Origin of the sequence: Haematobacter genomosp. 1, assembly GCF_002196855.1 — a bacterium.
Taxonomy (GTDB): domain Bacteria; phylum Pseudomonadota; class Alphaproteobacteria; order Rhodobacterales; family Rhodobacteraceae; genus Haematobacter.
The window spans coordinates 54,773-148,112 of sequence record NZ_NIPW01000003.1 but is presented as its reverse complement, the minus strand read 5'-3'; the positions used below and the strand labels follow the sequence as shown (position 1 = coordinate 148,112).

The 93,340-nt window shown below is 66.4% G+C and carries 89 protein-coding genes, 1 pseudogene and 1 riboswitch (1 of these 91 only partly in view); of the genes and pseudogenes, 41 read left to right on the top strand and 49 right to left on the bottom strand.

Annotated elements, in window-relative coordinates:
• The 3 genes from CDV49_RS00835 to thiB form a co-directional block, all read right to left on the bottom strand.
• Positions 1–432, bottom strand: a 432-nt coding sequence (locus CDV49_RS00835) for an ATP-binding cassette domain-containing protein (protein ID WP_143413092.1), incomplete at its 3' end; no start/stop codon positions are given.
• The gene (locus CDV49_RS00830) at positions 419–1,969 is read right to left on the bottom strand and encodes a thiamine/thiamine pyrophosphate ABC transporter permease ThiP (protein WP_088213674.1); all 1,551 of its coding nucleotides are present in this window, start codon (positions 1,967–1,969) and stop codon (positions 419–421) included. The genes CDV49_RS00830 and CDV49_RS00835, both read right to left, overlap by 14 nt.
• On the bottom strand, positions 1,945–2,940 hold the full coding sequence (gene thiB, locus CDV49_RS00825) for a thiamine ABC transporter substrate binding subunit (protein WP_088213673.1): 996 nt from the start codon (positions 2,938–2,940) through the stop codon (positions 1,945–1,947). The genes CDV49_RS00830 and thiB overlap by 25 nt, the downstream gene beginning before the upstream one ends.
• A 20-nt stretch (positions 2,941–2,960) precedes the next feature.
• Positions 2,961–3,058: riboswitch (TPP riboswitch) on the bottom strand.
• Between the two features lie 129 nt (positions 3,059–3,187).
• Here thiB and CDV49_RS00820 point away from each other — a divergent pair.
• Entirely contained in the window at positions 3,188–4,042 is an 855-nt protein-coding gene (locus CDV49_RS00820; RefSeq protein ID WP_179209079.1) for a YihY/virulence factor BrkB family protein, read from the top strand.
• A 14-nt stretch (positions 4,043–4,056) separates the two neighbouring features.
• Here the strand turns inward: CDV49_RS00820 and CDV49_RS00815 are convergent, their stop codons facing one another.
• On the bottom strand, positions 4,057–4,503 hold the full coding sequence (locus CDV49_RS00815; RefSeq protein ID WP_088213671.1) for a phage holin family protein: 447 nt from the start codon (positions 4,501–4,503) through the stop codon (positions 4,057–4,059).
• Positions 4,504–4,505: 2 nt separating this feature from the next.
• Positions 4,506–4,835: a DUF883 family protein gene (locus CDV49_RS00810; protein ID WP_088213670.1), complete on the bottom strand. Its 330-nt coding sequence runs from the start codon at positions 4,833–4,835 to the stop codon at positions 4,506–4,508.
• Between the two features lie 186 nt (positions 4,836–5,021).
• Here CDV49_RS00810 and CDV49_RS00805 point away from each other — a divergent pair, with 186 nt between their 5' ends.
• A complete protein-coding gene (locus CDV49_RS00805; protein WP_035741697.1) occupies positions 5,022–5,192 on the top strand; it encodes a DUF1328 domain-containing protein in 171 nt (56 codons plus the stop codon).
• A 59-nt stretch (positions 5,193–5,251) separates the two neighbouring features.
• On the opposite strand, the gene CDV49_RS00800 is transcribed toward CDV49_RS00805, so the two are convergent.
• Positions 5,252–6,061, bottom strand: a complete 810-nt coding sequence (locus tag CDV49_RS00800) for a response regulator (protein WP_088213669.1) — start codon at positions 6,059–6,061, stop codon at positions 5,252–5,254.
• Between the two features lie 104 nt (positions 6,062–6,165).
• Between CDV49_RS00800 and CDV49_RS00795 the strand changes: the two genes are divergently transcribed.
• From CDV49_RS00795 to CDV49_RS00780, 4 genes are read left to right on the top strand one after another with little or no spacing between them, the layout of a single operon-like run.
• Positions 6,166–6,348: a NepR family anti-sigma factor gene (locus CDV49_RS00795; RefSeq protein WP_088213668.1), complete on the top strand. Its 183-nt coding sequence runs from the start codon at positions 6,166–6,168 to the stop codon at positions 6,346–6,348.
• Positions 6,345–6,905 carry an RNA polymerase sigma factor gene (locus CDV49_RS00790; RefSeq protein WP_088213667.1) on the top strand — a complete coding sequence of 187 codons (561 nt, stop codon included), beginning with the start codon at positions 6,345–6,347 and terminating at the stop codon, positions 6,903–6,905. The genes CDV49_RS00795 and CDV49_RS00790 overlap by 4 nt, the downstream gene beginning before the upstream one ends.
• A gap of 21 nt (positions 6,906–6,926) precedes the next feature.
• Positions 6,927–8,663 (top strand): sensor histidine kinase, encoded by a 1,737-nt coding sequence (locus CDV49_RS00785; protein WP_088213666.1) that lies wholly within the window; start codon positions 6,927–6,929, stop codon positions 8,661–8,663.
• Between the two features lie 58 nt (positions 8,664–8,721).
• Positions 8,722–8,922 (top strand): CsbD family protein, encoded by a 201-nt coding sequence (locus CDV49_RS00780; protein ID WP_035741702.1) that lies wholly within the window; start codon positions 8,722–8,724, stop codon positions 8,920–8,922.
• 67 nt (positions 8,923–8,989) lie between these two features.
• Here the strand turns inward: CDV49_RS00780 and gyrB are convergent, their stop codons facing one another.
• From gyrB to sfsA, 4 genes are all read right to left on the bottom strand, one after another.
• Positions 8,990–11,425, bottom strand: coding sequence for a DNA topoisomerase (ATP-hydrolyzing) subunit B (gene gyrB, locus CDV49_RS00775; RefSeq protein ID WP_088213665.1), 2,436 nt, complete (start codon positions 11,423–11,425; stop codon positions 8,990–8,992).
• Positions 11,426–11,504: 79 nt separating this feature from the next.
• The gene (locus tag CDV49_RS00770) at positions 11,505–12,125 is read right to left on the bottom strand and encodes a LysE family translocator (RefSeq protein WP_088213664.1); all 621 of its coding nucleotides are present in this window, start codon (positions 12,123–12,125) and stop codon (positions 11,505–11,507) included.
• A 67-nt stretch (positions 12,126–12,192) separates the two neighbouring features.
• Positions 12,193–13,008: a type I methionyl aminopeptidase gene (map, locus tag CDV49_RS00765; protein WP_373447775.1), complete on the bottom strand. Its 816-nt coding sequence runs from the start codon at positions 13,006–13,008 to the stop codon at positions 12,193–12,195.
• Between the two features lie 29 nt (positions 13,009–13,037).
• The gene (sfsA, locus tag CDV49_RS00760; protein WP_088213663.1) at positions 13,038–13,766 is read right to left on the bottom strand and encodes a DNA/RNA nuclease SfsA; all 729 of its coding nucleotides are present in this window, start codon (positions 13,764–13,766) and stop codon (positions 13,038–13,040) included.
• Between the two features lie 66 nt (positions 13,767–13,832).
• Here sfsA and CDV49_RS00755 point away from each other — a divergent pair, with 66 nt between their 5' ends.
• Genes CDV49_RS00755 through CDV49_RS00740 form a run of 4 tightly spaced genes read left to right on the top strand, consistent with a single transcriptional unit; the run spans position 13,833 to position 16,802 of the window.
• Entirely contained in the window at positions 13,833–14,564 is a 732-nt protein-coding gene (locus CDV49_RS00755) for a competence/damage-inducible protein A (RefSeq protein WP_088213662.1), read from the top strand.
• Positions 14,561–15,271: a GNAT family N-acetyltransferase gene (locus tag CDV49_RS00750; RefSeq protein WP_088213661.1), complete on the top strand. Its 711-nt coding sequence runs from the start codon at positions 14,561–14,563 to the stop codon at positions 15,269–15,271. Before CDV49_RS00755 ends, CDV49_RS00750 begins: the two co-directional genes overlap by 4 nt.
• Positions 15,271–15,837, top strand: coding sequence for a peroxidase-related enzyme (locus tag CDV49_RS00745; protein ID WP_088213660.1), 567 nt, complete (start codon positions 15,271–15,273; stop codon positions 15,835–15,837). Before CDV49_RS00750 ends, CDV49_RS00745 begins: the two co-directional genes overlap by 1 nt.
• Positions 15,834–16,802 (top strand): OmpA family protein, encoded by a 969-nt coding sequence (locus CDV49_RS00740; protein WP_179209078.1) that lies wholly within the window; start codon positions 15,834–15,836, stop codon positions 16,800–16,802. The genes CDV49_RS00745 and CDV49_RS00740 overlap by 4 nt, the downstream gene beginning before the upstream one ends.
• Positions 16,803–17,005: 203 nt before the next feature.
• Here the strand turns inward: CDV49_RS00740 and CDV49_RS00735 are convergent, their stop codons facing one another.
• On the bottom strand, positions 17,006–17,902 hold the full coding sequence (locus tag CDV49_RS00735; protein ID WP_088213659.1) for a LysR family transcriptional regulator: 897 nt from the start codon (positions 17,900–17,902) through the stop codon (positions 17,006–17,008).
• A gap of 412 nt (positions 17,903–18,314) precedes the next feature.
• On the opposite strand from CDV49_RS00735, the gene CDV49_RS00730 reads away from it, so the two are divergent.
• The 3 genes from CDV49_RS00730 to CDV49_RS00720 all read left to right on the top strand — a co-directional run bounded on the left by CDV49_RS00730 (position 18,315) and on the right by CDV49_RS00720 (position 21,661).
• Positions 18,315–19,205: a CPBP family intramembrane glutamic endopeptidase gene (locus tag CDV49_RS00730; protein WP_256947173.1), complete on the top strand. Its 891-nt coding sequence runs from the start codon at positions 18,315–18,317 to the stop codon at positions 19,203–19,205.
• A 60-nt stretch (positions 19,206–19,265) separates the two neighbouring features.
• Entirely contained in the window at positions 19,266–20,192 is a 927-nt protein-coding gene (gene accD / locus CDV49_RS00725) for an acetyl-CoA carboxylase, carboxyltransferase subunit beta (protein WP_088213658.1), read from the top strand.
• A gap of 230 nt (positions 20,193–20,422) precedes the next feature.
• Positions 20,423–21,661 (top strand): bifunctional folylpolyglutamate synthase/dihydrofolate synthase, encoded by a 1,239-nt coding sequence (locus CDV49_RS00720; protein WP_088213690.1) that lies wholly within the window; start codon positions 20,423–20,425, stop codon positions 21,659–21,661.
• 6 nt (positions 21,662–21,667) lie between these two features.
• Here CDV49_RS00720 and CDV49_RS00715 read toward each other — a convergent pair whose 3' ends face one another.
• On the bottom strand, positions 21,668–22,090 hold the full coding sequence (locus tag CDV49_RS00715; protein WP_179209077.1) for an ATP-binding protein: 423 nt from the start codon (positions 22,088–22,090) through the stop codon (positions 21,668–21,670).
• Between the two features lie 30 nt (positions 22,091–22,120).
• A complete protein-coding gene (locus CDV49_RS00710) occupies positions 22,121–22,462 on the bottom strand; it encodes an STAS domain-containing protein (RefSeq protein WP_088213656.1) in 342 nt (113 codons plus the stop codon).
• 102 nt (positions 22,463–22,564) lie between these two features.
• Here CDV49_RS00710 and CDV49_RS00705 point away from each other — a divergent pair, with 102 nt between their 5' ends.
• From CDV49_RS00705 to CDV49_RS00690, 4 genes are all read left to right on the top strand, one after another.
• A complete protein-coding gene (locus CDV49_RS00705) occupies positions 22,565–23,743 on the top strand; it encodes a thiolase family protein (protein ID WP_088213655.1) in 1,179 nt (392 codons plus the stop codon).
• A complete protein-coding gene (locus CDV49_RS00700; protein ID WP_256947172.1) occupies positions 23,743–24,501 on the top strand; it encodes a GFA family protein in 759 nt (252 codons plus the stop codon). The genes CDV49_RS00705 and CDV49_RS00700 overlap by 1 nt, the downstream gene beginning before the upstream one ends.
• Positions 24,502–24,685: 184 nt before the next feature.
• The gene (locus CDV49_RS00695) at positions 24,686–25,345 is read left to right on the top strand and encodes an RluA family pseudouridine synthase (protein ID WP_088213688.1); all 660 of its coding nucleotides are present in this window, start codon (positions 24,686–24,688) and stop codon (positions 25,343–25,345) included.
• Positions 25,346–25,499: 154 nt separating this feature from the next.
• A complete protein-coding gene (locus CDV49_RS00690) occupies positions 25,500–26,153 on the top strand; it encodes a peroxiredoxin (protein ID WP_088213654.1) in 654 nt (217 codons plus the stop codon).
• Between the two features lie 162 nt (positions 26,154–26,315).
• Here the strand turns inward: CDV49_RS00690 and CDV49_RS00685 are convergent, their stop codons facing one another.
• The 3 genes from CDV49_RS00685 to rpsO all read right to left on the bottom strand — a co-directional run bounded on the left by CDV49_RS00685 (position 26,316) and on the right by rpsO (position 29,699).
• Complete coding sequence (locus CDV49_RS00685; protein WP_088213653.1) at positions 26,316–26,915, bottom strand: L,D-transpeptidase; 600 nt, start codon at positions 26,913–26,915, stop codon at positions 26,316–26,318.
• 134 nt (positions 26,916–27,049) lie between these two features.
• A complete protein-coding gene (gene pnp / locus CDV49_RS00680; RefSeq protein ID WP_088213652.1) occupies positions 27,050–29,191 on the bottom strand; it encodes a polyribonucleotide nucleotidyltransferase in 2,142 nt (713 codons plus the stop codon).
• A 238-nt stretch (positions 29,192–29,429) separates the two neighbouring features.
• On the bottom strand, positions 29,430–29,699 hold the full coding sequence (gene rpsO / locus CDV49_RS00675) for a 30S ribosomal protein S15 (protein ID WP_035741737.1): 270 nt from the start codon (positions 29,697–29,699) through the stop codon (positions 29,430–29,432).
• 220 nt (positions 29,700–29,919) lie between these two features.
• Here rpsO and aroC point away from each other — a divergent pair, with 220 nt between their 5' ends.
• On the top strand, positions 29,920–31,020 hold the full coding sequence (gene aroC / locus CDV49_RS00670; RefSeq protein WP_088213651.1) for a chorismate synthase: 1,101 nt from the start codon (positions 29,920–29,922) through the stop codon (positions 31,018–31,020).
• 304 nt (positions 31,021–31,324) lie between these two features.
• Here the strand turns inward: aroC and CDV49_RS00665 are convergent, their stop codons facing one another.
• From CDV49_RS00665 to ade, 4 genes are all read right to left on the bottom strand, one after another.
• Entirely contained in the window at positions 31,325–32,224 is a 900-nt protein-coding gene (locus CDV49_RS00665) for a DMT family transporter (RefSeq protein ID WP_088213650.1), read from the bottom strand.
• Positions 32,225–32,281: 57 nt separating this feature from the next.
• Positions 32,282–32,569, bottom strand: a complete 288-nt coding sequence (locus CDV49_RS00660) for an HU family DNA-binding protein (protein ID WP_035709049.1) — start codon at positions 32,567–32,569, stop codon at positions 32,282–32,284.
• 129 nt (positions 32,570–32,698) lie between these two features.
• On the bottom strand, positions 32,699–34,180 hold the full coding sequence (locus CDV49_RS00655; RefSeq protein ID WP_256947179.1) for an AMP nucleosidase: 1,482 nt from the start codon (positions 34,178–34,180) through the stop codon (positions 32,699–32,701).
• Between the two features lie 5 nt (positions 34,181–34,185).
• Positions 34,186–35,991 carry an adenine deaminase gene (gene ade / locus CDV49_RS00650; protein WP_088213649.1) on the bottom strand — a complete coding sequence of 602 codons (1,806 nt, stop codon included), beginning with the start codon at positions 35,989–35,991 and terminating at the stop codon, positions 34,186–34,188.
• Between the two features lie 89 nt (positions 35,992–36,080).
• On the opposite strand from ade, the gene CDV49_RS00645 reads away from it, so the two are divergent.
• Positions 36,081–36,944 (top strand): SDR family oxidoreductase, encoded by an 864-nt coding sequence (locus tag CDV49_RS00645; RefSeq protein WP_088213686.1) that lies wholly within the window; start codon positions 36,081–36,083, stop codon positions 36,942–36,944.
• Here CDV49_RS00645 and CDV49_RS00640 read toward each other — a convergent pair.
• From CDV49_RS00640 to CDV49_RS00615, 6 genes are all read right to left on the bottom strand, one after another.
• Entirely contained in the window at positions 36,924–38,141 is a 1,218-nt protein-coding gene (locus CDV49_RS00640) for an MFS transporter (protein ID WP_088213648.1), read from the bottom strand. The genes CDV49_RS00645 and CDV49_RS00640 overlap by 21 nt on opposite strands.
• Before the next feature lie 101 nt (positions 38,142–38,242).
• Entirely contained in the window at positions 38,243–40,159 is a 1,917-nt protein-coding gene (dxs, locus tag CDV49_RS00635; protein WP_088213647.1) for a 1-deoxy-D-xylulose-5-phosphate synthase, read from the bottom strand.
• A 10-nt stretch (positions 40,160–40,169) separates the two neighbouring features.
• Positions 40,170–41,039 carry a polyprenyl synthetase family protein gene (locus CDV49_RS00630; RefSeq protein ID WP_088213646.1) on the bottom strand — a complete coding sequence of 290 codons (870 nt, stop codon included), beginning with the start codon at positions 41,037–41,039 and terminating at the stop codon, positions 40,170–40,172.
• 5 nt (positions 41,040–41,044) lie between these two features.
• The gene (locus CDV49_RS00625; protein ID WP_088213645.1) at positions 41,045–41,281 is read right to left on the bottom strand and encodes an exodeoxyribonuclease VII small subunit; all 237 of its coding nucleotides are present in this window, start codon (positions 41,279–41,281) and stop codon (positions 41,045–41,047) included.
• A 238-nt stretch (positions 41,282–41,519) separates the two neighbouring features.
• A complete protein-coding gene (locus CDV49_RS00620; protein WP_088213685.1) occupies positions 41,520–42,215 on the bottom strand; it encodes a response regulator in 696 nt (231 codons plus the stop codon).
• A 5-nt stretch (positions 42,216–42,220) separates the two neighbouring features.
• Positions 42,221–42,784, bottom strand: a complete 564-nt coding sequence (locus CDV49_RS00615) for a MarR family winged helix-turn-helix transcriptional regulator (protein WP_088213644.1) — start codon at positions 42,782–42,784, stop codon at positions 42,221–42,223.
• Positions 42,785–42,913: 129 nt separating this feature from the next.
• Here CDV49_RS00615 and CDV49_RS00610 point away from each other — a divergent pair, with 129 nt between their 5' ends.
• Positions 42,914–43,783, top strand: coding sequence for a branched-chain amino acid aminotransferase (locus CDV49_RS00610; protein WP_088213643.1), 870 nt, complete (start codon positions 42,914–42,916; stop codon positions 43,781–43,783).
• 110 nt (positions 43,784–43,893) lie between these two features.
• Here the strand turns inward: CDV49_RS00610 and CDV49_RS00605 are convergent, their stop codons facing one another.
• From CDV49_RS00605 to CDV49_RS00565, 9 genes are all read right to left on the bottom strand, one after another.
• Complete coding sequence (locus CDV49_RS00605) at positions 43,894–44,091, bottom strand: hypothetical protein (protein ID WP_088213642.1); 198 nt, start codon at positions 44,089–44,091, stop codon at positions 43,894–43,896.
• 69 nt (positions 44,092–44,160) lie between these two features.
• Entirely contained in the window at positions 44,161–45,216 is a 1,056-nt protein-coding gene (gene queG, locus CDV49_RS00600) for a tRNA epoxyqueuosine(34) reductase QueG (RefSeq protein WP_088213641.1), read from the bottom strand.
• On the bottom strand, positions 45,197–45,862 hold the full coding sequence (gene fzlA / locus CDV49_RS00595) for an FtsZ-binding protein FzlA (protein ID WP_088213640.1): 666 nt from the start codon (positions 45,860–45,862) through the stop codon (positions 45,197–45,199). The genes queG and fzlA overlap by 20 nt, the downstream gene beginning before the upstream one ends.
• 96 nt (positions 45,863–45,958) lie before the next feature.
• Positions 45,959–46,696, bottom strand: a complete 738-nt coding sequence (mtgA, locus tag CDV49_RS00590; RefSeq protein WP_088213639.1) for a monofunctional biosynthetic peptidoglycan transglycosylase — start codon at positions 46,694–46,696, stop codon at positions 45,959–45,961.
• 444 nt (positions 46,697–47,140) lie between these two features.
• Positions 47,141–48,241: a 3-isopropylmalate dehydrogenase gene (leuB, locus tag CDV49_RS00585; RefSeq protein ID WP_088213638.1), complete on the bottom strand. Its 1,101-nt coding sequence runs from the start codon at positions 48,239–48,241 to the stop codon at positions 47,141–47,143.
• A gap of 66 nt (positions 48,242–48,307) precedes the next feature.
• Positions 48,308–49,486, bottom strand: coding sequence for an endonuclease/exonuclease/phosphatase family protein (locus CDV49_RS00580; RefSeq protein ID WP_088213637.1), 1,179 nt, complete (start codon positions 49,484–49,486; stop codon positions 48,308–48,310).
• Positions 49,487–49,650: 164 nt separating this feature from the next.
• On the bottom strand, positions 49,651–50,256 hold the full coding sequence (leuD, locus tag CDV49_RS00575) for a 3-isopropylmalate dehydratase small subunit (RefSeq protein ID WP_088213636.1): 606 nt from the start codon (positions 50,254–50,256) through the stop codon (positions 49,651–49,653).
• Complete coding sequence (leuC, locus tag CDV49_RS00570; protein ID WP_088213635.1) at positions 50,256–51,698, bottom strand: 3-isopropylmalate dehydratase large subunit; 1,443 nt, start codon at positions 51,696–51,698, stop codon at positions 50,256–50,258. Before leuC ends, leuD begins: the two co-directional genes overlap by 1 nt.
• Positions 51,699–52,124: 426 nt before the next feature.
• Positions 52,125–52,670 carry a glutathione peroxidase gene (locus tag CDV49_RS00565; protein WP_088213634.1) on the bottom strand — a complete coding sequence of 182 codons (546 nt, stop codon included), beginning with the start codon at positions 52,668–52,670 and terminating at the stop codon, positions 52,125–52,127.
• A 220-nt stretch (positions 52,671–52,890) separates the two neighbouring features.
• Here CDV49_RS00565 and rsfS point away from each other — a divergent pair, with 220 nt between their 5' ends.
• The 7 genes from rsfS to CDV49_RS00530 all read left to right on the top strand — a co-directional run bounded on the left by rsfS (position 52,891) and on the right by CDV49_RS00530 (position 62,343).
• Positions 52,891–53,370 (top strand): ribosome silencing factor, encoded by a 480-nt coding sequence (gene rsfS / locus CDV49_RS00560; protein WP_373447774.1) that lies wholly within the window; start codon positions 52,891–52,893, stop codon positions 53,368–53,370.
• Between the two features lie 130 nt (positions 53,371–53,500).
• The gene (gene rlmH / locus CDV49_RS00555) at positions 53,501–53,968 is read left to right on the top strand and encodes a 23S rRNA (pseudouridine(1915)-N(3))-methyltransferase RlmH (protein WP_088213633.1); all 468 of its coding nucleotides are present in this window, start codon (positions 53,501–53,503) and stop codon (positions 53,966–53,968) included.
• A gap of 201 nt (positions 53,969–54,169) precedes the next feature.
• Positions 54,170–55,690 (top strand): 2,3-bisphosphoglycerate-independent phosphoglycerate mutase, encoded by a 1,521-nt coding sequence (gpmI, locus tag CDV49_RS00550; protein ID WP_088213632.1) that lies wholly within the window; start codon positions 54,170–54,172, stop codon positions 55,688–55,690.
• 17 nt (positions 55,691–55,707) lie between these two features.
• On the top strand, positions 55,708–56,901 hold the full coding sequence (locus tag CDV49_RS00545) for a murein hydrolase activator EnvC family protein (RefSeq protein ID WP_306424927.1): 1,194 nt from the start codon (positions 55,708–55,710) through the stop codon (positions 56,899–56,901).
• On the top strand, positions 56,898–58,241 hold the full coding sequence (locus CDV49_RS00540) for a S41 family peptidase (RefSeq protein ID WP_088213631.1): 1,344 nt from the start codon (positions 56,898–56,900) through the stop codon (positions 58,239–58,241). The genes CDV49_RS00545 and CDV49_RS00540 overlap by 4 nt, the downstream gene beginning before the upstream one ends.
• Before the next feature lie 76 nt (positions 58,242–58,317).
• Positions 58,318–58,785, top strand: a complete 468-nt coding sequence (locus tag CDV49_RS00535; RefSeq protein ID WP_088213630.1) for an RNA pyrophosphohydrolase — start codon at positions 58,318–58,320, stop codon at positions 58,783–58,785.
• Between the two features lie 114 nt (positions 58,786–58,899).
• Positions 58,900–62,343: a pyruvate carboxylase gene (locus CDV49_RS00530; RefSeq protein ID WP_088213629.1), complete on the top strand. Its 3,444-nt coding sequence runs from the start codon at positions 58,900–58,902 to the stop codon at positions 62,341–62,343.
• 604 nt (positions 62,344–62,947) lie between these two features.
• Here the strand turns inward: CDV49_RS00530 and CDV49_RS00525 are convergent.
• Positions 62,948–63,499: a nucleotidyltransferase family protein gene (locus tag CDV49_RS00525; RefSeq protein WP_088213628.1), complete on the bottom strand. Its 552-nt coding sequence runs from the start codon at positions 63,497–63,499 to the stop codon at positions 62,948–62,950.
• A gap of 77 nt (positions 63,500–63,576) precedes the next feature.
• Here CDV49_RS00525 and CDV49_RS00520 point away from each other — a divergent pair, with 77 nt between their 5' ends.
• The 5 genes from CDV49_RS00520 (at position 63,577) to CDV49_RS00500 (ending at position 68,208) form a co-directional block, all read left to right on the top strand.
• A complete protein-coding gene (locus CDV49_RS00520; RefSeq protein WP_088213627.1) occupies positions 63,577–64,443 on the top strand; it encodes a YihY/virulence factor BrkB family protein in 867 nt (288 codons plus the stop codon).
• Positions 64,444–64,571: 128 nt separating this feature from the next.
• Positions 64,572–65,507: a siderophore ABC transporter substrate-binding protein gene (locus CDV49_RS00515; RefSeq protein ID WP_088213626.1), complete on the top strand. Its 936-nt coding sequence runs from the start codon at positions 64,572–64,574 to the stop codon at positions 65,505–65,507.
• A gap of 49 nt (positions 65,508–65,556) precedes the next feature.
• Entirely contained in the window at positions 65,557–66,507 is a 951-nt protein-coding gene (locus tag CDV49_RS00510) for an ABC transporter permease (RefSeq protein ID WP_179209080.1), read from the top strand.
• Entirely contained in the window at positions 66,497–67,453 is a 957-nt protein-coding gene (locus tag CDV49_RS00505; protein WP_088213624.1) for an iron chelate uptake ABC transporter family permease subunit, read from the top strand. The genes CDV49_RS00510 and CDV49_RS00505 overlap by 11 nt, the downstream gene beginning before the upstream one ends.
• Positions 67,450–68,208, top strand: a complete 759-nt coding sequence (locus tag CDV49_RS00500; RefSeq protein WP_088213623.1) for an iron ABC transporter ATP-binding protein — start codon at positions 67,450–67,452, stop codon at positions 68,206–68,208. Before CDV49_RS00505 ends, CDV49_RS00500 begins: the two co-directional genes overlap by 4 nt.
• A gap of 271 nt (positions 68,209–68,479) precedes the next feature.
• On the opposite strand, the gene CDV49_RS00495 is transcribed toward CDV49_RS00500, so the two are convergent.
• The 5 genes from CDV49_RS00495 to CDV49_RS00470 all read right to left on the bottom strand — a co-directional run bounded on the left by CDV49_RS00495 (position 68,480) and on the right by CDV49_RS00470 (position 72,420).
• Positions 68,480–68,956: a copper chaperone PCu(A)C gene (locus CDV49_RS00495; protein ID WP_088213622.1), complete on the bottom strand. Its 477-nt coding sequence runs from the start codon at positions 68,954–68,956 to the stop codon at positions 68,480–68,482.
• Positions 68,957–68,997: 41 nt separating this feature from the next.
• Positions 68,998–69,351: a hypothetical protein gene (locus CDV49_RS00490; RefSeq protein ID WP_143413091.1), complete on the bottom strand. Its 354-nt coding sequence runs from the start codon at positions 69,349–69,351 to the stop codon at positions 68,998–69,000.
• Positions 69,352–70,272: 921 nt separating this feature from the next.
• Positions 70,273–71,493 (bottom strand): M20/M25/M40 family metallo-hydrolase, encoded by a 1,221-nt coding sequence (locus CDV49_RS00480; protein WP_088213619.1) that lies wholly within the window; start codon positions 71,491–71,493, stop codon positions 70,273–70,275.
• 8 nt (positions 71,494–71,501) lie between these two features.
• Complete coding sequence (locus tag CDV49_RS00475; protein ID WP_088213618.1) at positions 71,502–72,149, bottom strand: hypothetical protein; 648 nt, start codon at positions 72,147–72,149, stop codon at positions 71,502–71,504.
• A 1-nt stretch (position 72,150) separates the two neighbouring features.
• Complete coding sequence (locus CDV49_RS00470; protein ID WP_088213617.1) at positions 72,151–72,420, bottom strand: hypothetical protein; 270 nt, start codon at positions 72,418–72,420, stop codon at positions 72,151–72,153.
• Between the two features lie 193 nt (positions 72,421–72,613).
• Between CDV49_RS00470 and CDV49_RS00465 the strand changes: the two genes are divergently transcribed.
• Both CDV49_RS00465 and CDV49_RS00460 read left to right on the top strand, forming a co-directional pair.
• Positions 72,614–73,312 carry a cytochrome c oxidase assembly protein gene (locus tag CDV49_RS00465; RefSeq protein WP_088213616.1) on the top strand — a complete coding sequence of 233 codons (699 nt, stop codon included), beginning with the start codon at positions 72,614–72,616 and terminating at the stop codon, positions 73,310–73,312.
• Complete coding sequence (locus tag CDV49_RS00460) at positions 73,309–73,809, top strand: CopD family protein (RefSeq protein WP_088213615.1); 501 nt, start codon at positions 73,309–73,311, stop codon at positions 73,807–73,809. The genes CDV49_RS00465 and CDV49_RS00460 overlap by 4 nt, the downstream gene beginning before the upstream one ends.
• Here CDV49_RS00460 and CDV49_RS00455 read toward each other — a convergent pair.
• Complete coding sequence (locus CDV49_RS00455) at positions 73,727–74,296, bottom strand: DUF2231 domain-containing protein (protein ID WP_088213614.1); 570 nt, start codon at positions 74,294–74,296, stop codon at positions 73,727–73,729. The genes CDV49_RS00460 and CDV49_RS00455 overlap by 83 nt on opposite strands.
• A gap of 120 nt (positions 74,297–74,416) precedes the next feature.
• On the opposite strand from CDV49_RS00455, the gene CDV49_RS00450 reads away from it, so the two are divergent.
• From CDV49_RS00450 to CDV49_RS00440, 3 genes are read left to right on the top strand one after another with little or no spacing between them, the layout of a single operon-like run.
• Entirely contained in the window at positions 74,417–74,998 is a 582-nt protein-coding gene (locus tag CDV49_RS00450; protein ID WP_218821862.1) for a cytochrome c oxidase subunit II, read from the top strand.
• On the top strand, positions 74,995–77,538 hold the full coding sequence (ctaD, locus tag CDV49_RS00445; protein ID WP_088213613.1) for a cytochrome c oxidase subunit I: 2,544 nt from the start codon (positions 74,995–74,997) through the stop codon (positions 77,536–77,538). Before CDV49_RS00450 ends, ctaD begins: the two co-directional genes overlap by 4 nt.
• Positions 77,535–77,852, top strand: a complete 318-nt coding sequence (locus tag CDV49_RS00440; RefSeq protein WP_088213612.1) for a hypothetical protein — start codon at positions 77,535–77,537, stop codon at positions 77,850–77,852. The genes ctaD and CDV49_RS00440 overlap by 4 nt, the downstream gene beginning before the upstream one ends.
• 87 nt (positions 77,853–77,939) lie before the next feature.
• On the opposite strand, the gene CDV49_RS00435 is transcribed toward CDV49_RS00440, so the two are convergent.
• Together CDV49_RS00435 and aceB are read right to left on the bottom strand one after the other, a co-directional pair.
• Positions 77,940–79,556: an isocitrate lyase gene (locus CDV49_RS00435; protein ID WP_088213611.1), complete on the bottom strand. Its 1,617-nt coding sequence runs from the start codon at positions 79,554–79,556 to the stop codon at positions 77,940–77,942.
• Positions 79,557–79,620: 64 nt separating this feature from the next.
• Positions 79,621–81,249 (bottom strand): malate synthase A, encoded by a 1,629-nt coding sequence (gene aceB / locus CDV49_RS00430; RefSeq protein WP_088213610.1) that lies wholly within the window; start codon positions 81,247–81,249, stop codon positions 79,621–79,623.
• 159 nt (positions 81,250–81,408) lie between these two features.
• Here aceB and CDV49_RS00425 point away from each other — a divergent pair, with 159 nt between their 5' ends.
• Positions 81,409–82,842, top strand: coding sequence for a helix-turn-helix domain-containing protein (locus tag CDV49_RS00425; protein WP_088213609.1), 1,434 nt, complete (start codon positions 81,409–81,411; stop codon positions 82,840–82,842).
• A gap of 115 nt (positions 82,843–82,957) precedes the next feature.
• Here the strand turns inward: CDV49_RS00425 and CDV49_RS00420 are convergent, their stop codons facing one another.
• Complete coding sequence (locus CDV49_RS00420) at positions 82,958–84,247, bottom strand: PP2C family protein-serine/threonine phosphatase (protein ID WP_256947169.1); 1,290 nt, start codon at positions 84,245–84,247, stop codon at positions 82,958–82,960.
• A gap of 134 nt (positions 84,248–84,381) precedes the next feature.
• Here CDV49_RS00420 and CDV49_RS20030 point away from each other — a divergent pair, with 134 nt between their 5' ends.
• A complete protein-coding gene (locus CDV49_RS20030; RefSeq protein WP_143413090.1) occupies positions 84,382–84,756 on the top strand; it encodes an Hpt domain-containing protein in 375 nt (124 codons plus the stop codon).
• Here the strand turns inward: CDV49_RS20030 and CDV49_RS00415 are convergent.
• The 3 genes from CDV49_RS00415 to CDV49_RS00405 are packed head-to-tail and all read right to left on the bottom strand — an operon-like array spanning position 84,674 to position 88,417.
• Entirely contained in the window at positions 84,674–85,678 is a 1,005-nt protein-coding gene (locus CDV49_RS00415) for an aldose epimerase family protein (protein WP_088213608.1), read from the bottom strand. The two genes, CDV49_RS20030 and CDV49_RS00415, sit on opposite strands and share 83 nt — an antisense overlap.
• A gap of 21 nt (positions 85,679–85,699) precedes the next feature.
• The gene (gene ilvA / locus CDV49_RS00410; protein ID WP_088213680.1) at positions 85,700–86,950 is read right to left on the bottom strand and encodes a threonine ammonia-lyase IlvA; all 1,251 of its coding nucleotides are present in this window, start codon (positions 86,948–86,950) and stop codon (positions 85,700–85,702) included.
• A 42-nt stretch (positions 86,951–86,992) separates the two neighbouring features.
• Complete coding sequence (locus CDV49_RS00405; RefSeq protein WP_179209075.1) at positions 86,993–88,417, bottom strand: sensor histidine kinase; 1,425 nt, start codon at positions 88,415–88,417, stop codon at positions 86,993–86,995.
• Between the two features lie 170 nt (positions 88,418–88,587).
• On the opposite strand from CDV49_RS00405, the gene CDV49_RS00400 reads away from it, so the two are divergent.
• Positions 88,588–89,811 (top strand): argininosuccinate synthase, encoded by a 1,224-nt coding sequence (locus CDV49_RS00400; RefSeq protein WP_088213606.1) that lies wholly within the window; start codon positions 88,588–88,590, stop codon positions 89,809–89,811.
• Between the two features lie 410 nt (positions 89,812–90,221).
• On the opposite strand, the gene CDV49_RS00395 is transcribed toward CDV49_RS00400, so the two are convergent.
• On the bottom strand, positions 90,222–91,103 hold the full coding sequence (locus CDV49_RS00395; protein ID WP_088213679.1) for a ribokinase: 882 nt from the start codon (positions 91,101–91,103) through the stop codon (positions 90,222–90,224).
• 133 nt (positions 91,104–91,236) lie between these two features.
• Between CDV49_RS00395 and mutS the strand changes: the two are divergent.
• Positions 91,237–93,340, top strand: a pseudogene (gene mutS / locus CDV49_RS00390) (DNA mismatch repair protein MutS); it runs 522 nt beyond the window's last position.

Here is a 93,340-nt window from a genome sequence, read left to right as displayed (position 1 = left end):
GAGCGCGCGGGCCAGCGCCACCCGCCCCGCCTGCCCGCCGGAAAGTGCTGCGGGTCTGCGCGCGCCCAACCCCTCCAGCCCCACATCGGCAAGGGCTGCGGCGACCTGCCGCCGCTCCGGTTCACCAAGCCGCAGATCCGGGCGGAGACCCAGCCCGACATTCTGGCTGACGGTCAGATGCGGGAAAAGGTTGTTGTCCTGAAACAGCACGGTCATCGGCCGGGCACCCGGACGCAGCCCCCCGATATCCTCACCCGCCCAGAGGATGCGGCCCGAAGCGAGCGGCAGGAACCCGGCGATCGCGTTCAACAGCGTGGACTTTCCCGCCCCCGACGGCCCCATGACCGCGACCCGCCGCCCGGCCTCCACCGTGAAATCGGCGGAGAGAACGAAGTCGCCCTGCCGGATCGTGACCTGTTCAAGCCTCAGCACCGCGTCCCATCCTGTCGATGATCCAGAAAATCCCGAAGCTCAGCGCAAGCAGCAGCACCGCAGCCGCCGAAGCCTCCGCCATCCGGTAGGCGCCCATGAGCCGGTAGATCTGCAAGGGCAGGGTCGCCTCGTCCGCGCGGGCGAAAAGCGCGATCACCCCCAGATCCCCCATGGAGAGCGCCGCCGCCAGCCCGCCCGCAAAGCAGAGCGGCCGCCGAAGCCGCGGCAGCGTGACGAGACGGAGTCGCGACACCCCGCGCATCCCGAGGCTCTCCGCCAGACGGGCATAACCTGCCTCCTCCGCCCGGACGGCGGGAAGCAGGATGCGAAAGGCAAAGGGCAGCGCCATCACCGCATTGACCGCCGCCGTGACACCGAGCGACAGCTGCGCCGGATCGACCAGCGGGTTCAGCAGGATGAACAACCCCGTGCCCATCACCAGAGAGGAAGAGGCGAGCGGCAGCATCCCCGCCGTCTCCACCCATCGCCGGCGCGGCGATGCGAGCAGGGAGAGCGACAGCGAGAGGAGGAGCGTGAGCAGTGCAGACCCCACCGCCACGACCAGCGAGCGCCCCGCCGCCCGGAAGACGCTTGCGGAAAGGCCGGGCAGACCGCCCGCCCCTTCCATCACCAGCGCCAGAAGGGGGACGAGCAGAAAGACCGCCGCCCCGCCGATGGCCAGCGTGTCGAGCACACGCGCCATCGGCCCCGCCGCATCCCAGCGCTGCACCGGCCGGTCAAGGCCGGTGCCGAAGCCGGAGGGCACGGAGATCACCGCAGCAACCACCGCCGCCATGGCGCAGATGCCGAACTGCACGAGCGCGAGCAGCGCCGCACGCCCGAGATCGAAGTCGAAACCGAAGGCCTGATAGATGGCAAGCTCCACCGTCGTCGCCCGTGGACCGCCCCCCAGCGTCAACGCCACGGCAAAGGAGGTGAGGCAGACAAGGAAGATCGCCAGAAACGCGCCCGGCAACCGCTCCCTCAGCATAGGTCGCTCCAGATGCCGCCGCATGTCCGCCGGACGGAAATCCAGTGCGGCGGCAAGGCGGAAGCGTTCCGCCGGTATCGCGAGCCAGCCCTCCAGCAGCAACCGGGTGGCGAGCGGCAGGTTGAAGAACACATGGGCAAGGATCACCCCCTGCGGCCCGTAGATCGACACCGGCGGCAGCCCCAGGGCCGTGAGCGCCGCATTCACCAGCCCGGCCCTGCCAAAGACGGAGACGAGGCCCAGCACCGCCACGATCACCGGCAGCAGAAACGGCGCGCCCAGCAGGGTGATGAGCAGCCCCCGCCCCGGAAACCGCCGCCGCGCCAGCGCGCGGGCGACCGGGATGGCAAGCAGCACGCTCACCACCGCGGAAATCAGCGCCTGACTCACGGTGAAGCGGATCGCAGCCACATCGCCCGGCCGCAGCGCGCTGAACCCTCCGGCCGTTATCGCCACGGCCAGCAGCGTGCCGAGCGTCAGGCCCAGAACGAGGGCAAGCGCCGCCCCCCCTGCCAGAAACCTCACCGGCTGAGCGCCCCCAGCCATTCGTCCAGCGCCGCGTCACGTATTGAGCGGGCCTCCTCCGGCGTGAAGATCAGCGCGCGTTCGGGGATGGAGAGCTTCTCGAAGCCTGCCGGGAGCCCCCCCGCCGGGATGATGGCAGGATACATCCAGTTGGTCGTGGGCAGCACAGCCTGCGCCGCATCCGAGAGGAGGAAGGACAGGAAACGGCCAGCCAGTTCCTGCTCCTGGCTGCTGGCCAGTCGGGCGGCGACTTCCACCTGCAGGTAATGCCCTTCGGCGAACATCGCGGCGGCCTTGGTATCGTCCTGCTCCTCGATGATGTGATAGGCGGGCGAGGTGGTATAGGAGAGAACCATGTCCGCCTCTCCCTTCAGGAACATCCCGTAAGCCTCCGACCAGCCCGGCGTCACGGTGAGGACATGGGGCGCAAGCCCCTTCCAGATCTCCGGCGCCCGGTCGCCATAGGCCGCCTTTACCCAGAGCAGCAGCCCGAGGCCGGGCGTGGAGGAGCGCGGATCCTGGAGGATCACCTTGAAGGAAGCGGGCCTGTCGATCAGCGCGGGGAAGCTGTCGGGCGGGTCGGAAAGCTTCGTGCGGTCATAGACGAATGCGAAATAGCCCCAGTCGAAGGGCAGGAAGGTGTCATCCCCCGCCTCCACCGGCAGGTCGAGCGCGACATGGCCCAGCCCGTGCGGCGCGAACAGGCCCGATTCCCGCGCGGCATCGATCAGGTTGTTGTCCAGACCGACCACCACGTCGGCGGGGCTTCGCGTGCCCTCCAGCCGCAGCCGCCCGAGCAGCGAGGCCCCGTCGCCCGCCGTCACGAAATCAACGGTGCAGCCGCACTCCGCCTCGAACAGGGCCTTGATCTTCGGCCCCGGCCCCCATTCCGAGACGAAACTGTCGTAAGTATAGACGGTGAGCACGGGCGCCGCTGCCACCCCTTGCCCCAGAAACCCTGCGAAAACCGCGGCGATCAATCCAAGCCGCATGACGGCGCCTCCATTTTGGGGCAACAGCGTCGGACCTTCCCTCCGCCGGTGCTGACCGGATCAGGTTCTACGGGTTCGCGCGATGCGTCTCAGCCGGATGGCACCCCGAGGTGAGGTAAAGGATAACCCTTCCCGCAGAAAAGGCAAAGTGCCCTTCCGATCACGGCAGGACGGGCCTAGAATGGCTCGCCTGCATGAAGGAGGTCACAGGCTGTCAAACTCCTCTCCCAAGCAACAGAGCCTCGTGATGGCGATGCTCGACACGATCGACCGGGCGAACCTGTCGCTCGCTGCAGGAGGCGTCGCCTTCTTCACGGTCTTTGCGATGTTTCCCGCTGCCAGCGCGCTCATCTCCGTCTGGGGATCGTGGCAGGATCCCTATGTCATTCAGGAGCAACTGGAGTATTTCCGGGAAATCGTTCCGCCCGCCGCCTTCGAGATCATCCGCTCGCAGGTGACTTCGCTGGTGGAGACGAATTCGGGCACGCTGGGCTGGGCCACGCTCATCTCCTTCGCCGTGGCGCTGTGGTCAGCCATGGCGGCCATAGACGCGATGGTCAGGGGTCTCAACGCGATCTATCGCAAGCCGAACCCGCACAGTGTGATTGCCTATCTGGTGTCGATCCTGCTCACCCTGACCTTTACCGCCACGGCGCTTGTGGCGTTGACGGTTGCGGTGGTGCTGCCGATCCTGCTGACATTCTTCCACATCCCGCTGCTGGAAAACATCGCCTTCAACCTCGCGCATGTTCTCGCCTCCACGGGGATCGTGCTCGGGGGCATATGGCTCCTTTACCGCATCGGGCCGAACTGGCGGGGGAGCAAACCCGGAAACCTGCTGCCGGGGACGTTGCTGGCCGTGGTGCTCTGGGCCATCGCCTCGCTTGGTTTCACCTATTTCCTGACGAACTTCGGCCGCTACAACGAAATATACGGGTCCATCGCGGCAGTGATGATCCTGCTGATGTGGCTGTATCTTTCCGCTTATTCCGTGCTGCTCGGCGCCGCGCTCAATGCAGAAGTCCGGCGCAGGCGGCTTTCGAGTGCGAGAGAACACGCCGCGCAGCTCAATCTGGAGCCGCGCGGCGCGGATGTTCAATAAAGGTCGCGCGGCCCTTAATAACGGTCGCGCGGCGGTGGGGGGGGTGGCGGCGCACCGTTCCGCGACCGCAGGGCCGAATCCAGCCCGAAGAAGAATGCTTCCATCAACGGCGGAACGACGGACGAGCCAGACGCGAATGCTCGCGCAGGGTCACGCGGGCCCGGGCCGACGCCACCGGCTGGCGGAGCGTCATACGCCCGCACGCCCGGCGTTCCGGGATGTGCCGCCCGGTCACGGTTTCTGCCGACCAGCAGCACGATGATACCCGCGAGAATATAGGCCAGCGCCACGCCAAGGGCCGCTGTCAGCGCATTGCTCTGCCGCTCGATGAACAGCCAGAGCGCCGCTGTCAGGAATGCGATACCGACGCAGAAAAGCACCCCTGCAACCAGCGAGAGGAGGGATTTCCGCGCCGCGTCGACGGCAGCCTCCTTCACGCCGGCGGTCAGCTGCTCCAGCATGGTCAGCGGCGCGACAGGAGAAGGCCGAACAGGAAACCGGCCCCGGCCGCGACGCCAAGCGCGGTTGCCGGGTTTTCGCGCACCATTTGGCTCGTCTGATCGCTGAGCTGATAGGCGCGGTCCTGCATGTCCGCGACCTTCTGCTCACCACGCTCTCGCAGGGCCTGTGCTTCGGAACGGGCGGCGTCCGCCACCTGCTGACCCTTGGCGCGACCCAGCTGGGCAAGTGTTTCCGTGATGGCCACCATATCGGCCTTGAGGGAATCAAGCTGGCTCGACAGCTCGGCCATCGAGGGTTCGGTCACTTCTTGTTCGACTTCCGTACGGGCCATCTGCCAGCTCCTTCGACTGCATTTCTCCAACGATCGACACTACGACCGCGCACTTTGCTAACGCAGAGTTACCCTCGACGGTTCCATTCGGGAAGCGTCGATAAGAAGGGAACCACAAAGCTCATTTACAGGTTGTAAACACAATAACGCCGCTTGGCGTAAAATTGAAAGGGAAGGGAAAACCTCATGCTCTACTGGGCTCTTGTCTTTCTGGTCGTCGCCATAATTGCAGGGGTTTTCGGCTTCGGCGGAATAGCCAGCGCATCTGCCGGCATCGCTCAGATCCTGTTCTTCATCTTTCTGGTCCTGTTTATAGTTGCCCTTATCGCGCGCGCGGTCGGCGGGCGTACGCCCTGATAAAAAGGGCGACGGTGTGATCCGTCGCCCTTCTGACCGCTTCCCGAAGATCAGGAAATCTAGACGCGCATGTCCTCGGTGGACGCAAAGAACATCGCCTGACTGACCGCAGACCGCACCTGCTCCTCCGAATAGGGTTTCGTGATCAGGAAGGCTGGCTCCGGTCGCTCGCCCGTCAGCAGACGCTGCGGGAAGGCGGTGATGAAGATCACTGGAACATCGCCAAGAATTTGCAGAAGCTCGTTGACCGCATCGATGCCGGAGGATCCATCCGCGAGCTGAATATCCGCAAGGATGAGATCGGGGCGATCCTTCTGGCCCAAGGCAACGGCGGCATCGCGGGTTCGCGCATTGCCCGTCACGCGGTGGCCCATTCCCGTCACGATCGAATGGATATCCATCGCGATGATGGCTTCATCCTCGATGATCATGATCTTGCCGAGGACGGATTCTTCCATCTCGTTCAGAGCGGTCGTGAGCAGCTCTTCCGCTTCTGCAGGCGAAATCTGCATGATCTCGGCGATTTCCTCGAAAGAAAACTCCTCGACCGTGCGAAGCAAAAGGGCCTCGCGCGTATTTCTCGTCAGGGTGCCCAGATGCACCTGCGCCCGCCGTTCCAGAACATCGCCCACGGCTTCGGCAATCGGAGCGCCTGCGCTGGACCAGATCAGGTGGAAGGCACGGAACAGCGCCACTTTCGGGGAAAGCGCGCCCTCGAAGACGCTTCGGTCTTCAAGGATGGCCTCCAGCGTCGCAGCCGCATAGGCATCCCCGGTTGTCTGGCTACCCGTCAAGGCACGGGCGTAGCGGCGCAGATACGGAAGCTGCTCTCCGATCCGTTGGGCGAGGTCAGCCTGCGTCTTTGTCATGATGTCTCCGAAGATTCTTCCTGTGCAGTTGGAACCGAACGCGCTTCCAGACGTTTTGTTCCCGCGCAACGACTAGAAAATGACGTCAGGATCAAGCCTTCATCATGACAGACAAACCCAAGGAAGCGACTCTTCGCCTCCAGATCGATGAGAACTTGCGACGAGTTTATCAGGAGAAAGTGGAGGAAGCGATTCCCTCACGTCTGATGGATTTGCTGAGCAGGCTGAAGGACCAGGATCAGGCAGTGGGTTCCGCAGTGGGTTCTGACGAAGAGTCCTCGCGATGAAGGCCACCCTCGCCGATCCGAGGGACGAACTCGTCCAGCATCTCCCCGCTCTTCGTGCTTTCGCTCTCAGCCTTGCTCGCAACGGCGCGGCGGCGGACGATCTGGTTCAAGACACGATCCTGAAAGCCTGGACCAATATCGACAAGTTCGAGATCGGAACCAACCTCCGCGCGTGGCTGTTCACCATTCTGCGCAACACCTTCTATTCCAGCCGTCGCAAGGTCAGCCGGGAAGTGGCGGACAGCGATGGTCTCCACGCGGCCCGACTGGCACAGAAGCCCGATCATGACGGTCGTCTTGCGCTTGCGGATTTCCGCACGGCTTTTGCCCAGTTGCCCGATGAGCAGCGTGAAGCACTAATCCTTGTGGGCGCCTCCGGTTTCTCCTACGAGGAAGCGGCGGCAATGTGCGCCTGTGCTGTCGGCACGATCAAAAGCCGGGCCAATCGCGGCCGCAAGCGGCTGTCCGAGCTTCTGCACCTGCAGGATGGTGAGGAATTCGAATTGACGGACCGGGCCACGCTGGCGGTGATTTCATCGAAGGCCGCCCACGGCTGAGGCGCTTGAGAAGGATGGGGCATGAAGACCGGACTCAGGTCGCGGATCCGGTTCATTGACTCGCTGGGCTTTCGCCTTGCCGCCCTGCTGTCCATCGCACTTCTGCCCATCGGCCTGATTGCTGTTGCGCAAAGCTCGCGCAGCATCATGGAAAGCCGCCGTGTGTCCGACACGGCACTTCTTGGCCGCACAGCGGAGGCCGCGGCTTCCGAGCGCACCCTGCTTCTGACGACCTTCGGGGCGGCAGAGGCGCTCGGTGACAGCGTGCTCGCCGCGGCAGAGCGGCCAGAGCAATGTTCGGCTCTGCTCCGTTCCTTTGTCGCGCAGTCCTCCGTGATCGATTTCGTGGGGTATACCGACGAAACGGGGCATCAGAACTGCATCTCCTCCGGCGTACCGCTCGATGTTTCCGGATATGAACCGTTTCAGATCATGGCGGCACAGCAGGAGGTTCTGATACTTGCATCCGACGGCAACCGGCGGGTGTCGGAGCCGAGCGTCGATGTCCGCTGGCCGCTGTTCTCCGAAGGACGGTGGCGGGGGTATCTCTATTTCGGCATTCCGAAAAGCAACATCGGATCCATCAGGGACTATTCCGAAGGCGTCCGCCGCCCGACCGTCATCACCTTCAATGCACGCGGCGAGATCCTGACAAGCTCACTGGCGCGGGACGATCTTGAGGGACAGCTGCCGGAAGGACATCCCCTTACGACTTTCGCGGTCGATACGGAGCAGGTTTTCCGCGGGCGCAACAACCACGGGGAAAACCGGCTCTTCGCCGTGGTGCCGGTGATCCGGGGACAGGTCTTCGCCATCGGCAGTTGGGGGCCGCGAGAGGATCTGACCGCCGCGGTCAGCATTCCCGCCGCCGTCCTTTATCCTTTGTTGATGTGGGCCGTCAGCCTTGTCGTTGCGTATCTGGCGGTTCATCGCCTCGTCATCCGCCACATCCGCGAAATGCGCGGCCAGATGCGCCGCTTCGCGCTCGGGCAGCGGGATACCGCCCCCGAAGTGCTGACCGATGCCCCAGCCGAAATTCAAGAGATGAGCCACACGTTCCACAACCTCACCCGCATCCTGATCCGGGATGAGGACGCGCTGGAAGCGTCTCTGAGCGAAAAGACCGTTCTGCTGAAGGAGGTGCACCACCGGGTGAAGAACAACCTTCAGCTCATCGCCTCGATCATGAACATGCAGATCCGCCGGGTGAAGGAGCCCTCTGCCCGCCGTGTGCTGAAGAGTGTCCAGAACAGGGTGATGAGCCTCGCCTCCGTGCACCGCAGCCTTTATCAGGCCGAACAGCTTTCCGCCGCACGGGTGGACAGGCTGATCTCCGAAATCGTCGATCAGATGGCCGCTGTGGCCACAGACGGACATCACCGGATCGATATCCGCAAGGATCTGGCAGAGATCACCCTTTATCCCGATCAGGCTGTGCCGCTTGCCCTGCTGACAACCGAAGCCTTCACCAACGCGCTGAAATATATCGGGAGACCGACAGAAGGCGATCCGTGGGTGCGTGTGGCCCTGTCGCAGCCGGAACCGGGACTGGCCATATTCTCCGTTGAAAACACGCTCGGCACCGAGATTTTCGGAGAGGAGGAGCGGGATGCCCAGGCGGCCAGCACCGGTCTCGGCTCCCAGCTCATCCAGGCTTTCGTCGTACAACTGGAGGGGGAGCTTCTTACCGCCGCGGTGGAAGGCGACATCTACCGGCTGGCGGTCAGCTTTCCCGTTCAGGCTTTCACGCCCGCCTGACATTTGCGGAACCAGACCCGAGTTCCCGCGTTGATCGGCAGGAAACAAGGAGATCACGATGAACTGGGACCAGATCGAAGGCAAGTGGACGCAATTCAAGGGCAAAGCCAAGGAAAAATGGGGCGACATCACCGATGACGACCTGGACAAGATCGCCGGTAAACGCGATCAGCTCGTTGGCAAGCTTCAAGAGAAATACGGCTACGCCAAGGATCAGGCCGAAAAGGAAGTGGACGAATTCTCCAGTTCCATGCGCTGATCCCAAGCAGCTTTCATGACAAAGCCCCGGTAAACACCGGGGCTTTCCTATTTTGCGCGGCAGAACCTCAGAAGTCGAGATTCTCCACCGAGAGCGCATTCTGCTGGATGAATTCGCGCCGCGGCTCCACCACATCGCCCATGAGCTTGGTGAAGATGTCGTCCGCTTCCGCCACATCCTCGATCCGAACCTGAAGGAGCGTCCGGGCCTCCGGGTCGAGCGTGGTTTCCCAGAGCTGGTCGGGATTCATCTCGCCCAGCCCCTTGTAGCGTTGCAGGGTAAGCCCCTTCTCGCCTTCCGCCAGAATGGCTTTCAGCAGGTCGATGGGGCCGTGGATCGGCTGTTCCCGGTCCTTGCGGACGAGCTTTGCCGGGGTGCCGTAAACCTCACGCAGTTTCTCCGTCAGGCTGCCGAGGCGCCGCGCCTCTGCCGAGCGGAAGACCGGGCCGTCCAGCGTCCGCATCTCCTCCACTCCGCGCACCAGACGGCTGAACCGCAGGCCGTGGTCCTGTGTCGGACGCCCCTGCCACCCGCGCTCATACTCCACAGAGACGAGATCCAGCCGCTCCGCCACCACATTGGCCACGCCCTGGGCATCCTTGTCCACCGCGCCGGGCAGCATGGCCCCGGCAATGGCGGCCTGCTCAAGAATGTTCTGCGGATAGTGGGTCGGGAAGGTCTGCAGCACACGCCGCACGGTGCGCGCCTCCTCCACCACGCGGGCGAGGTCGGCGCCGGCAATCTCGCTCCCGTCGCCCAGCCGCAGGATCGCCCCTTCGACCCCTTGATGGACAAGATAATCCTCCAGCGCGGCCTGATCCTTCAGATAGACCTCCGAGCGGCCCCGCGCGACCTTGTAGAGCGGCGGCTGCGCGATGTAGAGGAAGCCGCCCTCGATGATCTCCGGCATCTGCCTGAAGAAGAACGTCAGCAGCAGCGTGCGGATATGGGCGCCGTCCACGTCGGCGTCCGTCATGATGACGATCTTGTGGTAGCGCAGCTTCGACACGTCGAACTCGTCCCGGCCGATCCCGGTGCCGAGCGCGGTAATGAGGGTGCCGATCTCCTGACTGGCGAGCATCCTGTCGAACCGGGCGCGCTCTACGTTCAGGATCTTGCCCCGGAGCGGCAGCACCGCCTGATTGGCGCGGCTGCGTCCCTGTTTGGCGGACCCGCCGGCGGAATCGCCTTCGACGAGGAAGACCTCCGACTTGGAGGGGTCCTTTTCCTGACAATCGGCCAGCTTGCCCGGCAGGCTTGCCACATCCATAGCCGTCTTGCGCCGGGTAAGCTCGCGGGCCTTGCGGGCGGCTTCACGGGCCAGGGCGGCTTCGATGATCTTGCCGATGATCGTCTTGGCTTCGGCGGGGTGCTCCTCGAACCACTCGCCCAGCTTTTCGTTCACCAGCCCTTCGACCGCGGGCCGAACCTCTGACGAGACAAGCTTGTCCTTGGTCTGGCTGGAGAATTTCGGATCGGGAACCTTGACCGACAGCACGCAGGTCAGCCCTTCGCGCGCGTCGTCGCCCGTGAAATCGATCTTTTCGCGTTTGGCGATGCCGCTGTCCTGCGCGTATTTGGTGAGCGTCCGGGTCAGCGCACCGCGGAATCCCGCGAGGTGCGTGCCGCCATCGCGCTGCGGAATGTTGTTGGTGAAGGGCAGAACGGTTTCATGATAGCTGTCGTTCCACCACATCGCGACCTCCACCCCGATGCCGCCCTTTTCGCCGGTGATATAGATCGGCTCGGGCATCATCGCGGTCTTGGACCGGTCGAGATAGCGGACGAATTCCTTGACCCCGCCCTCATAGCACAGCTCCGTCCGCAGCGGCTCCGCCGGGCGGTCGTCTTCCAGAATGATGCGGACGCCGGAATTCAGGAACGCCAGTTCCCGCAGCCGGGCTTCCAGCGTCTTGAAGGAGAATTCGCGGTTGGAGAAGGTGCCGTTCGGGTCATCGATCTTGGTGGAGGCCATGAACCGGACCTCCGTCCCCTTCTCGCCGGCCGCGTCACCCACGACGCGCAGATGCTCCACCGTGTCGCCATGTTCGAAGCGGGCGTAATGCTCCTTGCCGTTCCGCCAGACGCGCAATTCAAGCCAGTCGGACAGCGCGTTGACGACGGAGACGCCGACGCCATGCAGTCCGCCCGAGACCTTGTAGCTGTTCTGGTCGAACTTCCCGCCGGCGTGAAGCTGGGTCATGATGACCTCGGCGGCGGAAACCCCCTCCTCCCGATGGATATCCACCGGAATCCCGCGGCCATTGTCACGCACGGAGACGGAGCCGTCCGCGTGAATCCTTACCCCCACGAAATCGGCATGACCGGCGAGGGCTTCGTCAATGCCGTTGTCCACGACTTCATAGACCATGTGGTGCAGGCCCGAGCCGTCGTCCGTGTCGCCGATATACATGCCGGGGCGCTTGCGAACGGCCTCCAAGCCCCTGAGAACCTTGATGGATTCTGCGCCGTATTCTTCGGGCTTCGGAACGGGTTGAGCCATAGGGGAGATACCTTCGACATTGCCCCCGATTTATAGCGGGGGGAGCATGAAATGTCACCCTCGGACACAAGATTTGGTGTCAGAGAAATGCGATCGCGCCTCCGACGAGGATGAGCAGCGCCCCCGCGATGCGGTTGGTGCGCGCCATCGCCGAGGGCGAGGACAGAACCGCCCGCGCGCGCGAGACGGCGGCAGCGGCGATGAGGTTGCCGGCCAGCGGCACGGCGGCGGAGACAGCCACGATCACGGTCAGGTCCGCGGCTCCGGCATGGGACAGATCGAAGAACCCCGGAAGGACAGCCATGTAGAACAGGATCGCCTTCGGGTTGCCGAGGATGGCCATCACCCCGGCGGAGAACCCCGACCACAGGCCGGGGCGGGCAAGGCGGCTGTCACGATCAGGCGGCGCACCGGCGTTGCGGATCAGCCCCCAGCCGAGCCACAGGAACATCGCCACCGCGACCCAGCGCATCACGTCGAGCGCCCATGCGTTGGCGGTGATGAACCAGGCCATGCCGAACGCGGCAACCAGCGGCCAGAGCACATCCCCCACCGTCACGCCGAGCGCCAGCGGCCAGGCGGCGGAGAACCCGCCGGAGAGCGCCCGCGCCGTGATGGCCACGAACACCGGCCCCGGTGTCAGCCAGAGCACGAACAACGCCCCCGCGTAGAGCCAGAGCGCCTCTGCCGTCAGGGTCATGCGACACCATCGCGCTGCACCGGCGGCTGAAGCGCCCGATCAGCTAACGGTCTGGCGGACGCCGCTCTCACAGTGCGGGGTAGAACCTGTCCGCAGGGGACAGGGTGAAGATCTCGCAGCCTGTCGCCGTCACGCCGACGGCATGCTCGAACTGTGCGGAGAGCGACTTGTCCCGCGTGACCGCCGTCCAGTCGTCGGCCAGCACCTTGGTTTCCGGGCGGCCGAGGTTCACCATCGGTTCGATGGTGAAGAACATCCCCTCCTCCAGCATGGGGCCGGAGCCGGGACGGCCATAGTGCAGGACGTTCGGCGGCGCGTGGAACACCCGCCCGATGCCGTGGCCGCAGAAATCGCGCACCACAGACATGCGCTGACCCTCCACATAGGCCTGAATCGCGTGGCCGATGTCGCCGAAGGTGTTGCCGGGCTTCACCTGCTCGATGCCCAGCATCAGCGCATCATGCGTCACGCGGATCAGACGTTCCGCTTTCCGGGAGGGGGTGCCCGCGACATACATGCGCGAGCTGTCTCCGAACCAGCCGTCCAGGATCACCGTCACGTCGATGTTCAGGATGTCGCCGTCCTTCAGCACCTTCGCACCCGGAATCCCGTGGCAGACCACGTGGTTCACGCTGATGCAGGAGGCGTGCTGATAGCCGCGATAGCCGATGGTGGCGGAGACCGTACCCTTCTCCGTCACCTTGCGGGTGATGATGTCGTCGATCTCCGCCGTGGTGGCGCCGGGATAGACCGCCTCGCCGATCTCATCGAGAATCTCGGCGGCGATACGACCGGCGGCATGCATGCCGGCAAAGTCTTCAGGATCGTGGATTCGGATGCCGTCCTTCGTCAGACGGCCATGGTGGCGATCGTCCACAGGCAGCTCCGTCAATTGTGATGGCCCCTAGATAGTCATTTGCTCCGGGATTTGCCAGAGCCGGGACGCACCGGCACGGCGGGGCCGAGCGTCAATCCTTCCGGGGCGATCCGGGTCGCGTGGGCGATCACCTCCACCCCCGCCGCGTGTGCCGCCTCCGCGGCGCGCGCATAGGCCGGGTCGATGTCGCCCGCGACCGCCACCGCGTCGCAGTCGGACCGGCCGAGCAGGTAGAGCAGGACCGCCCGGCGCCCCTCTCCCGCCGCGGCCGCAAGCTCCGCCAGATGACGCGCGCCCCGCGCCGTCACCGTGTCGGGAAACTCGCCCAGCCGACCCTCCCGGCGCAGGGTGACGCTCTTCACCTCCACCAGTGCATCGGGCAGCCCCGCGCCCGTGAGCAGGAAATCCGCCCGGCTCGCCTGACCGTAGCGCACCTCGGCGCGGTGGGTGCCATAGGCGGCGAGCGCCGGGATCGCGCCGGCCCGCAGCGCTTCCGCCACGATACGGTTGGGTGTCGAGGTGTCGATGTTCACCAGCGTCCCGTCCGGCAGTTCCGTCAGCCGCCAGCCGTAGCGCAACTTGCGGCGCGGATCGTCGTTCCCCTCCACCCAGATCGGCATCCCCGGCTCGGCCAGACCCGTCATCGCGCCGGGGTTCGGGCAATGGGCCACATGCTCCGTGCCGTCCTCCAGCAAGATGTCAGCGAGGAAGCGTTTGTAGCGGCGCAGCAGCCGGACCCGGCGGAGAGGGGATTGAAAGCGCATCGTCAGGGTCTATAGCTGTGACGGGGACGCGACAAGACGACCGGCATTGCCCGGCAGGAGGACAGGATGACGAACCCGACAGCCGCAATGCTGGTGATCGGAGACGAGATCCTCTCCGGTCGCACCAAGGATACCAACAGCGGCCACCTTGCCGACGAGTTGACGGTGCGGGGCATCGACCTGCGGGAAATCCGTGTGATTCCCGACGATCACGCCGCCATCGTGGAGGCGGTGCGCTCGCTTTCCGACAGGTTCGACCATGTGTTCACCTCTGGCGGGATCGGGCCGACGCATGACGACATCACCGCCGATGCGGTGGCCGAAGCCTTCGGCGCGACGATCGGCGTTCGGGCGGATGCGCGGGAGATCCTCGCGCGCCACTATGCCCGTCAGGGCACGGAACTGAACGAGGCGCGGCTGCGCATGGCCCGCATCCCGGACGGCGCCGCGCTGATCGACAATCCGATCTCCGCCGCACCGGGGTTCACGATCGGCAATGTGCATGTGATGGCGGGCGTGCCGACGATCTTCGGCGCGATGGTGGCGTCGGTGCTGGCCACCATCGACGGGGGCGCGCCGCTCCTCTCCCAGACTCTCCGCATCGAGAGGGGGGAGGGCGAGGTGGCGACACCGCTCGCCGATCTCGCGCACCGCTATCCCGAACTCACGATGGGCTCCTACCCGTTCCAGAAGAACGGCGTCTATGGCACGAATATCGTCGTCCGCGGCACCGATCCCGGCCGGATCGGCACCGCGGTGACGGAGCTTGCAAGGCTGTTCCCGGAGGCGATCGCGTGACTTACGGCGAGGTGATGGACGCCACCTGGCCCGCCGAATCGCTGCACCGGGCCGGCGCATGGCTCATCCGTGTCTCCCCTGCGGCGGGGGGCAAGCGCGTGCAGGCGATCACACCCGCAGAACCCGGCGCCCCGGACCCGGAGGAGGCGATCCGCGCCGCCCGCGCCCTTGGCCAACGCCCGATCTTTCGCGTGGAGGCGGAGGATGACGCGCTGGACACCCGGCTGGCAGCGGCAGGGCTGACGAAAATCGACCCCGTCATCTACTACACCGCCCCGACGGCGCTGGTGGTGGGCACCGGTCCGAAGCCGGTCACCGGCTTCACCATCTGGGAGCCCTTGCAGCTCATGCTCGACATCTGGGCAGATTGCGGCACCGCGCCGGAGCGGATCGAGGTGATGCATCGCGTCAAGGGGCCGAAGACCGCCCTTCTCGGCCGGTCGAAGGACCGCGCCTCCGGCGTGGGGTTCGTCGCGCTGGCGGGAGATCGGGCGATGGTCCATTCCCTCGCCGTCCTGCCCGCCTTCCGTCGCATGGGCGCGGGGCGCAACATGATGCAGCGCGCGGCGCTCTGGTCGATGGAACAGGGCGCAGAGGAGATCGCCCTGGCCGTGGAGGCGGAGAATACCGGCGCGCGCGCATTGTATGACTCGCTCGGCATGCGTGCTGCGGGGGGATATCACTACCGCGTGGGAGGAGACGACTGATGAGTGACAACGCAACCGCCCTTGACCTGCCGATGGTCGATCCGCTGCCGGAGGCGACGGCCAAGTATTTCCGCATCTGCGAGGAGAAACTGGGACTCGTCCCCAATGTGCTGAAGGCCTATGCCTTCGACATCGACAAGCTGAACACCTTCACCGCCCTCTACAACGACCTGATGCTCGCCGGCAGCGGGCTGACCAAGCTGGAGCGGGAGATGATCGCGGTGGTGGTCTCCTCCCTCAACCGCTGCTGGTATTGTCAGGTCGCCCATGGCGCGGCGGTGCGCGAGCTGTCGGGCAATCCGGCGCTGGGGGAAGCGATGGTGATGAACTGGCGCGCGGCGGAGCTGGATGCCCGGCAGACGGCGATGCTGGCCTTTGCCGAGAAGCTCACCCTCGACAGCGCCCGTGTCGTGGAGGCGGACCGGGAGGCGCTGCGGGCCGCGGGCTTCTCCGACCGCGACATCTGGGACATCGGCGCCGTCACGGGGTTCTTCAACATGACCAACCGCGTAGCCTCCGCCAGCGACATGCGCCCCAACCCGGACTACCACGGCATGGCGAGGTGAGGGGAGCGCTCCTCTCTCTGCCGTACCTCGCCCTGCTGATAAGCCCCCTGCCGCTTGCCGCAGCGCCGGACCTCGGGCTGCCGCCTGACGCCGTGCTGACGGTGGACAGCCATGTGGCGATGGGCAGCTATGCCCTGCCGACCGGGCCCGCCGATGGATCTGCTGATGGCTCTCTCCCCACCAGGATGCTGGAGGGGGAGGTCACGCGGCAGGTCTGGCGCGTGCCCCGGCCCGGCTTTTCCACCCTCGCCGCGCTGACGGGGATGGAGGAGCGGCTGTCCGCGGCGGGTTATCGTATCGGCTTCACCTGCGACACGCTGGCCTGCGGCGGCTTCGACTTCCGCTATGCCACCGATGTCGTCCCGGAGCCGGAGATGCATGTCGATCTGGGCGATTTCCGTTTCGCGGTGGCGGAGGGTGCGGCAGGCATCGTCAGCCTGTTCGTCAGCCGGTCGAGCGACAGCGGCTTTGTCCAGATGACCCATGTCGCCCCGCGATCCGCGCGGCCTGCGCCTGCGCTGGAGTCGGCGCCTGCGCCGGAGTCGGTGCCGGAGTCGGTGCCAGAGTCGGTGCCGAAGCTTCCCGAGGCGCCCCCCCGGGGCGACATTGCCGAACGGCTTGCGGCGGAGTTTGCCGTCCCTCTTGAGGACCTGCGGTTCGCCAGCGGCGCAGCGACGCTGGATGGCGGGAGCTTCCCCTCCCTCGACGCGCTCGCGGCATGGCTCAGGGAGGATGCAGGGCGGCGCGTGACACTTGTCGGCCATACCGACAATTCCGGCACGCTGGAGGCAAACCGTGCGCTGTCACTCCGGCGGGCCGAAGCGGTGCGCAATTACCTGACCGGCAAGGGGGTCAGCACCCGCCAGATCCGGGCGGAAGGCGTGGGCTGGCTGGCTCCGCGCGATAGCAATGCCACGGAAAGCGGCCGCCTGCGCAACCGCCGGGTGGAAGCGGTGGCGGATTAGCAGGCTGCTGAAAACGCAGTCCGCGGTCAGCCCCTGGGCGGAGACCTTTCCCACATTGTTGATGAGCGCCCCAGTTGGTGAGCGCCCCGGAAACCGCCCGTTCTAACGCGACCGGACAGGTTTTCTGGCTTTCAAGGCAAGCTTGGGGAGGTGCCCGACTTTTTAGGCAGCCTGTCAGATAAGGCCAGCCACGCCCACACGGATCAAATCTGATGCTCCGCAAAGCGATCGCTCAGGAAATCGATGAAGGCGCGCACCTTCGGCTGGGTAAACCTGCCGGGCGGATAGACGGCATGCACGCCCACGGTCTCCATCGGCAGGCTGGGAATCGCCTCCTCCACCAGGCCCGCCTTCATCGCCTCCGCATAAAGAAACCGGGGCAGATAGGCGATGCCGAGACCGGAGATTGCTGCGTTCAACAGCGACTGGCCGTCATTCACGGTGAGCCACCCGGTCGTCCGCACTGCGCGCCGCTCCCCGGATGGCGTTATGATGCGCCAGACATTGGCGCTGGCTTCGTTGGAGTAATGCAGCAGCCGGTGATCGCTCAGGTCCTCCACCCGCTTCGGCCGGCCGAACTGCTCGAAATAGGCAGGCGCCCCGACCATCCTCCGGGTGGTGTTCAACAACCGCCGCGCGCGGAGCGAGCTGTCCTCCAGCTCCCCCATGCGAATGGCAAGGTCGAACCCCTCCGAAATCAGCTCCACATAGCGGTTGGAGAGCGACATGTTCACCGTCACTTCCGGGCAATCGCGCAGAAAATCCGCGAGAATCGGTGACAGCAGGCTGACCCCGAAGTCGGTATCGACGGAGACGCGCAGCACCCCTGAAGGCGCTGTCTGCATGGAGGTGACGAGCGCATCGGCCTCTCCGGCATCATTCAGCACCCGGCGGGCGCGGTCGTAATAGGCCAGCCCGATCTCCGTCGGGCTGACGCGCCGGGTCGTGCGATTCAGAAGCCGCGCGCCAAGCCGCGCTTCAAGGGAGGACACATGTTTCGACACGGCCGATTTGGAGATACCCATCTTGCGCGCGGCATCCGTGAATCCACCCTGATCCACGACCGTCGCGAAGGCCTCCATCTCTGTCAGTCGATCCATTCCAAATCTCCAAAACTAATCACCGGACACCGGCCCACACAAGCTATCTCACTGATAAGGAAGAACAATGAGAAGCTCTAAAAAAGGGCACGGGATGTGGGAGGGCATGCAATTAAAAGAAGAAGTAACACATAATCAATCGCCAAAAAAGTGTCCTTACGCTTGAAACGTATTTGGAAACGAATCACGCGTCAAACGCGCGCCCCTAGATTATTCCGAAACAGCAGGGAAGGCTTCCCGATCCTCACCGGCGAATCCTTGCCGATCTCCCATTTGGAGCCCTCCCGGATAGCCTCAAGAAGAAAGCCGTCCGCCTGCCCGAAATTTCAGCTTGTCCAAACTGTTCCGTCCTCTCAAGTCTGTAACCCAACGCATCCTGTGATCCTGACGGGTATGCCGAAAGCGGTGCCCGATGTCCTATGCCCCCCTCTCCACATATGTCGCGCCAGCGCGGCGGCGTTCTGCCCTGTGGCGGACGGTGCTCGGCCTGTTGCTGATCTTCGCGGTTTACGCGGCGATTCTCGCGGCGGTTGCGGTCGTGCTTTTCCGGCTGGCCGGAGAAGGACGCTTTCAGCCGCTCGCCGCCGACATCGCATTGGGTGAGACACCCTGGGGTATGATCGCGCTCCTGTGGTCCTTCGCGGCGCTGGCCATCGGCCCGATGATCGCGGTGCGCCTGCTGCATGGGCGGAGCATCCGCTCGCTGTTCGGGCGGGGGGGCACGGTCCTGCGCGACTTCGTGAAGGCCGCCGCAACGCTCATCGTGATCTATGTGCTCGGCATCACTGTCACCAGCCTGCTCCCGGGGGAGGAGGGAACGCTGCCCGGGCTCGACCTGCGGCGCTGGCTGACCTTCCTGCCGCTCGCGCTGATCGGGATCGGCATCCAGACTCTGGCGGAGGAGCTGGTGTTCCGCGGCTATCTTCTCCAGCAACTCGCCGCGCGTTTCCGGTCGCCGCTGATTTACCTGCTCCTGCCAAGCATCCTTTTCGCATTGCTGCATTATGAGCCCGGCCTGATGGGGCCGAATGCGATCTATGTGGTCGCTGCAACGGGGCTTTTCGGGCTGGTGGCCGCCGATCTGACAGCGCGGACCGGCTCCATCGGCGCGGCCTGGGGGCTGCATTTCGCCAACAATGCCGCTGCGCTGCTCTTCGTCTCCTCGGGCGGCGCGCTGCAGGGTCTGGCGCTTCGCATCTCCACCGTGGCGCCGGAGACGGAGGGCTTCGTCGCGATGATCGTGATCGACGCGGTGATGCTGGCCATCGTCTGGGGTCTGTGCCGCCTCGTGCTGCGGCGCTGATTGCATTTCAGGCCCGCGCGGCTTATCTCAGTCGCGACCGAAAGAGGGCCCTCTGCGCGCATGAACTGGATTTCCAACTACGTCCGCCCGAAGATCAACTCGCTCTTCTCCCGCCGGGAAGTGCCTGAGAACCTGTGGACGAAGTGCCCCGAATGCGGAACGATGATCTTCCATCGGGAGCTGACGGACAATCTGAACGTCTGCCCCAATTGCGGCCATCACATGCAGATCAGCCCGCGGGACCGCTTCCGCGCGCTCTTCGATGGCGGGATCTTCACGGAGGTGAAGGTGCCGGAGCCGATCGTCGATCCGCTCCACTTCCGTGACCAGAAGAAATATCCCGACCGCCTGAAAGCCGCTCAGAAATCCACCGGCGAGAAGGAGGCGATGCTCGTCGCCGAAGGCGAGATGGGGCGCACCCCGATTGTCGCCGCTGCTCAGGACTTTTCCTTCATGGGCGGGTCGATGGGCATGTATGTCGGCAACGCGATCATCGCCGCAGCGGAACGCGCCGTGGAACTCGGACGGCCGCTCGTGCTCTTTTCCGCTGCGGGCGGGGCACGAATGCAGGAAGGGATCCTTTCCCTGATGCAGATGCCGCGCACCACGGTCGCCGTGGAGATGGTGAAGGAAGCGGGGCTGCCGTACATCGTCGTTCTCACGCATCCGACCACCGGCGGCGTGACGGCAAGCTATGCCATGCTGGGAGATGTGCAGATCGCGGAGCCGAATGCGCTCATCTGCTTTGCCGGCCCGCGCGTGATCGAGCAGACGATTCGCGAGAAGCTGCCCGAGGGCTTCCAGCGGGCGGAATACCTGCTGGATCACGGCATGCTGGACCGCGTTACGCCGCGCAAGGACCTCAAGGATGAGCTGACCGCGATCATCCGCCTGCTGATGAGCCAGCCGCAGGCCGTGAAGGCGGAGCTTCCCGCCCCCGCTGAAGACGCGGAAGCCGAGCCTCTCGACGTGGACACAACTCCGTGAGCGAGACGCCTGCCGGTAGCAAATTCCACGACCGCAAGGGAGATGGGCCGGTGACCGGCATGTCCGCGCAGGAGGGGGCGGGCAAAGGGCCGCACTCTCCTGACACGGTTCAGCCCGGCGCGCTGCCGCAGGACGGGCCTGTACCGGCAAGCGCGGGGCAGGATGGATCCGCCAAAGGCGCTGCGTCTCCGCTTGAGGGGACGGCAGGAAGCGACGCGATTCTCGACCGCATGATGCGGCTGCACCCCAAGGTCATCGATCTCACGCTCGACCGTATCGGGGAATTGCTGAGCCGGCTTGGCCATCCCGAACGCGCCCTGCCGCCGGTGATCCATATCGCCGGAACCAACGGCAAAGGCTCCACGCAGGCCATGATTCGGGCCGGGCTGGAGGCGGAAGGCAAGCGGGTCCATGCCTATACCTCTCCCCACCTCGTCCGGTTTCACGAACGCATCCGGCTGGCCGGAGAGCTGATCGACGAGGGCGAGCTGATGCGCCTTCTGGACGAATGTGACCGGGTGAATGCCGGGGCACCGATCACCTTCTTCGAGATCACCACGGCGGCGGCATTTCTCGCCTTTTCCCGTGTCCCGGCCGATTACCTGCTGCTGGAGGTAGGGCTGGGCGGGCGATTCGATGCGACCAACGTGATCGACCGCCCTGCCCTGACCGTCATCACGCCGGTGTCCTTCGACCATGAGCAGTATCTGGGCGACACGCTGGGGCAGATCGCGTTTGAAAAGGCGGGAATCCTGAAACCCGGCGTCACCGGGATCATCGGGCCGCAACCTCCCGAAGCGCGCGAGGCGATCACGGCACGGGCGGAGGCGATCGGCGCGCCCCTCCTCCTCTCCGGGCAGGATTGGCAGGTCTGGGAGGAGCGGGGACGCCTCGCCTATCTGGATCAGCGGGGCCTGCTCGATCTGCCGCTCCCCAATCTTCCCGGGCCGCATCAGGTTGAAAACGCAGGCGCCGCGCTCGCCGCGCTCCGCGCTCTCGGCATCGGCGAAGCGGGGACGGAGGCAGCGGTCACACGCGCTGTCTGGCCGGCGCGGATGCAGCGTCTTCGCCGGGGTCCGATCGTGGAAGCTGCGCCCGCGGCGGATATCTGGCTCGACGGGGGCCACAACCCGGCAGGCGGACAAGCGCTGGCGGCGACGCTCGCCCGGATGCCTGAACGCCGGACCCATCTTGTCTGCGGCATGCTGAACACGAAGGATATTACCGGCTATCTCCGCCCGCTGGCCGCGATGGCGGAGGATCTGCGCGCCGTCAGCATTCCCAATGCGCCCGCGACGCTACCGGCCGGGGAAACCGCTGCCGCGGCACGGGCAGCCGGCCTGAATGCCCATGTCTGCGAGAGCGTTCTGGCAGCCGTCGAAGAGATTGCGAACAGCGATCCCCACTCGCGCATTCTGATCTGCGGCTCCCTGTATCTCGCGGGAGAGGTGCTGCGCGACAACGGCTGACACCCGTTACTCGCCCAGCACCACTTCAAAGCGCGTCAGGTTGGTCCGGGCGCTGCGCCGGTAATCCAGGTGCTCGGCCATGGAGCGGACGAGGAACCAGCCATAGCCCCCTTCCGGCGGCGGACCGCTTTCCGGCAGCGTCCCGTCGGGCAACGTGCCCCCCGGCATGACCACGCCCCTGTCGCTCACGACGAAACAGGCGCGGTCATCCCCGCAGCGCATGCGGATCGCAATCGGCCCCTCATCCCCTGCATAGCCATGCTCGACGATGTTGTTCAGGATTTCGGCCAGGGCGATCTCCGCCCTTGCCAGACCTTCATCGGAAGTGCCGCGCAGCCGGAGCACGCCGATGATCCGGGTCAGCGCACCGCGCACCGCCATCGGGTCGGCGGGAATGAGCAGGCGCATCTGCTCCTGCCCGCCTGCCATGTCGCTCCTCTCTACGCGGCCCATGTGCCGTCAGGAGGCGAGGGGCAACGGCCCCGCCTCGTCCAGCGGCGGGTGGATCGGGAAGATCCGGTCCATCCGTGTGAGCGTCAGAACCTTGGCGACCGTGGGGGTCAACCCCGCAAGCTCCAGCCGCCGCTCCGGTTGAAGAAGCTTCATCACCGCCACCAGCGCGCCAAGGCCGGAGCTGTCGAGAAAGGCGACCTGCCCCATATCGAGAATCACGCGGGCCGCGGGTTCGGCGGTGAGATGGCGCATCCGCTCCTTGAAGGCGATGGCGGAGGCCGCGTCGATCCGGCTCTCCTCCACCCGGATGAAAAGAAGGCCGTCTGTCAGTCTGGCGGAAAGCTGCATGTCAAATACCCCTTAAAAACCGGCGAGTCGCACCCGCGTATGGAAATGCTGGCAGCAAAGGGTTACTTTTGAGTAAACTCTCCGCATGCTCAGGAGGACAGAATGAGAGAAGTTGTTATCGCAGGCGCTGCCCGGACCCCGATGGGCGGCTTTCAGGGCGCTTTTGCCGAACTGGACGCCCCCACCCTGGGAGGCGCGGCGATAGAGGCCGCGCTGAAGGATGCGGGTATCTCTCCCGCCCGCGTTGAAGAGGTGTTGATGGGCAACGTCCTCTCCGCCGGTCAGGGGCAGGCGCCCGCGCGGCAGGCGGGTTTCAAGGCGGGTCTGGGCGAGGAAGTTCCGGCCACCACGCTGAACAAGATGTGCGGCTCCGGCATGAAGGCGCTGATGATCGCCGCCGATCAGGTGGCGCTTGGCCAGACGGGGCTGATGGTCGCGGGCGGGATGGAAAGCATGACCAATGCCCCCTACCTGCTGCCGAAGATGCGCGGCGGCGCGCGGATGGGGCATCAGCAGGTCATCGACCACATGTTCCTCGACGGGCTGGAGGATGCCTACGACAAGGGCCGGCTCATGGGCACCTTCGCAGAGGATTGCGCCGAAGCCTTCCAGTTCACCCGCGAGGCGCAGGACGAATTCGCGCTCGGCTCGCTGGGCAATGCGCTGGAAGCGCAGAAATCCGACGCCTTCCGGCGGGAGATCGCGCCCGTCACCGTCACCACCCGCAAGGGACAGGTCACAATCAGCGAGGATGAACAACCCGGCAACGCGCGGCCCGAAAAGATCCCCACGCTGAAACCCGCCTTCCGCAAGGACGGCACCGTGACGGCTGCGAACTCTTCCTCCATCTCCGACGGCGCGGCGGCTCTGATCGTGGCCAGCGGCGATGTGGCCGTGTCGGAGGGCCTGCCGATCCGGGCGCGGATCCTCGGCCATGCTTCCCACGCGCAGGCACCGGGCTGGTTCGCCACCGCCCCGGTTCCCGCCGCGAAGAAGCTGCTCGACCGGTTGGGCTGGTCGGTCGAGGATGTCGATCTGTGGGAGGTGAACGAAGCCTTTGCCGTCGTTCCCATGGCGTTCATGCAGGAGCTGAACATCCCGCGCGACAAGGTGAACGTGAACGGCGGGGCCTGCGCGCTCGGCCATCCGATCGGGGCCTCGGGAGCACGGATCGTCGTCACGCTGCTGAACGCGCTGGAGACGCGCGGCTTGAAGCGGGGCATCGCGGCGATCTGTATCGGCGGCGGCGAAGGCACGGCCATCGCCATCGAACGGCCCTGATGAACGGCCGCTGCCTCTGCGGGCATGTCTCCTTCACCCTGCGGGAGACGCCCGAGGGTGTCGTGATCTGCCGCTGCCCCGATTGCCGGCGGTGGTCGGGCAATGCCTGGGCCTCCGTCTCGGTGCCGCTGGAGGCGCTGGAGGTGCGGGGCACGCCGGTATGGTATCGCTCCTCCGCCCACGCCCGCCGGGGGTTTTGCGGGGGCTGCGGCGCGTCGCTGTTCTGGCAGCCCGTGACCGAAGAGATGGCGAACGGCGAAATGGCAGGCGGCGAGAGAATCGCTGTCTCGGCGGGCGCGCTGGACCTGCCCACGGGGCTGTCGGTCCTGCGGGAGGAAGGCGACCCCGCCGACTTTCAGCAGGCCGGCCCCCTCCCTGCGGAGCCGCGACGGCTGACCGGCCGCTGCCTCTGCGGCGGCGTCACCGGGCGGCTCGCGGGGCCAGCGGGCGCGGTGGAAGCCTGCCATTGCAGCCAGTGCCGCCGGATGACGGGGCACCACAGCGCCTCCTTCGGACCGGTGACGGAGCTTGTGCTGAGCGGACACACGCTCCGATGCCGCGCCACCGGGACGGGTCACTGGAAGTTCTGCGGCACCTGCGGCTCCACCATCGGGTTCAGCCGGGGAGAGGACACATGGGTGGATGCGGGCTTCATCGACCCGCCCACGGGCGGCAGGCTCACCGCGCATATCTTCACCGCCTTCAAGGGCGACTATTACGAGATCGCGGACGGATTGCCGCAGGCTGCGGAGCGCTAGCAGGCGACCGAAAAGCAGTCCGGGGGGAGCCCCCCGATTGCCGGAGATCCGCCCGGAAACCGCAGGTTTTGGCCCCGTGTCCGGGCCGAATTCCGGTCTTTCAGCGCAAGCCCGGACGATGCCCGGCTTTCCACAGCCTGCCAGGCTTGGAACGGCGGCGCGGATGGCTTACATCCGCTCCGCCATGACCGACCATTACGCCCCTCCCGACACCCCGCTCAGCATCCTGCACCACGACCATGAGATCGTGATGGTGGACAAGCCCTCCGGCCTGCTTTCCGTGCCCGGCAAAGGGGAGCATCTGGCCGACTGCCTCATCACCCGCCTGCAGGGGCTGTTCCCGGAGGTCCTGCTGGTCCACCGGCTGGACCGGGATACCTCCGGCGTCATGGTCTTCGCCCTTACCCCACATGCGCAGCGTCATCTGGGGCTGCAATTCGAGAAGCGGATGACCAAGAAGGTCTATCTGGCCCGTGTCTCTGGGCATGTGGAGCCGCGTCATGGCACGGTGGACCTGCCGCTCACCGTGGACTGGCCGAACCGCCCGCTCCAGAAGGTGGATTTCGAGACGGGCCGGGAAGCGGTGACCGACTGGCGCGTCGTCCGCCACGAAACCGGGCCGGAAGGGGCGACGACGCGGATGCGCCTCATGCCGAAAACAGGGCGGAGCCATCAACTCCGTGTGCATATGCGGGAACTCGGCCATCCGATCCTCGGCGACAGCCTCTATGCGACGGGCGAGGCCCGGAATGCGCCCCGGCTGATGCTCCATGCCGAAAGCCTGCGCTTCCGGCATCCCGATGGCGGCAAGAGCCTGTCCTTCTCCGCCCCGGTGCCGTTCTGAGACAGGCGTCCCGAAAGCGCGGCAAGGCAGGGAAAGCGTTTGGCGCGGCTCGCCCGCGGTGGAATGCCGTACCTTTCCTTACCCGCCCGCTGACACCGGGCGAGAAGCTGCCTATTCTCCTAGGCAACCGGCAAGCAGCCTGAAAGGATGGACCATGTCGCTTCGCATCAACGATATCGCGCCCGACTTCACCGCCCAGTCCACGGAAGGGGAGATCCGCTTTCACGACTGGATCGGTGACGATTACGTCATCATCTTTTCCCATCCGAAGGACTTCACCCCCGTTTGCACCACGGAATTCGCTGCCGTGGCGAACCTTCAGGACGAATTCGCCAAGCGGGGCACCAAGGTGATCGGCGTTTCGGTGGACCCGCTGGACAGCCACCAGAAGTGGAAGGCCGACATCGCGCAATACGGCGGAACGGAAGTGTCGTTCCCGCTGATCGCCGACCCGGACCTGACGGTGGCCAAGCTCTACGACATGATCCCGGCCGAGACCGTGCTGCCGGACGGGCGCACGCCCGCCCATACCGCCACCGTGCGCTCCACCTTCTTCATCGGGCCGGACAAGAAGATCCGCGCGGCGATCATCTATCCGATGACCGTGGGGCGGAACTTTCAGGAAGTGCTCCGGGTGCTTGACGCGCTCCGCCTGACAGATGGGGTGCCGCTGGCTACGCCTGCCGACTGGAAACAGGGCGATGACGTGATCGTGGCGCTGGTGCTCGACGATGCGCAGGCCAAGGAGAAATACGGCGAGCTGGACATCCAGCTCCCCTATATCCGCAAGGCCAAACAGCCCTCATAAGCCCGCACGCCTGAGCAGCCGGTCAAGCGCAGTGTGCAAGGCCGGCCGCCATGGAGAGGGACGCCGGGCGTCAAACCCCGCGGCGCGGTCCGATCCGCCCTTGAGCGCAAAGCAGGCACCCCGCAGGCTGCCTGCTCCCCTCGCCGCGGCCCGCGTTTTGCGTCACACGACGGGAACGATATCCTTCGGATACAGCATGACGGGCGCCCCCACCGGGACGAGGTTGTAAAGCTCCTCGATATGCTCGTTCATCAGCCGGACACAGCCGTTGGAGACAGCCGTCCCCACCGTCCAGGGATCGGGTGTGCCGTGGATCCGCAGCATCGTATCCCCCGCGTTCGGTGCGAAAAGATAGAGCGCGCGCGCGCCCAGCGGGTTCGTCGGCCCCCCCGGCATCGGCTCCTCGGCCCATTTGGAGTAAGCGGCGGGGTTGCGCTCCACCATCTCTGCCGTGGGCTTCCAGGTCGGCCATTCCTTCTTGGCGCCGATCCAGAAATTGCCGGATTCGTAAAGATCGCCCTTGCCGATGCCGACCTTGTAGCGCCGCGCGCTTTGCCCCCCGAAGGTGAGGTAGAGCGCGAAATCGCTGGGAACGACATGCACCTGCCCCGCAGAATAGCTGTTGTTCAGCAACACCATCTGCGGTGTCCAGTCGGCAGGCATCGTCCACCCGGTCCGCGCATCGGCGCGCTGCATCAGCGATGCCGCCGAAACCGTTGCAAGACCTGTGAAAATGAAGCCACGGCGGGAAAATCTGGGCATGTCGAACTCCGTTCCATCTACCCTATCAAAAACATTATATAAATTCCGGTTCCCTGATCTCACCCCAAAGTCAGTCGTCGGGAACAAAAAAACCCCGGCCGTTACCGGCCGGGGCAATCAGAAGCGAGAATGCCTTATTCGGCGTTCTGCTTTTCCTTCTGTTCGGTGATTTCCTCACCGGTTTCCTGATCAACCATCTTCATGCCGAGCCGGACCTTGCCGCGATCGTCGAAGCCGAGCAGCTTGACCTTCACTTCCTGGCCTTCCTTCAGCACTTCGTTCGGATGGTTCAGGCGCTTGTTGGCGATCTGGGAGACGTGGACCAGCCCGTCCCGCTTGCCGAAGAAGTTCACGAAGGCGCCGAAATCGACAAGCTTCACGACCTTGCCGGTATAGACCTTGCCCTCTTCCGGCTCCGCCACGATCGACCAGATCATGTCATAGGCTCGCTTGATCGCACCGGCGTCGCTGGACGCGATCTTGATCACGCCGTCGTCGTTGATATCGACCTTGGCGCCGGAGGTTTCCACGATCTCGCGGATGACCTTGCCGCCCGAGCCGATCACTTCGCGGATCTTGTCGGTCGGAATGGTCAGCGTCTCGATCTTCGGCGCGTATTCGGAGAAACCCTGCGGCGCGGAAAGCGCCCGGTTCATCTCGCCGAGGATGTGAAGACGGCCGTCTTTCGCCTGCGCCAGCGCCTGCTCCATGATCGCCGGGGTGATGCCCGCGACCTTGATGTCCATCTGGAGCGAGGTGATCCCGGCTTCGGTGCCCGCAACCTTGAAGTCCATGTCGCCGAGGTGATCCTCGTCGCCCAGGATGTCGGTCAGCACGGCCCATTTGCCGTCATCCTCAAGGATGAGGCCCATGGCCACGCCGGCGACCGGCGCCTTCAGCGGCACACCCGCATCCATCATCGACAGCGAGCCGCCGCAGACGGACGCCATGGAGGATGACCCGTTGGATTCGGTGATCTCGGAGACGACGCGGATCGTGTAGGGGAAGTCCGTCGGCGCGGGCAGGACGGCCTGAAGGGCGCGCCAGGCAAGTTTCCCGTGGCCGATCTCACGACGGCCGGGGGAGCCGACGCGACCCACTTCGCCGACCGAATAGGGCGGGAAGTTGTAGTGCAGCAGGAAGTTGGACCGCGAATTGCCGGTCAGCGCGTCGATGATCTGCTCATCCTCGCCGGTGCCGAGCGTGGTCACGACCAGCGCCTGCGTCTCGCCGCGCGTGAACAGCGCGGAGCCGTGGGTGCGCGGCAGGATGCCGACTTCGGAGACGATGGGACGGACGGTCTTGTTGTCGCGCCCGTCGATCCGCGGCCCGCCGGAGATGATGTCACCGCGCAGGATGGAGGATTCGAGCTTCTTGAAGGAAGAGCCGAGGTTCGGATCCGCCAGTTCGTCCACCGAGAGCGTGGCTTCGACGGCGTCCCGGGCGGCTTCGATGGCGGACTGGCGCTGCTGCTTGTCCTTGATGGCGAAGGCGGCGCGCATCTTGGTCTCGCCCGCCTTCTTCACCTTCGCATAGAGCGCGGAATAATCGGCGGGTTTGAAGTCGAAGGGCTCTTTCGCGGCGTCTTCGGCAAGATCGATGATCAGGTCGATCACCGGCTGCATCGCCTCATGGCCGAACTTCACCGCGCCCAGCATCTCTTCCTCGGTCAGCTCGTAGGCTTCCGATTCGACCATCATCACGGCATTCTTGGTGCCCGCGACGACAAGGTCGAGACGCTGCTCCGGGTTCGCGCGGAGCTTCTGCATATCCTCCACCGGCGGGTTCAGACGGTATTCGCCGCCCGAGAACCCGACGCGCGCCGCCCCGATCGGACCCATGAAGGGCACGCCGGAAATGGTGAGCGCCGCAGAGGCCGCGATCATCGCCACGATATCGGGATCGTTGACGAGGTCATGCGACAGCACGGTGGCCATCACCAGAACCTCGTTCTTGAAGCCCGGCACGAAGAGCGGCCGCGTCGGACGGTCGATCAGGCGGGAGACGAGCGTCTCCTTCTCCGAAGGACGCGCCTCGCGCTTGAAGAACCCGCCGGGGATCTTGCCCGCGGCGTAGTACTTTTCCTGATAGTGCACGGTGAGCGGGAAGAAGTCCTGACCGGGCTTCGGCTGCTTGGCGAAGGTCACGTTGGCCATGACGCTCGTCTCGCCCAGCGTGGCGATCACGGAACCATCCGCCTGGCGGGCGACGTGGCCCGTCTCGAGGGTCAGCGTCTCGCCGCCCCATTCGATGGATTTCCTGGTAATATTGAACATGTCGTATCCTTTTCGCCGGAGGACCCTCCCCCGGCCGTTACGCGTACGGGCCGCATGCCCGTGACCCCTGACGATCATTTCTCCGGCCTGTCCCGCGGGATCCGACGGGGAGGCTTCGGCCTTGGCCCGGCGATGCGCGGGCGCGGTGCCGGTCCTTGGACGGGCGCGGTCATCCTGCGCCCCTGCCCGGATATATATATAGCGGTCGCGCCCCGCGGGCGAGGCGCGACCGGAAAGGTCAGCGACGCAGGCCGAGACGCTCGATGAGCGACTGATAGCGGGCCTCGTCCTTGCCCTTGAGATAGTCGAGCAGCTTGCGGCGCTGCGCCACCATCATCAGGAGCCCACGGCGGGAATGGTTGTCCTTCTTGTGGGTCTTGAAGTGCTCGGTGAGCGTCGCAATCCGCGAGGAAAGGATTGCAACCTGTACTTCGGGCGAACCGGTGTCGCCTTCCTTGGTTGCGAATTCCTTGACGACGCGGTTCTTCTCTTCGACAGTGATCGACATCGGGGCCTCCTGTTCGGCTTGAGATAAGGGCGCGAGCCGGGATGTCGTCCAGCAAGGCCCGTGGAGCATCCGCGCGGAGACACGATGATCTCCCGGACGGATGCGCGCCTATACTGGAAAAACCCGATAAAGGAAAGCATAAATGGCGCGCCCGCGCCGCCCCGAAAGGCTTCCCAGACGCCTCCGCAGCCGCTAAACGGGCGGGCGAAGGAGACCCTCCATGAGCCTAAACACGTTCGGCCACGTCTTTCGCGTCACCACCTGGGGGGAGAGCCACGGGCCGGCGCTCGGCGCGACGGTGGATGGTTGCCCGCCCGGCGTGCCGATCGACCTTACCCGCGTTCAGGCTTGGATGGACAGGCGCAAGCCCGGGCAAAGCCGTTTCACCACCCAGCGCCGCGAGGCCGATGAGGTGGAAATCCTCTCCGGCACCTTCGAGGGTGTCACGACGGGCACGCCGATCCAGCTCATGATCCGCAACACCGACCAGCGGTCGAAGGACTATGGCGAGATCGCCAACGCCTTCCGCCCCGGCCATGCGGACGTCACCTACTGGCAGAAATACGGCATCCGCGACTATCGCGGGGGCGGACGTTCCTCGGCGCGGGAAACCGCCGCACGGGTGGCGGCGGGCGGTATCGCGCGGGAGGTGCTGGCACGGCTCGTTCCCGATCTGCGGATCACCGGCTATCTCGTGCAGCTTGGCGCGGATGCCATCGACCGCGCCCGTTTCGACGCGTCGGAAATTGAACGGAACCCGTTCTGGTCGCCGGATGCCGCGGCGGCGGAACGCTGGGCGGCCTCGCTCGACGCGCTGCGCAAGTCGGGCAATTCCGTCGGCGCGGTGATCGAGGTCGTGGCCGAAGGCGTGCCTCCCGGCCTTGGCGCGCCGATCTACGGCAAGCTGGACAGCGACCTCGCCGCCGCGATGATGTCGATCAACGCGGTGAAGGGGGTGGAGATCGGTGACGGGTTCGCCGCCGCCGCCCTGACCGGGGTGGAGAATGCCGACGAGCTGCGTATGGGCAATCAGGGCCCCTATTTCACCTCAAACCACGCGGGCGGAATTCTGGGCGGCATCTCCAGCGGGCAGCCCGTCGTGGTGCGCTTCGCCGTGAAGCCGACGTCCTCCATCCTCACCCCGCGGCGGACGGTGACAAAGGACGGGGCGGAAGTGGAACTGGTCACCAAGGGCCGCCACGATCCGTCCGTCGGCATCCGCGCCGTGCCGGTGGGCGAGGCGATGATGGCCTGCGTCCTGCTTGACCACCTGTTGCTCGACCGCGCCCAGACGGGCGGCGTGCGGGGCGAGTTCGCCTGACCTGCGGGCCATGCGGCCGTGAGACTCGTCCATACGGCCGGGCCCTGCGACCGGGCCCGTGGGATTGGGCCTTGGGACTGGGCCTTGGGACTGCGCCGTGGAACTGCGCCGTGGAACTGCGCCGTGGGACTGGGCCGTGGGACTGGGCCGTGGGACTGGGCCGTGGGACTGGGCCGTGGGACTGGGCCCTCCGACGGGCCATCCGTGGGCGGGGCCGGTATCGGCGGGATACCGACGGGCCGCCGAAACGCTGCGAATGGGAGAAGACCTTGGCAGGGACCGCAACCGCCCTTTTGAGGGGGGCTCAGGCTTCCTGACTCTCGGCCAGAACGGGGCGGGTGCGGATCTGCTTGGAGAGCTGCACCGCGAGAATTCCTGCCATGATGATGAGCACGCCGACCAGATCGGCGCCATGTACCGGCTCTCCCAGCAGCAAAGCCGCAACGGCTACGCCGAAGAACGGGTTGAGGAAGTGAAAGGTCGCGGCCTTGACCGCGCCGATCCGCAGCACCAGCCGGAACCAGAGCCATGTCGCGAACAGGCCTGGAACGAAAACCATGTAGAGAAAAGCCGCCAGCACCCGCGGGCTGCCGTCGAGATGGAACGGCTCGGTCACAAGGGCGATGGGCAGCAGAACTGCAGTCCCGACCAGCATCTGCAACCCCACCACCATCAGCAGGTTCCCGCTCCCCGACGTTCCCCTGACCGCCAGCGTCGCAGCGGTGAGCGCGAGGGCGCCAAGGCAGAGCAGGAACAGCCCCCATGGATCCACCCCGCCGCTGATCCGCCCCGCCATGATGAGCGCGACGCCGACCATACCCGCGATCAGCCCGGCTATACCCAAGGGGCGCGGGCGCTCGCCAAGGATCAGCCACCCGAACAGCGCCACGAGCAGCGGCATGGTGGAGCCGACGATGGCGGCGAGCGAAGCCTCCACCGTCTGCATGCCCACGAAGTTCAGCCCGAGGTAGAGCGCATTCTGGCACACGCCGAACACGATCACCGAAATCCATTGCGAGCGCGTCAGCCGCGCCGTCTGACCGAGCGAGAGGGCAAGCAGGATGCCGCATACCCCCGCCAGCAGAAAGCGCCCTGACAGGGCGTAGAGCGGCGGAACGGCGGTAACGACGATCCGGGCGGCAGTGAAGGCCGACGACCAGATGAAGGCGAAGGTCAGCCCCATCAGGAGCGCGCGGACGTCCATATTCCCCCCCGGAAATGGAAAGGGCCGCTCCTTGCGGGCGGCCCTTCGATCTTCGCCTCAGGCGTTGATGCTGTCTTTGAGAGCCTTGGCGACGGTGATCTTCACCACCTTGTCCGCCGGCTTGGTGATCTGCTCGCCGGTGGCAGGGTTGCGCACCTGACGCTCGGGGCGGGTCCGGCAGACGATCTTGCCAAGGCCCGGAAGCGTCACGGCACCGCCGGCCACCACTTCCTTGGTCACCACGGACGCGATTGCGTCGAGCGCAGCCGTCGCCGTCTTCTTGTCCGAGCCCATCTCTTCGGCCAGGGCGGCGACCAGTTGGGTCTTGGTCAGCGCTTTCGACATCAGAACACTCCTCGTATAGTCCCGCTTGTGTTGTTATCGGCCCGTCATTTTAAGGGCATGTCGCTTGCTACACAGGTTTTCACCGCGCATTTCAAGCCGTTTCGCGTGGGGCAAGGCGGAAATCGGCCTTTAGAGAAAGGCTGTCTCCTCAAAAGAACGCAACTTGCGGCTGTGCATGCGCTCCAGCGGCGTCTCCCGCAGCAGTTCCATGGCCCTGACGCCGATCTTCAGATGCCGCGCGACCTGCGTGCGGTAGAAGGCGCTGGCCATGCCGGGCAGCTTCAGCTCCCCGTGCAGCGGCTTGTCGGAGACGCAGAGCAGCGTCCCGTAAGGCACACGGAACCGGAAACCGTTCGCCGCGATGGTCGCGCTTTCCATGTCCAGCGCCACGGCGCGGCTCTGGCTGAGGCGCTGGACGGGGCCGGACTGGTCGCGCAGTTCCCAGTTGCGGTTGTCGATCGTGGCCACGGTGCCGGTCCGCATGATGCGTTTCAGCTCATAGCCCTCCAGCTCCGTCACTTCCTCCACCGCATCCTCCAGCGCCACCTGTATCTCCGCGAGCGCGGGGATCGGCACCCAGACGGGCAAGTCGTCGTCCAGAACGTGATCTTCGCGCAGATAGCCATGCGCGAGCACGAAATCGCCGAGGCTCTGGCTGGATCGCAGCCCCGCGCAGTGTCCGACCATCAGCCAGGCATGCGGGCGCAGCACGGCGATATGGTCGGTGGCCGTCTTGGCATTGGAGGGGCCGACGCCGATGTTGACCAGCGTGATCCCGGCAGCCCCCGGACGCTTCAGATGGTAGGAGGGCATCTGCGGCATCTTGCCCAGCTGCGGCAGCGGATCGCCGGCCCCGGTGATCTCCACCCCGCCCGGACCCACGAAGGAGGTATAGCCGCTCGCCGGATCGGCGAGGCAGGCGCGGGCATAGGCCTCGAACTCCTCAACATAGAACTGGTAGTTGGTGAACAGAACGAAGTTCTGAAAATGCTCCGCCGCCGTCGCGGTATAATGCTGAAGGCGGGCCAGCGAATAATCCACCCGCTGCGCGGTAAAGGGCGCGAGGGCGCGCGAACCATCCTCATGCCGGATGTCATAGCCGTTCACGATGTCGTCGTTCATCGTATTGAGGTTCGGCACGTCGAAAATATCGCGCAGCGGAAAGTCCAGCGCGGCTTCCTGCGGAACGGTGAACCCCTCGCTCGACATGGCGAAATGCAGCGGGATCGGCGTGACTGAGGGGCCCACGGCCACCGGCACGCCGTGGTTCTGCATGACGAGCCCGATCTGCTGGGTCAGGTAGGCTTCGAACAGGTCGGGACGGGTCACGGTGGTCGAGTATTCCCCCGGCTCCGCCACGTAGCCGAAGGACAGGCGGCTGTCGATCTTGCCGTAACTTGTCGTGGTGATGCGGATTTCCGGGTAGAAGGCACGGTATCGGGCGCGGGTCGAGCCACCATTCAGCGTCTCTCCGAAGCGGTCGCGGAGGAAGGCCGTCGCCTCGTCATACAGTTCCCGGAGAAATGCCACCGCGGCGGCCGGATCGTCGAAAAGCTGCGGCTCGCGCAAGGGGGGCGTGCGGATCGGCAGGTTGTTCTTGGGCAGGGACACGAGGTTCACGTGAAAAGCTCCGTCAACTCGAAGGTCGTGACATCGACGAGCCCGAGGTCCGAAATACGGATCTCCGGGATCACCACGAGCGCCAGAAGCGAATGCTGCATGTAGGCATTGTTGAGCCTGCAGCCGCATTCCGCCATGGCGTGCACCATGCGCTCCGCCGCCGCGGCCACCTCCTCTGCGGGCCGGTCGCTCATCAGCCCGGCGATGGGAAGCGGCACGGAGGCGATCTCCCCGCCGTCCTTCCACACGGTGATGCCGCCGCCGATCTCCCCCAGCCGGTTCGCGGCCTTTGCCATCAGGTCGCGGTCGGTGCCCACCACGATCATATGGTGGCTGTCATGCGCGACGGTCGAGGCGATGGCCATGCGCCCCTTGTAGCCGAAGCCGGAGACGAAGCCGTTCACCACCCCGCCGGTGCCCCTGTGCCGCTCCACCAGCGCGATCTGGGCGACGTCGCGGCCCTCGTCCGGCTCCACCCGGCCATCGGTGACGGCAAGATCCACGGTCAGGGCCTTGGTCGGGGCCTGATTTTCCACCACGCCGATGACGCGGGCGGTGACGGTATTCGCCCCGTCGGGCGCGGCGATCAGGAAATCGTCCCCGGCCAGCACCTTGCCCAGATGCACTGTCTGCCGCGCGTCCTCCGGCCAGTCGAGATGCGGGCAGTCCACCTTCAGGTCGCCGTCCTCCGCCACGGTCACGCCCCGCGCGATCACCCGCTCGATGGGCAGCATCATCAGGTCGGAGGTAAAGATCAGATCCGCCCGCCGCCCCGGCGCGATGGAGCCAAGCTCCCGCTCCAGCCCGAAATGCGCGGCGGTGTTGATCGTCGCCATCTGCAGCGCCACCAGCGGATCGCAGCCGCAGGTGATGGCATGGCGCACCACCCGGTTCATGTGCCCCTCGTTCACCAGCGTGCCGGAGTGGCAGTCGTCGGTGCACAGGATGAAGCTCCGCGGGTCCAGCCCCCGTTCGGTGACGGCCTTGATCTGCGTCTCCACGTCATACCAGGCGGAGCCGAGGCGCATCATGATCCGCATGCCCTGCCGGGTCCGCGCGATGGCATCCTCCACCCGCGTGCCCTCGTGATCGTCCGCCGGGCCGGCTGCGGCATAGGCATGGAAGGCCGGCCCGAGATCGGGGGAGGCATAGTGCCCGCCCACCGTCTTGCCCGCGGCCTGCGTCGCCGCGATCTCCGCCAGCATCTGCCGATCGCCATTGATCACGCCGGGGAAGTTCATCATCTCGCCCAGCCCGATGATGCCGGGCCATGTCATCGCCTCGGCCACATCCTCTGCGCTGATGGCGAAACCCGTCGTCTCCAGCCCCGGTGCGGAGGGCGCGCAGGAGGGCATCTGCGTGAAGATGCTGACGGGCTGCATCAGCGCCTCGTCATGCATCATCCGCACACCTTCCAGCCCCAGCACATTCGCGATCTCATGCGGGTCGGTGAACATGGTCGTCGTGCCGTGCGGGATGACGGCGGCAGCGAATTCGGCCGGGATCAGCATGCCGCTTTCGATATGCATGTGCCCGTCGCAGAGACCGGGGATCAGGTAACGCCCTTCGGCGTCGATCACCTCCGTCTCCGGGCCGATGCAATGCCGGGCGTCCGGCCCCACATAGGCAAAGCGCCCGGCGGCGATGGCAACCTGCCAGCCGTCCAGCACCTCGCGCGTGTGGACGGAGACGACCTTGCCGCCGGTGATGACCAGATCGGCCGGCGCGCGTCCCGCGGCGACGGCGACCAGAAGGGGGGCCGTATCGGCCCAGCTCTGAAGGGGAGAGACTTTGCGTTCCATGCCCGAGATTTTCACCCTGCGGCGTTGCGTTCAAGTGATATTGCGATGACAGTCGCGGCATGACCATGCCTCGCCCCGAAGAATCCCGCATTCCCACGCTCCTGTCGCTCGGCCACGGCTACACGGCCGGCTTTCTGGAGCGGCATCTGCCCGACTGGCGCATCATCAGCACCACCCGGGACGCGGAAAGGGCCGCGGCTTTCGCCTCGCGCGGGGTGGAGCCGCTCCTGCTGCCCGCCGATCTCCGTCCCGCGCTGGCGGTGGCCACGCATCTGCTCATCTCCTCCGCGCCGGGGATGGAGGGGGATCCGTTTCTGGCGCTGGCGGGAGAGGCGATCGGCAAGGCTGCCCCGCATCTCGCCTGGGTCGGGTATCTCTCCTCCACCGGGGTCTATGGCGATCACGGCGGCGGCTGGGTGGATGAGACGACGCCGCCCCGCGCGACGGAGGGCCACCGCGACCGCAGGCTGATGGCGGAGCAGGCATGGCAGACGCTCGCGGCGCAGACGGGCCTGCCGCTCCATATTTTCAGGCTTGCCGGGATCTACGGGCCGGGGCGCGGCCCGTTCGAGAAGCTCCGCGCGGGCACGGCGCATCGCATCGTCAAGGAGGGGCAGGTCTTCTGCCGCATCCATGTGGAGGATGCAGCAGAGGTGCTCGCGGCCTCCATCGCGCGGCCCGATCCGGGCGCAATCTACAATGTCTGTGACGATCTGCCCGCGCCGCCGCAGGACGTGGTGGAAGCCGCCGCGCGGATGGCGGGCCTGCCCGTCCCCCCCGCCGTGCCCTTTGATGAGGCCGAGATGACGCCGATGGCGCGGGCCTTCTACCGCGACAACCGCCGGGTCAGAAACGACAGGATCAAGCGCGATCTCGGCGTCACGCTCCGCTACCCGACCTATCGGGAGGGGCTTGCCTCGCTCCTGTCGCCGTCACTCGCAGGGCTGGACTGAGCAGGCCACGCCCGAACGCTGTTCCGACCGGCGCGCATCCCAGACGGTCACACCCAGCAAAAGAAGCCCGCCAAGCGCCAGCGCGCTGCCCACGAAGCCCGAGGCCGGAAAGCCGTAGCCCGCCGTCAGCACCATTGCGGCCAGCCACGGCCCGAGCGCATTCGCCGCGTTGAAGGCGGAGTGGTTCAGCGCCGCCGCCAGCGTCTGGGCATCGCCCGCGACATCCATCAGCCGGGTCTGCAACACCAGCCCCAGCGATCCGCCCGCCCCGATCAGGAAGACGCAGGGCGCGATAGTCCAGAGGCTGTGGACGCTGAACGGATAGAGAAACAGCATCACCGCCGAAAAGATCAGGATGCCCGCCGCCGTCGCCATCAGCCCCCGGTCGGCGATCCGCCCCACGATCAGCGTCCCCGCCGTCATGCCGAGGCCGAAGACCATGAACACGATCGGCACCGCCCATTCCGGGGCCATCGTCACCGTCAGCAGGGTGGAGGCCACATAGGTATAGACCGCGAACAGCCCGCCGAAACCCACCGCACCCGTCAGCAGCGTCAGCCAGACCTGCCGGTTGCCGAGCGCCGACAACTCCCGGAGCGGGTTCGCCCCCGGATCGGCTGCGGGATCGGGGGCGAGCCGCAGGATCAGCACAAAGGTCAGGAGCGCCAGCACCCCCACAACGCCGAAGCCCCAGCGCCAGCCGATCGTCTGACCCATCACATTGGCCATCGGCACGCCCAGCACGGTGGCGATGGTCAGGCCGATCATCAGCATAGACACGGCCCATGTCCGCCGATTCGGCGGAACGAGGGAGGCGGCCATCAGGCTCGCCACGCCGAAATAGGCCCCATGCGGCAGCCCGGCCATGAAGCGGAACAGCAGCATCACCGGATAGCTGGGCGACAGCGCCGCCGCCACGTTGGCCAGCCCGAAAACCGCCATGAGGATGAGGAGCAGGCGCTTCCTCGGCATCCGCGCGCCCAGTACCGCCAGCACCGGCGCGCCCACGACAACCCCAAGCGCATAGGCGGAGATCACATGGCTTGCCGTCGCCGCGTCGATGCCGAGCGCGGGGGAGAAATACGGCACCAGCGACATCGCCGCGAACTCCGTGGTGCCGATGGCAAACCCGCCCATCGCCAGAGCGAAGAGCACGAGCCTTACCGGCGCCTGGGCGATGGTGGGTGAATCGGTCATGTCGGGATCCCGCGGTTGCTGAGGCGAGATGTCGCATAACCGGCCAGCCATTCAAGGGGGTCCGTCAGGTATTTCTGCATTGCAGCACGGGAATGGCCGGGTCAGGCCCGCCGTTCGATCCGCGCGACGCCCAGAACTTCCAGCACCTTCGCCTCTATCTCGGCGGCGTTCATTCCGGCGACGGCGTACATGTCCTCCATGCTCGCCTGGTCGATGAAGATGTCCGGCAGCACCATGGAGCGGAAGCGGAAGCCCTTGTCGAAGACGCCTTCCTCCGCCAGAAGCTGCGCGACGTGGCTGCCGAAACCGCCGACCGCGCCCTCCTCCAGCGTGATCATCGCCTCATGCCCGCGGGCAAGCCGCAGGATCAGCTCCCGGTCCAAGGGCTTGGCAAAGCGCGCATCGGCCACCGTCGGCCGCAGGCCCCGCTGCGCCAGTGCCTCTGCGGCGGCATTCACCTCCGCCAGCCGCGTGCCGAAGGAAAGGAGCGCCACGCGGTTGCCCTCCGACACGATACGGCCCCGGCCGATCTCCAGCGGCTGGCCTCGCTCCGGCAGATCGACGCCGACACCCTCACCCCGCGGATAGCGGAAGGCAGAAGGCCGGTCATCCAGCGCGGCGGCGGTCGCCACCATGTGGACAAGCTCCGCCTCGTCCGCGGCGGCCATCACCACCATGCCGGGCAGGTTGGCGAGAAAGGCGATATCGAAGGAGCCGGCATGCGTCGCCCCGTCCGCCCCCACCAGCCCCGCCCTGTCGATGGCGAAACGGACGGGCAGACGCTGAATGGCCACGTCATGCACGACCTGATCGTAGCCCCGCTGCAGAAAGGTGGAATAGAGCGCGCAGAACGGCTTCATCCCGCCCGCCGCCAGCCCGGCGGCAAAGGTCACGGCATGTTGTTCCGCGATACCCACGTCAAAACAGCGCTTCGGGAACCGTTCGGCGAACAGGTTCAGCCCCGTGCCGTCCGGCATGGCGGCGGTGACGGCGACGATCCTGTCGTCGCGCTCCGCTTCCGCCACCAGCGCCTTTGCGAAAACGCTGGTGTAGCTCGGCGCATTGCTCGGGGTCTTTGCCTGCTTGCCGGTGAGCACGTCGAACTTCGCCGTGGCATGGCCCTTGTCGAGAGCGGCCTCGGCGGGGGCATAGCCCTTGCCCTTGCGGGTGATCGCGTGGATCAGCACCGGCCCCCGCGCCCGCGCCTTCGCGGTGCGCAGCACGGCCAGAAGCTGCTCCATGTCATGCCCGTCGATCGGCCCGATATAGGAGAAACCCAGTTCCTCGAAGAGCGTGCCGCCCACGGTCATGCCCTTGAGCATTTCCTTGGCGCGGCGCGCGCCTTCCTGCATCGGTGGCGGAAGGAAGCGCACGGCGCCCCGCGCTGCCGCCTTCAGTTCCTGAAACGGCTCGCCCGCATAAAGCCGCGCGAGGTAGGAAGACAGCGCCCCGACGGGGGGCGCGATGGACATGTCGTTGTCGTTCAGCACCACGAACAGCCGCTTGCCCAGATGACCTGCGTTGTTCATCGCCTCGAAGGCCATGCCCGCGGACATGGAGCCGTCACCGATGATGGCGACCGCATCGCCCACGCCCTCCGCGCCCAGATCGCGCGCCACGGCAAACCCGAGGGCGGCGGAGATGGAGGTGGAGGAATGCGCCGCTCCGAAAGGATCGTAGGCGCTTTCGGACCGCTTGGTGAAGCCCGACAGCCCGTCCTTCTGGCGAAGCGTGCGGATCCGCTCCCGCCGCCCGGTCAGGATCTTGTGCGGATAGGACTGGTGGGAGACATCCCAGATGATCTTGTCGCGCGGCGCGTCGAACACGGCATGGAGCGCGACGGTCAGTTCCACAACACCCAGCCCCGCGCCCAGATGCCCCCCGGTTTCCGACACCGCGGAAATGGTTTCGGCGCGCAGCTCATCCGCCACGGCGGACAGCTCACGGTCGGTCAGCCCTTTCAGGTCGGCGGGCAGCCGCACCCGGTCCAGATGCGGCGTCACGGGTCTGTGGCTCATCGGGGCCTCCCTACATCTCCCGGGCGATAACGAAACGGGCGGTGTCACGCAACCGTTCCGCCCCGTCCCCATAGGGGGTGAGCGCCGCGCACGCCTCCTCCACAAGCGAGATGGCACGTTTCCGCGCACCGTCGAGCCCCAGAAGCGACACGAAGGTGGCCTTGCCCGCCTCCGCATCCTTGCGCAGCCGCTTGCCGGCCTTTGCCGGGTCGCCCTCCGCATCCAGAATGTCGTCCGCGATCTGAAAGGCGAGACCCAGCGCCTCGGCATAGGCGCGCATCGGCTGCCGATCCGCGCCCGCCAGCAGCGGCCCGGCCTCCGCCGACCAGCGGATCAGCGCACCCGTCTTGTTGGCCTGAAGGATGGTGATCTCCTCCAGCGTCAGCGGGCGGGCCGCGGTCTCCGCCGCGATGTCCTGCGCCTGCCCCAGCACCATGCCCTCTGCGCCCGCCGCCCGCGCCAGCCCCGCGATGAGCCGGAGCCGGATATCCGCGGCCGGTGCCGTTTCCGGGCGCGAGAGAATATCGAAGGCCAGCGTCTGCAAGGCGTCGCCCGCAAGGATCGCCGTCGCCTCGTCCCATTTCACATGCACGGTCGGCTGGCCCCGGCGCAGGTCGTCGTCATCCATCGCGGGCAGATCGTCATGGACGAGCGAATAGGCATGGACCGCCTCGACCGCCGCAGCCGCATGGACGGACTGTTCGGGCGGAATGCCGTGCAGCCGGGCGCCCTCCATGACCAGAAAGGCCCGCAAGCGCTTGCCGCCGCTGACCGCATACCGCATCGCCTCGATCACCGGCAGATCGCCCATGGGAGAGAGCGCGGCCTGAAGCCGTGCCTCCACCCGTCCGGCTGCCGCGCGCAGCGCCTCCTCGAACATCGGTGTCAGAGTCCCTCGGCCGGCCGCGTTCCCGTCGGCTGACCGTTCTGGAGCGTGATCTGCTCGACCCGCTCCTCCGCCGCGCGCAGCTTTGTCTCGCAATGCTGGCGCAGCGCGTTGCCGCGTTCATAAAGGGCGATGGACGCCTCCAGCGCCACCTCCCCCCGTTCGAGCTGGCTCACCACCTGCTCCAGTTCCTTCAGCGCTTCCTCGAAGCTCAGCTCCGTCACGGGCTGCGTCATGGCGCGGTCTCCTTGGTTCGCGCCCCTGAAAGCACAAGGCTGCGCCGGAGTCGAGCCGCCCCGCCGCGGGATCCGTCCCTCCAATACCCCGCCGATGTCCCGCCGCTGTCCCGCGGCAGCCGGAAAGCCGGGGGTTCGATGCCCCCGGTTTTCCGTCCCGCCAGGTGCTTTCCGTCCCGCCAGATGCCTTGTCAGGTGCCCGTCGGGCACAGTCAGGCCCGGTCAAGTTCACGTCAGCTCAGTCGGGCGCCAGCATGTAGCCTTCGCCCCGCACGGTCTGCAGGTAGCGTGGCTGGCGCGGATCCTCCTCGATCTTGCGGCGGAGGCGGGTGATCTGCACATCGACCGCGCGTTCCTGCGCCTGCCCCTTGTCGCGCCCCAGATCCTCCACCAGCTTCTCGCGCGTCAACGCCTCGCCCGGATTGGCCGCGAAGATGCGCATCAGCGCGACCTCGGTCGCCGTCAGCCGTACATGCTCCGGTCCGCGCCACATCTCGCCCCGTTCCACGTCATAGCGGACGGGACCAAGCTGAATGACCTTCGGGCCCGCCTGCTCCGGGCGGGCGGCAGGCACCCGGCGCAGGATCGCGTTGATGCGCAGCAGAAGCTCCCGCGGCTCGAAGGGTTTCGTCAGATAGTCGTCCGCCCCCGCCTCCAGCCCCTTGATGCGATCATCCGCCTCCCCCTTCGCCGTCAGCAGCAGGATCGGCGTATCGAGATCTTCCCTGAGCGCTTGCGTCAGGCTGATCCCGTCCTCGCCGGGCATCATCACGTCGAGCACCAGCAGGTCGAACTCCAGCCCCGCGAGCAGCCGCCGCGCCTGCCCCGCATCCCGCGCGGTGGACACCAGAAATCCATTCCGTATCAGGAATTTTTGCAAAAGGCCGCGGATCCGCTGGTCGTCATCGACGATCAGCAGATGCGGCGCGGAAATCTCCGTCACGATCCCTGCTCCTTCAATCCGCCATAGAGCCGGCGCATCTCCGGGTCCATCATCGCCTCCAGCACCTGCCGGAACCCGGCCACCGCCTCCGGTCCCACCGCCCGGTAGGCCGCGCGCATCCGTGCCCGCTGCGCTTCGGACAGGTCGCGTTCCAGCACGGTGCCGCGCTCGGTCAGGTAAAGGTGCCGCTCCCGCTTGTCGTTCCGTCCGACCCGGCTTTCGACCAGCCCGTCCTCCACCAGCGCCCGCAGGACACGGTTCAGCGATTGCTTGGTCACGCCGAGGATCGCGAGCAGGTTGTTGACCGTGGTGCCCGGGCAGCGGTGAATGAAGTGCAGCGCCCGGTGATGGGCGCGGCCATAATCGTATTGCTCCAGAATCCGGTCAGGGTCCGCGGTAAATCCACGGTAGGCGAAGAACATCGCCTCGATGCCCTTGCGAAGCTGTTCATCCGTCAGAAACAGCAGTCCCTCGCCCTGCACGGGCGATGCGCCGATACCTTCCGCCAACCCGGACTCCCTTGCTCCATTGCGTCTGGACACCGTGTTTACGTCAGACATGTTGACTTTCCAAGAATCAATTGATAGCTCCGCCGGGCTTGCGCGCAACATTCTTCAATATGGAGAAATAGGCGCGCAAGATTCGCCAAGGAAATCCCCGAGGCGGGGAAACACGAAAGGAATGGCCCGATGGCCGGCTCGTACGAAGACCGCGATGGCAAGATCTGGATGGATGGCAAACTGGTGGAGTGGCGGGATGCGCAGGTGCATGTGCTGACCCACGCGCTGCACTACGCCTCCGCGGTATTTGAGGGAGAGCGGTGCTACAACGGCAAGATTTTCAAAGGCACCGAACATTCCCAGCGGCTTCACCGCTCGGCCAACCTGCTCGACATGGAAATTCCCTTCACCGTCGAGGAAATCGACGCGGCGAAGGACGCGGTCCTCAAGGCCAACGGGCTGACGGACGGCTATGTCCGCGCGCTTGCCTTCCGCGGCGCGGGTGACGAGATGGGCGTTTCCGCCATCGGCAATCCGGTGCGGCTCGCGATCGCGACCTGGGGGTGGGGCGCCTATTACGGCGACGCCAAGATGAAGGGCGCAAAGCTCGACATCTCCAAATGGAAGCGCCCCTCGCCCGAAACCATCCCGGCGGAGGCCAAGGCGGCGGGGCTTTACATGATCTGCACGATGTCGAAACATGCGGCGCAGGCCAAGGGCTGCTCCGACGCGCTGTTCTTCGACTATCGCGGCTATGTGGCCGAAGCGACCGGGGCGAACATCTTCTTCGTCAAGGATGGCGAGGTGCATACCCCGCTGGCCGACTGCTTCCTGAACGGCATCACGCGCCAGACGGTGATCGGCCTGCTCCGCGACAACCAGATCAAGGTGCACGAACGCCATATCCTGCCCGCGGAGCTTGAAGGCTTCGAGCAGTGTTTCCTGACCGGCACGGCGGCGGAAGTGACCCCTGTGGGCCAGATCGGTGACTACAACTTCGAGGTGGGCGCCCTTACCCGCGACATCGCCTCCACCTACGAAAAGCACGTGCGCGCCTGACCTGCCCGGTGTGATCAGCAAAGACGGGGCGGTGCCGCACGGGCCGCCCCGCTCTTTTCCGGGCCGGGACAAGCCCCCAAGGAAGCCGCGTCAGCCCCGCTTTGCGACGATCAGGCTTCGCGACCGCGCTCGATACGCGTGTACTGGGCCACCCGGGCATCGGCTTCGGGGGATTTCGCGCCGGTGCGCTTCATCAGTTCGAGGCTGGCAGGATGCGGCCCTTCGCCCTGCTCACGCGCCAAGGCGGCGAATTTTTCCAGCCGCCCGGTCTCGCCGGGTTCGCGGCGGTCGGTGATATGTTTTGTCATGCGCCTTCTCCTCCTGGAGAGGCGAATATAGGGCCGATGCGGCCTTTTGTCTGCCCCGGTGGCGGAAAGTCACTGATCCCGCTGCATGGACAGGCGATTCACGGCCCATTCCGCCGCCTCCGCGACCACCGGATCGGGGTCGGAGCAGAGCGCCATCGCCGAAGGCATCAGGCGGCTCTCGGCGGAATTTCCAATTGCGTAGAGCACGTTGCGCACAAATCGGTTGCGTCCGATCCGCTTGATCGGACTACCGGAGAATCGGGCGCGAAAGGCGGCATCGTCCAACAGCGCCAGTTCCGCCAGCGGCGGCGACACCAGATCCTCGCGGGCGGCATAGCGCGTCTCCCGCGCCTCGACGGCGAACTTGTTCCACGGGCAGGCCGCCAGACAGTCGTCGCAGCCATAGATGCGATTGCCCATCCGCTGCCGCAGCGACTCCTCCACCGGCCCATGATGCTCGATGGTCAGGTAGGAGATGCAGCGGCGGGCATCCAGCTGATAGGGCGCGGGAAAGGCGTCGGTCGGGCAGGCGGTCTGGCAGCGCGTGCAGGAGCCGCAGTGGTCCGCCTCCGCCCCGTCCACCGGCAGGTCCAGCGTGGTGAAGATCGCCCCCAGAAAGAACCAGTTGCCCATCTCGCGGCTGACGAGGTTGGTATGCTTGCCCTGCCAGCCCAGCCCCGCCGCCTGCGCCAGCGGCTTCTCCGGCACCGGAGCGGTATCGACGAATACCTTCACCTCGCCGCCGCCCTCGGCGATCAGCCACCGGGCGAGCCGCTTCAGCCGCTTCTTCACCAGATCGTGATAATCCTTGCCCCGCGCATAGACGGAGATCGCCCCCCTGTCCCGCCGCGCGACGGCGGCCATGGGGTTCTCCTCGGGTGTATAGCTCTCGGCCAACATGATGACGGAGCGCGCCTCCGGCCAGAGCGCGGCCGGATCGGTCCGCCAGGGCACCCGTTCCGCGAGCCAGCCCATCTGGCCGTGAAACCCGGCGTCCAGAAAGGCCCGATATCGCTCCGGCACTTCGGGAATATCCGTTGGACGGCAAAGTCGCGCGGCGGAGAACCCCTCCGCCAGCGCCTGGGCGACCAGGCGGGCCTTCAGCTCAGAAGTCGAGATCGGCATAGTGCCTGGGGGGCGGGAAGCCCGGCACCTGATCGGCCAGCAGCGACCGGAAGGAGGGGCGCGACTTGATCTTGGCATACCAGTCCCGCACGTTGGCGGCCCGGTTCCAGTCCACGTCGGAGATGTAGTCGAGGCAGGACAGATGCGCCGCAGCGGCGAAATCCGCCAGCGTCATCAGGTCTCCCGCCAGCCAGCGGCGCTGATCGAGCAGCCAGCCCATGTAGTCGAGATGATACTTGATCTTCTGCGCGCCCGACTTGACGTTCTTGCTGTCGGGATAGCCGAGACCCATGATCTTCTTGTTCACCCGCTCATAGAGCAGCTTGGACGTGACCTCATGGTGGAACTTGTCGTCGAACCAGGCGCAGAGGCGGCGCACCTCGAACCGTTCATCGGGACTTCTGGGAAACAGCGGCGGGTTCGGCACCGTCTCCTCCAGATATTCGCAAATCGCCTGACTTTCGGACAGGACGCGGTTGTTGAGACGCAGGACCGGCACCTTGCCGGCTGGGTTGCGGCGCAGGAAATCCTGGTTCGGCTCCCAGTAACGCTCCTCCACCAGTTCGACCTCGATCCTTTTCTCCGCGAGCGTGAGCCGGACCTTGCGGGAGAAGGGAGAGAGGGGGAAGTGAAAGAGCCTGTTCATCGCTGCGTCGTCTCGCGCTTCATGGGTATCGGGCGGAATGGCCTTTCATCGCGCCCGCGGCGGGGAATTTCAATCCCGTCCGAAGGGAAAGCCGCCTCAGCCGGTGAAACAGTTTGCGCGTCCGTCGGCGCGTATCGTCTGCGCCCCGTCCTGAATCGCGGCCCCCCGACGCTGGACGAAAGCCGTCGGCCGACGCGGGTCACGTCCCTTAGGGTCCGGCAGAATCGCGGCCAGCCGCGCGGCCTGCGGCGGCGTGAGCCGGGCGGCATCGACATTGTAGTAGTGCTGCGCCGCCGCCTGAACGCCAAAGACCCCCTCACCGAATTCCGCCACGTTCATGTAGACCTCAAGGATCCGCCGCTTGGACCAGAACGTCTCCACCAAGGGCGTCAGCACGGCCTCCAATGCCTTGCGCGGCCAAGAGCGGCCCTGCCAGAGGTAGACGTTCTTCACCGTCTGCTGGCTGATAGTGGAGGCGCCACGCTGGCCGCCCGCATCAATGGCACGCCTTATCTCACCCATGTCGAAGCCCCAGTGCAGGCAGAAATTCGCATCCTCCGCCGCGACGATGGAGCGGGCCATTACGGGGGCCACGTTCTCGAAATCCACCCATTCCTGCTCAACCCCGCCGAGCCTACGGGATTCTGCGGCCATGTAGATGGTCGTGGGCGGATTGAAGAGCGAGAAGAACAGCACAGCGGCGAGCAGCACGGCCACCAGCCCGATCCCCCCGCGGATCGCCCAGCGGGCCATGTCCTTCCGGCCGGGCGCGAGGCGGACGCGCGCGGGGGCTGAAGCGGCCTTCGAACGGGCGGTCTTTGCGGGTTTCGCCATGGCGGAGCCAGACCATGTGGCGTCTCACCGGTCAAGTGCGACATGATGTGCGGATATGGAAAACGACCGCTGTGGATTATGAGCGGCACCCGACCGGATGCCGACGCGAGTCCCGATGCACGTGCGGGGACATCCACTGCCTCTCCGCCCTACGCCAATATCAGCGGCAAGTCCCCCCGCACGTGCGTCGGGACTTGCCGCCCGCGTGATCGCCCCCCTCACCGGCGGATACGGGTGCATGACAAAACGGTCGGCCCCGACCATCGCGGGCAGGCGCTGCGCGGTGGGGTGCACGCGGGATGGACCGCGGGGTGATGCCGCGGCCGCCAAGGCGATGTCGGACACGCCTGCGGGGGCCGCCGGCACGCGGCCCACCCTCCTACGTGCAGGAGGGCGCGCGACATGCCATGGGCCATGCCGCGGCAGGCGCTCCGGGGAAGCCGGTCAGACCTCCGCCAGCGCCCGGACGATGGCATCGCCCATCTGCGAGGTGCTGAGCGGCGCACGGTCGCCCGCCTGCATCAGATCAGCCGTCCGGTCGCCATCGGCCAGCACCTTCTCCACCGCGCGCTCCAGCCGGTCGGCCTCCGCACCACGGTCGAAGGAGTAACGCAGCGCCATGGCGAAGGAGAGGATGCAGGCGATCGGGTTGGCCTTGCCCTGCCCCGCGATATCCGGCGCAGAGCCGTGCACCGGCTCATAGAGCGCCTTCGGCCGCCCGTTGGCCATCGGCGCACCGAGGCTCGCGGAGGGCAGCATGCCGAGGGAGCCGGTCAGCATCGCGGCAAGATCTGACAGCAGATCGCCGAAGAGGTTGTCCGTCACGATGACGTCGAACTGCCTCGGCCAGCGGGTGAGCTGCATGGCACCGGCATCGGCATACATATGCGTCAGCTCCACGTCAGGGTATTCGTCGTCGTGGACCTTCTGGACGACTTCACGCCACAGAACGCCGGATTCCATCACATTGGCCTTCTCCATCGAGCAGACCTTGTTGTTGCGCCGCCGCGCCAGCTCGAAAGCGGAGCGGGCAACGCGGGCGATCTCGGATTCCGTATAGCGCTGGGTGTTGATGCCCACCCGCTCATTGCCTTCGATGAAGATGCCGCGCGGCTCGCCGAAATAGACGCCCGAGGTCAACTCCCGCACGATCATGATGTCGAGCCCGGCCACCACCTCGCGCTTGAGCGAGGAGAAATCGGCCAGCGCGTCGAAGCACTGTGCAGGCCGGAGGTTCGCGTAGAGGTCCATCTCCTTGCGGAGGCGCAGCAGCCCCCGCTCCGGCTTCACCGAAAAGTCCAGCACATCGTATTTCGGCCCGCCCACTGCACCGAGCAGCACCGCATCCACCGATTGCGCCAGTTCCATCGTCTCGTCCGTGAGCGGCGTGCCATGCGCGTCATAGGAACAGCCGCCGACAAGACCCTCATGAATGTCGAAGACAAGGCCCTGACCAGCAAACCAGTCGATGACCTTGCGGACCTCGGTCATCACTTCGGGGCCGATGCCATCGCCGGGCAGGATGAGAAGCGACGGGTTAGACATGGACAATTCCTCCTAATGCGCCGGGATGGCCTAGCCTTCGTCCCTCCGCCGGTCAAGCGGCGTGGATCAGAACGGGGCTGCGGACTCCCGCCGAACCGACCCGTCCCGCATGCCGCCGGCCGTCTCTGCGGGAGGCGTCGGGACGTCCGATCCCGGCCTGCGGGCAGTCGCTCGCTCCGCCTGCGGCGACGGAAGCGGATCGCCGGAGTGCTGCGGGACTACTCCATCGGCTGCCTCCACGCGCGGCGAGGGGAGCACCACATCCACCACCACGACGGCATGGCGATCCTCCCCCTCCGGCGGGAGCAGAGCGGCGGAGAGAAGCGTCAGATCGCGGGAGGGTAGGACATAGTCCACACGCAACCGGCCGGGCCCCGGCTTGCCGGAGCGGAGCACGGTCCAGTCTGCCGTCGCCGTGCCTCCCTCGGGATCGGCAGGGCGGGGATCGGCCAGACGGGGATCGGCCAGAAGGCGCGCCATGCCCTGCCGCATGCCATCGCCGCCTTCGGGATCCAGGTTGGCGTCCCCCATCAGCACGAAGGGCGCAGAAGGCGGCGGACCAAGACGTCCGTCCAGCAGTGCACCCCAGATCGCTGTTTCGTCGTGATTGCGGCGCAGGCTGGTCTCCCCGCCGAAGGCTGGCGGCCCTGCGCACCAGGTCAGCAGCGTCACCCGCCCGGCCCCCCACAGAAGGGGCACCTGCCAATGCCCGGTGGTGGAGAGCCTTTGCGCCGCCGCCGCCGGGCCGGTCAGGGGGGAAAAGTTACCGGGAAAGTCGCGCCAGAGCATCGCGCTGTGATCGACGATCTCCTCTCGCGCGATGGGCAGGCGGGACAGCAGGGCCATTGCCTTCTCCCCGCTGAAATTCCCGAACCCCTGCGCGTCGGCCGGCCCGCCCAGACGCCCGTCGCCATCGAGATCCAGCCCCGTCGCCATGCCGGTGTTCGGCCGGAGCGCCAGCCGATGCGGATAGTCGAGGCCCGCCGCCCGCACCCGATCCGCGAGGGCGTCGAGCGCCAGCCCGTCGTGGTCCCAATCGATGCCGCACAGCAGCAGCACATCCGCCCCCGCCGCCACGATCCGGCGCACCGCAGTTTCCACCCCCGGCGCGCCCGGTTTCAGCAGGTCACGATACAGCAGGCCCGGCCCGTCACGGGTGAGTTCGGTCGTATATTGCGCAAGCCGCAGCCGGTCACCCGCATAGGCGGGTGTGACGAGGAGCAGAAGAAAAAGAAGCCGCAGCATCCCTGCAGGATGTCACGACTTCCCTAAGACGCGGTTAACACGCGCCCGAAACGCCCCGAGTTAGCGCAGACGGCCGCCGGAAAATCCCGTCTTCGGCACGGGGATCCGGCCCGGTGTCCCGCCGCCCCGACCGTTGACGGGCTTTCCGGCAGCCCGCGAGCCGGTCAGGCCCAGGGGCGGGACATGCGGGTCTTGGCCTCATAGGCGTCGATGTCGCCCGCGTTCTCCAGCGTCAGCCCGATGTCGTCGAGACCGTTCAGCAGGCAGTGCTTGCGGAACGGGTCGATCTCGAAGTGGAACACCTCTCCATCGGAGGCGGATACGGTCTGCGCCTCCAGATCCACCGTGATCCGCGCGTTGGAGCCGCGGCGGGCATCATCCATCAGCCGATCCACCTGCTCCTGCGGAAGCGCGATCGGCAGGATGCCGTTCTTGAAGCAGTTGTTGTAGAAGATGTCGGCAAAGCTGGTGGAGACCACGCAGCGGATGCCGAAATCCAGAAGCGCCCAGGGAGCATGCTCGCGTGAAGAGCCACAGCCGAAGTTGTCGCCCGCGACGATGATCTCCGCATTGCGATAGGCGGGCTGGTTCAGCACGAAATCCGGCTTCTCCGACCCGTCGGCCTCATAGCGCATCTCGTCGAACAGGTTCTTGCCCAGCCCCGTCCGCTTGATCGTCTTGAGGAACTGCTTCGGGATGATCATGTCGGTGTCGATATTGACCAGCGGCATCGGCGCGGCGACCCCGGTCAGCGTGGTGAAGCGGTCCATCAGGCAGTCTCCCTTTCGCCGGTCAGTTCGCGCACGTCCACCAGATGGCCCGCGATACCCGCGGCGGCGGCCATGGCGGGGCTCATCAGGTGTGTGCGTCCGCCGCGGCCCATGCGACCCTCGAAGTTGCGGTTGGACGTGCCCGCGCAACGCTCACCAGGGGCGAGCTGATCGGGATTCATGCCGAGGCACATGGAGCACCCCGCCAGCCGCCATTCGAAGCCCGCCGCGCGGAAGATGTCGGCCAGCCCCTCCTCCTCCGCCTGCAACCGCACGAGACCCGATCCCGGCACCACCATGCCCCGCACGCCGGAGGCGAGCTTGCGCCCCTTCAGCACGGCGGCGGCGGCGCGCAGATCCTCGATCCGGCCATTGGTGCAGGAGCCGATGAACACGGCATCGATCGGGATCTCCGACAACGGGGTTCCGGGCGTCAGACCCATGTAGTCGAGGCTCCGCCGCGCGGCTTCCGCCTTTGCGCCCGGAAAATCCTCTGGGTTCGGCACGATGCCGGTGATCGGCAGCACGTCCTCCGGGCTGGTGCCCCAGGTGACGACGGGAGCGATATCCTCTCCGCGGAGCGTGACCACCTTGTCGTAATGCGCGCCCTCATCCGTGAAGAGCGTATTCCAGTAGGCGACCGCCGCCTCCCACGCCGCGCCCTTGGGCGCATGCGGCCGGCCCATGACATAGGCGAAGGTCGTCTCGTCCGGCGCGATGAGGCCCGCGCGTGCGCCGCCCTCGATCGCCATGTTGCAGACGGTCATCCGGCCTTCCATCGACAGTTCGCGAATCGCCTGACCGCAATATTCGATGACATATCCGGTGCCGCCCGCCGTGCCGGTGGCGCCGATGACGGAGAGCGTGATGTCCTTGGCGGTCACGCCGGGGCGGAGGCTCCCGGTGATCTCCACCTTCATGTTCTTCGACTTCTTCTGGATCAGTGTCTGGGTGGCCAGCACATGCTCCACCTCCGACGTGCCGATCCCGTGCGCCAGCGCGCCGAAGGCCCCGTGCGTCGCGGTATGGCTGTCGCCGCAGACGACGGTCATGCCGGGCAGCGTCCAGCCCTGCTCCGGCCCGACGATATGCACGATCCCCTGCCGGATGTCGTTCACCGGATAATAGACCACGCCGAAATCGCGGGCGTTCTTGTCCAGCGCATCGACCTGAATGCGGGATTCCTCGTTGTCGATGCCCTTCTCACGGTCCCAGGTGGTGGGAACGTTGTGATCGGGCACGGCGATGGTCTTTTCGGGCGCGCGAACCTTGCGGCCCGTCATCCGCAGCCCCTCGAAGGCTTGCGGCGAGGTCACCTCATGCACGAGGTGCCGGTCGATATAGAGAAGGCAGGTGCCGTCTTCGGACTGGTGGACGACGTGATCGTCCCAGATCTTGTCATAAAGCGTGCGGGGACCGCGGCTGACGGTGTCGGCTGACATCGGAATTCACTCCGTTCGGAATGGCTGTTGCGCGGCAATGCGCGCGGCTTTTCGGAAGGGTGTCGCAAGGCGCATGGGGCGGACGCGTGACGGCGCCGCCCGCGCGATCAAAGTCGCCCGAGGATCGAATGCTCCACGCCGAAGAAACGGCCCGGAAGCCGTGCGCGGTCGTGGATATTGAAATAGACGAAGCCTCTCATGGCCGCTCTCATAGCCGCATTTCCGGCGGCAGGCAAGCACCCACCGCCGCACGGCGCAACAACTGGATGGCAGATGCGCGCAACGGGCAAGTTTATTGCGCGCACCTGCGGGACTGGATGGACCGGCACCGCTTCGCTGCCCGTCACGGGCAGCTTCGCCGGGAGGGATGACCTCCCCCGAGCCGCTCTGTCGAAACGCCCTGTCGAAACGCCCTGCGGAACCGGATCAGCCCTTCGCCAGCTCCGCGTCGATCGCCGCGACGATGCGGGGATCGTCCGCCGGAATATCGGGGGCAAAGCGGGCGACAACCTGGCCATCGCGGGAAATGAGGAATTTCTCGAAGTTCCATTGCACCTCGGGCCGCGGGTTCATGGCGATCCCCTTGCCCTCCAGCCGGGCGCGCCAGGGCCCCTCGCCCTCCGCTTCCGGGATCGCCCCGATCAGCGCGGTATAGAGCGGGTGGCGATTTTCTCCGGCCACGGAGATCTTGGAGAACATGGGAAAGCTCACGTCATAGGTGAGGGAGCAGAACTCAGCGATCTCGCTGTCCGACCCCGGCTCCTGACCCAGAAAGTCGTTCGCGGGGAAGCCCAGCACCTCGAAGCCCTGATCCTTCTTGCCCTCGTAGAGCGCCTCCAGCCCGGCATATTGCGGGGTGAGGCCGCATTTCGACGCGACATTGACGATGAGGAGCACCTTGCCGGCATGGGCGCCAAGCGTGTCGGGGCTGCCGTCGATGCGGGTGAGCGGAAGGGTGGTGAGCGTATCCATGGAGGGTCTCCGGCAGGGGTTTGTCAGCGGCTTTCCGGCAGGGCGTCGCGCATGCTGCCCCCCCGGATGCCGCCATGCACCATGCCCCAGCCGCGCCCCGCCGTCACCCCCGCCCGTCGGGAGGTCATCACTTCTGCGCGGGAGAAGGAAAATCGCGGCGGCGGCGGCACGAATCCGGGGCCGCTGTGCATTGAGAAATCGCCGTCGAAGTGTTAAATGGATAAGCGTCCCGGCGCCGGGGAGGATCGGGCGCGCAGATAAGGAGGACAATGTCCTGTCGTACATATCGCCCGCGGTCGGCGCCAAGACCGCTCCGGGAGCCACGGCCTTGAGCGCCGCACCCGAAGGGACAATCGCAGAGCCCTCCAGTGAGGAGGTCCTGTCCCGCATCGTCGCCTCGCTGGATGACGACAAGGCCGAGGAGATCGTGACGATCGACCTCAGGGGCCGGTCGTCGGTCGCCGATTACATGGTGATCTGCTCCGGCCGGTCGTCGCGTCAGGTGGCCGCCATCGCCGACAAGCTCGTCGAGCGTCTGAAGGAGGACTACGGTCGCTCCTGCAAGATCGAAGGCAAGGAACAGGGCGACTGGGTGCTGATCGACGCGGCCGATGTCATCGTTCACGTCTTCCGCCCGGAAGTGCGCGAGTTCTATCAGCTCGAGAAGATGTGGATGCCCACCGGCCCCCGCGCCGCCTGAGCCATCGACCTGCCTTGACGTTCTGCCGGCGACCTGCGGGAGCCTCGACGACGGAGCCTCTGCCCGACGACGGTGAGAACGATTTGGCCGAGGGGTGCCGCATCTGCGGTGCCGGGAGATATGACGCGCCGTGAAAGTGCAGATTTGCGCCGTGGGCCGGCTTCGAAGCGGCCCGGAGGCGGAGCTTGTGTCGGATTATCTCGCGCGTTTCGACCGGACGGGTCGTCCGCACGGCCTTGGCCCCGCGACAGTCGCGGAGGTTGAGGACCGCAAAGGCGGTGGCATGGCCGCGGAGGCGGAGCTTCTGCAACGCAGCCTGCCCGCCGGTGCCCTGACCGTCGTGATGGACGAGCGGGGGCAGATGCCCTCCTCCCCCGATTTCGCGGCGATGCTTGTCCGCTGGCGCGACCAGGGGCGCGATGTGGCCTTCGTGATCGGCGGGGCGGACGGGTTGTCTCCCGCCTTCCGTGACCGGGCCGACGCCGCCCTCTCGCTGGGCACGATGGTCTGGCCGCATATGCTCGTCCGGGTGATGCTGGCCGAACAGCTCTACCGCGCCGCGACCATCGTCGCCGGAACCCCTTACCACCGCTCCTGAACCAACGCGCCTGAAATCCCCCCGCACTCCGCCCCGCCCGGTCAGGCGCCGCCCCCGGCGCGCCGACCGCCGGACCACTGACAGCGGCCGCCGCACGAAACCGTCACCGAAGGGCGGCGGAGTTGCCTTGCGCAGCGGCGGAGCGTAGAACGCCTGCGACCCGGCCGTTGCCATCCGCCTTTGCCAGCCAAGGAGCCCTTCATGCCGTCGATAAAGCCCGTGGTTCTCTGCATTCTCGACGGTTGGGGATTGCGGGAGGAGCGGGAGGCGAATGCCCCGGCGCTGGCCGCCACGCCGAATTTCGACAGGCTGTGGACCGGCTCTCCGCATGCGACGCTCATCACCCACGGCCCGGACGTGGGCCTGCCGACGGGGCAGATGGGCAATTCGGAGGTCGGCCACACCAATATCGGCGCCGGCCGCGTGGTGGCGATGGATCTGGGACAGATCGACCTCGCCATCGAGGATGGCAGCTTCTTCGCCAATGAGGCCCTCCGCACTTTCCTCGCGCGTGTGGGGGCGGCGAACGGGCGGGTGCATCTGATGGGCGTCATCTCCGACGGCGGCGTGCATGGTCACATCGAACATGTGCTGGCCGCGGCCCGTGCCGCGACGGAGGCGGGGCTCGCCGTGCTCGTCCACGCGATCACCGACGGGCGGGATGTGGCGCCCACCTCCGCCCCCGGCTTCATCGCCGATCTGGCGGCGCGGCTGCCCGCCGGAGCGGAGATCGCCACGGTTTCGGGCCGCTATTACGCCATGGATCGCGACAACCGCTGGGAGCGGGTGGGCCTTGCCTATGACACCATCGTGCGGGGCGGCGGCGAGCGCGCGCCGGATGCCGCGACCGCCGTGGCCGCAGCCGCAGCGCGGGGCGAAACCGACGAATTCATCCGGCCCACGATCATCGGCGGCTATGCGGGCGCGCAGGATGGCGACGGATTCTTCTCCCTGAATTTCCGGGCCGACCGCACGCGCGAGATCATGGCCGCCATCGGCGCGCCCGGCTTCGACGCTTTCGACACCGGGCCGCGGCCCGACTGGTCGGCGCTGCTCGGGATGGTGGAATATTCCGATGCCCACAACGCCTACATGACGACCGCCTACCCCAAGCGGGACATCGTGAACACGCTCGCCTCCTGGGTGGCGGATCATGGGCTGCGGCAGTTCCATATCGCGGAGACGGAGAAATATCCCCATGTCACCTTCTTCCTGAACGGCGGCAGGGAAGCCCCGATGACGGGGGAGGACCGCTACATGGCGAAATCCCCCAAGGTCGCGACCTACGACCTGCAACCCGAAATGTCGGCGGATGAGGTGACCGATCACCTCATCGCCGCGATCGGGGAGGGCTACGACCTCATCGTGGTGAACTATGCCAACCCGGACATGGTGGGCCATACCGGCATCCTCTCCGCCGCCATCGCCGCCTGCGAGACGGTGGACCGGGGGCTGGGCCGGGTGATCGCCGCCGTGGATGCCGCAGGCGGGGCGCTGATCGTCACCGCCGACCATGGCAACTGCGAAACGATGGTCGATCCCGTGACGGGCGGGCCGCATACGGCCCATACCACGAACCCCGTTCCGGTGATCCTTCATGGCGGACCTGAGGGGGTGTCGCTGGCGCCGGGCAGGCTCGCCGATCTCGCACCGACGGTGCTGGACCTCATGGGCCTGCCGAAGCCGGTGGAGATGACCGGCGAAAGCCTCGTGCGGCGATGAGCGGTTCCGGGACGGCCATGCGGCAGATCGCGCTGCCCCTGCTTCTCGCGCTCGGTCTGGCCACGCCGCTCAGGGCGCAGGACGATCCGGCCGATGCCGCGCGTTCGGCGGCGGCATCGCTCGCGGCGGCGATCGACAGCCTGGACACCGCGACCGGCGCGCAGGACCGGGTCGCGGCCCTCACCCTCACCATCCGCGCCTATGAGGACGGTCTGGCCGCCGCGCGGGAGGCGCTGCGCCGCGTGACCTACCGGGACGCGGAAATCCGTGCCGACCTGAACGGAAAGCGGGAGCGCGTCTCCCGGCTGGTGGGCGTGATGACGGGGATGAGCCGCGATCCCGCCCCGGTCCGCGTGCTGCATCCCGCCGGTCCGCTCGGCGCGGCGCAGGCGGCGATGATCCTTGGCGACATTGCCCCGGCGCTGGAGGCGGAGACGCATACGCTCCGGCAGGAACTGGCGGAGCTGGGGGAGTTGCGCGCCCTCCAGCAGCAGGTCACCGAGATGCTGGAAAAGGGCCTTGGCGCCGCGCAGACCGCGCGCACCGATCTGGCGCAGGCGATCTCCGACCGGCGTGACCTGCCGCAGCGCTTCACCGAAGACCCCGCCGTGCTCCGCGCGCTGATCGAGAGCCACGATACGCTCGACAGCTTCGCCGAAGCCGTTGCGGGCGGAGAGAAGGTGACCCCGGGCGAAGGGCCGTTCGGTTCGGTCAAGGGCGACCTCATGCTGCCGGTGGCGGGCGAGCTGCTCCGCGGCTACCGGGAGCCCGACGCGGCGGGCGTGAGCCGCCCCGGCATGATCGTGGCCGCCCCGCCCCGCGCGCTGGTGGTGACGCCCGCATCGGCGACGATTCGCTACATCGGCCCGCTCGACGGCTATGGCAACGTGGTGATCCTCGAACCGGCGGCGGGCTATCTGATGGTGCTGGCCGGGCTGGGAGAGGCCTACGGCCGCATCGGGCAGGTCGTGCCCGCAGGCTCTCCCGTGGGCCTGATGGGAGGCGAGGATACCCGCACTGCCGAACTCTCCGCCGATATCGCCGGCCGCGCACGAAATGTCGCAGGTGCACAGAATGTCGTGAACGATGCCCCCCCGGATGCACAAGCCGCTGGCGCGACGGCCCCGGAGACGCTTTACATTGAGGTCAGGCAGGGGGGGTCGCCCGTGGACCCCGCCGAGTGGTTCGCTGAGACAAGGATGTTTCCATGAAGAAGTTCGTGATGGCCGCGCTCGGCGGCACGGTTGCCGGGGTGCTGCTCACCACGCAGGTCGCAGGGCCGCTTGTGGCGCAGGAAGCCAAGGAGAATGCTTCCGTCTATCAGCAGCTCGATCTCTTCGGGGACATCTTCGAGCGGATCCGCGCCCAGTATGTGGAGCCGGTGGATACCTCGAAGCTGATCCAGGCGGCGATCAACGGGATGCTCACCTCGCTCGATCCGCATTCCAGCTATCTCGCGCCCGACGATTTCAGCGACATGCAGGTGCAGACCAAGGGCGAATTCGGCGGCCTCGGCATAGAGGTCACCCAGGAGGAGGGCTTCGTCAAGGTCGTCTCCCCCATGGACGGCAGCCCGGCTGACAAGGCGGGCATCCAGTCCGGCGACTACATCACCCATGTGAATGGCGACACCGTCATGGGCCTGACGCTGGATCAGGCGGTCGACATGATGCGCGGCCCCATCGGGTCGGAGATCACCATCACCGTCGTGCGCAAGGACAAGCCCGAGCCGTTCGACGTGACGCTGACCCGCGACACGATCAAGCTCACCGCCGTTACCGCCCGCATGCAGGGCTCCACGGTTGTGCTCCGCGTCTCCACCTTCAATGACCAGACGTTCCAGAACCTTGAGGACGGCTACAAGAAGATGCTGGAGGAGGCCGGCGGCGCGGACAAGGTGTCAGGCGTCGTGCTCGATCTGCGCAACAACCCCGGCGGTCTGCTCACCCAGGCGATCAAGGTGTCGGATGCGTTCCTAGAATCGGGGGAGATCGTCTCAACCCGCGGGCGCAACCCGCAGGACGGGGAGCGTTACAACGCCACCGCCGGCGACATCACCGGGGCAAAGCCGATGGTGGTGCTGATCAACGGCGGCTCCGCCTCGGCATCGGAGATCGTGGCGGGCGCGCTTCAGGATCACCGCCGCGCGGTGGTCGTCGGCACCAAATCCTTCGGCAAGGGCTCGGTGCAGACCGTGATCCCGCTCAAGGGCGACGGGGCGATGCGGCTGACCACGGCGCGCTACTACACGCCGTCGGGCCGGTCGATCCAGTCCCTCGGCGTCTCGCCCGACATCTGGGTGGAGCAGCCGCCGCCCAAACCCGCAGCGGAGGAAGAGGGCACGCCCAACACGCTGGCGGCGCGGATGCGCTCGGAAGCCGACCTTCGCGGCGCGATCACCAACGACAGCATGACGGATGACGAACGCAAGCAGCTTCAGGAGGAGCAGCATCAGGCCGAGCTCGCCGCGAAACTGCGGACGGAGGACTATCAACTCGCCTATGCCGTGGATATCCTGAAAGGGCTGTCCGCGCTCGAACTGCCGCAGTAAGGCGGCGCTGCACGGCACAGGACACGCGGACGGACCGCCCGGCTTCATGCCGGTGGTCCTGACGGACGGAGGAACCATGGCCAAGGAACTGCCCTACCGCCCCGGCGCGGGCGTGATGCTGCTCAATCAGGCGGGCCTCGTCTGGGCGGGGATGCGCCGCGACACGGCGGGCGCATGGCAGATGCCACAAGGCGGGCTGGACGAGGGAGAGGATCCTCGCGCCGCCGCCCTGCGGGAGCTGGAGGAGGAGACGGGCATCTCCCCCGACCTCGTCGATATCATCGCGGAGACCGGCTGGGTGAGCTACGATCTGCCGCCCGAACTGCTGGGCAAGGTCTGGAAAGGCCGGTATCGCGGGCAGCGGCAGAAGTGGTATCTCATGCGCTTCCACGGGGATGACAGCGCGGTGGACATCGCGCAGGATCACCCGGAATTCTCGCAATGGCGCTGGATGCGCGCGGACGATCTGTTGACCTACATCGTGCCGTTCAAGCGGACGCTTTATGTCGATGTCATCGATAGCTTTCGGACATATCTCACATAACAGTATTTTCTGCGTTGCAGCAAAAATCTGCTGCTCCGCATAAATGGTTGATTGATCGCTCCTTCGCTTCCTGTTTATGCCTGTCTGACTCGGAATGGGCTGCGGGGAGCGAAGATGCCAAACTTCCGGAAGATACTGATAGCGAACCGTGGCGAGATTGCGATCCGTGTGATGCGGGCGGCGAACGAGTTGGGCAAGCAGACGGTCGCAGTCTATGCGGAGGAGGACAAGCTGAGCCTCCACCGCTTCAAGGCGGACGAGGCTTACCGGATCGGGGAGGGGCTGGGGCCGGTTGCGGCCTATCTGTCGATCCCGGAGATCATCCGCGTGGCAAAGATGTCTGGCGCGGACGCGATCCATCCCGGCTATGGCCTGCTCTCGGAAAACCCCGATTTCGTGGAGGCCTGCGACGCGGCGGGCATCGTGTTCATCGGACCCAAGGCGGAGACGATGCGCGCGCTTGGCGACAAGGCAAGCGCGCGGCGGGTGGCGATAGCGGCCGGTGTGCCGGTGATCCCGGCCACGGAAGTGCTGGGCGATGATTTCGCCGCGATCCGGGCGGAGGCCGGGGAAGTCGGCTATCCGCTGATGCTGAAGGCAAGCTGGGGCGGCGGCGGCCGCGGGATGCGCCCGATCAACGGCCCCGATGAGCTGGAAGCCAAGGTGCGCGAAGGCCGGCGCGAGGCCGAGGCCGCCTTCGGCAATGGCGAGGGCTATCTGGAGAAGATGATCCTGCGCGCCCGCCATGTGGAAGTGCAGCTTCTCGGCGACGACCATGGCGGCCTCTACCATCTTTATGAGCGCGACTGCACCGTGCAGCGGCGCAACCAGAAGGTCGTGGAACGCGCGCCCGCCCCTTACCTCACGCCGGAGCAACGGGCGGAGATCTGCGAACTCGGGCTGAAGATCGGGCGGGCGGTGGGCTATCGCAACGCTGGAACGGTCGAGTTCCTGATGGATATGGACAGCGAGCAGTTCTACTTCATCGAGGTGAACCCCCGCGTCCAGGTCGAGCATACTGTGACGGAGGAAGTCACCGGCATCGACATCGTGCAGGCCCAGATCCGCATCGCGGAGGGCGAGACTCTGGCCGAGGCCACCGGAGCGCCGACGCAGGCCGATGTGCAGCTCAAGGGCCACGCGCTGCAATGCCGGGTGACGACGGAGGATCCGCAGAACAACTTCATCCCCGACTACGGCCGCATCACCGCCTATCGCACCGCGACGGGCATGGGCATCCGGCTGGACGGCGGCACGGCCTATGCCGGTTCCGTGGTCACGCGCTATTACGATTCGCTGCTGGTCAAGGTCACCGCCTGGGCCCAGACGCCGGAGAAGGCCATTGCCCGGATGGACCGGGCGCTCCGCGAATTCCGCATCCGGGGCGTGTCCACCAACATCGCCTTCGTCGAGAACCTGCTGAAACACCCGACGTTCCTGAGCCTCTCCTATACCACGAAGTTCATCGACACGACGCCCGAGCTCTTCCGGTTCGAGACCGGGCAGGACCGGGCGACGCGGTTGCTCACCTACATCGCCGACGTGACGGTGAACGGCCATCCCGAAACCAAGGGGCGCGGCCCGCTCGCCGCCGAGGTGCGGGCGCCGGTGCCGCCGTCCGTGACGCTGGACCCGCCCCCCGCAGGCACCCGGACGCTGCTGGACGAGCAGGGGCCGCAGGCGGTGGTGGACTGGATCGCCGGGCAGAAGAGGCTCCTGCTCACCGATACGACCATGCGCGACGGGCATCAGTCGCTGCTGGCCACCCGGATGCGGTCGATCGACATGGTGCGCGCGGCCCCGGCCTATGCGCATCTGCTGCCGGGGCTGTTTTCCGTGGAATGTTGGGGCGGCGCGACATTCGACGTGGCCTACCGCTTCCTCCAGGAATGCCCCTGGCAGCGGCTGCGCGACATCAGGGAGGGGATGCCCAATATCCTGACCCAGATGCTGCTCCGCGCCTCCAACGGGGTGGGTTATACCAACTATCCCGACAACGTCGTGCAGACCTTCGTGCGGCAGGCGGCGGAGTCCGGTGTCGATGTGTTCCGCGTGTTCGACAGCCTGAACTGGGTGGAGAACATGCGCGTGGCGCTGGACGCGGTGATGGAGTCGGGCAAGATCTGCGAGGCCGCGATCTGCTACACCGGCGACCTGCTGGACCCGGACCGGTCCAAGTATGATTTGCAATACTACCTGAAGATGGGCCATGAGCTGAAAGCCGCGGGCACCCATATCCTCGGCATCAAGGATATGGCGGGGCTTCTGAAACCCGCCGCCGCCCGGGTGCTGATCCGCACGCTGAAGGAGGAACTCGGCCTGCCGATCCACTTCCACACGCATGACACCTCCGGCATTGCCGGGGCCACGGTGCTGGCGGCGGCGGAAGCAGGGGCCGATATCATCGACGCGGCGATGGATGCGTTTTCGGGCGGCACGTCGCAACCGTGCCTCGGCTCCATCGTGGAGGCGCTGCGCCATACGGAGCGCGACACCGGGCTGGACATCGCCGCGATCCGCCAGCTCTCCGACTACTGGGAAGGCGTGCGCGCCCAATATGCCGCCTTCGAGGCCGGGATGCAGGCCCCCGCCTCCGAGGTCTATCTGCACGAGATGCCGGGCGGGCAGTTCACCAACCTCAAGGCGCAGGCGCGCTCCCTCGGGCTGGAGGATCGCTGGCCGGAGATCGCGCAGGCCTATGCCGATGCCAACCAGATGTTCGGCGACATCGTGAAGGTCACCCCCTCGTCCAAGGTGGTGGGGGACATGGCGCTGATGATGGTGTCACAGGGCCTCAGCCGGGCGCAGGTGGAGGATCCGGCCGTGGACGTGGCCTTCCCCGATTCCGTCATTGACATGATGAAGGGCAACCTCGGCCAGCCGCCCGGCGGTTTCCCGGAAGGCATTCTGAACAAGGTGCTGAAAGGCGAGCGGCCCGACACCACACGCCCCGGGGCGCGCATGGCCCCGGTGGATCTGGCGGAGGCGCGGGCGAAGCTGGAGGCCGACCTGCCCGGCGAACACGTGGATGACGAGGATTTCGCCGGCTGGCTGATGTATCCCAAGGTGTTCCTCGACTACCGCGCGCGTCATCGCACCTATGGCCCGGTGCGGGCGCTGCCGACGCGCACCTTCTTCTACGGCATGGAACCGGGCGAGAGCGTGGAAGCCGCGCTCGACCTCGGCAAGACACTGGACATCCGCCTCCAGACCGTTGGCGAAACCTCGGACGAGGGCGAGGTCAAGGTGTTCTTCGAGCTGAACGGCCAGCCGCGCGTGATCCGCGTGGCCGACCGGTCCGCCGTGGCGAAGGCCGGCGCGCGCCCCAAGGCGGCCGAGGGCAATCCCGCCCATATCGGTGCCCCCATGCCCGGCTCGATCGCTACCGTTCTGGTGAAACCCGGCGCGAAGGTGCGGGCCGGAGATCTCCTCCTCACCATCGAGGCGATGAAGATGGAAACCGGCCTTCATGCCGACCGCGAAGCCGTCGTGAAGGCCGTCCATGTCGCCCCGGGCAACCAGATCGACGCCAAGGATCTCCTCGTCGAAATGGAGTGAATACACGCCACGCCTCTCATCGGAGCAGGCGTGGCAAGCATCGTGCGCAGCCAGAGGGAGGTGCAGCCGCCTCTGCCCGAGGTCTGTCATGCCGACGGGGGCAGTGCGCTCCCTCGATCCGATGCGTGCGGGCGGCCATCCGCCGGATGACTTTCCCACTTCGGATGACCCCCTTCACGGAACGGGCCGCGACGCCTACTGCTGCTGCGAGCAGCAGGGAGAACGCTCGTCGATGCCCTCCCCCGCGCCTCGCCTTTGCAGGACGTGAGCCGGAGGGAGCCAGCCCCGCATTTCACCCCCATGGACCGTCTGAAGGTATCGGACCGGGCAGGCTGAAAAGGGATTTCCAGGTCTGCGCTGGAGCGGAGATCGTTCGCGATTCAGAAAAATCCAGCCGTAAATCTACCCATAGCAGATCAATCCGGGGTAGATTTCCTGATTTCCAGAGCGGAGGCATGAGACCTCGGAATTGTGCAGCGGCCTGTGAGGATGCACGAGCCCTGTCTCCCGCCGATGGAAAGGGCTGATCCGCAGAAGGCTCGGTTTCTCCGCGACGGCGTTGGAAATCCTGCCCGAGGCAAGCCGTGTTTCCATCCCCGGCGGGCTACTCGCGTCCTGTGGAGTCATCGAGATCGGTCGGACGGTCGATGTCGTGGAGCATCCGGGGCGGCACCTCGATCAGCCCGTCTCCGCGAATGGTCTGCAGAAGGCTTCCCGCCCCCCTGTCACCCTCAAGGGCCAGAAGGGTGTCGAACCTGTCCGAATCGAAGGCCGCGGGGGGCATGCGCCGCGCGCCATCCGTCACACAGGCCGCGCCCCCACGCGACAGCACCGCCGCCATCGTCACCGTGTCGATGCGCGGCATGTCGGCAAGCACGATGAGCAGCCGCTCCGCCCCCATCGCGCGCGCCCTCCTCACCCCGAGGCGGAGGCTCGCGGACTGCTCCGCCGGACGGGGTGGATCGAGCCTGTCATAGCCGGGCAGCAGCGGCGACAGGTCCGCCGCCGCCACGGCGATCCGCGCCTCCAGCGGCACCGCCGCCAGCGCCGAGGCGGCCCATGTGATGAGCGGGCGCCCGCGCCAGTCGGCCAGCAACTTGTCCTGCGTCCCGAAACGCCGCGACAGGCCTCCGGCGAGCAACAGCCCCACCCTCATGCGCCCCCCCTGCCACAGGCCGTGGAAAACAACCGGGCGGCAGGGAACAGGAGCGCACCACGCGGACTTGGCGCTGCATGGCAAACAGCTTCTTCCTCTCCGCCAGGCAAATCTGGCAAAGAATCGGCGACAACCACCTGTCTCTCATCGCGGCGGGGGTGGCCTTCTACACGATGTTCGGCCTGTTCCCCGCCATCACCGCCGTCATGGCCATCGCGGCGCTGCTGACGACGCCTGCCGATATCGTCGCGCAACTGAATGCGCTGAGCAGCGTCGTGCCGGAGGAGGTCGCAAGAACCGTGATCTCGCAGGCGAGTGCGGTCGCCGCGGCACCGGGCGCCGGACTGGGGCTGACGGCGATCTTCGGCCTCGGGCTGGCGCTCTGGTCGGCCTCCCGGGGGGTGGGAAGCCTCATTCAGGGGCTGAATGTGGCGTATGATGCGCGGGAGGAGCGGAACTTCGTTCATCTGACGCTCGTGACCCTCACTCTGACCCTGGCGGGCGTTGTGGGGGTGGTTGTCGTGCTGGCACTGATCGCGCTCCTGCCCGCCGTTTTCGCCATTTTCGGCGAGGATGAGCTTTGGGCACAGATTGCGAACTGGCTTCGCTGGCCCGTGCTGTTGGCAACCATGATCGTCGGGCTGTCCCTTGTCTATCGGTTCGGCCCCTGTGGCAGCCGCGGACGGCGGTTCGCACCCGGGGCAGCCCTGGCCTGTCTGCTCTGGCTCGTGGTTTCCATCGGATTTTCGGTCTATGTCAGCCATTTCGCAAGCTATAACGAAACTTTCGGCGCGCTTGGCAGCGTCATCGTCCTGCTGATGTGGATATGGCTGTCCACGTTCATCGTCCTGCTCGGCGCAGAGGTAAACGCCGAGATTCAACGCCGCGGCACACTGGGCAAGGCTGCGAGCGAGGGGATCAGGCCCGCCCGCGGCTTCGGATGAGCGGATGCGACATTTCACCACCCCTTCGTCAACGGGAAATCCGGGATAGTTTATCTTTTCCCTAGGAATTGGTTTTGACCCCCGGATGTTCGCGAGGTAATGACGGCCCGACAGGAATGGAGGTCGCCATGAACCGTTTTCACGCCCTGCTCGGCACTGCCGCGCTCGGTCTTGCTCTTGCCGGAGCGCCCGTGATGGCGGAGCCGCTGACCATCCAGCATCAGCAGGGCACGCTCGAACTGCCCGCGACGCCGCAGAAGGTGCTCGTTCTGGATATCGTGTCTCTGGACGACATGGATGCGCTCGGGGTGGAGCCTGCCGGTGTCATCGGCTCCAACCTGCCGCCCTATCTGCGGAAATACGCGGATGACAAATACCTCAAGATCGGCACCCTGTTCGAGCCGGACTATGAAGCGATCAACGCGGCGGAGGGCGATCTTGCCATCGTCGGCGGCCGGTCGCGGTCGAAATATGCCGAAGTGGCGGCCCTGCTGCCGACCATCGACATGACGGTGACGAACGACGCCGAATTCGTCGATCATGTGAAGTCCAACGTGACGACGCTCGGCGCGCTGTTCGGCAGGTCTGACAGGGCCGCCGAACTGAACACCGCGCTGGACGAAAAGGTCGCGCGGCTGGAGGCGGATGCGGCGGATGAGGGAACGGCCCTGATCCTCGTCACCAATGCGGGCAAGCTCGGCGCCTACGGGCCGACCTCCCGCGTGGGCTGGCTGCATACGCTGATCGGCTTCCCGACGGTGGAGAAAAGCATCGACGACCGCTTCCACGGTGGCGACGTGGTGTCCTTCGAATACATTCTCGAAAAGAACCCGAAATGGCTTTTCGTGATCGACCGGGATGCCGCCGTCGGCCAGTCGGAGCCGGGCGTCGCGGCCAAAGCCGTGCTCGACAATGAAATCATCCACCGCACCGATGCGTGGAAGGAAGGCCGGATCGTCTATCTGGACCCGGCTTCCGCCTATGTGACCTCGGGCGGCTATACCGCGTTCACCACGCTGGTCGATCAGGTGCAGGCGGCGGTTTCCAAGGACCGTGGCGAGTAATCCCGACATCACCGGGGGCGGGCCACGGCCGGTCCTTTCGGCACTTCTTCTGCCCGCCGCGATCTGCCTCACACTGGCGCTCGCGGCGGTCAGCCTTTTCGTGGGCGTGACGGACATCCGGCTTTCGGGCCTGTTCACCGGCACCGCGACATCGGAACAGGCGCTGGTTCTGGCCGCGAGCCGCATTCCCAGAACGGCGGCGCTGCTGCTCGCCGGATCCTCGATGGCGATTGCGGGTCTCATCATGCAGATGATGATCCGCAACCGCTTCGTCGAACCCTCCACCGCCGGGACGGTCGAATCGGCGAGCCTCGGCCTGCTGCTCGTCACGCTCTTCGCTCCCGCCTGGCCCATCTGGGGCAAGATGCTGGTCGCCGCGGGCTTTGCCGCAGCGGGCACATGGCTTTTCCTCCGGCTCCTCCGGCTCGTTCCGCTCCGCGATGTGCTGATGGTGCCGCTGGTCGGCATCATGCTGGGCGGTATCATCGGCGCGGCCACGACCTTTCTCGCCTATCGCGCGGATCTGCTTCAGACGATGCTCGCCTGGACGACGGGGGATTTCTCGGGCGTGCTGCGCGGACGCTACGAGCTTCTCTATATCGGCTTCGCGCTGGCCGTTGTCGCCTATATCGCGGCGGACCGGTTCACCGTCGCGGGGATGGGCCGGGACTTCGCGACCAACCTCGGGCTGAACTACCGGCGTGTCGTGGCACTGGGGCTGACCATCGTGTCGCTCATCACGGCCGTGGTGGTGGTGAGCGTGGGGATGATCCCGTTCCTCGGTCTCATCGTGCCGAATGTCGTCAGCCTGATGATCGGCGACAACATGCGCCGCGCCGTGCCCTGGGTCGCGGTGCTGGGCGCGGCCTTCATCCTTGCCTGCGACATCCTCGGGCGGCTGATCCGCTATCCCTACGAGATCCCGATCGGCGTGGTGGTCGGCGTGATCGGCAGCGGGATGTTCCTCTGGCTGCTTCTGAGGAAACCGCATGGCCGCTAACCGCCCCCGCCTTGTCATCCTGCTGCTGGCCATCGTGGCGGCGCTGGCCGTGACGGCGTTCATGACGCTCGGGGCCAAGGGGAGCTGGGCCTTCGTGCTGAAGTTCCGGGGCCTGAAACTCGCGGGGCTGGTGCTGGTGGCCTATGCGGTCGCGGTCTCCACGGTGATGTTCCAGACGGTCACCGCGAACCGCATCCTCACGCCCTCCGTCATGGGGTTCGACGCGCTCTACGTGCTGATCCAGACGCTGCTCGTCGCCGCCATCGGCTCCCATGCCGCGGCGGTGCTGAACCCGAACCTGCTGTTCGCGGCCAAGGTCGTGCTGATGGTGGTGTTTTCGGGCCTGCTGTTCCGCTGGCTGTTTCTGGGCGAGGAGCGGAGCCTCCATCTCCTCGTGCTCGTCGGTATCATCTTCGGGGTGTTCTTCCGCAGCATCTCCACGCTGATCCAGCGCATGCTCGACCCGAACGAGTTCATGGTCCTGTCGGACAGCCTCTTCGCCAGTTTCAACAGCGTTCAGCCCGCGCTGCTCGGGGCCTCTGCCGTGCTGATCGGACTGGCCTCCATCGTGGGCTACCTGATGCTGAACCGGCTGGACGTGCTGACGCTGGGCCGCCCCATGTCGATCGGCCTCGGCCTGCCCTACAGGCAGACGGTGGCGATCATCCTGGCCATCGTCGCGCTGCTCGTCTCCGTCTCCACGGCGCTTGTCGGTCCGGTGACGTTCTTCGGCCTGCTGGTGGCGAGCCTCGCGCATGTCATGGCCGGCAGCGCGAAGCACCGTCATCTGCTGCCCGTCGCGGTGCTGCTCGCCATCATCTGCCTTGTCGGCGGTCAGACGGTGCTGGAGCGGGTGTTCGGCTTCAACACGGCTCTGTCGGTCATCATCGAATTCCTGGGCGGCATCGCCTTCATCCTGCTCATCATACGCCGGGGGGCCAGATGATCCACGCCTCGAACCTCAGCAAGACCTATGGCGACACGGTCGTCGTCGATGATGTGACGCTGACCCTGCCCGCCCGCGGCGTCACCTCGATCATCGGGCCGAACGGGGCGGGGAAGTCCACCTTCCTGTCGATGGTGAGCAGGCTGCTGGCGATGGACAGGGGCACCGTCACCGTGGACGGGCTCGACGTGACGAGGACGCCCTCCGACGTGCTGGCGCGGCGGCTTGCGATCCTGCGGCAGGACAATCACCTGACCTCCCGCCTGACGGTGCGCGATCTGGTGACCTTCGGGCGCTATCCCTACACCAAGGGCCGCCCCAATAGCGAGGACCGCGTCCATGTGGAACGCGCGCTCGGCTATCTGAACCTCGAACCTCTGGCCGATAGGTTTCTGGACGAGATCTCCGGCGGGCAGCGGCAGCGGGCTTTCGTCGCCATGGTGCTGTGTCAGGACACCGATTACGTGCTGCTGGACGAGCCGCTGAACAACCTCGATCTGAAACATGCGCAGGCGATGATGAAGACGATGCGCGGTGCCACGCGCGATCTGGGCAAGACCGTGGTCATGGTGCTCCACGACATCAATTTCGCCGCCTGGTATTCCGACCATATCGTCGCCATGCGGGAGGGCCGCGTCGCCATCGCCGGGACGGTGGAGGAAGTCATCCGCCCCGACGTGCTCCGCGACATCTATGAGGTCGATATCGCGGTGGAGGAATTCGGCGGCCGTCGGGTGGCTCTGTTCTACGAATAGGCCCGCGCTCCACGCACAGGCCCCCGGACACACCACCTGACGCCCACCGGGAAGGCTCGCGCGTGTCAGGACGCGCGTCATCAGGCAAAAAAGCACGCCCACTGGCGGACCGGCTGTCCGTGCCGGGGTGCGCCAGCACCCTCTCACCGGAACCTGCGGACCCTGCGGCAGCGCCCCGCCCCGAATGAGCGGGCCGGGACGCCGGGAGGAGTGAAGCCGCCCGCGCGTCCAGTGCTGGCGGCGGGCGCCTCAAAGGACTCCAGTCCACAGCTCAGTGATGTGCATGCGGATCAGCCCCGCCGTCCTTGCGGGCCTCGACGTTGAAGACGACGGGAACCTTGCCGGTCTTTTCAAACACCAGCGTGGCCGGGATCTTTTCCCCCGCCGTCCATGGCGTGCCGTTCAGCCCGGTGAACATGACGTGATAGCCGCCCGGAGCAAGGGTGACGGTCTGCCCCGGCGCGATTTCCACCGCCTCGACATGGGTCATTCTGGCGACCCCGTCTTTTTCTTCCGACAGGTGGATCATCGGGTTGCCCACCTTTGCCTCCACGCCGACGAGCCGGTCGGGAGCGCTGCCCGTATTGGTGATCGACAGATAGCCGGCGGCAGCACGGGCGGAGGAGGGAACCTCGAACGAATAAGGGTGGCCGATGGTCAGCTCACCCGCCTTGAACTCATGCGCAAGCGCAGGGACGGCAAGGAGCGGCGTGGCGAAAAGGGTTGCAGCCAGAAGCGTGCGGAACATGGGAAATCTCCGTGAAAGCGTTTGTCAGGTGAGGTCGCGTTTCACGAAAGCGGCGGGCCGCGCGGCAAGGGGTTGAAAAACGGTGGCCCCGCCCGCAGCGTCAGCGGGCCGAGCGTCGTCGAGACCGTGCCGGACAGCCGCCAGACCATGCCCGGCAACGGCGGTGTCGGCGCGTGATCCAGAGCGTGCAGAAACGCACAGGGATCCGAGCGCACCTCCTCGACCGGGACGCCGCTTCCGTCGAGCGCGATGACCCGCATCCCGTCGCCCGAACAGATCACCACATAGCGCAGGTCGAGAAGCCCCATCGACACGGCCGCTGCCGAAACCTTCGGCAGCAGGATGCCCGCGGCGACGAGCAGGATGGAAAGAAGGCGCAGCAGCCTGACGATCATGGCGGGGACCATACTGACGCGCACATGGTCTGGAAAGGCGCAGAATGTCCTATGCCTGCTCGCCGGGCAGGATCGCCTCATGCCTACCGGGACCAGCCCTGCCCGTTTGCGACCCCGGGCCGCAATCGCCTCGCGCGCGGCATGAAGCGCAACGCTGCCCTCGCCCGGAACAGGCAGGGCCACAATCCCCCCACCGCATAAGGCACGCAAGCGGGTCGGGGCAGGCAGCGCGCACCCGCGGGGACAGGGGGCAAACTGAAGGGATTATTTCCGCCGCCGGGGGCATGGCGCTCTTATTCTGCCGCAGGGGCATGCCGCGGGTCATCCTGTGACTTCTCGCTGAGAGGGGGCAACCCAGCGCGCCTTCCACCCGCAGAACGCCCAAAGGCCAAAGGTGGCTCATCGCTGACAAGGCATCGCGCGCGGCAGGTGGCCGACCGCTGGCGGATCCCGATCCGTCGCGGCCACCGGATGTCAGCCTGAATGCCTGAATGCCTGAATGCCTGAATGCCTGAATGCCTGAATGCCTGAATGCCTGAATGCCTGAATGCCTGAATGCCTGAATGCCTGAATGCCTGAATGCCTGAATGCCTGAGAAGGCCATACTCAGCAGGCCAGACAACACAAGACACGAAAGCACATGAAACGCCTCCCGGGTCACCGCAGACATGCGATATTGGAGAGGGAGCAGCGCCGGAAGCAGCCCAGCGCCTGAGCCTCACGGTAGGCCAGGCCGCCCACGCAAGGGCCGCCGGGAGCGGCTCTGACGGGATGCTGGGAAAGCGCCCCGGGGCGCTGCTGCCCGAGGCGGATATGTCCCCCCGATCTGGAGATCGTTACGGAAACCGCAAGTTCTGGCTCCTGACCGAACCCGATTTCCGGACGACGCAAGCCCGCGCCGATCTCCGATGCGGAAGCCTGCTAGCCCTCCACAAGCCCGGCAACCGCGATCAGCGCGGCGAGACCGGTGGAGAGGCCCTTGCTGCTCGCCTCCGGTTCCACATCGATCCATTCATCCACCGAGTGATATCGGTCGCCATGACCGCCGGTGCCGATCATGACCGCCGGGATGCCGAGGCTCATCGGGATATTGGCATCCGTGGAGGACGCCGCCGTGACGAAATCCAGCCCGTGCGCACGGAGCGCGGCCTTGCAGGCCTCGACGATCGGGGCATCCTCGGGCGTGGCGCCGGCCGGGCGGTTGCCGATCTGCTTCACCTCGGCCGTGATGCTGCCGCTCCGCGTCTCGCGGCGGGCGTTCTCGGCGGCGACGGCCTCCTGCACGAGCGCCCGCATCCGCGCGTCGAGTTTCGCCAGTTCCTCCGGCGAGGCCGAGCGGAGGTCGATCTCCACCCAGACCTGCTCCGGGATGGCGTTGATGGAACTGCCGCCCCCGAAAACGGAACAGGAGAAGGTCGTGCGCGGGGTCTCCGGCACGACGATCTGCCCCATGCCAGCGACCATCGCCGCCATGGCATAGGCCGGGCTGACCGTGCCGAAGGCATTCAGGCTGTGTCCCCCCGGCCCCCGGAAGGTGACGCGGTAGCGATGGGAGCCGATGGCGGAGGTGACGAGCTTGCCCATCTCCGGGCCGTCGAAGGTGAAGAACGCCCCGATCCGGTCGCGATACTCTCCTTCGGTGAACAGGTGGCGGATGCCGCGCAGGTCGCCCTGACCCTCCTCCCCCACATCGGCCACGAAGAGGATGTCCTCCGCCGTCTCGATCCCCGCCGCATCCAGCGCCCGCATGAAGGCAAGAAGCGCCGCCAGACCGCGGGTGTCGTCACCCACGCCGGGGGCAAACAGCTTTGTCCCCTCGCGCCGGACGGTGGTGTCGGTCCCTTCCGGGAAAACCGTGTCGAGATGGGCGGAGGCCACGACCATCCCCTTCCGGCCCGGCGCCTTCCCCGGACGAAGGCCGGTGACATTGCCGATGCCGTCCAGCTTCACATCATGCAGGCCGTGCTGGATCATCAGGTCGCGGTAGATCTCGGCACGGCGCGCCTCCTTGAAGGGGGGCGCCGGGATCTCCGTCAGGGCCACGATATCCTCCACGAACCTGTCGTGATCACGGCGCAGGATGGCTGAGGCGCGGGTGAAGGCGGGCGTGGCGATGATCCGGGCGGCGTCGGTGAGGGGCATGGAGGCTCTCAGGTTCGTCCGGGGACGAGGGCTTCCCGGATCAGGGCGATACGTTCAAGAAGCGCCGGCAGATCCCAACCCTCCGGTCCACCGCCGCTGACCCGCGTTTCATAGACCGCCTCGATCACCCTTGTCACCTCGTTGCGGCGCGCGATCGTGGCCGCGGCCCCCGTCACGGGCGGCAGCGAGGCGCGCCATGCCTTCAGCGGATCGGTGAAGGCCGCGCTGAAGGCGGCCTTGGCCTGCCCCGCGGGCCAGATCCGGCTTCCGGGCTTGCGCGCATCGTCAAGCCATGCCCCGGCAATGAAGGCATTCACCGCGCCCAGAAGCACGCCTGTCGCGGTTTCCATCTGCTTCTGGTCGGGGATATGCGCTTTCAGCCCCATCCAGTCGGCGAAATGCAGCGACAGCCACGTCGTCGCGCAGGTGGTGAGCGCGATGAGCGTGATGGGCGCCAGAAAGCCCACCTGCATGAGGCAGACGGCGGTGCGCGGCCATCTCGCCAGCAAGGCGGTGGCAAGCCCCATCGCCAGCATCCCTGCGAGCAGCGCCGCGAATGACCAGCCGACACTCCCCCAACCGGGCAGGAACTGGATATAGATGCCGAGGAACACCCCGATCAGCACAGGGGCAAGCGCCTGAAACTTCTCCCACATCTCAACGGAGGAGTTCGTGGGGCGGGTTATGGTAGCAGCGATAGACGAGCTGATCCCCCACGATGACGGAATAGACCTCCGATGGCGGCAGATCCAAGTCGCAGCGCGTCTCCTCCCGGAGCAGGGTCCGGTCGAGCTCCCGCGTCAGCGCCGTCGCATCCGCCAGAGGATCGTTCAGCGCCTCCTCCACCGCCGCGGTCGCCTCCTCCAGCCGCGTGATGTCACCGCCCACGACAAGCCCGGGCACTTCTGTAAGTTTGAAATCCGGCACGGCTCTCTCCCCGTAAATGACCTGTGGAAATGCGATCATCTTCCGCCTCTCTCTGTCTCCGGGCAAGTGAGTCTCGTGGCCCGCCTGCGACAGATGAGCCTTCGGCACCCGACGGGGGAACCGCTCCCGCCCTCCCACGTTGGCGATCACCGGCAGCAGGTCACGACGGAGTATCACGCATGGGAGGAGCAGCATGACGCCCTATTGCGGGCCCGCACCCGCCCCGGAGGCCCTGTGGCTGAGCTGGAACGCGGATCCGCTGGTCATGGCTCCGATCCTGCTGCTGGCATTGTGGTCGCTTCATGCGCGGTCGCGCGCGGGGATCGCGGCGGCGGGGGTGATGTTTGTCGCTTTCGTATCGCCGCTCTGCGCCCTGTCCACGGCGCTGTTTTCCGCGCGCGTGGCGCATCACGTGCTCCTCGTCTCCATCGCAGCGCCGCTTCTGGCGCGCTGCCTGCCGCGGAGCACGGGTCGCGGGGGGGAGCTGGCCTTTCTGGCCCATGCGGCGACATTGTGGCTCTGGCATACGCCCGGTCCCTATGGCTGGGCGCTGTCCTCCGACGCCGCATACTGGCTGATGGAGGCGACGCTCCTCGGCTCCGCCGTCTGGCTCTGGCGCGCGATGCTGTCGCCGGCAACCGCAGCGGGGCGGGCGATCCTGCTGCTGCTGGGCGTCACGATGCAGATGGGTCTGCTGGGGGCGCTGCTGGTCTTTGCCGGGCGTCCGCTCTTTGCTCCGCATCTGGCGACAACGGCGCCCTACGGTCTGTCGCCGCTTGAGGATCAGCAGCTCGCCGGGCTCATCATGTGGGTTCCGGCCGCGCTGCCCTATCTCGGCGTCGCGCTCTGGCGGCTGGGCGGACTGCTTGGCCGGCGCGGGCGCGCGGCATGATCGTCGCCTGGGTGAAGCTCATCCACATTGCCGCAATCTCCCTCTGGGCCTTCGGTCTCATGGCGCTGCCGCCGATGCTGATGCGGCGAAACCACGTGGCCGGAGAAGCGGCGCTCCACAACCTGCACCGCGCGACCCGGTATTACTATCTGGCGTTTCTTTCCCCCGCCGCGGCCATCGCGGTCATCTCGGGCACTGCGCTGATCTTTCTGGCGCAGGCCTATGCCCCGTGGTTCGCGGCAAAGCTCGCCTTCGTGGCTGTCCTTTGCATGATGCATGGCCTGGCCGCCGCGCGGATCCTCAAGGTGTTCGGAGAGGAAGCCCGCTATCCGCGCTGGCTGGGCCTCCTGTCGCTTTTCCTGCTGATTGGCACTGTCGGGGCCATCCTGTTTCTTGTCCTCGGCAAGCCGGTGCTTACGCCTCCCGATCTGCCGCTTCTGCGTCCCGGCGCCCTGTCGGAGCGGTTTCCCGGGCTTCCGTCTCTTCGCCCTGAATGAGGCCGATCCCGTGATGGAAGATGAGCTTGCCGCCATGCCAGCCCGCAGCCCCCGCCACGATCGCGGAGAGAAGCGACAGCAGGATCCCTACGGGCATCACGTCGCCGCCCTGAAACCTGAACCCCCAGTTCAACCCGAGAAGCGAGATCAGCATGAGGCCCGCCACCCCGTGACTCCAGCTCCCGACCCGCGTCCTGATGCCCGGAACGGCAAGGATTTCCACCAGCCCCGCCAGCCCCGCCAGCGCGCCGGAGAGGAAGCCGAAGCCGACCATCCAGATCGCCGCCCGCGCCCAGAACGGATCGCCGTTCCACCAGTAGAGCAGATCGGCCCCGAGAACGGTCATCGTCAGAGCGATGGGGAAATGCACCAGCATGGCGTGAATCGGGTGTCCGGCAAAGGCCACGACCGATTCCGTCGTCTCGGCGGCGACCTCCGCCATGACCGGGTCGTCCTCGTCCTGCGGCTCGCGGGCGGTATCGTTCATCGGCTGTCTCTCCTGTGGCGTTCTCTCCGAACGGCGGGACGGAGCGGTCGGTTCCTGCTTGCGACGTTTCCGCTCACCGCCTGCGGCGGCCCCCTCTCCACGCTGGCGCCGGGCGGGCGCGTGGCGGGGGACATCGCCTTTCTGTGGTGGGCGATGCTGGCGGCCTCCGGACTGGCTTTCGCCATCGTCATGGGGTTCTTCCTGACCGCGTTGCTCAGGCCCGGGCGTCTCGGACAGGTGCCTGTCGGGCGCTGGTTCGTCTGGGGCGGCTTCGCCCTGCCGCTCGCCGTGCTGACGCTGCTGGTCGGCATCGGTTTCGTGGTCGGGGAGCGCGCGATCCTGCGCGGCGCGGAACCGCTGGTGATCGAGGCGGAGGCCCGGCAATGGTCCTGGACCTTCCGCTATGCCGGCCGTCCCGATCTGCCGCCCGAAGAAAACGGCATCGCCATTCCCGTAGGCCAGCCGGTGGAGTTCCGGCTGACCAGCGCCGACGTGATCCACTCCTTCTGGGTGCCGCGCCTTGCAGGCAAGCTCGACGCGATACCGGGCCATGTGAACCGGCTGCGCCTCATCGCGGACGATGCGGGGGAGTTCGGCGGGGTCTGCGCCGAATACTGCGGGCCGGGCCATGCGATGATGCCCTTCCTCATCCGCGCGGTTCCCGTGGCGGAGTTCGAACGCCTGACCGGAGGTACCGAATGAGCGTGCTGCCCGACGGACGCCCCGACGCACGGCCCCGCAGCCGCCAGATCCCCACGCCCGAGGCCGCCCGGAGGGATAGGGAGCTGGAGCGGATCTGGACCTCCGGCCATGGCTGGCGGCGGCTGTCGGCGGTAAACCACTCCGTCGTCGGGATGCGGTTCATCCTGACGTCGCTCGTGTTCTTCACCATCGGAGGGCTGCTAGCCATGCTGATCCGCGCGCAGCTCGCCACCACCCGCAGCCCGTTTCTGGATGCCGAAAGCTATGCGCAGGTCTTCACCATGCATGGCACGGTGATGATGTTCCTGTTCGCCATTCCGTTCTTCGAGGGGTACGCCATCTACTTCCTGCCGAAGATGCTCGGCGCGCGCGACCTCGCCTTTCCGCGCATGTCGGCCTACGGCTACTGGTGCTACCTGTTCGGCGGGGCGATCCTCATCGCGGCGCTGATCGCGGGTTATGCGCCGAAGGATGGGTGGTTCATGTACACGCCGCTTTCCTCTGCGACCTATTCGCCGGGGGTGAACGCGGATATCTGGCTGCTGGGCATCACCTTCGTGGAGATCTCCGCCCTGTCCGCCGCGGTGGAGATCGTGGTGACGATCCTGAAGATGCGCGCCCCCGGCATGACGCTGGACCGGATGCCGATCTTCGCCTGGTACATGCTGGTCGTCGCGGCGATGATGGTGCTGGGCTTCCCGCCGCTGATCGTCGGCTCCCTGCTGCTGGAGGCGGAGCGTGCCTTCGGCCTGCCGTTCTTCAATCCGACGCGCGGCGGCGATCCGCTGCTCTGGCAGCACCTCTTCTGGCTGTTCGGCCACCCGGAGGTCTATATCATCTTCCTGCCCGCGGCGGGCGCGCTCTCCACCCTGCTCCCCGTTTTTGCCGGGCGGCCGCTGGCGGGGCGGCGCATGGTGATCGCGGCAGTGCTGTCGATGGGGTTTCTCTCCTTCGGCCTCTGGGTCCACCACATGTACACGGTCGGCCTGCCGCATCTGTCGCTCGCCTTCTTTTCCGCCGCCTCCGCCGTGGTGGCGATCCCGACGGCTGTGCAGATCTTCGCATGGATCGGCACGCTGGCCACCGGGCGGCCAAGGCTTGAGCTGCCGATGCTGCATGTCTTCGGCTTCTTCTTCGTCTTTGTGATCGGCGGGCTGACGGGGGTGATGCTGGCGGTCGTGCCCTTCGACTGGCAGGCCCATGACAGCCATTTCGTCGTCGCGCATCTGCACTACGTGCTGGTTGGCGGCTTTCTGTTTCCGATGATGGCGGCCGCCTATTACTGGCTGCCGGCGCTTACCGGGCGGATGCCGGACGGGCGGCTGGCCCGGCCCGCCTTCTGGCTGATCTTCATCGGCTTCAACCTGACCTTCTTCATCATGCACCTTACCGGGCTGCTCGGGATGCCGCGCCGGGTGGACCATTACACCGCGGATACCGGGTGGGAGGTGTTCAACCTCATCTCCTCCATCGGCAGTTTCGTGATGACGGGCGGGTTCATGCTGGTGGTCGTCGATATCGCGCTGACCCTGCGCTACGGGCGGCAGACGGAGCCGGACCCCTGGGGGGCCGGAACGCTGGACTGGGCGGTGCCGAAGCTGCCCGCGCCCAGCTACAACTTCCCCGCCCTGCCCCGGATCGCGGCGAATGCCGACCGGCTCCGCCCCCGCGACATCGGGCCCGCGCTGGCAGAGGGCGAAGGCTACCTGCCCACGCCGCGCAACGGTTGGATGGAGACGCTGGTGACCGGGGCCGCCGATGCGGAGCCGGAGCATATCGCGCTTCTCCCCCGTCAGACCTTTCTGCCGCTCTATACCGCGCTGGCGACGGGGACGGTTTTCCTCGCGCTGATCTTCAAGCTCTACTGGTGGCCGCCCCTCGGCATTGCGCTGGTGGTGGCGCTGTTTCTGTGCTGGACCGCGCGGGGGGAGTTCCGCCGCGATCACGGCAGGCTGGATGCGGGCTTGGGTGCGCGGCTCCCGCTTCATGCCGAAGTCTCCCGCCCGCTGACATGGTGGGCCATGGCGGCGACGATCGCCGCCGATGCCACGGCCTATGCCGCGCTCCTGTTCGGCGGGCTGTTCCTGTGGCTTTCCGCTCCCGGATGGCCGCCGCCGGACTTTCCCGTTCCGCCGGTTCCCTGGGTGCTGGTGGCGCTGGCCGCCCCGGTGATCGCCGCGCTCGCCGCCCGTCTGGCGGAGCGGGGGGGAGAGATGCCGTTGCTGGCGCTGACGCTCGTCTGCCAGCTTGCGGCGCTTGCGGCGCTCGTGGGGCTGATCCTTGCGGTTCCCGCCCCCACCTCCCACGCCGCTCTGGCGAGCATGGCGGCGGTTCTCGCCTATGCCGCGCTGCATGTCGGACTGGGCGCGCTTTTTGCGGCCTATGGCATCTGGCGCGTCCGGGCGGGCTATGTCTCCACGGCGCGGCGGGCGGATCTGACGATCGGCAGGCTCTGGCAGGATTACAGCGCGCTGGTGGCCCTGATCGCGGTCGGGTTCCTCTATGCGCTCACCCATCTGTCGCAAACGGTGCCGCTATGATCGGGCTGCGTCCGCTGGCCGGATTCGCGGCGCTCGTCGGACCCTTCGTGATCTGGAGCATCGCCTTCGTCCTGCTCTACGGGACGCACGCCACCGGCTGCGCGCTGGGATGGGAGGGGCGGGCATTCCTGACGACCTCGCTCCTCCGCGCGGTGCTGGCGGGCATTCTCGCGCTGACCTTCGCCGCGCTGTTTCTCCTCCGCCCCGCGGGGGGAGAGGAACCGCTGGCCCGGGTCGCGCGCCTGATGTTCATCGCGGCGCTCGTGGCGACGGTATTCTGCTTCTGGGCGGTCTTTGTCCTGCCGCTCTGCTAGGCAGTGCGTTTGCCGGGAGCATGTCCAGATGCGAACCGCCCGCGGAGTTTCCTCCACGGGCGGCCCGACGATCACCGACGAGGGAGCTTACTCGGCGGCGAACTGGTTCATGGTGTTGCCATGGCCACCGGCCTTCAGCGCGCGCTCACCCGCCACCATCTCCTTGAACGTGTCGCCCAGATCGGAGCCGACCTCGTGCTGGTGCTTCACGGCGGAGATGCCGCGACGGATTTCCTCACGCTGCACGGTCGCGACATAGGCGAGCATCTTGTCCTCGCCGAAGTAGCCGCGGCTGAGCTCGTCCACCGATTTCGCGGTGAGGTGGAAGGTCGGCAGGGTGATGAGGTTGTGGAACACGCCCGCCTTGGTGGAGATGTCGAACTGGAAGTTCTGCAGGCGGGCATCCGCCTCGCGGCCCAGATCGGTCGCGTCGAACTCCGCCTTCATCAGCTCGTTGCCCTCCGGGTAGTCGGCTTCCTTGATCCGGCCCTCCTTCAGCCACTCGTTGCGGACCTGCTTGCGGAGGTTGAGCGTCCAGTTGAACGAGGGCGAGTTGTTGTAGGTCAGCTTGGCGTGGGGAGCCTTGGCGCGGATGTCGGCAACCATGCCGGCGATCTCCGCCACGTTGGGCGTATCCGTCTCGATCCAGATCAGGTCGGCGCCGCCATCGTTGAGCGAGGCGATGCAGTCCTCGACCACCCGCGACCGGCCGGAGCCGTCCTTGAACTTGTAAAGGCCGTTCGGCAGGCGCACCGGCTTCACCAGCTTGCCCTCGCTCACCATCAGCACTTCGCCATCGGCGGGCAGGTTGCCTTCGGCCACCGGCTCCACCTCGACCCACTTCAGATATTCGGAAGCGAGATCGCCCGGATGCTGGCTGACGGGGAGTTTCTGCGTCAGGCCGGCGCCGAGGCTGTCGGTGCGGGCCACGATCACGCCCTCATCCACGCCCAGTTCCTCGAAGGCGAGGCGGCAGGCACGGAGCTTCTCGATGAAGTCCTCGCGCGGCACGGTGACCTTGCCGTCCTGGTGGCCGCACTGCTTGGCATCCGACACCTGGTTCTCGATCTGGAGACAGCAGGCGCCGGCCTTGATGAGCTCCTTCGCCAGCAGATAGGTGGCGTGCTCGTTGCCGAAGCCCGCGTCGATATCGGCGATGATCGGCACGACATGCGATTCGAAGGTGTCGATCGCCTCGATCGCCTTCTTCTCGGCCACCTGGTCGCCCTTGGCACGCGCGGCCTTCAGATCCTTGAACAGATCGTTTAGCGCTACTTCATCCGCCTGACGCAGCGAGGTGTAGATCTCCTCGATCAGATCCGCGACGGCGGTCTTTTCATGCATGGACTGGTCCGGCAGGTGGCCCCAGCGGTTGCGCAGACCCGCGACCATCCAGCCCGACAGATAGACATAGGCCCGTTTCGTCGTGCCCCGCAGACGCTTGACCGACTTGATCATCTGCTGCGCGTGGAAGCCGGACCAGCAGCCCAGCGACTGGGTGAACTGCGTCGGGTCGGCATCATAGGCCGCCATGTCCTCCCGCATCACCGTCGCCATGTCGCGGGCAATGTCGAGATGGGTGGAATAGGTGTTCTGCAGCTTGAGCTGGACGATATCCTCAACCGTCACGCCGCCGGGCGTCTGGCCGGAGGGGTAGCGGGCAAGCGTCTCGGCTTCGAGTTCTGCATAGGTCTTGCGGGCCATCTTGGGTCCTTTCACTGTCGAAATTGTCGGGGAGAGGCGGGCGATGGGGCGCCCGCCCGGTTTATCAGTCGAGCGCGTTCAGCACGTCATAGGCCGGCAGCGTAATGAAATCGGGCAGCACCTCGGCGGAGGCCGCCTCCTGGAAGATTCGCGCGGCGGAGGCGTAGCGCCCCCGGTGGAAGGCGTTCGGACCGATCCGGTCGAGGATGGAGACGATCTCCTCCTGCACCAGTTCCGCCAGCCATTCGCGGCTCATCGTCCGCTCGCCGCCCGCGCTGAGGGCGACGCTGGCGGAATGGCGGATCCACTGCCAGATCTGGGCGCGCGAGATCTCCGCCGTCGCGGCATCTTCCATCAGGTTGTGGATCGGCACCGCGCCACGGCCCGACAGCCACTGCGCCAGATATTCGATGGCCACGGAAACATTGGTGCGGACACCCGCCTCCGTGATCGTGCCCTCCGTCGGCTTCAGCAGCATGGCCGGTTCGATCCGCCATTCCTGACGCGGTTTGCGGATCTGGTTCGGGCCGGGCATCTCGGCATCGAACACCTCCATGGCGACCGGAACCAGATCGGGATGGGCGACCCAGGTGCCGTCAAACCCCATGCCCACTTCGCGCAGCTTGTCCGCCCGGACCTTGGCAAAGGCGGCCTCGTTCGTGGCCGGGTCGTTCTTCACCGGGATCTGTGCGGCCATGCCGCCCATGGCGTGAATGCCGCGGCGGTGGCAGACCTTCACGACCCGCGCCGCATAGGTGGCCAGGAAGGCGCGATCCATCGTGACCTGCGCCCGGTCGGGCAGGACATAGGCGGAATGGTTCCGCAGGGATTTGATATAGCTGAAGATGTAGTCCCAGCGCCCGGAGTTCAGCCCGGCGATATGGTCCTTCAGCTCCCAGACGATCTCATCCATCTCGAAGGCGGCGGGCAGCGTCTCGATCAGCACGGTGGCCTTGATCGTGCCCTGCGGAATGCCGAGGCGATCCTGCGCGAAGACGAAGACCTCGTTCCAGAAACGCGCCTCGCGGTGGCCCTCCAGCTTCGGCAGGTAATAGAACGGCCCCCGCCCCGTCGCCGCCAGCGCGCGCCCGTTGTGGAAGATGTTCAGCCCGAAGTCGAACAGCGCGGCGGAGACGGCATAGCCCCCGATCATCATGTTCGCCTCGTCCAGATGCAGCCCGCGCGGACGCACGATCAGCACCGCCGGGGTATCGCCCACGCGGTAGGACTTGCCCGTCTCCGCATCGTCGAGCTCCAGCGTGCCGTCGCGGTAGTCGAGCATGTTGACATGCCCCGCGATGATATTGGTGAAGCTGGGCGAGGTCGCATCCTCGAAATCGGCCATGAAGACCTTCGCGCCGGAGTTCAGGGCGTTGATCATCATCTTGCGGTCAACCGGGCCGGTGATCTCGACCCGGCGGTCGGCCAGGACGTCCGGCACCCGCGCGGCGGACCAGATGCCACGGCGGATCGTCACCGTCTCCTCTAGATAGTCGGGCAGACGGCCGTCGTCGTACCGCTCCTGCCGGCGCTGTCGGGCGACCATCAGCGCATGGAGCTTGGAGCCGAAACGCGCCTGCAGCTCCGCGATGAAGGCAGTCGCGTCCGGGGTCAGCACCCGATCCTGTCCCCGCACCACACGCAGGAACACCGGACGGGTCGCGATCGAAGGGGCGGCAAGATCAAGGGACATGGCGATTCTCCTTTCGTGCAGGACAAGCACGATTCGTTATGTCATGTTAGTAATGTAATGCCGCACACGCAGCATGAGATGCATCGTTACTTGTGTGAATGAGGTCGTGTTGTCAGTTGTGTCGTGGCTAAAACGTGGATTTTGTAAGGTTTGTAAGTAATGGCGCGAGGCGAGAAGCTCATCATCGGCCCCCGGTTGAAGGCGTTGCGCCAGAACCTCGGGCTTACACAGGCGCAGATGGCCGAACAGCTCCGCGTGAGCCCGAGCTACATCACGCTCATCGAAGCCGACCAGCGTCCTGCCAGCGCGCGGCTGCTCATGCGACTCGCCGAAGTGTTCGACCTGAACGTCGCCGAACTCGCCCCGAGCCATGATACGCAACTTGCGACCGACCTGACGGCGACGCTGAAGGATCCGGCGCTGGAAGCCGCGCATGTCACCCGCACGGAGATCGAGCAGGCGCTCCATGCCGCACCGGGAGTGGCGGGCGCGCTCGTCCGTCTGCACGAGCGCTACCGGCGGGTAATCCTGCGCAGCCAGTCGGGGGACAATCCCCTCATCGACCGGGACAAGGTGCAGGTGCTGGAGGAAGGCTCCCGCCCCGTGGAGGATGTGCGCCTGTGGTTCTACGACCGCCGGAACTACATCGACGAGGTGGACCGCGCGGCAGAAGCGATGGCGGAGGACTTGGGCCTCCACCGGGGAGAGCCGAATACCGTGCTGACGGAACGGCTTCGGGCTCACGGCATCCGCGTCCGCATCCTGCCGGGCGACGTGCTCTCGGGGCGGTTGCGGCGGTTCGAGATGCACCGGCGGGAGCTCATGCTCTCCGAGCTTCTGGGGCAGGCAAGCCGCCGGTTCCAGATCGCCGTTCTGCTGGCGCGACTGGAGCACGAGCCGGTGATCGAGGCGACGCTCGCCGATTCGGGAATGGAGGGGGAGGCGATGCGGCTCGCCCGTGTGAGCCTGTTCAACTACTTCGCCGCCGCCCTGCTGATGCCCTATCGCCGGTTCCTCGCCGCCTGCGAATCGGCGCGCTATGACGTGGAACTGCTCAGCCACCGCTTCGGCACAAGCTACGAGCAGACGGCCCACCGCATGTCCACGCTGCAACGTGCGGATGCGCGGGGGGTGCCCTTCTTCTTCGTGCGGGTGGACCGGGCGGGCAATGTCTCCAAACGGTTCAGCGCCGGGCGTTTTCCCTTTTCCAAATTCGGCGGTACCTGTCCGCTATGGAACATCCATGCGGCCTTCGAGGCCCCGGACAAGGTTCTGACGCAGGTCATCCGCATGCCGGATGGCGCGAGCTACTTCTCCATCGCGCGGACGGTCACGCGGACCGGCGGCACCTTCGACCAGCCCGCGCCGAAACTGGCCATAGGGCTGGGCTGCGACATCGCCTATGCGCCGCGTCTCATCCATGCCGACCAGATGAACCTCGAACGGACCGTACCGACGGATGTGGGCCTGAACTGCTACCTTTGCGAGCGTCCCAACTGCGCCTCCCGCGCCCATGCGCCGATCAACCGCCGGTTGGCGATCAACGAGCAGGAGCGCAGCCTGTCGATCTACCGATTCGAAGGGGAGGGCTGAGGGCTGAGGGCTGAGGGCTGAGGGCTGAGGGCTGAGGGCTGAGGGCTGAGGGCTGAGGGCTGAGGGCTGAGGGCTGAGGGCTGAGGGCTGAGGGCTGAGGGCTGAGGGCTGAGGGCTAGGCATCCTCCCTTCGGCCGAACTCGTAAAGCGTGCATGAGATGTCGTCGGGGAAATCCGCGCCACCGACGGACTCCGCCAGATCGGCGATCACCGACTCGAGGAATTTCCGCCCGGCAAGCTGCCGGTTGAGGCGGAGGATGTCGGCCAGATGCTCCTCCATCACGCCCTGTCCCGCCGCGCCGCACTCTGTCACGCCATCGGTGAGCAGCAGCATCCTGTCACCGGGCCGCAGCGTCACCGTCACCTCCTCGTACTCCGCCTCCGCGATCAGGCCGATGGGAAAGCCCCCCGCGCCCGGAAACTCCACCATGCCGTTCGCCCGGATAATCGCCGGGTTGGGATGGCCCGCCTGCACGAAGGTGACGCAACCGGTGGCCATGTCGGCGTCGGCGTAGATCATGGTGAAATACCGCTCCGTCTCCATCTCCTCCAGAAACACCCGGTTCAGGTGGACGGCGACCTCCTGCGGTCTGCGCGGGGTGAGAGTGCCGTATTCGTTGCGGACCAGCGCCACGTTCTGGCCACCGCCCCCCGGAGAGAACAACCCCGAAAGACGCGCCATCATCAGCGCCGCGGCGACACCATGGCCCGCAACATCGACCGAGAAGAACCCGACCCGCCGGGGCCCGATCGGGAAGAACCCCGCCAGATCCCCCCCGATCTGCCCGCTTGGCCGCAAGAGCACCGAAAGGGCGGCTGGCCCGAAATCGCGCGAATGGTCGCGCACCAGCGCCTGTTGCAGCTTGCGCGCCTCATCCAGATCACGGTCGAGTGCGCTGTAGAGGCCGCGCACCTCCGCCAGCGTCTCGTTGAGCCGCCGGTTGCTGTCGGAGAGCCGCCGCTGCATGTCGATGATCCGCTCTCCCGCCGCGATGCGGGCGCGGAGCTCCCCGGGGGTTACGGGCTTGGTCAGGAAGTCATCGGCCCCGCAATCCAGCCCGTGGGCGACCTCATTTTTCTCGCTCTTGGCGGTGACGAGGATGAAGTAGCTGTAGCTTTCCCCCGGCAGCGCCCGGAACGCCTCGCAGAAGTCGAGACCGTTCATGCCGGGCATCATCCAGTCGCTGATGACCAGATCGAACCGCCGCTGACGCGAGAGGAGCAGCGCCGCTTCCCCCGTCTCCGCCTCCTGTACATCATAGCCCCAGTCGGTCAGCATCTCCGCCAGCAACCGCCGCTGCAATCCGCTGTCATCGACGACAAGCGCCGTCCGCCCCCCCCAGCGCTGGGGCTGGGCAAGGGGCATGACGGGCTGGGACATCATAATGGGCATGGGCATGGGCATGGGCAAAGGGGTTCCTCCGAAATCGCTCCAGCTATCGCAGGAAACCCTTAACGCGCGATGAACCGAGCGGTCTCGGCGGCGTAACCGGCCATTAAGCTCCTGCGCATAAGGTGCTTCCGAAGCGGGAGGACGGCATGATCGACTGGCGGCGCGTGGCGGTGTTGAGGCGCGACCTCTCCACCCAGACCTTTGACATCCTTATCGACGTGTTCCGCGCGGAGGTGGAGGAGACGCTTGCGGCCATGAGGGAGGAGAACGCGGGAGCGGAGGCCTGTCACTTCCTGCGGGGCAGCGCGCTCAACATGGGGTTTTCGGCCTTTGCCCGCCTCTGCGCGGAAGGAGAGGCGGCACCGGGTAGTCTTACCGTGGAAACCCTGCGGTCCCTCTGGCAGGCGTCGCTGGCCGCGTTTCTCGACGGTCCGCCCGTCAGCGCGAAAACCGATAGACCGTGGCCTGACGGCGCACCTCTCCGGGGCGCAGCACAAGATCGGGGAAGCCCGGATGGTTGATTGCATCGGGCCAGATCTGCGTCTCCAGACAGAAGCCCGCAGCCGAGCCGTAATCCCTGCCCCCCAGACCCGGAACGCCGATCACCATCCCCACCGCACAGAACAGCTGCACGCCGGGTTCGGTGGTCAGCACCTCCAGCGTCACGCCGGAGGCGGGGCTTTCCGCCCAGGCCACGGGGCGCAGATCGACCCTGCCCTCGGAGAGACAGAAGTTGTGGTCGAACGCGATGCCGGCCTCCGCCATCCTGTCGCCAAGGATCGTGGCGTCCCGCAGGTCGAAGGCCGTGCCGGACACCGGCGCGATCTCTCCCGTCGGCACCTTCAGCGCGTTCACCGGGAGATAGGCCCCGGCGTCGATGCGCATCCGGTGGCTCAGGATGTCCGGCCCGCCGTCGAGGTTGAAGTAGCCATGGTGGCACAGGTTCACCAGCGTCGGCGCATCCACCCGCGATTCATAGGTGATTTCCAGCCCGCCATCCGCAAGCCGCATGTGGCACAGCGAGTCGACGGCCCCCGGATAGCCTGCCTGCCCCGCCGGATCATGGATGGAGAGGGTGAGCCGGTCCGCTCCATGCTCCTCCACCTTCCAGACGCGTTTCGCCATGCCGCGGCTGCCGCCATGGCTGTGGGTCACGCCCTTTTCGTTCAGCTCCAGCGCGTAGTCCCGCCCGTCCAGAGAGAACCGCCCGTTGCCGATCCGGTTCGCCACCCGCCCGCAGGTGGCGCCGTGATTGCGCGAATGGCCGAGATAATCCTCCAGCGTCTCGAACCCCAGCACCAGCGGGGGCGCATGGCCGTCCAGCCGAAGGTCGCGCACCACCGCGCCGTAGGTCAGCACCTCGGCCCGGAGACCGCCCCCGCTGAGCGTCAGCGCCTCCACCTGCGTCCCATCGGGCAGGGTTCCGAATATGCGACGGCTCATGGCTCTCTCCGCGCCGGGATGTCAGATCAGGAACTGACCCACGACCTCGTCATTGGTGATATCGGTAAAGACGAAGCCCGCTGCGTCGAGCCGCTCAAACAGCGTGGCGAAATCGCCCGGTGCGCGCGTTTCGATGCCGATCAGGATCGTGCCGAAATTCCGCGCGGATTTCTTCAGATATTCGAAGCGGGCCACATCGTCATGCGGGCCGAGCTGCCCCAGAAAATCCCGAAGCGCGCCCGGCCGCTGCGGCAGGCGGAGCAGCAGGTATTTCTTGATGCCGGAGAATCGCTGCGCCCGCTCCTTCACCTCCGGCAGCCGCTCGAAATCGAAGTTGCCGCCCGACGTCACGCAGACCACGCGCTTGCCGCGGATCTGGTCGGCCAGTTCAGGCAGGACGTCGAGCGACAGCGCGCCGGCAGGCTCCAGCACGATGCCCTCCACATTCAGCATCTCGAGGATCGTGGTGCAGATCCGGTCCTCCGGGGCGAGCAGGATGTCGTCCGTCGGAACATGGCGGAGGCGGCTGAAGGTCAGATCGCCCAGCCGTCCGACGGCAGCGCCATCGACGAAACTGTCCACCTTGGGCAGCGTCACCGGCCGTCCGGCCCTGACCGCCGCCCGGAGGCTTGCCCCCCCCAGCGGCTCCACGAAGCGGAAGGTCGTCTCCGGGGAGGCTTCGCGCAGATATCCCGTCACGCCGGAGGCAAGCCCGCCGCCGCCCACCGGCAGGATCACCATGTCGGGAGGCCCGTCGAGCTGATCCATGATCTCCACCCCGACCGAGGCCTGGCCCTCGATCACGTCGGCATCGTCGAAGGGCGACAGGAAATACCCGTGGATTTCGGCGCAGAACTCCTTTGCCGCCGCCAGCGACTGGTCGAAATAGTCGCCCGTCAGCTCGATCGTCACATTGTCGCCGCCGAACATGCGGGTCTTTTCGATCTTCTGATCCGGCGTCGTCACCGGCATGAAGATCGTGCCCCGCACGCCGAAATGCCGGCAGGCGAAGGCCACGCCCTGTGCGTGGTTGCCCGCGCTCGCACAGACGAAATGCCCGCTGGTCGCGCCGCTGGAGGCGATCACCTTGCGCATCGCATTGAAGGCGCCGCGCAGCTTGTAGGACCGGACAGGGGTCAGATCCTCGCGCTTCAACCAGATATCCGCGTCATACCGCGCGGAGAGCAGTTCGTTGCGCAGAAGCGGCGTTTCCGGGAAGAGATCACGGAGCGCGGCGGTGGCGGAGCGGGCGGAGGCGGCGAAACTGGTCATGCCCATTCGAATAGCGCCGGTCTTTCCGCACGTAAAGCCGCGTCAGGCGATCATCCCCTCGCCGCCCAGAAGCGCGCTCATCCGGCAATGCAGGCCTTCCGGAGCGAAATCCATGATCACCTCGCCGCCGAAAGTGCCCAGCCCCGCCGCGATCAGCCCCGAGCCGCTCCCCTTTGTCAGCGGCTCGGAAACCGGGGGGCCGCCCCTCTCCCGCCAGTCGAAGGTGAAAAGCCGCCCCTCCGGCAGCGCCTCCAGCGCCCAGACGATATCCACATGCCCTTCGGGCACGGAAAACGCGCCATGCTTGAGCGCATTGGTTCCGAGTTCATGCACAACGAGCGACAGGCTCATCACGAGCTGCCCGCCAAGCACGACATGCGGCCCGCTCAGGCTGTAGCGCGCGCTTTTCGCCTCGTCATAGGGCGACAGCGCGGCACGGACGACGGCGGCCACGGTGCTCTCCTCCGCCTCGGCGTTGAGCAGCAGGTTCTGCGCCCGGCCGAGCGCCATCAGACGCCCGTCGATCACCTTCGCCGCCTCCCGCGTGTCGCTTGCCCGGCGGATCGTCTGGGAGATCACGGCCCGCACGACGGCGAGCTGATTCTTCATCCGGTGCGACAGCTCGTTGGCGATGATCCGTTGCCGCTCCTCCTTCTCCCGCCGGTCGGTGACGTCGATGCCCTGAATGAGCACGCCGCGCGTCCCCGTCATGGGGTCGGCGAAGGGCTGATAGACGAAATCGACGTAATGGCGCGTCATCTCGGCATGATCGTCATGCAGCAGATCTATCGGGAGGTCGCGGCCCTCGTACGGCGTTCCGGTAGCAAAGACCTGATCCATCAGCCGAATGAAACCCTGTTCCACGATCTCCGGCAGAACCTCGGCGGTGGGCTTCCCGATGATGCCGGAATCCTTGCCGCAGAGATAAAGAAACCGCTCATTGGCCAAAGCGAAGACATGATCCGGCCCCATGACAAGGGCCGTCGCGCCGGGAGAAAGGCGCAGGGCCTCGTAAAGCAGCGCCCGCTCCTGCTCCTGCGCGCGCCGCTGGCGCACCTGTTCGGTGATCTCGTCGCAGGCGCAGAACATGCCGGGGATCCCGCCCCGCTCATCCCGGACCGGCGTGTAGGAGAAGGAGAAATGCGTCTCCTCCGGGTAGCCGTTGCGGTGCATGAGGAAGCGGATGTCCTCCATATGGGTCGAGCGCCCCTCATAGGCGGCCTGCAGGATCGGATAGACATCGTTCAGGATATCCGCCCAGAGAACCTGAAAGGGCACGCCGATCGCCGGATGGCGCGCGCCGCAAAGGGGTGCGTAGGCGTCGTTGTACAGCATGATCTCCTGCGGACCCCAGGCAACGAACATCGGCTGGCGGGAGCCGAGCATGATCCCCACAAGCGTCCTGAGCGCCGTCGGCCACGTTTCGGGCGGCCCCAGCGGATTGGCCGACCAGTCAAGGTCGCGCATGAGCCGCGCGCATTCCGTGTCCGCCGAAAACATTCCCACCCCGCGCCAGCCTGCCATGAAAACACTAAAGGAGGAGCGGCCTCCTTCAAGCCCTGCTGACGCTTTTCCTTGAGCCTCGCGCTCAAAGGGCATAGACCCGCGCGGATTGTTGTTCGCCGGGGAAAATCCCAATGTCCGCACCGAAAAAAGTCGTCCTCGCCTATTCGGGCGGGCTCGATACGTCCATTATCCTCAAATGGCTCCAGACCGAGTATGGCTGCGAGGTCATCACCTTCACCGCCGATCTGGGTCAGGGCGAGGAGCTCGAGCCCGCGCGCCAGAAGGCCGAGATGCTGGGGATCAACCCCGCCAACATCTATATCGAAGACCTGCGCGAGGAATTCGTCCGCGATTACGTCTTCCCGATGTTCCGGGCGAATGCGCTGTATGAGGGGGAGTATCTGCTCGGCACCTCCATCGCGCGGCCGCTGATCGCCCAGCGTCTGGTCCAGATCGCGGAGCAGACCGGAGCGGATGCCGTGGCCCATGGCGCAACCGGCAAGGGCAACGACCAGGTCCGGTTCGAGCTGTCGGCCTATGCGCTCAACCCGCATATCAAGGTGATTGCACCCTGGCGCGAATGGTCGCTGACCAGCCGCACCAAGCTTCTGGAATTCGCTGAGGCGAACCAGATCCCGATCGCCAAGAACAAGCGGGGCGAAGCGCCGTTCTCCGTCGATGCGAACCTGCTCCACACCTCCTCCGAGGGGCGTGTGCTGGAGAATCCGGGCGAGGAAGCACCGGGATACGTCTATCAGCGCACCGTCGATCCCGAGGATGCGCCGAACGAGGCGGAATACGTGGAGATCACCTTCGAGAAGGGCGATGCCGTCGCGCTGAACGGCGAGCGTCTCAGCCCGGCCACGATCCTGACCCGGCTGAACGAGCTGGGCGGCAAGCATGGCGTCGGCCGTCTCGACATGGTGGAAAACCGTTTCGTGGGCATGAAGTCCCGCGGGATCTATGAAACCCCGGGCGGCACCATCCTGCTGGTCGCACACCGCGGGATCGAGCAAATCACCCTCGATTCCGGGTCGGGACACCTGAAGGATTCGATCATGCCCCGCTATGCGGAGCTGATCTACAACGGTTTCTGGTTCAGCCCGGAGCGCGAGATGCTTCAGGCGCTCATCGACAAGAGCCAGGAGCATGTCTCCGGCACCGTGCGGGTGAAGCTCTACAAGGGTTCCGCGCGGACGGTTGCGCGCTGGTCCGACGAATCGCTCTATTCGGAGGCGCATGTGACCTTCGAGGATGACGCGGGCGCCTATGACCAGAAGGACGCGGCGGGCTTTATCCGGCTGAACGCGCTGCGGCTGAAACTGATCGCCACGCGGAACGCGCGCGGCAACTGAGCCCCGCAGGATCCCCCGGGGAGGGCCGCGCCGGCCCTCCCTCCCCCGGCTGAAATGCCGGAAATCCCCCTTCACAACGCCAAGGATCGCGCCGCCGGCTGCCTGCAAAGCGGGAGCGCAGAGCAGCCAGCAGGCTGTTGAAAGGCCTTAAGGTCGGCGCCGGAGCGGAAATCCTTCGCAATCTGAGGGAATTCAGCCGGAATCTGCACAATGCGGAGCATTCCCGGGCAGATTTCCATTGCCATGAGACTTCGGAATTTTTCAGCAGTCTGCTGAATAAGGCTTTTGGCATGTTGGGGCGGAAATCGGTCGCAATCTGACGAAATCCAGCCGGAATCTATATACGTCCGGGCAGATTTTCCGATTTCCGGCACATAGGCATGACGCTTCAGGACTTTTCCCGCAGCCCGCTAGAGACCGCGCGCGGCCAGAAACGCCTCCACCTCCATGCGGGAGGGCATGGCATCGCCGGCGCCGGGACGCCCGACCTGCACCGCGGCCGCCGCGGCGGCAAGGCGCATGGCGGCCTCCGGCGCGGCGCCCTCATCCAGCGCCGCGACAAGATAGCCCGCAAAGCAATCCCCCGCGCCGGTCGTATCCACCACATCGACGGAATGGGCCGGGACGCTCACAATCTCCTCCCCTTCCGTGATCCAGCTCGCACCGCGCGCCCCCTTCGTCACCACGATGTCGGGTATCCCCAGCGTGGCGAGTGGCTGCCCCAGAGCTTGCTCAAGCTGCTGCGCCTCCAGCTCGTTCAGGAGCAGGAGGGAGAGATAGGGCAGCACGGCGCGCACGGCCTCCACCTCGAAGGGCGCGGCCGAATAGGCGACGCGAAGCCCCCTGTCCCGCCCCGCACGGGCAGCGGCCTCCTGCGCGGAGGTTTCGTTCTGGATCAGCAGAAGATCGCCCGGACGCGATTCGGCCAGTCCCTCCGTCACCGCATGGGCGGGGATTTCGCGATTCGCGCCGGGATGGATGACGATGATGTTCTCGCCATCCTCCGCCACCAGGATCACCGCATGGCCCGTGGCCTCCGCCCCGATGCCGACGCGTGACACGTCCACCCCGGCGAGTGCCAGCCGCTCCAATGTCCAGCCGCCATCCTCGCCCACGGCGCCGAGATGCAGGACGCGCCCGCCCGCCCGCGCCGCGGCGACGGACTGGTTCGCCCCCTTGCCCCCCAGCCCCGTCGCATAGGACAGAGCTGCCAGCGTCTCCCCCGGCGCGGGATGCCGCGGCAGGCGATAGACCTTGTCGATATTGATCGAGCCCAGATTCCAGATCGTCATGCCCGATAGATAGCGCGGCGGCACGCCGCCGTGAACGGGATTTCGCCTTTCCCCCGCCCGCGCCGGTTTGTAGGTTCCGCAGCCGGAAACACGAGGAGAGACCGTGGCCAGCGACGATACCTCCGTCACGCCGATGATGGCACAGTATCTGGAGATCAAGTCCGGGCATCCCGACGCCCTGCTGTTCTACCGGATGGGTGACTTCTACGAGATGTTCTTCGACGACGCCGGTCAGGCGGCGGCGGCGCTGGATATCGCGCTGACCAAACGGGGCAAGCATCTGGGCGAGGATATCGCCATGTGCGGCGTGCCCGTCCATGCGGCGGAGAGCTATCTGCTCACGCTGATCCGCAAGGGCTTTCGCGTCGCCATTGCCGAGCAGATGGAAGACCCGGCGGAGGCGAAGAAGCGCGGCTCAAAATCCGTCGTGCGGCGGGAGATCGTGCGCCTCGTCACCCCCGGCACGCTGACGGAGGAGAGCCTGCTGGAGGCGCGGCGGCACAACTTCCTCGCTGCCTATGCCGAGATGCGGGAGGAGGGCGCGCTGGCCTATGTGGACATCTCCACCGGCGAGCTGGGCGTGACCGCCTGCCCGCCCGTGCGGCTTGCCCCGGAGCTTGCCCGGCTCCGCCCGCGGGAGGTGCTGATCTCCGACGCGCGGGAGGCGGAATGGGAGCCGGTCGTGGTGGAGGCCGGTGGGGTCGCCACGCCGCGCCCGCGCGCGAGCTTTGACAGCGCGGCGGCGGAGCGGCGGCTGTGCGCGCTGTGGCGGGTGGCCTCGGGCCTCGCTCGACGCGTTCGGGGCGTTTTCGCGGGTGGAGATCGCGGCGCTGGGGGCGCTCGTCGATTACCTCGACCTGACGCAGAAGGGGCGGATGCCGCTTCTCCGCCCGCCGGTGCGGGAGGAAGCGCGCCGCGCCATGCAGATCGACGCGGCGACGCGGCGGAACCTCGAACTGACGGAGGCGCTGTCCGGCGGGCGGGAGGGCTCCCTGCTCGCCGCCATCGACCGCACCATCACGGCGGGCGGCGCGCGGCTGCTGGAGCGGCGGCTTTCCAGCCCCTCCTGCGATCTGGGGGAAATCGCCTCCCGGCAGGAAGCGGTGCGGCTGCTGGTGGAGGATCGCGCGCTGGCGGACAGGCTGGCCGACAGGCTCCGCAAGGTGCCCGACATGGACCGCGCCCTGTCGCGGCTGGCGCTCGACCGGGGCGGGCCGCGGGATCTGGCGGCGATCCGCAACGGTCTCGCGGAAGCTGAGGCTCTGGCTGCGCTGCTCGCCGACAGCACGTCCAGCCGGCTCGCACGGGCGGCCGGGGCGCTCCGCGGGCATGGGGCGCTGATCGGGCTGCTGGAGGCGGCGCTGATCGCCGAGCCGCCGCTTCTTGCCCGCGACGGCGGTTTTGTGGCGACCGGGCAGGACGCGGAACTCGACGAGGCGCGCAAGCTCCGGGACGAAGGGCGGAGCGTCATCGCCGGGATGCAGGCCGATTACGCCGCGGAAACCGGCATCGGCTCGCTGAAGATCAAGCACAACAACGTGCTGGGCTATTTCATCGAGACGACCGCCACCCATGCGGAAAGGATGCTGGCCCCGCCGCTGAACACCCGCTTCATCCACCGCCAGACGACGGCCAGTCAGGTGCGGTTCACCACGGTAGAGCTCGGCGGGCTGGAGACGAAAATCCTCAATGCCGGAAACCGGGCGCTGGAGATCGAGAAGCGGATCTTCGAGAGGCTGCGTCAGGCGGTCCTCGCCGCTGCGGGACCGATCGGGGAGGCGGCACGGGCGCTGGCGGAGATCGACCTCTCCGGGGCGCTCGCCCTTCTGGCGATCGAGGCGGACTGGGCCTTGCCGGTGGTGGACGCCTCGCGTGCCTTCCGGGTGGAGGGCGGGCGGCATCCGGTGGTGGAGCGGGCGCTCCGCAGGCAGGGCACGCCCTTCATCGCCAATGACTGCGCCCTCTCCGACGGGGCGGAGGGGGCGGCGATCTGGCTCGTCACCGGGCCGAACATGGCCGGGAAATCCACCTTCCTCCGGCAGAACGCGCTGATCGCCATTCTGGCTCAGGCGGGCGGCTATGTCCCGGCCCGCGCGGCGCATGTCGGGCTGGTCAGCCAGGTCTTCTCCCGCGTGGGCGCGGCGGATGATCTGGCGCGCGGGCGCTCCACCTTCATGGTGGAGATGGTGGAGACGGCGGCAATTCTCAATCAGGCGGATGACCGCGCCCTGGTCATT

Bases quoted from the DNA above. Each gene is read 5' to 3' on its own strand.
- CDV49_RS00425 (WP_088213609.1), top strand. From the start codon at position 81,409: ATGGCGCGAGGCGAGAAGCTCATCATCGGCCCCCGGTTGAAGGCGTTG.
- CDV49_RS00625 (WP_088213645.1), bottom strand. From the start codon at position 41,281: ATGACGCAGCCCGTGACGGAGCTGAGCTTCGAGGAAGCGCTGAAGGAA.
- CDV49_RS00730 (WP_256947173.1), top strand. From the start codon at position 18,315: ATGTCCTATGCCCCCCTCTCCACATATGTCGCGCCAGCGCGGCGGCGT.
- CDV49_RS00490 (WP_143413091.1), bottom strand. From the start codon at position 69,351: ATGATCGTCAGGCTGCTGCGCCTTCTTTCCATCCTGCTCGTCGCCGCG.
- CDV49_RS00695 (WP_088213688.1), top strand. From the start codon at position 24,686: ATGACCGACCATTACGCCCCTCCCGACACCCCGCTCAGCATCCTGCAC.
- CDV49_RS00475 (WP_088213618.1), bottom strand. From the start codon at position 72,149: ATGTGGGAGAAGTTTCAGGCGCTTGCCCCTGTGCTGATCGGGGTGTTC.
- CDV49_RS00815 (WP_088213671.1), bottom strand. From the start codon at position 4,503: ATGCTGGAGCAGCTGACCGCCGGCGTGAAGGAGGCTGCCGTCGACGCG.
- CDV49_RS00745 (WP_088213660.1), top strand. From the start codon at position 15,271: ATGAGTGACAACGCAACCGCCCTTGACCTGCCGATGGTCGATCCGCTG.
- ctaD (WP_088213613.1), top strand. From the start codon at position 74,995: ATGAGCGTGCTGCCCGACGGACGCCCCGACGCACGGCCCCGCAGCCGC.
- CDV49_RS00785 (WP_088213666.1), top strand. From the start codon at position 6,927: ATGAAGACCGGACTCAGGTCGCGGATCCGGTTCATTGACTCGCTGGGC.
- sfsA (WP_088213663.1), bottom strand. From the start codon at position 13,766: ATGCGCTTTCAATCCCCTCTCCGCCGGGTCCGGCTGCTGCGCCGCTAC.
- queG (WP_088213641.1), bottom strand. From the start codon at position 45,216: ATGCCGATCTCGACTTCTGAGCTGAAGGCCCGCCTGGTCGCCCAGGCG.
- CDV49_RS00505 (WP_088213624.1), top strand. From the start codon at position 66,497: ATGGCCGCTAACCGCCCCCGCCTTGTCATCCTGCTGCTGGCCATCGTG.
- CDV49_RS00810 (WP_088213670.1), bottom strand. From the start codon at position 4,835: ATGGCCCGTACGGAAGTCGAACAAGAAGTGACCGAACCCTCGATGGCC.
- CDV49_RS00435 (WP_088213611.1), bottom strand. From the start codon at position 79,556: ATGGCCCGCAAGACCTATGCAGAACTCGAAGCCGAGACGCTTGCCCGC.
- CDV49_RS00770 (WP_088213664.1), bottom strand. From the start codon at position 12,125: ATGACCCTGACGGCAGAGGCGCTCTGGCTCTACGCGGGGGCGTTGTTC.
- CDV49_RS00500 (WP_088213623.1), top strand. From the start codon at position 67,450: ATGATCCACGCCTCGAACCTCAGCAAGACCTATGGCGACACGGTCGTC.
- CDV49_RS00580 (WP_088213637.1), bottom strand. From the start codon at position 49,486: ATGCTGCGGCTTCTTTTTCTTCTGCTCCTCGTCACACCCGCCTATGCG.
- pnp (WP_088213652.1), bottom strand. From the start codon at position 29,191: ATGTTCAATATTACCAGGAAATCCATCGAATGGGGCGGCGAGACGCTG.
- thiB (WP_088213673.1), bottom strand. From the start codon at position 2,940: ATGCGGCTTGGATTGATCGCCGCGGTTTTCGCAGGGTTTCTGGGGCAA.
- CDV49_RS00565 (WP_088213634.1), bottom strand. From the start codon at position 52,670: ATGGATACGCTCACCACCCTTCCGCTCACCCGCATCGACGGCAGCCCC.
- leuB (WP_088213638.1), bottom strand. From the start codon at position 48,241: ATGTCTAACCCGTCGCTTCTCATCCTGCCCGGCGATGGCATCGGCCCC.
- gpmI (WP_088213632.1), top strand. From the start codon at position 54,170: ATGCCGTCGATAAAGCCCGTGGTTCTCTGCATTCTCGACGGTTGGGGA.
- CDV49_RS00415 (WP_088213608.1), bottom strand. From the start codon at position 85,678: ATGAGCCGTCGCATATTCGGAACCCTGCCCGATGGGACGCAGGTGGAG.
- CDV49_RS00735 (WP_088213659.1), bottom strand. From the start codon at position 17,902: ATGGATCGACTGACAGAGATGGAGGCCTTCGCGACGGTCGTGGATCAG.
- dxs (WP_088213647.1), bottom strand. From the start codon at position 40,159: ATGAGCCACAGACCCGTGACGCCGCATCTGGACCGGGTGCGGCTGCCC.
- CDV49_RS00715 (WP_179209077.1), bottom strand. From the start codon at position 22,090: ATGGCAGGCGGGCAGGAGCAGATGCGCCTGCTCATTCCCGCCGACCCG.
- CDV49_RS00455 (WP_088213614.1), bottom strand. From the start codon at position 74,296: ATGAACGATACCGCCCGCGAGCCGCAGGACGAGGACGACCCGGTCATG.
- CDV49_RS00540 (WP_088213631.1), top strand. From the start codon at position 56,898: ATGAAGAAGTTCGTGATGGCCGCGCTCGGCGGCACGGTTGCCGGGGTG.
- CDV49_RS00520 (WP_088213627.1), top strand. From the start codon at position 63,577: ATGGCAAACAGCTTCTTCCTCTCCGCCAGGCAAATCTGGCAAAGAATC.
- CDV49_RS00420 (WP_256947169.1), bottom strand. From the start codon at position 84,247: ATGCCCATGCCCATGCCCATTATGATGTCCCAGCCCGTCATGCCCCTT.
- CDV49_RS00525 (WP_088213628.1), bottom strand. From the start codon at position 63,499: ATGAGGGTGGGGCTGTTGCTCGCCGGAGGCCTGTCGCGGCGTTTCGGG.
- CDV49_RS00460 (WP_088213615.1), top strand. From the start codon at position 73,309: ATGATCGTCGCCTGGGTGAAGCTCATCCACATTGCCGCAATCTCCCTC.
- CDV49_RS00720 (WP_088213690.1), top strand. From the start codon at position 20,423: ATGATGCGGCTGCACCCCAAGGTCATCGATCTCACGCTCGACCGTATC.
- CDV49_RS00795 (WP_088213668.1), top strand. From the start codon at position 6,166: ATGACAGACAAACCCAAGGAAGCGACTCTTCGCCTCCAGATCGATGAG.
- CDV49_RS00495 (WP_088213622.1), bottom strand. From the start codon at position 68,956: ATGTTCCGCACGCTTCTGGCTGCAACCCTTTTCGCCACGCCGCTCCTT.
- CDV49_RS00705 (WP_088213655.1), top strand. From the start codon at position 22,565: ATGAGAGAAGTTGTTATCGCAGGCGCTGCCCGGACCCCGATGGGCGGC.
- fzlA (WP_088213640.1), bottom strand. From the start codon at position 45,862: ATGAACAGGCTCTTTCACTTCCCCCTCTCTCCCTTCTCCCGCAAGGTC.
- CDV49_RS00480 (WP_088213619.1), bottom strand. From the start codon at position 71,493: ATGCCCCTCACCGACGCCGCCCGGATCATCGCCACGCCCGCCTTCACC.
- CDV49_RS00545 (WP_306424927.1), top strand. From the start codon at position 55,708: ATGCGGCAGATCGCGCTGCCCCTGCTTCTCGCGCTCGGTCTGGCCACG.
- gyrB (WP_088213665.1), bottom strand. From the start codon at position 11,425: ATGGCTCAACCCGTTCCGAAGCCCGAAGAATACGGCGCAGAATCCATC.
- aroC (WP_088213651.1), top strand. From the start codon at position 29,920: ATGAGCCTAAACACGTTCGGCCACGTCTTTCGCGTCACCACCTGGGGG.
- CDV49_RS00395 (WP_088213679.1), bottom strand. From the start codon at position 91,103: ATGACGATCTGGAATCTGGGCTCGATCAATATCGACAAGGTCTATCGC.
- CDV49_RS20030 (WP_143413090.1), top strand. From the start codon at position 84,382: ATGATCGACTGGCGGCGCGTGGCGGTGTTGAGGCGCGACCTCTCCACC.
- CDV49_RS00665 (WP_088213650.1), bottom strand. From the start codon at position 32,224: ATGGACGTCCGCGCGCTCCTGATGGGGCTGACCTTCGCCTTCATCTGG.
- accD (WP_088213658.1), top strand. From the start codon at position 19,266: ATGAACTGGATTTCCAACTACGTCCGCCCGAAGATCAACTCGCTCTTC.
- CDV49_RS00605 (WP_088213642.1), bottom strand. From the start codon at position 44,091: ATGACAAAACATATCACCGACCGCCGCGAACCCGGCGAGACCGGGCGG.
- CDV49_RS00780 (WP_035741702.1), top strand. From the start codon at position 8,722: ATGAACTGGGACCAGATCGAAGGCAAGTGGACGCAATTCAAGGGCAAA.
- CDV49_RS00405 (WP_179209075.1), bottom strand. From the start codon at position 88,417: ATGCGCGACCTTGACTGGTCGGCCAATCCGCTGGGGCCGCCCGAAACG.
- CDV49_RS00640 (WP_088213648.1), bottom strand. From the start codon at position 38,141: ATGACCGATTCACCCACCATCGCCCAGGCGCCGGTAAGGCTCGTGCTC.
- leuD (WP_088213636.1), bottom strand. From the start codon at position 50,256: ATGGACCGCTTCACCACGCTGACCGGGGTCGCCGCGCCGATGCCGCTG.
- aceB (WP_088213610.1), bottom strand. From the start codon at position 81,249: ATGTCCCTTGATCTTGCCGCCCCTTCGATCGCGACCCGTCCGGTGTTC.
- CDV49_RS00535 (WP_088213630.1), top strand. From the start codon at position 58,318: ATGGCCAAGGAACTGCCCTACCGCCCCGGCGCGGGCGTGATGCTGCTC.
- CDV49_RS00630 (WP_088213646.1), bottom strand. From the start codon at position 41,039: ATGTTCGAGGAGGCGCTGCGCGCGGCAGCCGGACGGGTGGAGGCACGG.
- CDV49_RS00465 (WP_088213616.1), top strand. From the start codon at position 72,614: ATGACGCCCTATTGCGGGCCCGCACCCGCCCCGGAGGCCCTGTGGCTG.
- rpsO (WP_035741737.1), bottom strand. From the start codon at position 29,699: ATGTCGATCACTGTCGAAGAGAAGAACCGCGTCGTCAAGGAATTCGCA.
- leuC (WP_088213635.1), bottom strand. From the start codon at position 51,698: ATGTCAGCCGACACCGTCAGCCGCGGTCCCCGCACGCTTTATGACAAG.
- CDV49_RS00790 (WP_088213667.1), top strand. From the start codon at position 6,345: ATGAAGGCCACCCTCGCCGATCCGAGGGACGAACTCGTCCAGCATCTC.
- CDV49_RS00530 (WP_088213629.1), top strand. From the start codon at position 58,900: ATGCCAAACTTCCGGAAGATACTGATAGCGAACCGTGGCGAGATTGCG.
- CDV49_RS00830 (WP_088213674.1), bottom strand. From the start codon at position 1,969: ATGGCTGGGGGCGCTCAGCCGGTGAGGTTTCTGGCAGGGGGGGCGGCG.
- CDV49_RS00660 (WP_035709049.1), bottom strand. From the start codon at position 32,569: ATGTCGAAAGCGCTGACCAAGACCCAACTGGTCGCCGCCCTGGCCGAA.
- CDV49_RS00400 (WP_088213606.1), top strand. From the start codon at position 88,588: ATGTCCGCACCGAAAAAAGTCGTCCTCGCCTATTCGGGCGGGCTCGAT.
- CDV49_RS00515 (WP_088213626.1), top strand. From the start codon at position 64,572: ATGAACCGTTTTCACGCCCTGCTCGGCACTGCCGCGCTCGGTCTTGCT.
- CDV49_RS00805 (WP_035741697.1), top strand. From the start codon at position 5,022: ATGCTCTACTGGGCTCTTGTCTTTCTGGTCGTCGCCATAATTGCAGGG.
- CDV49_RS00685 (WP_088213653.1), bottom strand. From the start codon at position 26,915: ATGCCCAGATTTTCCCGCCGTGGCTTCATTTTCACAGGTCTTGCAACG.
- CDV49_RS00610 (WP_088213643.1), top strand. From the start codon at position 42,914: ATGGCCGGCTCGTACGAAGACCGCGATGGCAAGATCTGGATGGATGGC.
- CDV49_RS00700 (WP_256947172.1), top strand. From the start codon at position 23,743: ATGAACGGCCGCTGCCTCTGCGGGCATGTCTCCTTCACCCTGCGGGAG.
- CDV49_RS00820 (WP_179209079.1), top strand. From the start codon at position 3,188: ATGGCGATGCTCGACACGATCGACCGGGCGAACCTGTCGCTCGCTGCA.
- CDV49_RS00440 (WP_088213612.1), top strand. From the start codon at position 77,535: ATGATCGGGCTGCGTCCGCTGGCCGGATTCGCGGCGCTCGTCGGACCC.
- mtgA (WP_088213639.1), bottom strand. From the start codon at position 46,696: ATGGCGAAACCCGCAAAGACCGCCCGTTCGAAGGCCGCTTCAGCCCCC.
- CDV49_RS00755 (WP_088213662.1), top strand. From the start codon at position 13,833: ATGACGAACCCGACAGCCGCAATGCTGGTGATCGGAGACGAGATCCTC.
- CDV49_RS00800 (WP_088213669.1), bottom strand. From the start codon at position 6,061: ATGACAAAGACGCAGGCTGACCTCGCCCAACGGATCGGAGAGCAGCTT.
- CDV49_RS00710 (WP_088213656.1), bottom strand. From the start codon at position 22,462: ATGCAGCTTTCCGCCAGACTGACAGACGGCCTTCTTTTCATCCGGGTG.
- ade (WP_088213649.1), bottom strand. From the start codon at position 35,991: ATGGAACGCAAAGTCTCTCCCCTTCAGAGCTGGGCCGATACGGCCCCC.
- ilvA (WP_088213680.1), bottom strand. From the start codon at position 86,950: ATGACCAGTTTCGCCGCCTCCGCCCGCTCCGCCACCGCCGCGCTCCGT.
- CDV49_RS00615 (WP_088213644.1), bottom strand. From the start codon at position 42,784: ATGTCTGACGTAAACACGGTGTCCAGACGCAATGGAGCAAGGGAGTCC.
- CDV49_RS00690 (WP_088213654.1), top strand. From the start codon at position 25,500: ATGTCGCTTCGCATCAACGATATCGCGCCCGACTTCACCGCCCAGTCC.